The organism is Candidatus Krumholzibacteriia bacterium (assembly GCA_035649275.1).
Taxonomy (GTDB): domain Bacteria; phylum Krumholzibacteriota; class Krumholzibacteriia.
Genome location: DASRJW010000141.1, coordinates 1 through 90,931, shown reverse-complemented (window position 1 = coordinate 90,931; position 90,931 = coordinate 1). Strand labels below are relative to the sequence as shown.

Genomic DNA, 90,931 nt, shown 5'->3' with positions numbered 1-90,931 from the left:
CTTCGCGGTCTCGGTCATCTCGACGAGAAAGGTGCTCTGCCCCCGCGCCAGGTTGTCCGCGGCGCCGACGCGGGTGAAGATTCGATCCACCGGGCCGATGGAGGCGCTCGCCGCCGGCACCCAGCTGCCGGCATGAGCCATCAGCACGATGAGCGCCACTTGGCGGAGGAAGGTGGACTTGCCTCCCATGTTGGGGCCGGTGAGAACGAGGATCTGCGCCTCGCTGCGGGAGAGCTCCACGTCGTTGGGAACGAACTCCTTCTCGAGCAGCGCTTCGACCACCGGGTGCCGGCTCTGCCGCAGCACGATGCGGTCGTCCGCGGTCAGATGCGGCCGCGCATAGTCGCGCTGGTGCGCCACCTGGGCGAAGGCGGCGAGCACATCGAGGGCCGCGAGCGCCGCCACCGTGCGCTCCACTCGGGGTGCCTGCGCGGCGAGCCGGGCGCGGAGAGCAGCGAACAAGCTGGTTTCGAGGCGCACGCGCTCGTCTTCGGCGCGCAGCACCAGCTGCTCCTTCTCCTTCAGCTCCGGCGTGATGTAGCGCTGCGCTCCCACCAAGGTCTGCTTGGGGCTATAACGCTCCGGCACCTTCTCCACTTGCCCGCGAGGGACCTCGAGGTAGTAGCCGAAGACCTTGTTGTAGCCGACCTTGAGCTTGCCGATGCCGCTCGCGGCGCGCTCGCTTTCCTGCAGCGCGGCGATCCACTCGCGCGCCGAACGGGTGGAGTCGAGGAGAGCGTCGAGCTCCTCGGAGACACCCGGACGGATGACGCCGCCAGCGCGCAAGTGCGGCGGCGGTTCGTCCACCAGCGTGCGGCGGACGTCCTCGACCAGGTCCTGCAGCGGGTCCATGGCCTCCCGCAACGCCGCGAGGAGAGTGCCTTGAACGGGCTCCAGCATCTCCCGCAGCAGCGGGATGCGTGCGGCGCCGTCGGCGAAGGCCAGCAGATCGCGTGGTCCGGCGCGGTCCGCGGCGATGCGGCCGAAGCCGCGCTCCAGGTCGCCGAGACGGGCGAGTTCGGCGGCCAGGAGAGCCAGCGCCTCGCTCTCTTGCACCCAATAGCCCACGGCCTCGTGCCGCGCCTCCACAGAGCTGCGCTCGCGCAGCGGAGCACGCAGCCAGCGGCGCAGCAGGCGCGAACCCATGGAGGTGCGGCAGGCGTCGAGATGGTGCACCAGGGTCACCGAAGCGTCCTGGCCGCGGCTGGAGCGGAAGATCTCCAGGTTCGCCAGCGTGTCCTCGTCGAGGAACATCTCCGCCGCCGGGCGCACCACCTGCACCCGCGTCACCGCTTCGAGCCGGCTCCGCTTCAGCCGGCCGCCGTACTCGAGCAAGGCGCCGCCCGCACGGACGCCCTCGGGCACGTCACCGCAATCCAAGCCCTCGAGCGAGGCGGCGCCGAAGTGGCGCAGCAGCGCCTCTCGCGCCAGGCGCGGTGTGAACAGCGCTTCTTCCACGTAGGTGAGCGGCAGGGTTTCGAAGCGCCGCTGCAGCGTCGCGGCGAAGGGGCTTCCCATGCAGCTCTGGGGCAGGAACAACTCCCGGGGGGAATAGCGCGCCACGAGGTCGAGGCTCTCGGCCTCGACACGCTCGCCGAGACCGAACTCGCCGGTGGAGAAATCGAGGAAGGCGAAGCCCACGCTTCGCCCCACGGCCTCCGGCACGGCGAGACAGAAGGCGTAGTGGTTGTCCCGTTCGGCGAGCAGCTCGGGCACGAGCGCCGTCCCCGGCGTCAGCACCTCGGTGACGGCGCGCTGCACCAGTCCCTTCGCCAGCGCCGGATCTTCCACCTGATCGCAAACCGCGACCTTGTAGCCGGCGCGCAACAGGCGCGCGATGTAACCGCTGGCGCTGTGGTAGGGCACGCCGGCCAGGGGGACCGGCGTTTCGGAGGCGCGATCGCGGCTGGTGAGGGCGATGCCGAGGACGCGGCTGGCGATCGCCGCATCACCGTGGAAGGTCTCGTAGAAGTCTCCCATGCGGAAGAGAAGGATGGCGTCCTGATGCTGGCGCTTGATCTCCTGGTACTGCGCCATCATGGGAGTGAGCTTCGTGGCCGGAACGGCCGGTTCCCTGCCTGGCTCCGGCATCCGGCTCATGGCGACTCCGGCCGGACGAGCCGCCACTCCATGCCGAGGGGTTCGAGCTTGGCGCGGGCGTGCGCCGTCGCCGCACTGGCGCTCGTGAAGGGGCCGAGGGCGACGCGGTAGAAATGGCGCTCCCCTTGTTGCACCGGGTCGACCCGCACCGGGCCGATGTCGGGCGGCAGACGATCGCGCAAGCGGAGCGCGTTGGCTTGGCTCTCGAAGACGCCGATTTGCAGCAGCAACGACCCGGGCGGCAACGCGGCTGCCGCGCCCGCGGGCGTCGTCGTCGCACCCTCTGCGGCGGTCGCTGCACCGCCCGAGGCCGGCGCCTGGCGGAGAGAGGTCAGTGTCGCCGCGATCATCTCGTTCTCCGGGGCGGTGGCGAAGCGGCGCTGCAGGGTTTCCGCCGCCGTGCGCGCCTCCGCGGCTCGACCGAGCTCCGCCTGGCACTCCGCCTGCCAGAGCAAGACCGTGGGTAAGAAGTCGCCCCCGGAAGCAGCGAGCGGGGCCAGCTCCTGGAGAGCCGCCTCGGCACCGCGTGTGGCGCGGGCGGCCCAGGCGCGGAGCAGGGATGCCCGCGGCGAGGCGGGCAGTCCTTTCAAGGCGGCGGCAGCGCGTTCCGCCTCTTCGAGGCCGATCCAACTGGCGGCGACGAGAAGACGGGACTCGTCATCGGTGGCGTCCTCGAGACGGGAGCGCACGCTGTGATAGTTGCCCCGCGCGAAATCGAGACGCGCCAGCTCGAGAACGGCGCGTTGGTGGACCGCACCGCTGGGCGCAGCCTGCTCCGCCTCTCGCCAGGCGCGCCTCGCTTCCTTGGCGTCCGGGCTCAGCTCGGCGAGGAGCAGGTAGGCTTGCCCGCGGCTCTCACCCTCGAGCTCGGGCAACGCCGCGAGCAGGCGCTCGTGGGCCTCGGCGTACTGCAGCCGCCGTTGCAGCGCCCGCGCTTCCTCGAGCACATTCGCCTGCCCCACCGCCGCCGCGGGCAACAGCAGGGAGAAGAGCAGCGCCACACCGCTCCAGCGCCGAGCGGGACGCCCGCTGCCGCTCCGGATCACCGCGCTCCCGATGGGGGCGTCACGATCCTTGCCTTGCCCGACTCGAAGTCTCATGCGCCGCGTCTTCCTGCCGCTTGCAGCAGACCCACATGGGTGTCGATGAGCTGCCGAGCCTCCTGCGTCTTCCCCTGCTCCAGCAGCAAGTGGGCGAGCAACTGGAACGCCCGGGGCGAATCCGGAGCTTGCTCGAGGGCGGCGCGCAGCAGGCGCTCTGCCTCTTCCACTTGCCCTTTCTTCGTGGCCAGCTTGCCGGCGGCGAGCAGGGCCTGCTGGTCCCGTGGTCGTCGCTCCAGGATCTGAGCGTAGATGCCTTCGATGTCGCTGAACTTCCCTAGATCGAAGTACACGCGCTCGAGCCGATCATAGAGCTCGGGCTCGACGTCGCTGGTGGCGAAAGCGAGCTTCTGCCAGTAGTAGAGAGCGCTCTCCAAGTCGCCTTCCTCGTGCACGAGATCCCCCAAGGCGAGCAGCGCCGGCTCGCAGTTGCCGTTTTCCTTCAGCGCTTCCTGGAAGTAACGCTTCGCTTCGGCCCGCTGTTCCTGCTGCCGGCAGCGCTCGCCCATGGCGGCGAGGAAGCGCGCCAGCTCGGCCCGTTCCTGCGTACCGTCGCCGCGGAGCGCCCGGATGGCGCGTTCCGCCGTGACGTAGTCGCCGCAGAGCAGCGCCTCCTGGGCGATCTCTCGTTGCAGCGGCCCGTCACGCCCATCCTGGGCCAGCTGCTGCAGCGCCGCCAGGGCCTCGCGCCTCCGGCCGAGGGCGCGGTAATCCTCCACCAGGCAGCGTTGCACCAGGGTGCGCTCCTCCGGCGTGAGATCCTGGCGCACGGTCAGGGTCTGATGGATCTGCAGGGCCGTGGCGTGATTGCCACGGCGGCGCAGCACGCTGCCGAGCTTGATGTAAACGTCCGCACTCGTGCTCCCGGCGTGGGCGGCACGCCGCAAGCTGTCCAGGGCACCGTCCCAGTCGTCGTTCAAGATGTAGTTGAGGGCAGCGGCGTAAGGGTCTGTGCCCGAAGCGACTTTGCGCGGCCCGCGACCGATGATGTAGAGGAAGCCGCCGGAAATCAGAAGCAGCCCGAGCCAGAAGACGAATGCCTCGGCGGACAAGACAGCCCTCCCGGCTTCAGCGCTCCGCGGGCCGTGAACCCGGGGTTTCCCTGGCGGTGTCCAGACCAGCCAGGGGCAAGTTGCGTAGCGCGGTGATCTCGTCGTCGAGGCGCAGGTTCTCGCGCCGCAGGCGGCGGATCTCGTTGCGCAACGCGAACTCCCGGAACACCATGAGGCCGAAGACCAGGATGGCGCCGCAGAGCATGGCACAGAAGAGAACGACGTTGAGCGCCAGGTTCTGATAGGTGCGGGTGAAGAGTGTGAGCGAGGTGTGGTGCTCCACGTTGACGACGGCGAGTGCGAGCACCGAAGCGACCACGACGAACACGAGCAGGCTACGCACCAGCCACACGGGCGCTGCACCTCCAGCCGCCGGCCCTGCGCCCTTCCGCCGGCCCCGACCGGCGCGGCACAACGCGCACCGCCGCCGGGAGAGGGGCGGCGAGGCCCCCTCCCCCAGCGCGGCACGCTTCCGGCTCAGAGTTCGTCGTCGTCCATTTCCTCGGCGGCGACGAGCTCCGCGTCGCCCTCGCGACCGTTGCTGGAATCCTCTTCGGAGATCGGCCGCCGGGTGCCGAACTTGGCGTTGAAGGCGGCCAGATCCTCGGCGGTGGCATCCTCCATGTAAGCGCGCACGGAAAGCACGATACGCCGGTTCGCCGGGTCCATCTTGATCACCTTGAGGGGGATCCGCTCGCCGACACCGAAGTACTCGGCGGGCTTCTTGATGTCCTCCGGCAGGAGGTGCGAGACGGGGACGAAGCCCTCGACGCCTGAACGCAGCTCCACAACGATGCCGCGATCCAGGAGACGTTCCGTCGTTCCCTCGAGCACGGTCCCGACGATGTATTCCCGCGCCAGGTCGTCCCAGGGATCGTCCATGGTCTGCTTGATGCCGAGGCTGATGCGCCGGCTCTCGCGGTTGACCTCCAGGACCTTGACCCGCACCACGTCGCCCTTCTTCACCACTTCACTCGGGTGGCGGACGCGCTTGGTCCAGGACATGTCGGAGATGTGCACCAGGCCATCGATGCCTTCCTCGATCTCGACGAAGGCACCGAAGTTGGTCAGGTTGCGCACCTTGCCCTCGAGGGAGGTGCCGGGCGGGTACTTCTCCGCCAGCGTCTCCCAGGGATCCGGCTCGGTCTGCTTCAGACCGAGGGAGATCTTCTCGTTCTCCGGGTCGATCTTCAGCACCATGACCTCGATCTCGTTGCCCACGGAGACGATCTTGGAGGGATGGCGCACGTGCTTGGTCCAGGACATCTCGGAGATGTGGATCAGGCCCTCGACGCCGCGCTCCAACTCCACGAAGGCGCCATAGTCCGTGATCGACACGACCTTGCCCTTGACCCGCGTGCCCACCGGGTATTTCTCCGCCACTTCCTTCCACGGGTACGGCTGCAACTGCTTGAGACCGAGGGAGATGCGCTCGCGGTCTCGGTCGAAGTCGAGGACCTTGACCTCGAGCTCTTGGCCGATGGAGACGACCTCGCTCGGGTGCGCCACCCGCCCCCAGGAGAGGTCGGTGAGGTGCAAGAGGCCGTCGATGCCGCCCAGGTCCACGAAGGCGCCGAAGTCGGTGATGTTCTTCACCGCGCCCTTGCGGATCTGCCCCTTCTCCAGCTCGGCGATGATCTTCGTCTTCTGCTTGGTGCGCTCCTCCTCGAGGACGACCCGACGGGAGACGACGATGTTGCGCCGGCGCTTGTTGAGCTTGATGATGCGGAACTCCAGCTCCTGGCCGATCAGGGCATCGAGATTCGGCACCTGCCGTAGCGCCACCTGCGAACCCGGCAGGAAGGCGTCGACACCGTAGAGCTTGACCACGAGGCCGCCCTTGATGCGGCGGTCCACCGTGCCCTTCACCGTTTCGGTGCTGTCGTAAGCGGCCTTGATCCGGTCCCAGACCTTGAGGAAGTCGGCGCGCGTCTTGGAGAGGACGATGAGACCGTCCTGATTCTCCATCTTCTCGAGGTAGACCTCGAAGGACTGGCCCACCACGAGCTCCGCCGGATTGTCGAACTCGGCGATGGGGATGGCGCCTTCGCTCTTGAAGCCGATGTCCATGAGCACTTCGACCGGCCCGATGCCGACGATGGTGCCCTTGACGATCTCGCCCTCGCCGAAATCGCGCAGCGTCTCGTCGTACTCCAGCACCTGCTTGAGGAAGGCATCGCGCGTCAGCGCCTGGGCGTCGGGATCGTCGAACTCGAAGTTGAACGGCTTCACCTGCGCCGCCGGCGTGCGCTTCTTGGGCCGGCGCTCCTCTTCCTCGTCGTCGAAGCCCCGGCGGCCGTGGCCGCCACTGCGACCACGCCAGCCCCCTCGGCTGTCGTCCCGCGGACCGCGACGCCGCGGCCCGGAGTCCGAGGTCGCCGTGGCGGTCCTGGACTCTCGCCCTGCGCCCCGCGACCCTGGAGTGTCACCTCCTTCCGGCGCGCGCTCGGCGCGCCTCGATTCCTCGTTGCGGAGCGTGTGACTCTCGTCCAGCATGAAGCGGATTCCTCCTTAATTCATAAAGATTTCCCCGAAAAATATTGGGGGACAATCGAGCTACCCTAGCAACCTCCGTCCAGGATCGCAAGGCCGGAACGGCCCGGACCGCCAGGGTCTGGAGGGCCTCAGGGTCAGGGCTCGGGGCCGGCGGGGGCGAAAATGCCGGGAAGTTCGAGCCCGGCGAGGGGGACGCGGGCAGCGGAGCGCAGCATCAACCCGGCGATGTGCTCCATGGCGAGCGCCCCTGCCTGGGCGTAACCGTCCGGGTCGTCGGAGAGTGCGCCGAGGACGAAGGGTTCGCCGACCCACACCTCCAGCGGCTGGCGGCGCAGGAAGCGTGGCCGGCGGTCGCGGCTGCCGCGGACGAAGACGGGGACGATGGGCCGCCCGGCGCGGCGGGCGACGTAACCGAAGCCCCAGCGCGACCTGCCGAGCCGGCCGGGCTTCTGGCGTGTGCCTTCCGGAAACATGAGGACGTTCTCGCCCGCCTGCAGCAGCGCCACGGCGCGATCGAGGGCGGCGTAATCCGCCGTGCCTCGCTGGATCGGGAATGCATTGAACAGACCGATGAGCCAGCCGAAGGCGCCGCTGCGGAAGAGCTCGCTCTTGGCGACGAAGCAGGACTCGAAGGGCACGGAGGCGCCGGCGAGCGGCGGATCCAGGCCGGAGATGTGATTGCAGGCGACGAGGGCGCTGCCAGTCAGCCGGGAGGCGGGGTGCACCTCGCAGCGCAAGCCGCAGGCGGCGCGGAAAAAGGAGCTGATCAAAACGTGGGCGCAGCGGAAGCGCCGGCGGCGAAAGGGCCGGTAACCCGGCTGGGCCCAGTCCTCGGGGACGAAGGTGTGTGCTGCCGCCGTCGTCGTTCCCGCTTCGACACAGCGGAGCGCGAGCGCCACCACGGCGTCGAGCTGCGCTTCGATCCCGAGCTCGGTGGTGTCCAGCTCGATGGCGCCGGCGGTGCGGCGGAGCGGCGCGGAAGAGCGCGTCGTGTCGGCGCGGTCCCGCGCTTCGATCTCCTCCTCCACCGCTTGTCGCGGCCGCGCGTTGCCGCGGGCGGCTTCCTCCTCCTGCCGCCGCGCGGCGCGGGCGGCGACGTCGGCGGTGAGGAAGATCTTCAGGTCCGCCTGGGGCAAGACGACGCTGCCGATGTCCCGCCCCTCCATCACCGTGCCGCCCGCCGCCGCCAAGCGGCGCTGCAGGTCGAGCATGGCAGCTCGCACCGCGGGCCAAGCGCTCACCTGCGACACCATCGCCGTCACCTGCGGATGGCGGATCGCGCCACTCACGTCTTCGTCCCCGAGATACACACGCTGCCCGGCGGCGTCGGACTCGACGCGCAGCCGGGCCGTCTGCACCAGCGCGGCGAGGGCCGCCTCGTCGCCTGGCTCCACCCCCGACCGTTGCGCTGCCAAGGTCACCGCGCGGTAGAGCGCGCCGGTGTCGAGATAGCGCAGGCCGAGCCGCGCCGCCACGCCACGCGCCGTGGTGCTCTTCCCCGCCCCGGCGGGACCATCGATGGCGATGACGAGCCGGCGCAGCGCCGCGGCGCGGGCGGCAGCCCGGGCCGCGAGCGACTCCCGTTCGCCGGGGCGGAAGGCGAAGCGCGCACCGATCCCGGCGCTCATGCCCCGTCCTTCCCGGACGGGTCGCAACGATCGAGCTGCCGGCCGAGGACGCGGGCCAGCGTCGCCAGCTCCACCATGAGCTTCTCGAAGCGTTGCGGCGTCAGCGATTGCGGGCCGTCGCTGAAGGCTTCTGCCGGCCGCGGGTGCACTTCGATCATGAGGCCGTCGGCGCCGGCGGCGATGGCGGCCCGCGCCATCGGCGACACGAAGCGCCAGTCCCCGGTGCCATGGCTCGGGTCCACGATGACGGGCAGGTGGCTCAAGGCGTGGATCACGGGCACGGCGCAGAGATCGAGGGTGTTGCGCGTCGTGCTGCTGTCGAAGGTGCGGATGCCGCGCTCGCAGAGCACCACCTTGTCGTTGCCCTCGGAGAGGATGTACTCGGCGCAGAGAAGGTATTCCTCGATGGTGGTCATCAGGCCGCGCTTGAGGAGGACGGGCTTGCCGCTTTGACCGATCTCGCGCAGCAGATCGAAGTTCTGCACGTTGCGCGCCCCGATCTGCAAGATGTCGGCATAGCGCGACACGAGCTCCACGTGGCGCGTGTCCATGACCTCCGTCACCACGGCGAGACCGGTGGCGGTGCTCGCCTCGCGCAGGAGCTCCAAGCCTTCCCGTCCGAGGCCCTGGAACGAGTAGGGCGAGGTGCGGGGCTTGAAGGCGCCGCCGCGCAGCACCGAAGCTCCGGCGGCCTGCACGCGCCGCGCCACCTCGAAGAGTCCTTCCCGGGTCTCCACCGAACAGGGCCCGGCCATGACCACGACGCGACCCCCGCCGATGGCGACTTCCCCCACCGGGACGACCGAATCCTCCTGGCAGTACTCGCGGCTCGCCTGCTTGTAGGGTCGCGTGAAGGGCAGAATGGCGGCGACACCGGGGAGCAGCTCCACCTGGCGATCCTGGAGGAGCGTGGCGTCGCCGATGACGCCGAGCACCAGGCCGTCGGCGCCGCGGGAACGGCGCGTGCGGCAGCGCAGCTGCTGCAGCAAGCGCTCGACCCGATCCACCTGGCGTTTCGTGGCATTGGGGCGGAAGACGATGCGCATCCGGCTCCCCTCTCAGGCGGGCGCCGAAGGCGCGGGGGCGACGCGCGCCGTCTGCAACGCCGCCCGTTCGGCGGCATCGAGAGAGCGGAGCGACCCCGGCGGCAGAGCGGCGAGATGGAGCGGGCCGACACGGACGCGGTGCAAGTGCAGGAGCGGAACGGCGAGAGCCTGCAGCATGCGGCGGATCTGCCGCTTGCGGCCCTCGTGCAGGACCAAGCGAAGGACGATGCCGCTCGCGCTCGTTTCCAGCTGGACCTGGCACGGGGCGGTGCGGCCGTCGTCGAGGTCGACGCCGCTCTGCAAGCTCTCCAGCTCCGCCGGCGTGAGGGCCCGTCCGACCTCTGCTTCGTACTCCTTCTCCATCCCCCAGGAAGGATGGGTGAGCTTGAAGGCGAGGTCGCCGTCGTCGGTGAGGAGGAGGAGCCCGGTGGTGTCTCGATCCAGGCGCCCGACCGGGAAGAGACGCGCCGTGATGCCGTGCTGCTTGACGAAATCGAGCACCGTCGGCCGGCCCTGGGGATCGCGGGCGGTGCTGACGACGCCCGCTGGCTTGTGGAGCATCCACACGCCACCAGAGTGAGGGCGGACCTCGGCGCCGTCCACGGTGACCCGGTCGGCGGGACCAATCTGGGTTCCGAACTGCCCGGGCTCGCCGTTGACCCGCACTCGACCGCTCTCGATCAAAGCGTCGCAGCCGCGGCGGCTGCCGAGGCCGCACGCGGCCAGATAACGGTTCAAGCGCATGCTCTCGCCTTCAGCCGGCGTCCGGTTCCGCCGCGGGTGGCTCCTCGCCGTCGTCCTCCGGCGCGGCCGGCGCCGGCGGCGCGCTACTGCGGCGGTCGCGCCGTTCCAGCCCCACCTGCGCGGTCAAGGTCTCGATGGCCTCGCCTCGGGCCTCCAGCTCGGCGTCGAGATCCTCCAGCGTCGGCAGGTTCTGCTGCCGCAGCTTCTCTTCCATCCGCGCGGCGGCGAAGCGTCCTTCCTCGCTCGCCGGTTCGGCGGCGGGCGCCGTCGCCAGCTCCTGCGCCTCCTCCTCTTCGAGGCGGCGGGTTTCTTCCTCCCGCGCTGCCAGCATCGCTTCCAACTCCTCCAAGCTCGGCAGGTCGTGGAGCGAGTCGAGACCCAGGTACTGGAGGAACTCCGGCGTCGTGGCGTAGAGCAACGGCCGGCCGACGCTGTCGGCGCGGCCGGCGATGCGCACCAGGTTGCGCTCGAGCAGGGTCTCCACGACGCCGCCGCTGCCGACGCCGCGGATGGCGTCGATCTCCGGGCGCGTGGTGGGTTGCTTGTAGGCGATGATCGCCAGCACTTCCAGGGCGGGCCGGGTGAGGCGCACGCGGCGCTTGCCGACGAAGAGCCGGCGCACCACGTCCGCCAGCTCCGGTCGCGTGCACAGCTGGTAACCGCCAGCCACGCGCTGCATGCGGATGGCGCGGTCGTCGGCGGCGTAATCCCGCTCCAGTGTTTCGAGCGCGGCCTGGATGTCCGCCCGCGCCGTCTCCGGGAGGACCTCCTGCAGTCGGGCCAGCGAGAGCGGCGCTTCGCTGGCGAAGAGCAGCGCTTCGATTTCGGCTTTGAGGCTCATGCTTCGTTCTCCACCCCGGCTGTCGAGCTGTCCTCCCGCCGAGCGTCGCGCTCGGGAGCGCGATCGGCCGGGAAGATCCACAGGTCGCTGAAGCTCTCCGCTTGGTGCGCCTTCAAGGCCCGCGCCTTGATGAGCTCGAGGAGCGCCATGAAGGTGACGATGACCTCGAGGCGCGAACGCGCCCCTTCGAACACGTCACCGAAGCGCAGGCGCCCGGCCTCTTGCAACCGGGACTGTAGCCAGGCGGTGCGTTCCTCCAGGTGCACCGGCTCGAGCACCACTTCGTGGGTGGTGACGATCTCGAAGCGGCGCAACACGCCTTGCAGGGCCTGCATCAGCCGCGGCAGGTCGACGCTGAAGATCTCCTCCTCGCCGTGCTCCTTCGCTTCCTCCAGCAGCGCCGCATCGAAGGGGCGCGTGTAGGTGCGCAAGCTGTCGCGCTCCCGGTCCTCCAGCTTCTGCGCCGCTTCCTTGAACTTCTTGTACTCCAGCAGGCGTTGCACGAGCTCGGCGCGGGGATCCTCCTCGTTCTCCTCCCCCGGGCGCTGCACCGGCAGCAGCAGTCGCGCCTTGATGCGCAGCAGCGTGGCCGCCATGACCAGGAAATCCCCGGCGATGCCGAGATCCAGGCGCTCCAGCATCTCCACGTGCCGCAAGTACTGCTCGGTGATGCGCGCGATGGGGATGTCGTAGATGTCCATCTCCTCGCGCTGGATGAGATACAGCAGCAGATCGAGGGGACCCTCGAACTGCTCGAGCTTGACGACGTAGGTCATGCTTCCCCTCCCGGCGGCCGCCGCAGGCCGCCCAGCCCCATGACGGCCCGCACCTCGCGCATGGTGGCCTCGGCGCGAGCGCGGGCCCGCTCGTTGCCGTGGCGCAGGATCGTGTCCAGCTTCTCCGGCTCCGCTTCCAGCCCCGCGCGCCGCTGCCGCGCCGTGGCGAAGGTGGCGGCGATGTTCTCGGCCGCTTCCATCTTGCAGTCGAAGCAGCTGCGCACCTTTGCTCCGGCGCGGCATTCGTTGGCGATGGTCGGCAGCGCCGCCGCCGGCGAGAAGCGCTGGTGGTAGACGAAGACCGTGCACGCTTCGGGATGGCCGGGGTCGTCCTGGCGCACCCGCTGCGGATCGATAGCGGTACGGCGCAGGCGCTGCTGGATCGCCTCCGGCGGCGCGGTGAACTCCACCGTGTTGCCGAGCGACTTGCTCATGCGCTGCCCGTCGATGCCCGGGAAGCGGGCGAACAGGGTGAGCTTGGTCTCGGGGATGGGGAAGACGTTGCCGAAGGTGTTGTTGAAGCGCCGGGCGATCTCCCGGGTCATCTCCACGTGCGGCGCCTGGTCTTCCCCCACCGGTACCAAATCGCCCTTGTAGAGCAAGATGTCCGCGGCCTGCAGCACCGGGTAGCCGATGTGGCCATAGCTGACGGTTTCCTCCAGGCCCAGGTCGCGCACCTGATCCTTCACCGTGGGGTTGCGCTCGAGCCGGGAGAGCGAGATGAGCATGGAGAAGAGAAGGTGCAGCTCGGAGTGCTCCGGCACCTGGGACTGCACGAAGAGCGGGGCCCGCTCCGGGTCCAGTCCCGCCGCCAGCCAGTCGATCACCATCTCCCGCGTTTGGGCGGCGATCTGTTTCGTGTCCAGGTCGGTGGTCAGGGCGTGCAGGTCGGCCACCATGAAGTACGACTCGTACTGGTTCTGGTATTGCAACCAGTTCTCCAGGGCCCCGGTGTAGTTGCCGAGATGCAACCGCCCGGTGGGACGCATGCCGCTGAGCACCGTGGGCACGTGGACGCTCCTTCCCGCGAGACCGTCCCATGCTAGCACAGGGTCCCGCCGCGCCCGAACGCGGAAGGTGGATTCAGGCGCGGGGATGGAAGGTGCGGTAGACCTCGTGCAGGTACTGCCGGTCCACGAGCGTGTAGATCTGCGTCGTGCCGATGTCGGCGTGACCGAGGAGCTCTTGGACCACGCGCAGGTCCGCCCCGCCTTCGAGTAGATGGGTGGCGAAGGAGTGGCGGAGCGTGTGAGGCGAAAGCGGCGCGGTGATCCCGGTGGCGGCGGCGTGCTTGCGCAGCAGCTTCCAAAAGCCCATGCGCGAGAGCTTGCCGCCGCGGGCGTTCACCAGAAGAGTCGGTGCCAGGCGGCCGCGCAGGAGGCGGGGCCGGCCGTCCGTGAGCCAGCGCGTCGCCGCTTCCACCGCGGCGCGGCCGACGGGCACCAGTCGTTCCTTGGCGCCCTTGCCGAAGACCCGGACGAGACGATGCTCGCGGTCGAGCGCTTCGAGCGGCAGGGCGCAGATCTCCGAGACCCGGAGCCCGGCGGCATAGGTGAGCTCCAGCGCCGCTCGATCGCGCTGCCCGAGCGGCGTCGTCGCCGCCGGAGCTTGCACGAGCTTCTCCAGGTCGAGGACCGAGAGCACGGCGGGAAGTCGCAGACCCCGTCGCGGGCCGCGCAGTCCCTCGAGGGGCGACTGGGGCGCCAGACCTTCGAGGACGAGGAAGCGGTGGAAGCCGCGCAGTGCAGCTAGGCGCCGCGCTCGTGTGGCTGCGCTCATGCCCGCCTCGGTCTGCGCCGCCAAGAAGGCGTGCACATGCCGCCGTTCCACCGCGGCGGGGTTGCCGATGCCTTGCGTCGTGAGGTGATGGAGATAGGTGTCGAGGTCGCGGCCGTAGGAATCGAGCGTCGTTGCCGCGAGGCCCCGTTCCACCATGAGGTGCACGAGGTAGCGCTCGCGGGCCCGGGAGAGGGCGCTTCTCGGCCGCGCTTCAGGTTCCACCGGCCCCGCCTTCCATCTCCAGGTCGAATTCCCGCGCCTGGAGGTCGCCGCTGTCATCGGCGGCGGGCGCCAGCGGCGCCTCCGCTTCTTCCGCCGCTGCCGCGGTGCCCTCTTGAGCATGCGTGGTGCCGGCGCGGAGCGCCGGATGGGAAAGCACGGCGAGGATGCGCTCCGCCGTCGCTGGGCCGACGCCGTGCACGGCGCGCAGCTCCTCGGCGCTGGCGCGGCTCACCGCTTCCACCGAGCCGAAGCGCCGCAGCAGTGCGATCCGTGTCTTCGTGCCCACACCAGGGATGTCGTCGAGGGCGGAGCGCACCAGTTCCTGGCCGCGGAGCCGGCGATGGTAGCCGATGGCGAAGCGATGGGCTTCGTCGCGGATGCGCTGCAACAGCTTGAGTGCCGGCGAGCTCCGGGGCAGCACCAGGGGCTCGGCGGTGCCGGAGCGGAAGATCTCTTCCTGCCGCTTCGCTAGGCCCAGGAGGTGCACGCGCTGCCCGAGCTCCAGCGCGGCCAGGGCTCGCTCCGCCGCCCCGAGTTGGCCGCGGCCGCCGTCCACCAGCACCAGCTCCGGGAGCGTCAGGCCGTCCTGCACCAGGGAGCGGAAGTGCCGTTCCACCACGTGCTCCATCATGGCGAAATCGTTGGGCGCGGCGATGCCGCGGATGCGGAAGTGGCGGTAGCGGTTCTTCACCGGCTGCCCCGCTTCGAAGTGCACCAGCGAAGCCACCGGATGGGAACCCTGGAAGTTGGAGATGTCGAAGCACTCGATGCGCCGCGGCAGCTCGCGGCTGCCCAGCACCTCGCGCAGCTGCACCACCTCGTCGGGGGCGCGCCGTCCGGCCTTGCCGTGGGCGATGAGCCACTCGTCCAGCTTCAGGGTGGCGTTCTTGAGCGCCAGCGCCAGGAGCGTGTGCTTCTCGCCTCGTTGCGGCACGGTGAGACGGACGCTCCTGCCCGCCTTCTCGGCGAGCCAGTCGACCAGCAGCTCGGTTTCCTCCAGGACCTCGCTGGTGAGGATCTCCTCCGGGATGGAGCGAGTGGAGTTGTAGTACTGCTGGAAGAAAGCGGCGAACGCCGCCACGTCGCTCTCCTCGCCGGCGGCGAAGTAGAAGGTCTCGCTCGCCAGGAGCTTGCCACCGCGGATCTTCAAGACGACGCCGGCAGCGTCTTCACCATCACGCCGCATGGCCAGGGCGTCCCGGTCCACGTCCTGCCCCACCAGGGTGCGCAAGCGGTCGGTGCTGCGCTCGATGGAGCGCAGCTGATCCCGCGTGCGTGCGGCACGTTCGAATTCGAGCCCCTCGCTCTCGGCTTGCATGCGGGCGCGCAGCCGGTTCACCAGCTCGGTGGTGCGCCCGCCGAGGAACAGGCGCACGTCGTCCATGGCGCGGTGGTAGTCCTCCCGGCTTTGCAGGCCCACGCAGGGTGCCTGGCACATCTTGATGTCGTAGTAGAGACAGGGGCGGTCGATGCCCTCCAGCGACTCGGGCGTGCAAGGCCGGCACTGGAAGACACGCTGCAAGAGTCCGAGGGTGCGGCGCATGGCGCCGACATCCGAATAGGGTCCGAAGTATTCGCTGCCGTCGTGCACCAAAGTGCGGGTCAAGAACACCCGCGGGAAGGGATCGTTGCTCACCCGGATGTAGGGGTACTTCTTGTCGTCCCGGAGCCGGATGTTGTAGCGCGGCTTGTACTCCTTGATGAGGTTGCATTCCAGGACCAGGGCTTCCACCTCGGTGCGGGTGCTGACGTAATCCACGTCACGCGCCCGTCCCATGAGCACCCGGGTCTTCGGATGCGCTTCCGGACCCGGGTTGAGGTAACTCCGCACCCGATCCCGCAGCGACTTGGCCTTGCCCACATAGAGCACCTTGCCGCGGGCATCCTTGAAGAGGTAGACGCCGGGCTCCTCCGGCAGGGAGCGGATGCGCTCGGCGAGCGCGGTGGACGCCGCAGACGCCGCGGCCGTGGTCGGCGGCGCGGTGGACTCCGCAGAGGCCGCGGCCGTAGTCGGCGCCGCGGCATCCGGCGGCGCCGGTTTCTGCGTGGGGTCCTCAGGAATCGTCGTGCCTCCGCTGGGTCGAGAGGCCCTCTGCCAGCGTCGAGCGGCCTCTCCGGCCAGTGTAAGGAGGAGAGCGCAGTGGGACAACGCCGCGGCTTCTTCGCCGTTGCGCCCCGTCCGGCGGCGGTCGATCATGCCGAGGCGGTCGCCGCGACCGCGAGGGAGGACGTGTCGCACCATGGCGGGTTTCCCGCGCCCCACCCGAGGCTGCCTCGGCGCTTGGGGCTTCGCTTTCCTTCTGCTCGCGTCGGCAGCGGGCCGGGCCCAGGAACCGGTGGACCTGCCGCTCGAGCACTGGGCCTACGAGATGCTGCAGCGCTTCGAGGTGCGTGCCGGCCTGGGGCGTACCGGTCTCGACATGCTGCCGCTCCGCCGCGGGCAGGTGGCGCGTCTCGTCGGCAGGCTGCAGCAGGCGGCGGCACGCAACGAGTGGCGCCCGAGCCGGATCGAAGCGCAACAGCTCGACATGCTGGTCGAGGAGTTCTCCGCCGAGCTCGTGGCCCAAGGCGAAAGCCTGGCGGTGCTGGAGCGGACGGCGCATCGCTGGCGCGGCGCCGACTGGGAGTTCCGGCTCTTCGTCTTCGCCGGTCAGGATGTGCGCTTCGGCCCCACGTCGCCGGGGGCCGCCTTCTCCCAGACCGATGCGCGCCTGAGCTTCGAGCCCGCGGCGGCCCTGGTGCTCCGGCGCGATTTCGCCGCCTTCGTCCCCCTCTCCCTCGTCTGGCGTACCGGCGACGGTGTCTTGCGCCAGAGCGCCGACCCGCGGGCAGGTGAAGCCGAATATGTTTTCGAGCCGCGCGACCGCTTCAGCTTTTCCCGCCGGGTGGAACCCTACGCCCGTTACGTCCATGGTCCGGTGCTGGTGGACATCGGCCGCGAGCACCTGCGCTGGGGGCCGGGGCGGCAGAATGCCCTGCTCCTCCTCGACGAGACGCCGCCCCTCGATCTGCTGCGGCTCGAGCTCGACTTCGGCTGGCTGCGCTTCACGCACGTGGCGGGCGAACTGCGCCCGGCCCAGCTCGAGCCCGAGGACCCCGAGCTGGTGCAGAAGTTCATCGCCGCGCACCGGCTCGTGCTGCAGCCGCACCGGCGGCTCTTGCTCGCCGTCTCGGAGGCCACGGTGTATGGCGACCGCGGTCTCGACCTCGCCTATCTGAACCCGGTGAACGTCCTCTACGTCACCCAGGCCAACATCGGCGATCGGGACAACGCCCTCGGCAGCATCGACGGCAAGCTCCTCCTCCCGGATCTCGAGCTCTACGGCGAGTTCCTCGTCGACGACCTCAACCTGCGGCGCGGCCTCGACGATTTTGGCAACAAGGTGGGCGCGCTGGCGGGGTTCCTCTGGTTGCAGCCGTTCGGTGCCGACGACTGGGACCTGGAGGGTGAATGGAGCTGGGCGAGCCAGTTCACCTACACGCACCAGACACCGATCAACCGCTACGAGCACTACGGACTCAGCCTCGGCAGCCGCGCTGGGCCGGACGCGGATCTGTGGCACCTGGGGCTGCGCCGGCGCTTGAGCCGCGGCTGGTCCCTCCAGGTCTTCTACGACCTGGAGCGCCACGGGGAGGGTGGTCTGGCGGTGGATCAAGAGGAACGCACGAGCGATTCCCAGGATTATCTCTCGGGCACGGTGCAGAGCTCGCACCAACCGGGGTTCGAGCTCCTCTACCGGGGACTGCGCAGTCTCGATGCAGCGCTCGAAGCCCGCTGGCTGCACGTCACGCAGGCACAGCACGATCCGTCGGCGGCGGCGACGACGGACCTGCAGCTGCGGGCCTTGACGCGGGTGGAGTTCTGACCGTTGCCGTCACGCCCCGAGGTGGCGTGATGCACGCCGCCCTCACCGTCCGAGCTGGCATCACCACCACGCGCCCTCACGGTCCGAGCTCGTTCTTCACCACCACGCCGCCCTGCATGACCCAGCGCACCCGCTGCAGCTCGGTGATGTCCTCCGTCGGGTCGCCGCTCACGGCGATGAGGTCGGCGTAACGTCCTGGCTCCACGCTGCCGACGCGATCCGCCCAGCCCATGAGCTCCGCCGCCGAGGTGGTGGCGGTGCGGATGGCTTGCAGCGCCGACATGCCTTCTTCCACGTAGAGCGCCAGCTCCTGGGCCTGGGTGCCGTGGGCGAAGACGCCGGCGTCGCTGCCGAAAGCAATGCGGACATCCTTGTCGACCGCGTTGCGGAAGGCCTGGTGCATGTGCTCCCGCATCCCCTTGGCTTTCTCCAGGCTCTCGGCGCGGATGTGCAGCGGATTCCCCGGGGCGAGGATCGGCTCGAGAACGTAGAGCGTGGGCACGTACCAGGTGCCGTTCTTTTTCAGCAGCGAAGCGGCTTCTTCATCCATGAAGGTGCCGTGCTCGATGGAACGGGCGCCGGCCTGGCTCGCCCACATCATGCCTTCCTTGCCGTGGCAGTGGGCGGCGACGAAGCGGCCGAGGCGCTTGGCCTCGTCGCACGCGGCGCGAAGCTCCTCCATCGTGTAGGTCGTGTGGCGCGGGTCGTCGCGGGCGGAGAGCACGCCGCCGGTGGCCAGGATCTTGATGAGGTCGGCGCCCTGTTGGATGTCGAAGCGCACCTTCTTCCGCACCTCGTCGGGGCCGTCGGCGACGCCGGCAGCGAGCTCGTTGCACCAGTGGTAATCGAGCAGGTTGCGATCGTCGCCGTGGCCACCGGTCATGGAGAGCGCCCAGGTGGCCACCTGCAACCGCGGCCCGAGGATCTCCCCATCGGCGATGGCGTCGCGCAGCGCCACGTCCACCAGCTCGGTGCCGCCGACATCGCGGCAGGTGGTGAAACCGGCGAGGAGTGTGTGGCGGCAGTTTTCCACCCCGGACACCGCCGCCCGCGCCGCCGAGGTGCGCAGCTGCTCGAGGGGCGGCAGGCCCACGCGCATGCCGAGGTGGGTGTGGCAGTCGATGAGACCGGGGAGCAAGGTGGCGCCGCCGAGGTCGAGCACCGGAATGCCGGCGGGGGCGCGGTTTTCCACCCCGACGATGCTGTCGCCGCGCACGCGCACCCAGACCGGCCCCCGGACGTTGCCGGCGCGTACGTCCACCAGCTTGGCGGCATGCACGGCGAACTCTGCCGCCGTGGCGGTCGGTGCCGCTGCGAATCCTCCCGCGAGGAGAAGGGCTGCAGTGGCAGCGGCGGCAGGTCGTCGGGCCCGATGCGAACGCGGGCGCACGCCGCCGCACCACGGCCACTCCACTTGACCCGTGCGGGGCCGCGTGCTAGCGTCACACGGTTTCGTGGGTTCCTGGAGGTTGGTTTGCCCCATCATAAGCAGTTCGAGAAAACGCTGCGCCGGGACGCCAAGCGCCGCCTGGCGAATCGGTCCAAGCGGGCGCGCCTGCGGCACGCCCTGCACGAGTTCCGGGAGATGCCGAGTGCGGCCGCGGCCAAGACCGCCTTCCCGGCGCTCGAAGCCATCATCGACAAGAGCGCCAAGACCCATCTGATCCATCCGCGCACCGCTTCCCGGCTCAAGTCGCGTCTCGCCGCTCACCTGCAGCGGCTGCCCGGGTCTTAAGTCGCTTCCCGTACCGTCGCACGCACCGCCCGGGCCAGCTCGGCCTGCGGCACCGTGCGCACGGTGCCGCTTCGCCGGTCGCGGATCTCCAGCTTGTCCTCCCGCAATCCCCGCTCTCCCAAGGTCACGCGGGTGGGGATGCCGATGAGATCGGCGTCCTTGAACTTCGCTCCTGGGGAGAGATCCCGGTCGTCCAGGAGCACGTCGATGCCGTCGGCGCTGAGCTCGTCGTGCAAGGCGGCGGCGAGCTCCTGCGAGGCAGCATGGGAGCTTTGCACCGGCAGGATGAGGACCGCGAAGGGAGCGAGGGCTCGCGGCCAGACGATGCCCTCCGCATCGTGGTGCTGTTCGATGGCGGCGGCGACGGTGCGGGTGACGCCGAAGCCGTAGCAGCCCATGACGTAAGGGCGCTCCTTCCCGTTCCCATCGAGGAAGGTGGCCGCCATTTTCTCGCTGTACTTGGTGCCGAGCTTGAAGACGTGACCCACCTCGATGCCCCGGGAAGATTGCAGCGTGCCCAGGCAGCGCGGGCAGCCGTCGCCGGCGCGGGCGAGAACGAGGTCTCCCCAACGTTCGACGGCGAAATCGCGCCCCGGACGCACGCCCCGCAGGTGCGTGTCAGTGCGGTTGGCGCCGGTGATGAAGTGCTTCTCTCCTTGCAGGGTGACGTCGGCCCAGATCGGCGTCCCCGGGAGCCCTACGGGGCCGGCGAATCCCACCGCCGCACCGGTCAGCTGCACCACCTCGGCATCCTCCAGCAGGCGGAAGAGACCGGTGCCCGCGAGCCGCGCCAGCTTGGCCTCGTTGAGGTCCCGTTCCCCGGGCACGAGCACCGCCACGTCGCGATCGGCGATCTTGAACAGCAGCGTTTTCGCCAGCGCTTCGGGCTGGACGCCGAGAAAGGCGGCAACGTCGGCGACCGTCTTCTTTCCCGGTGTCGCCACCTCGACAGGGCCCTCCTCCGCTGCGGCTCGAGGCGAGGTGGCGAGGCGCGCCTCGGCGCGCTCGGCGTTGGCGGCGTAGCCGCAGCGATCGCAGGAGAGGATCTCGGATTCGCCGCTCGCGGCGAGCACCATGAACTCGTGGCTCTCGGCGCCGCCGATGACCCCGGTGTCGGCCTCGACGATGCGGAACTCCAGGCCGCAGCGCTCCAGGATGCGGGAGTAGGCGTCGCGCATGTCGGTATAGGTGCGGGCCAGGGACTCGTCGTCGGTGTGGAAGCTGTAGGCGTCCTTCATGGTGAATTCCCGGGCGCGCATGACGCCGAACCGCGGCCGGATCTCGTCGCGGAATTTCACCTGGATCTGGTACAGGTTCTGGGGCAGCTGGCGGTAGCTGCGCAGCGTCTGCCGCGCCAGCGTGGTGATGACTTCTTCGTGCGTGGGGCCGAGGGCGAAGTCCCGGTCGTGGCGGTCGTGGAGGCGCATGAGCTCGCGGCCGAAGGCTTGCCAGCGCCCGCTTTCCTGCCACAGCTCCGCCGGCTGCAGCACCGGCATCACCACCTCCTGCGCGCCGGTGCGGTCCATCTCCTCGCGCACGATGGTGGTCACCTTGGCGATGCTCCGCCAGCCGAGCGGCAGGTAGGAGAAGACGCCGGCGGCCAGCTTGCGCATCATGCCGGCGCGCAGCATCAGCTGATGGCTGATGATCTCTGCCTCGGCGGGCAGCTCGCGAAAGGTGGGTAGAAAGGCTTTGGACCAGCGCATGCACACTCCCCGGCGGCTCTCCGGAGCGCGCAGCTTAAAGCAAGCGGGATGGGTGCCGCAACCGCGGCACGAGCACCAGCGCGCCGATGCACTTCTGGGGTAGGGCTGCTGGCTACGGTTCTCGTCGGCGCGCCCGCCGTGTCCACGGGGCGCGCCGGCCCGACGCTCGGCGCCTCAGAAGTTCCAGCCCATGAAGAAACGTTGGAAGGATTGCCCGGTGCCGGGGATGGACGCCGAGCGACGGCCGAAGTCGGTGGTGCGGCCGAAGTCGTAGCGGGCGATGAAGCCGACGCCCAGGCCGAGCTCGACACCGGCGCCGTAGCTGCCGTACCAGCCGGGGGTAAACGGTTCGGGCACGTAGGCACCGTCCACGAAGAGGGCGCCGCGGAAGCCGCCGAACTCCAGGGCGTTGATGAAGGGCAGGCCGATGAGGAGCCGATCCAGCAGCGGGAAGCGGACTTCCTCGTTGAGGAGCAGGATGCGGCGCGCGAAGAGCGAACGCCGTTCGTAGCCGCGCAGATCGAAGGGGCCGCCGAGGAAGAAGAGCTGTGCGTCTCCGCCCCAGTTGCCCCGGGCGATCAGGCGGGAGGCGAAGACGCTGCGCGCCGGCAGACGGAAGTACTTGCGGAAGTCGAGATGCAGCGAGGTGAGTCCGCGGTTGCCGCCGGTGGGGTCGAAGGTGTGACCCATGGTGATGTTGTAGCGCGTGCCGTCGATGGGTCCGACATAGGACCACATGGTGTTGTCGTGCACGAAGCTGGTGAAGTTGGTGACCAGCATGGTGCGGGCGCCGATGTCGAGCAGATCGGCGATGCCCTGGTCGAGCTCGGCGTAGCGGACGACGAAGCTGCTCTCCACGCGCTCGAAGCGGGAAAGCGGGTAGGCGACACCGAGGAGTCCGCCGAGACGCCGCTCGAAGCGCACCATGTCCAGGTTTGGGTCGTAGATGCGGGTGAGATGGAAGGCGCCCAGGGTGTAGTGCAGACGTCGGGTCAGGTTCGTGTAGGAGACCCCGACGTTCAGGTGGCGGAAGAAGTCGTCGAAGCCCTCCGACGAGGTGGAAAAGAGCAGGCTCACCCGGTGGTTGCCGAGCACGTCGGTGAAGCCGAACTGCGCCCCCGCGGCGCTGTAGAAATCCGGGTCGTACGCCACCCCGCCCTGCACGAAGTCGAGGCCGAACTGGGTGTCGTATTTCCTCTTCGGGTAGGCCTTGCCCTCCGGGCGTTGCAACCAGTCGCTGCGCGGCGCGGCGGGCCGCGCTGGCGCCGGGTCGGTCACCGCCGCCACCTGCACCGGCGGCGTGGCGCCGTTGGGGACCTCGCGCAGCGTGTGCATGTCGAAACGGTAGACGTTGAAGGCGAGGTTGCTGAACGAAGTGGCCACGAAGCCGTCGCCCTTCGGGGTCCAACGTGGGGTGAAGAGGCCACCGAGAGTCGAGGTGAGTTGCGACACCGTGGCGTCCTCGAAGTCAAAGCGATAGATGTTGTTGGCCCCGTCCATGTCGCTGCTGAAGAGGAGCGAGCCGTCCTCCGGCCCCCAGCTGGGGGCGGCGTCGTCGTGCTCGCCCTGGGTGATCTGGGTGGTCACGCCGCTCTCCAGGTCGAGGGTCCAGAGGTGGTAGACGCCGTCCAATTCCGGCGCGGCGCGGTCGCTGCTCCAGGCCAGGCGCCGCCCGTCGTGGCTCCAGTCGGGATCGCGGTCATGGGCGGCGTCGAAGGTGAGGCGTTCGAGCTCGCCGCTCGAGAGATCGATGCGGTAGAGGTCGCTCCAGCCGCTGCGGTCGAGGCCGACGATGGCGATCTGCCGGCCGTCGGGTGACCAAGTGGGGGTGGAGAGCGTGATCAAGGCCTCGAAGCTGTGCTTCGCCAGCTTGCGTCCTGTCTCCAGGTCCAGGATGAAGAGCGCATCGCGCTCCCCCGACTTCGCGGTGAAGGCGACACGCCGGCCGTGCACGGCGGGGCCGCTGGAGAATGCCGGGATGGACTCGAAGGTCCGGTCCCGTCCGCCTTCGGCGAGGGTGCGGAAGGAATAATGGTTGGGGTCCTCGGCGCGAGCGTGGATCAGATCCACGTGTCCCGAGGCGGAGGAGACGTAGACGAAGTCGAAGCTGCTGTCCGCCACCGCGCTGGAGTCGACGACGGCGGGGCGGGCGCTGATGGCGCGCTCGTGCGTCAGCGGCCTGCCGTGCTGGTCGGGCCAATCCGCGGTCATCACCGCCGGGTAGTAGCGGCGCTTGAGGTAGCGCTTCCAGTCGCGGTTGAGATCGACCACCGAGATGCCGAGGGTGTAGTGCAGCACCTGCTCGAAGCTGTCCGAGATCCACCAATCTTCCAGCAGCTGCACCAGGGCCTCCTGGCCGAAGCGTGTGGCGATGTAACGCACCAAGGACTCCCCTTCCTTGTACATGAGGAAGGTGCCCTGGATGCGCCAGAGATTCGGGATGTCCACCAGGCTCTCGTTGACGATGAAGTCGCGCATGAACATGCGCGCTTCCGTCCCGGGTTCGGGGGTGGCGATGTACTCCGCCAGGCCTTCGGTGAACCAGAGTGGCGGACTGCCGTAGTTGTAGCGATGCTTCTCCGTCATCAGCGTCGCCAGCTTGTCGTTCATGTAGGCGTGCACCAGCTCGTGCCGGATCACCTCGCGCAGCTGGGTCCAGGAGCCGGTGTGCGGGATGGCGACGCGCCCGCGCAGCAGCTCGGTGAAGCCGCCGACGTACTCCGAGATCATCAGGTCGATGACGTTGGTCTGCTTGAAGTCGTGGTGCGAGGCGTAGAGGATGAAGGGGATCTTCTGCTTGAAGGTGTGCTGGAAGGTGCTGTCGTACTCCACCGCCACCTGCTCGGAGAAGGCGGCGACGTATTCGGCCAGCTCCTGCTCCCCGGCGTAGAAGTACACGTCCAGGTGCGGCGTGGTGATGACCTTCCAATCCTTTTCGGAGTAGACCACCTTGTTCTGGCCGAACAGATACTGCCCATGCCCGGGGCTCGCCCAGGCCAGCGCCAGGACGACGCCGGGTAGGAGGCGTACGGAGGGTCTAAGGCGCATCTCCCATCACGTCCAGCAGCGAGTACAGGCCGGGGGGATGGTGTTGCACGAAACGCACCGCCGGGGGAACTCCGCTCACGAAGGCCGCCCTCGACAGAGCCCGGTGGCGGATCTCCACGACCTCGTCGGCACTGGCGAGGAGCAACGTATGCTCGCCGGGAAGGCCTCCGGCACGCACGCTGTGTACTCCTACCTCGCCATGCCCGCGCCGCGCTTCGGGGCCGAACCTCCCATGAACGATGCCCGCCGGGGGCTCTTGCCCCAGGAGAGACTCGAGGAGGTAGAACGCCGTCCCACTGGGGGCATCGCGCTTCCCCGCGTGGTGCGCTTCGATCAATTCTACATCGAATCCCTCTCGAGTCATAATGCGAAATTTCGCAAGTGCTTGGGCGATACGCTGCACGCCCAGGCTGAAGTTGCGGGCGAGCACCACGGGGACGCTCGTCGCCGCCTCCCGGAGCAGTTCCATTTCGGCCTCGGACTGCCCCGTGGTTCCCACCACGAGACGAGCGCCGCAGGCGCGCGCCGCCTCGACGAGGGCCGGTGTCGCTCCCGGGTGGGAGAAGTCGACGACGACGCCCCGGGGCTCGAGCCCCGCCACCAGGCTCTCCACCAGAGGCAGTGGCCCGTCCTCGAGGGCGAGACTCCCCTGGGCCGCGGTATCGCAGCCCGCCACGTCAGCGAAACCGGCGCGGCGTAGGTGGGCCGCCACCAATCGCCCCATGCGCCCGGCGGCGCCGTTCACCAGCAGCGCCGCTTTCACGCTTCTTCCTCCACCGCCATCGCCCTCATGCCCTCACCCTTCCACCTCGCGCCGCCAGGTGGCGGCCTGCAACAGAGCCTGGAGCTGGGTGCGCGCTTCTGCGGTCGCCGGGACGAGAGGCAGCCGCGTCTCCGCTCGCGCCAGGCCGGCGAGCTCGAGGAGCATCTTGATCGGTGCCGGATTGGTCTCGATGAAGGCGCCCTTGAAGAAGGGCCAGAGTCTGAAGTGCCAGTCGCGAGCCTCGTCCACCCGGCCGGCGTGGAAGGCATCCACCAGCTTGCGGGTGGCGCGGGGCAGCAGGTTCGACACCACCGAGATCACTCCCTCCGCCCCCACCGCCAACATCGGCAGCGTGAGCGAATCGTCGCCGGAGAGCACCGTGAGGCGCGAGCGCGAGCGCAGCTCGCTCACCTGGTCGAGAGAGCCGCTCGCTTCCTTGACCGCGGCGTAGCGCCCCAGGCTTTCCAGGCGCGCCACGGTCTCCGGCAGCACGTTGACGCTGGTCCGCCCGGGCACGTTGTAGAGAATCAAGGGCAAGGAGGTGGCGCGCGCAACCGCGGCGAAGTGCTGGTAGAGGCCCTCCTGGGTGGGCTTGTTGTAGTAGGGCGCCACCACCATGGCGCCGGCCGCGCCTTGCTTCTGGGCTTCTTCGCTGAGCTCGATGGTCGAGCGCGTATCGTTGGTGCCGGTGCCGATCCAGGCCTGGGTCGAGGTGCCGGCACACATCTCGATCCCGATGGCGTTCACGCGCCGGCGCTCGTCGCGGGAGAGCGTGGCCGCTTCGCCGGTGGAGCCGCAGAGGACCACGCCGGTGATTCCCGCCTCCACTTGCTGGCGCAGGAGAGCGCGCAGCGCTGTTTCGTCGATCGCGCCGTCACGGAACGGCGTCACCAGAGCGGTCAGGACTCCTTGCAGCATCGGTCCTCCCCTTCAACGCGGCGCCTCGATGTCGATCGCCCGCGGCCGGACTTCCGCAGCCGGAGCGACCTCGAGGACGCCACCCACCCAGAGCGGCTCCCAGTCGCGCTCGGTGCTGTCGGCGACCACATAGGGCCCGGGCAAAGAATCGCCGGAAGCGTCGACGAAGGCCGCCCATCGATGCCGCCCCGGCGCGACGCGGATACTGTAGTCCCCGCGCGGCGAGGCGTACACGACTTGCAAGCGCCCTCTCCCGCGCAGGTTTCCGAAGGCTGTGTAGGCCTGGGCCCAGACCCCCTGGGGGCTAAGGGGAAGCGCGCCGAGCCGAGCGGCCGTGCTGTCCGGGGTCGTCGCCGCGGTGGCTCCCCCCGGAGAGGCCGCGCCAGCGAGGCTGTCCGCCCGCACCGCGCTGGTGTCCGCGCTCGCCGTGCTGCTGTCCGCTCCGGCGCCGAGGCTGTCGACGTCCAAGGGTTCGAGAGCGATGGCGACCCGGCCCTGGACACTGGTGCGGTTGAAGACGACGCCGCGCACCTGACCGGGCTCGTGCGGATCGACCAGGTTCCATTCGAGCCCCCGGCGCACTTCGCCGTCATGGAGGAGCAGCGTTTCCGGGTAGGCGGCGGCCAGCTCGCCTTCGTCGAGGTCGAGGTTGCCGTTCCGGTCGACGAAGGCGGTGAGCTGGAAGGGTCGCCCCGCCGGGAGGCCGAGCATGGTGAAGAGACCCTCGGCATCGGTGGCGGCGACGCTGGGGCGCATCCGACGCTTCGCGGCAGGATGTGGCTTCGGTGGGGCGGCAGACGACTGTGCGCCTCGGGTCTTCCCGGTCGAGTCGACCGCGGTTCCCGTGGTGTCGGCACCTGGGGCCGCGCCTTCGGTGGCCAAGGTCGCGGCGATGAGATCGCAACGCACCGCGGCCTGGGGTTCCGGCTTGCCCTTCACGAGCACGCGCCCGCGGACGGCGCCGCCGTGCAAGCTGTCTCCGGTGGCGAAAACGAACCAGATTTCCCGGGGCAGCGGGTTGTCCCGTCCACGCACATCCTGGATGGGTTCACCGAAGACGACGGCGACCGTCGTATCCGGCGGTAGCGGTTCCCTCCAGCGCAGCTCCACCTCGGCGCCCTTGGCGCGCACTTCGGGGCGCGGCGTCGATGGATAGGTGCGGACGGCGCTCGAGACACCACCGCTCATCAGAGTCTCGGAGAAGCGCAAGTGCAGCACCGGCGTGGGGCCGAGGCCCACGCTCGAGTCGGCGGGCTGAGCGGCCAGCAACATCGGAGGTGTCTCGTCGGCGGGCCCGCCTTCCAGCGGGCGGATGTGAGCGCAGGCGTGCAGCCCGAGGAGGGCGAGAAACGCGAGACCGGAGACGCGCCGGACGCTCATCCGACGAGCCGCCGTGGCGCCCTTGCTCCGCGAGGCCATGCGCCCAAGCCTCAATCCCCCTCTTGGCTATGCACGAGCCGTTTGGGAGCCAACGGCGCCGCTTGCTGCTCTGCGGTCAGCTTGACCATTCCCCAGGTTTCTTGCGGCCCGAGGGTGGCGAAAATCTTGCCCCGTACCCGGAAGTCGGGGTGCCCCATGTGCCCGGCCTCCGACGCTTCGGGAAGACCGAGTGCGAGACGGCGGAATTCGTGAGCGGTCACGCTCTCTCCTCGACGGCGGCGCAGGCCATCGCCACGCGGAACGCAGGGCGCGACCGCGGTCTCGACGGCCCCACGGAAGTCTACGCTGCCGTCCCTGCAGCGGCCAGCACGAGGCGCGCCCTCGGCGCGGTGGTGGAGGAGCCGGTTCGGCTCCTTCGGGTCGGAGCATAGGCAGCTTCTCGAACTCCCTAGCGGGCGCCGCTCCACCAGCGGATCTGGCGCAGCCGTACTGGCTTCTCCGACCACAGGACGGCGGCACGATAGGTGGCCGCGGTCGGAGTGGGCGTTCCCGCCGTCGCCGCGTTCTCGCTGATGCTACAGAAGCACAGGCGCGTTTCGCCGCGGCGATCGATCGCCGTGGGCACGAAGTCCTCGTGGCCACCGTCGGTGCGCACGAGTTGCACATGAATCCACGACGCTCCATGAGACTCGCGGGGGTTGGCGAATTCGAAGCACAGATCGCGTCTCGGTGCGGAGGCGACCGGGAGCAGGAAGGGCACCTCCTGGGGCGTGGTATCGAGGCTGAGCGGCCCTTCCGCCACGCGTTCCGATTTCGCGCAGGCAGCAAGGACGCTGACCGCGATCGCCCACGCGGAGCCCGTCCTTCGCCCGACGAGGCGGCTCACCTGGACTTGCGACGGCGTGCGGTGGCAGCGATCTCCACCCAGCGGTCGACCGGGGTGCTCCCCACGACCTCCCCGATGACGTCGAGCGCGAGATCGTCGGCCGCCTGAAAATGGATGCAGGCCTTGCCCATGTCGAGCTTCTTCCCCGCCGCCCGGAAGCCATCCTCGAGGCGCTGCGCTTGTCCCTTGTCCCCGTAGACGGGCATCAGGTGCAGCGACAAGTACGACTTCTCCGACGCCAGGGCTGCATACCAGAGTGGCTGCCCATTGTAGGTGTCGGAATAACGCTCCAGCGGCACCTGGTAGACCAACATGTTCTTGCTGACGACCTCTTCGTACCCGGCGGGCAGGTGGCGTCGCACCAAGTCCCTGACGCGTTCGGCCTCTCGGCGTCGTTCTGGCGGCAGGCCGGCGAGGAAGGTGGCGACCCCGGGCGAGGAACCCTTCGTAGTCATGTCGTGCCTCCAAGGAAAAGGGCACCTGATCACCCTCGAGTCTCGCGGCTCCATGCCTCGGAAACCGCGCGTCCGCGCACGGGATCGTCGACGACGAGGATGAGCTGGTGCTCATGGTCGCTGTACAACACTTCGATGTTCACCCCGGCCTCTGCCATCCGCCGCGTGAGCTGGCCCAGTTGACCGGGAACGCCCTGCTGCAAGCGCTGCACGAGCACTTCACGTTCCGCCAGGACCAGGATCCCGGCCGCCTCCAATGCCTGGCGAGCCGGCTTGCCGTCCGCGAAGAGGAAATGGGCGACGCCCTGTCCGCCCACGACCCAAGCTCCTCCACCCTCGATGCTCACGCCGGCGCGTCCCAAGGCCTCGCCCATCTCGGCGAGGGCGCCGGGCCTGTGTTCCAAGGAGATGGTGAGATCCTTCATGCTGTGCACCTGCTGCAAGGATGCTGCTTTGGAGGTTCATCCCTTACGCCGTCGCGCCCGCCACCGGTGCGCCCATGCGGACCACAGATGGTACGACCCTCCGCACAAGGCCGCGAAGCCAGCAGTCATCGGGGAGACCTGGCCAGTATGGAGGAAGGTCCAGTAGCCGTATAGCGCCATCGGCAGGTAGAGAAGCACGCCGGTGCGCACGCCCGGCGACCAGCGTTGGGTCCGATAGCTCCCCACGAGGTGGAAGACGGCATTCGAGAACAGCAAGGCGGCCATGCCCAGCCAGCAAGGGACGGAGAGCGAGGCCGGGACCGCGGAGCGGAAGCGGAATGCACCGACACCGAGAGCGGCGCCCGGCATCCCCGAGATCGCGATGCAGAAGCAGCCCAGCAGCAGTAGGGCGTTCACGATGACATGCAGCTTGGGTGTAATGCTGCTCCGGATGGAGGGCCGGAATTCCCGATCCCAGGCGGCGAATCCGCCTGGATAGACGAATTCCTCTCCGATGTGGAGTGCAGCGCTCCCGAGCGGTGCCCACCAAAGCCAGGACGGCGCCAGCATGGGGTGATTCTCCTCCACGAACTCAACTACTCATAAAGTACTAAGCGAGACACTTCATGTTCTTCTCGAAGTTCCCTTGCCACCTGCCATCCCTTCTAGGAGTCGAGGAGCAGAGTCGCGGTACCAGAGCTGCAGGAATCAGAGGATGTAGCGACTCAGATCTTCGTCGCGGAGGATGTGATCCAGCCGGCGACGCACGAAGGCGGCGTCCACCAGGATCGTCTTCAGCCCCGATTCGGGCAGGTCGAAGAGCACCTCGTCGAGGAGCGTCGTCATCACCGTGTGCAGCCTGCGAGCGCCGATGTTCTCGCTGCGCTCGTTCACCTGCGCCGCCACGCCGGCGATCTCGGTGACCGCTTCCGGGGTGAACTCCAGGCTCCCCCCCTCTGCCTCCACCAGGGCGGCGTACTGCCGCACCAGGGCGTTCTTGGGTTCGGTCAGGATGCGGACGAAGTCCGACGCATCGAGCGACGACAGCTCCACCCGGATCGGGAAGCGACCCTGGAGCTCCGGAATGAGGTCGCTGGGCTTGGTGGCATGGAAAGCGCCGGCAGCGACGAAGAGGATGTGATCGGTGCGCACGACGCCGTGCTTGGTGGTGACGCTCGAGCCCTCCACGATGGGCAGCAGATCCCGCTGCACCCCCTGCCGCGAAACATCGGGACCGACGTTCGGGCCGTGGCCGGCGATCTTGTCGATCTCGTCGAGGAAGATGATGCCTGCCGTCTCGGCCCGGTGCAGCGCTTCTTGGCGCACCTTTTCCATGTCCACCAGCTTCTCCACCTCTTCGGCGTGCAGCAGCGGCCGGGCCTCGCGCACCGGGAGCTCGCTGCGCCGGCGGCGTCCGGGGAAAAGTCCGCCGAGGCTTTCGCTCAGGTTGACGCCCATCTCCTCGGAGCCCGCGGCGGAGAAGATCTCGAACATTGGCAACGACCGGGTTGGGACGTCGACGCTCACCTTGCGTTCCTCGAGCTCGCCGGCGCGCAGCAAGTCCCGGAGCTTCTCCCGGGTGCGCTCCTGGCGCTCCCGCGCCTCGGCGTCGGTGGCGGCGACATGGGGCAGGAGCAGGTCGAGGAGGCGCTGCTCGCTCCGCTCCCGGGCTTCCGCCTCCACCCGCTGGCTCCACTCGGCCTTCACCTCGGCGACGGCCACCTCGGCCAGGTCGCGCACCATGGAGTCCACGTCCCGCCCGACGTAGCCGACCTCGGTGAATTTCGTGGCCTCGACCTTGACGAAGGGAGCGCGGGCGAGCCGGGCCAGACGGCGGGCGATCTCGGTCTTGCCGACGCCGGTGGGGCCGATGAGGATGATGTTGTTGGGGAGGATCTCGCCGCGGAGCGCCTCCGGGGCGCGCTGCCGCCGCCAGCGGTTCCTGAGCGCGATGGCCACGGCGCGCTTCGCCGCCTGCTGGCCGACGATGTACTGGTCGAGCTCGACGACGATCTGCCGTGGCGTCAGCGCCTGCTCCGCCTCGAGGCGGACGAAGTCGACGGTTTTCATCGCGCTCCCGGCAAGGTGAGCACCGTGGTCTCGCGGTTGGTGTAGATGCAGATGTCGGCGGCGATGTCGAGGGAGCGGCGGACGATGTCCTCGGCGTCGAGCTCCGTGCTCTGCACCAGCGCCCGGGCGGCGGCGAGAGCATAAGGGCCGCCGGCGCCCACCGCCATGATGCCGTCGTCGGGCTCGATGACATCTCCGTTGCCGGAGATGATGAAGCCTTGCTCCGTGTCCATGACGATCATGAGGGCGTCCAGGCGGCGCAGCACCCGGTCGCTCCGCCAGTCCTTGGCGAGCTCGACGGCAGCGCGGGCCAGGCGCCCCGAATGTTCTTCGAGCTTCTTCTCGATGCGTTCGAAGAGGGTGAAACCATCCGCCGCCGTGCCGGCGAAGCCGGCGAGGACGGCCCCGCCGCGCAGCGCGCGCACCTTGCGCGCCCCGGCTTTCATCACCGTGGTCCCGAGCGTCACCTGTCCGTCGCCCCCGAGAGCGGCGCCACCGCGGACGCGGACGCCGAGGATGGTGGTGGAGCGGATCTCGGGCATGAACGCCTCCTACGCCCGCGGGTGGGCGCGCTCGTAGGCCTTGCGGGCGCGCTCGATGGAGACGTGAGTATAGATCTGCGTGGTCGACAGGCGGCTGTGGCCGAGGAGCTCTTGCACGGCGCGCAGATCGGCGCCGGCGTTCAGCATGTGGGTGGCGAAGCTGTGACGGAGCACGTGGGGGCTCGCTTTCGACACCGCGGCGGTGCGGCGGATGGCGTCCGCCACCAGGCGCTGTACCGACCGGCGCGACAGGCGCCGCCGCCCCCGGCCGAGAAAAAGTGGCAGCCTGCCATCGGCCTCGGGCACCGCCACCGGGGCGGCGGCGAGATAGGCGCTGACGGCGCGGTGCACGCAGCCCGTGAGCGGCAGGATCCGTTCCTTGTTCCCCTTTCCGAGCACCCGGAGATTCTCGCTTTCCAGGTGCACATCGTCGCGGTCAAGGCCCACGAGCTCGGCGAGACGCATGCCGGTGCCGTAGAAGAGCTCGAGGATAGCGCGATCGCGCTTCCCCTCCAGCCTGCGCGTATCGGGCAAGTCCATGAGTCGGAGGGCTGCTGCCTCGTCGAGATGGCGCGGCAGGACACGCTGGCGCTGCGGTGGCCGCAGGCCGAGCGTCGGGTCGCTGGCCCAGTCGCCCTGATCGACGCCGTGGCGGAAGTAGCGGCGGAGCGCGGCCAGCCGGCGCCCCACCGTGCCCGGGTTGGCGCCGCTTCGCACCATCGCTGCCAGGTGGGTGCGCACGTCATCGCGGCTCGCCGTGTCCGGGAGGGCGCCATGGGCGGTGGCGAAGACGAGGAGATCGCGCCGGTAGGCTTCGACCGTGAGCGGCGAACAGCCGGAGGCGCGCAGGTGCAGGAGAAAAGTCTGGAGCCAGGTCGTGGCGCGCCGCGACTGCGGCAGCCCGGTCTGGGGCGGCGCCCGGCGCTGCCGCCGCGCTGCGGTCCGCTTCAGTCCACGAACTCTTCCTTGCACGCCGGGCACTTCTTGAAGATCCCCTTGGCTTTGGTGTTCTTTTCCACCAGATCGCCGACACCGCAGGCTGAGCACTTCTCCCCCGTCGGTTTGTCCCAGGAGGCGTAGTCGCAGTCCGGGTAGCGGCTGCAGCCGTAGAAGGTGCGACCGCGGCCGCTGCGCTTGAGCGCCAGGTGGCCGCCGCAGCCGCGCGGGCAGTTGACGCCGATGGAGAGGGGCTCGGTGTACTTGCAATCGGGATAGTTCTGGCAAGCGCCGAACTCGCCATAGCGCCCGCGCTTCTTCACCATCTCGCCGCCGCACTTGGGACATTGCTTGCCGAGCGGGACGACGGCGCTCTCGCCATTCAGCGATTTGGTGTTGCGGCACTTCGGGTAGTTCGGGCAGGCGAGGAAGGGGCCGTTCCGTCCCCACTTCTTGATCAACGTGGCGCCGCACTTGTCGCAGGGCACGGCCTCGCCATGGTCGAGGAGCTGCTTCATCGCCTGGGGGTCGCCCTTGAGTTCCTCCAGCACCTTGGAGAAGGGCCCGTAGAAGTCGCGCACCACCGTCTGCCAGTCGTCCTCGCCGGTTTCCACCTTGTCGAGCTCGCTCTCCATGCGGGCGGTGAAATCCACCTCGAAGAGGGCGGGGAAGGCTTTCTCCAGCGCTTCCCATACTTCCATGCCGAGATCCGTGGGGGTAAAGCGGCCGCCGTCCTTGAGGACGTACTCCCGCTCACGGATGGTGCTGACGATGCTGGCGTAGGTGCTCGGCCGGCCGATGCCGCGTTCCTCGAGCTCCCGGATCAAGGTGGCCTCGGTGTAGCGCGGCGGCGGCTCGGTGAAGTGCTGCTTCGGCTGCAGCTCGCGCAAGGTGAGGCTCTGGCCGTTGGCGAGCGCCGGCAGCACGCCCTCCTGCTCGTCCTTCTCGCGCACGTCCGGGTAGACGCGCAGGTAGCCGTCGAACTGCAGCTGCGAGCCGGTGGCGCGGAAGATGGCCGGGCCGGCCTCGATGTCCGCGGTGGTGGCGAGGTAGGTGGCGCTGCTCATGAGCGAGGCGGTGAAGCGCCGCCAGACGAGGTCATAGAGCGCGAACTGGTCCGGGCTGAGGAAGCGCTTCACTTCCTCCGGGGTGCGCGCCCCTGCCGTGGGGCGGATGGCCTCGTGGGCGTCTTGCACGCTCTTGCCTTGCTTGAACTGCCGCTGCGTCGGGGCCAGATAGTCCTCGCCGAGCTGGGCGCGGATCCAGTCGATGCCCTCGCCGCGCGCCTGGTCGGAGAGGCGGGTCGAGTCGGTACGCATGTAGGTGATGAGGCCGACGGGGCCTTCCGTGCCCAGCTCCACACCCTCGTAGAGCTGCTGCGCCAGCATCATGGTCTTCTTGGCCGAGAAGCGCAGGCGCCGCGCCCCATCCTGCTGCAGCGAGCTGGTGATGTACGGCGGATAGGGATTGCGCCGGCGCTCCTTGGCTTCCACCTGGGCGACGCGCCAGTCGGCGCTCGCCAAGGCGGCGAGCACGGCATCGGCGTCCGCCTGCGAGCCGAGCTCGGCCCGCTCGCCCTTCCAGGTGCGCAGCTTGGCCTCGAAGTCGCCGCCCGCGGCGCGCAGCAGCGCCGTGATCGACCAGAACTCCTGCGGCACGAAGGCGCGGATCTCGCGCTCCCGCTCGCAGATGAGCCGGAGGGCCACGGACTGCACGCGGCCGGCGGATAGACCGTAGTAGAACACCTGCCAGAGGACCGGGCTCACCATGTAGCCCACCAGGCGGTCCAGGATGCGCCGGGCCTGCTGCGCGTCCACCTTGCGCTGGTCCACGTCCCCGGGGTTGGCGATGGCTTCCTGGATGGCGCGCTGGGTGATCTCGTTGAAGAGGATGCGCTTGACGTTGGGCTGCACGGAGGCGAGGAAGTTCTGCAAGTGCCAGGCGATGGCTTCCCCTTCGCGGTCCAAGTCGGTGGCGAGGAGCACCTCGTCCACTTTCTTTCCCGCCGCCTTGAGCTCCTGCAGCACCTTCCCCTTGCCCTTGATGGTGACGTACTTGGGGGCGAAGTCGTTGTCCACGTCGACGCCGAGCTCGCTCTTCGGCAGGTCGATGACGTGGCCCACCGAGGCCTTCACCTCGTAGTTGCGACCCAGATACTTCTTGATCGTGCGCGCCTTGGCCGGCGATTCGACGATGACCAGGGACTTGCTCACTGTTTTCCGTTTCGCTCGGGCGTCAGCTGGCGCCATGACAGAACTTGTACTTCTTGCCGCTGCCGCAAGGGCACGGATCGTTGCGCCCCACCTTGGGACCACTCTTGCGCACCGTCGGGGGCGCGCTGCTTCCCGGGGAGAGCGGTGTCCCCCGGGGTACCGGCATGCCGCCGGGAAGCAGCTGCGTCAGGGGCGGCGGCACCGCCCGTGGCGCGGGACCCGCACCCGCCAAAACGCCCGCACTGGCATGGAGCGGCGACAACACTTCCGTCGGGGCGCGTTCCAGCTCGGGCGGGCGCACGGAGACCTGCGCGTGACATAGGAGATACAAGGTCTGCCTGTCAACGTCTTTGAGCAGCTCCTCGAACATCCCGAAGGCCTCCGACTTGTACTCCAGGAGGGGGTCCTTCTGCCCGTAGGCCCGCAGCGACACCCCGGAGCGCAGGTGATCCAGCTCCCGCAAGTGCTCCATCCACTTCTCGTCGATGGCGCGGAGATACGACCAGCGTTCGAGCTGGCGCATGATGGTTTCGCCGAGCAGCTGCTCGCGCTCGTCCAGAGCGCGCTCGGCCTGCTCGCTCAGATGCGCCCGCGCCGCGTCGATGCCCATGTCCTGAACGCCGTCGGCCTCGAAGGCGCGCAGGAACACCGACTGCAGCTCGAGCAGCAGGGGCTCGAGCGGCGTGTCCGCCGGCCAGGCCTCCTCGTCGATCTTGCTGGCGAACTGCTGCTCCACGAAGGCCGCCACCATGCCACGCACTTCGCTGCGCAGGTCGGTGCCGCGCAGCACGTCGAGACGGTTGGCGTAGATGACCTCGCGCTGCTTGTTCATCACGTCGTCGTACTTGAGCAGGTGCTGCCGGGCGTCGAAGTTGTGGAACTCGACGCGCTTCTGCGCCCGCTCGATGGCCTTGGTCACCATGGGATGGGTGATGACCTCGCCCTCTTGCACCCCCAGCCGCTCCATGACGGTGGCGATGCGTTCCGGGCTGAAGAGCCGCATCAGGTCGTCCTCGAGGGACATGTAGAAGATGGAAGCCCCGGGATCACCCTGGCGGCCGGAGCGGCCGCGCAGCTGCCGGTCGATGCGGCGGGACTCGTGCCGCTCGGTGCCGATGATCTGCAGGCCGCAGGGCTCCTCCAGCTCCCCTTCCCCGGGCTTGTAGTTGGGCTTCGGCGCTCCGGTCTTGCCGCGGCCGTAGGGGCAGGCGGGGCAGCGCGGGCCGCTGTAGTGCGGATCGCGATCGCAGAGGATGACTCCCGGGCCCAGCTTGATGTCGGTGCCCCGGCCGGCCATGTTGGTGGCGATGGTGACGGCGCCCTTCTGCCCGGCGAGGGAAACGATCTCGGCTTCGCGCTGGTGGTGGCGGGCATTGAGGACTTCGTGGGTGATCCCGCGCCGCTTCAGCATGCGTGACAGCGTTTCCGACACTTCGACGGAGACGGTGCCGACGAGGACGGGCATGCCGCGCTGGTGCTGGTGCACGATCTCGTCGATGGCCGAGTTGTACTTCTCCCGGCGCGTCTTGTAGATCTGGTCGTCGAAGTCGACGCGGCGCACCGGCTGGTGCGTGGGGATGACCATGACCTCGAGGTCGTAGATCTTCTTCAACTCCTCCGCCTCGGTCTCGGCGGTACCGGTCATACCCGCCAGCTTCTCGAACATGCGGAAGAGGTTCTGCAAGGTGACGGTCGCCATGGTCTGCGTCTCGCGCTCGACCTGCACGCTTTCCTTCGCCTCCAGGGCCTGGTGCAGACCGTCGGAGAAACGCCGCCCTGGCATGAGGCGGCCGGTGTACTCGTCGACGATGAGGACCTTGCCCTCCTGCACGACGTACTCCACGTCCTTCTCGAAGAGGGAGTAGGCCTTCAGCAGCTGGCTGATGTCGTGCAGGCTGTCGCTCGACCGGGCGTAGTCGCGGTGCAGCTTGTCCAAGGCGGCGATCTTTGCCTCCTTGCTCAGGTTCGAGTCGTCGTCGAGGTGCTTCACCGCCAGGCTCAGGTCCGGGAGGGTGAGCGGCAGGTTCACCAGCTTCGCCAGCTCCTCCCGGCCCTTCTCGGTGAGATCGGCGACGTGGCCCTTCTCGTCCAGAGCGAAGAAGAGGTCTTCGTCGGCGGTGTGCAGCAGCTTGTCGCGCATGAGCTCGCCCTCGACGCGCTGCACCAGCTTTTGCAGCCCGCCCTCGCGGCTCACCAGCTTCATGTACTGCTTGTTCTTCGGCGCCGCCCGTTTCACCTGCAGGAGCTTGAAGCCTAGCTCGCGCTCTGCATCCCCCTCCAGCTTTTCCATGCCCGGTTCGAGGAGTTTTTCCGCTTCCTTGAGGTAGTCCGTCACCAGCCGGTTCTGCTGGCGCACGAGCTGTTCGATGCCGGGCCTCAAGCTGGTGAAGTTGGCACTCTGGCTGGACTCCGGCGCCGCGCCGGCGATGATGAGGGGCGTGCGTGCCTCGTCCACCAGCACCGAGTCCACCTCGTCCACGATGGCGTAGCAGAACTGCTTGCCGGGCTTCTCGCTGACGTGGTCCCGGTGCACCCGATCTTCCATGCGCGTGGCCATGTTGTCGCGCAGGTAGTCGAAGCCCATCTCGTTGTTGGTGACGTAGGTGATGTCGCAGCGGTAGGCCTCGAGGCGCTCGGCGGGCCGCATGGTGTTCTGGATGATGCCGACGCGGAGGCCGAGGAACTTGTAGATCTCCCCCATCCATTCACCGTCGCGGCGAGCGAGGTAGTCGTTCACCGTCACCAGAAAGGCGCCGCGGCCCGTGAGGGCGTTCAGATAAAGGGGCATGGTGGCGACGAGGGTCTTGCCCTCGCCAGTCGCCATCTCGGCGATGGTGCCTTCGTGGAGGGCGATGCCGCCGACGACCTGCACGTCGTAGGGCACCATGTTCCATTCCGTCGGCCGCCCGACCACGGGCCAGGTCTTCCCCACGTGACGCCGGCAGGCCTCCTTCACCGCCCCGAAGGCCTCGGGCAGCAGCTGGTCCAGGGTCTCCCCCTGCCCGAGCCGGGCCCGGAACTCCTCGGTCTTGCCGCGGAGGGCTTCGTCGGTCAGCTCCCGGTAGCTCTCGGCCCAGCGGTTGACCTCGGCCACGACCGGCTGCATGCGACGGAAGTCGCGTTCCGACTTGGTCTTGAACAGCTTGCGCAGGTTCTTCTCGAACACCAGGACCCCCAGGAGGGCTCGCTCAGGCCAGGATAAAAACCGGTCCAAGGATAAGTCGGACCCCGCCGGCGGACAACCGCGGGGTCCAGACGAGGCCAGGCCGGCCAGGATAGGGCCTCGGAGGGGGTGGTGGAAAGGTGGATCCCCGGGGCCAAGGGCCCCCGGGGATCGAGACTGCCCCACCCCACGGCCACCCGGCCGCGAGGCGGGCCGGTTGGCCTAGCGCAAGGCGCTCAGGCAGTAAAAGGTACCGTCGTTGGAGCCGAAGTACACCTTGCCCTCGTGCACGAGAGGCGAGGAGTAGATGGGGGCGCGCAGCGCCGTCTTCGCCAGGGTTTCGCCACTCTCCGCTTCCAGCACGTAGGTGTGCCGGTCGTACGAGGTCACGTACACCCTGCCGTCTTGGACCCACGGTGTCGAACGGATGGGGCCGCCAGTCTTGAAGCGCCAGACGATGCTGCCATCGTCCTTGTCGAGGGCGTAGACGCTGCGATCGGTGCTGCCGATGTAGAGCCGATCGTCGTCGGCGGCGAGGCCCGATTCGAGGGTGCCCCCCAGATCCACTCGCCAGGCGATCCGGCCGTCCTTCGCCGCGACCGCGTGCACTTGTCCGTCCTGGCCCGCGAGCACCACGAGGTCCTGGGCCCGCACCGGGTTGGAGATGACGCGAGAACCGAGGGGGACGCTCCAGGAGACTTTGCCCGATTTCTGCTCGAGGCAGAGGAGATTGCCGTCGCCGGAGACTGCGAGCACATCCTTGCCGGTCGCCAGGGCCCGGGCCCGTTGCTGCCCGCCGATGTGCTGCTTCCACACCAGGCGACCGGTCTTCTGCTCCAAGGCGACGAGATCACCGGCGTAAGTCTGGAAGAAGACCAGGCTCTTCCCGAGCGCCGGCGAGGCGACGATGCGCGCCCCCAGGTCATGGGCCCAGAGCTCGGCGCCATCCAGCGAGCGCAGCGCGAAGGCGCGGCCGGCATAGTTGCCGCAGTAGACGCGAGTGCCGTCCACTTCCGGGGTGGCGCCGATGCCGGAGCCGGAGTCGTATTCCCAGAGCGGCTCGCCGCTCTCGCTCACGGCGTAGAGGTGACCGTCGCGGCAGCCGTAGACCACGTGTCCTTGGGCGACGCGGGGCGAGGAAGTGACCCAGTCCCGATAGTTCTTTTTCCAGAGCAGCTGCAGCGAGGCTTCCACCGGCGCCTGGGCGGCGACGCGGTTGTCGCTGCCGCTGTCGCGCGGATCTTTCTTCTCCGCCACGTCGGCGGAAACGCGCGCGGGGCTGCGCGCCGTTCCACCGGACTCGACGTCCTCGCTGAAGAAGTTCTCCGCGTCGCCGCGTTGCTCTCCGCCCATCTGGCGCCAGCGGGACATGCCGAAGAGAGCGACGACGAACACCACCGCGACCAGAGCGACGGCGACGTAGGACATGCGCACCCTGTCGCGCCCCGCCGTCTCCGGCGACTCGGGCCAGGTGCTCTCTACCGCCGCCACCGCTTCGGTCTCGAGGCTGGGCTCCTTGTGCAGGACGATGCGGGCACTCTCCACCGTTTCCGCCGCCGCCAGGGCGTGCGGCGGTGCCGTGGGCAGGTCCAGCCAGAGGACGGCGCGGTCTTCGTCTTCGAAGAAGACGCGGGCGAGGGAGAGGCGCGCCGCCAGGCGCAGGCCGCCGCCCAAGTCGTTGTGCACCGGCAAGTCCTTGACGCGGACGCGCAGGCCGGACTGCAGCGGCTGGGCGGGACCGCCGACGCTGCACTGCGGGGTCATGCCGTCGGTGTAGAGAACGTAGAGGCCGCGCCCGCGGCAGAGAACGAGAGCGCACTCGAATTCCCGCAGCAGCTCAGGCGGCAGCGCTGCCGCCGCCGCATCCAGGGCCTGGGCGAAATCCTCGAGGCGCGCTCCCGCCGGCGTGCGCCGGTCCTCGTAATCCTGGGTCAGGGCGTGGAAGACCGGCGCTAGCGCCGCCTTCACCTCGCGGTCGTGCCAGGCGGCGAGGACGCCGAGACGCGTATCGTCGTTGTCGTCGCCCGGTGCCAGGAAAGAAAAGAGCTGGTTCTGATAACCTTCGGGAGTCTCGAGACGCAGCCGATACGGATTGCGCACGCGCACCACCCCACTTCCCCACACGTCCACCATCGCGCCCCACGAGGCGAGCGCATGCACCCCACGAAGAATCGTTTTTTAGCGGATGTGCCGCCATGCGGCAAGCGCTTTGTCTGCAGAACCGTGGCGAGCCAGCGCGAGGTTCCGGGTCGATGCAGGCGGAGTGTGGCAGTGCAGCGTGCAGGAGCGGCATGGCAAGCGATGCGTGCGCGGAATTCCGCGCGCTCAGCCCGGCCTTGCCAAGGATTCGATCTGCGCCAGAACGGAACGCACCAGGGCGTGACCTGGATGTTTCTTCTCCACCCAGCGCAGATGGCGCGCGGCTTCCTCGTGCCGGCTGCGGTGGAAGAGACCCAGGCCGAGGTTGAGACGAGCCTCGGCGTAGTCGGGGTTGAGGGCGACGGCGCGCTCGAACTCCTCCACCGCGTCGTCCAGCATGCCCTCGGTGTCGTACGCCACCCCGAGCAGGTTGTGCAGGTCCGGGAAGCGCGGGTGCTGCTGCAGCAGCGATTTGAGGCCCGCAATGGCGCGCAGATTGTCCCCGGTGCGGAGCGCCCGGCGGGCCGCCTCGATGCCCTCCGCCACGGGTGTGGACGGCGCCGACACCAGGTCGGCGAAGAGCGCCTCCAGACGCGCTCGCGTGCCGCTACCATCGCCCTCCACGGTTTCCGCCAGCATGCGGGCGATGACACGGGACAAGGCTTCCGGTGCCTGTGGGGCCGCTTCGCGCAGGTGGCGAAGCGCCACCGCGGACTCGCCGCTGTGGGTGAGGATGCGGGCCAAAGCCAAGCGGGCTTCGAAGTAACGCGGGTTGAGGGTGAGGGCACGCTCGTAGGCGCTGCGGGCCACCTCGGGCTGATCGGCGTGCTCCTGCATCTCACCCAGACGGAAGTGCACGTCGGCGAAGCCCGGGCGCAGCGCCGCGGCGCGCTCGAGACAACGGACGGCCCCAGCGACATCGCCCGCGTCGCGCCGCTGCTTCGCCGCTTCCAGGTAGGCTTCGCAGGCGTAGGCGCTCAGGTCCTCGGGCGGCAAGGAGTGTGGTTGCAGCATGCCCTCGAGGAGCGCCGCGGCGCTTTCGAACTCGCCCCGGTTCATCGCTCCCAGGGCGCGCCGGAGCGGGCTTCGCGGCAGGAAGCGGAACAAGTCGCGCAGGAACATGATCGGTCACCTCGAGAAGCGCTCCAGCGAATTCGGAGCGCGCCACCTATGACCCTGAGCGCCCTTCCAACCCTCGGCTCCTCGGCCCACGCTTGCCGTGGAGCTTCCCTTTAGACGCACCATCGCAGCACCAGCGCGGCGACGAGAGGGACACTCAGATTGTCGTCCACCGGCAGCGGCAAGGCCTCCACCACCGTCGCCGCCCCGGCCGCCGCCGCGAGCGCCAGGGGCTCGGACGGCAGGAAAAAGGCGCCGGCGAGCATGCAGCCCGCGAAGCAGGCGGCGCTGCCCTCCAGGCTCTTGCTGCCGTAGCGCTTCCGCCCGAAGCGCCTGCCCACCACGGCCGCCGCCGCATCGCCCACGATCGGCATGGCCAGCGCCGCGGCGGCGAGGCGTTCCGGCCCACACCAGGCGAGGAAGCAAGCCACCAGCGTCCAGTAGTGCGCGCTGGTGAGACCGAGTTTCTCTCCGGGCCGCAGAGAACCGTCGAGCCGCGGCTGCAACCAGCGGCCGAGTGGTTTCCAGCGCAACCGGAGGAGATCCACTCCCAACAGAAAGAAGAATGCAATGAGTAGGCCACGGAGGCGCCATGCTTCCGGCGCCACCACGATCCAGACCGGAAGCACGAGCATGGAAAGATGGATGGCCTTGCGCCAGCCCTCGTACCGTAGCGCCTTGAGGTGACTCACGGAGAAGCTCCCACCACGCGTGGGAAGGAAAGCGGCGGCCCGAGCTTCCGCACCGTGAGGTACGACCTCGACGAGTACGTCGGTGTGGCCTCCACACGCAGGCGCAGCGGCTCGGAAGGTGGCGCCAGCCGAAAACGGACTGGCATCGTCACCGGGCCGACGTTTTGCCACCGCGGTGTCTGCAGCAGCACCACCCGATTCTCGCTCGCGTCCACCAGCTCGAGTTGGACCCGGGCATACTCGGTCAGGAAGAAGCGCACCTCCCCGGTCCAGGTGCTGTCGGCGCCGCCGGCGAGGTCCGCGAGCTGGGGGGTGAAGACATCGGTCCCGGTCCAGAGGTACTGGGCGCCGGCGCGCTCGGCGACGAAGAGCTGGCCGAAGCGGCGGTAGAGTCCGAGGCCCCGCGGCTCGTCGAACTCGTAATCGTGCTTGCCCGGACGGCCGATGCTGAGCAGCGGGTGCAGCTTGCGGTCGAACTTGTGCAGCCTCCCACTGCGGTCGCTGCAGTAGACGTTGGCGTGATAGTCGATGGCGACCCAGTCGAAGCGCCGGGCCTGCGGGCCGAGCTCGTTGCTTCGGCAGAGGGCGAGGACGCGGCCATCGTGGGAGAGCTGCAACAGCCGGGTGTGGCCCGAGTCCACCACGGCGACGAAATCTTCACCGAAGAAATTGAAGTCGGCGCGGGCGCGGATCGCCGCCACCGCGGTGGGCTCGCGCAGCACCGGACGCCCATCCTGCGTCGGAGCGAGGAGACGGCGCAGGTTGCCCTCGGGGTCCAGCACCAGGATCCGGTGGTTCTCGGGATCGCAGACGTAGATCTCGCCGGCCTCGAGGGCGACGCCGCGGGGCCGGACGAGGCGGGCGCCGGCGAAGTCGCCCTGGATGAAGCGCCGGTGTTCGAGGCGATCGTCGGCGTACCACAGGACGTGGAGGCGATCGTTGCCGGTGTCGGCGACGACGACGAGGCCGCTCCGGTCGGCGGCGATTCCCGTCGGCCGGCGGAACTGTCCCGGTCCCCGCCCCGAGGTGCCGTAGAAGGCGATGGCGGTGAGAGAAGTGTTGTAGATGATCTGATCCTGGCCGGAATTGACCCCGAACACGGTGAGCTCGTCGTCGTCCTTCGCGGTGGTCGTGTCGTCCTCGGCGCGCATCTTCACCGCTGCCACACCCTGGGGGTCGTCGAACTTGGCGCGGAAGCCGGCGCGCATGGTGAGGTGCATCTGCGTCACCCGGTGCAGGCCATAGCAGTGCCCCCAGGGTGGGTAGATCAGAGTGGTGGGTGGTGCTTCGGCGCCGGCCGCAGTGCTCCAGGCGACGAGGAAGACCACGGCGAGCCGCGGCGGGCGTGGTGCCCGCTCACGGCAAATCGTAGACACGCCTGTAGGTCTCGGCGCCGCCGAGAACCCGATCGAGGTAGTTCCGGGTTTCGAGATATTCCGCCACATCGAGGTAGAGCTCGGGGGGCTCCTCGGGTTGCAACCGGCGCCGCCATTTTTCCGCCGGATCGCTGCCGGCATTGTAGGCCGCCAGCGCCTGCGGCAGGCTGCCCTGGGCGCGGCGCAGCTCTTCGGCGAAGAGCTGGCAGCCGAGCTCGAGGTTGAGGTCCGTGGCGTAGAGGCGCTCTGGCGGGAGGTTCCCCTCGCCGCGCTGCGAGGCGAGACGCACCCCCACGGCGGGCATGATCTGCATGAGACCACGGGCGCCGGCGCGGGAGTCGGCGCGGGGATCGAAGGCGCTTTCCTGCCGGATGACGCCGAGCACCACGGCATGGGAAACGCCGTGCTCGCGGGTCGCGGCGGCGAGGGTGACGGATAGCGGCGCCGGATGGCGCAGCACTTCGATGGCCGCGGCGCTTTCGGGCCGCTGCACGAGGAGGCTCAACATGAAGGAGAGGCGTACCAAGCGATCGTGTACGCCGCGAACGTAGGTCGTGGCGAGAAGCTCCAGGAGCGCGCCGGGATCGACGGCGAAGCGCTGCTCCAGGCGTCGCGTCTCCCAGGACGCCTCGTTCGCCAGGCCGTAGTCGAGGCAGAAGTGCCAGAGTGTGGCCTCGGCCTCGAACGACGCCGAGGCCGCCGGCACCCCGGTCCGATGCAACGACTCGATGGCCGCCAGGTAGCGCGCGTGGTTGCGGCCGGCGAGCTCCAGGCCGTCGATCTGCTGCGGGCTCTCCGTACTCCCCGCCGCGTCGCGCCATGACGGCGCCGTGTCGGTCGGCGCGGCGTCGAGGGCGGAGTCGGCCCGAGCGGCGAGCACGGCGTAGTAAGAATCACGGTGATCGCGCTGCAAGCGGGCCCGGAGCACCCGCGCTGCTTCGACATCGCCCCGTCGTTCGAGGATCCACGATCTCCAGTACAACGAACGCGGCACCAGCGGCGAGCCGGGATGCTGGGTCTCCATGGCGCCGAAAAGCTCCTGTGCACTGGTCAGATTGCCGCTCCGCAAGGCACAGAGGGCTTCGCGGAAAGCGGCATCGTCGCCGAGAGAACTCTGGGGAAACTGCTGCTCCACGGTCGCATAGGTCCGCATGGCGGCGGCGTAGTCGTTGCCGATCTCCTGCCTCCAGCCCACCTCGTAGAGCGCGGCGTCGGCGTTCGGATCGGAGGGGAAACGCCGCGCCAGTTCGCTGTAGCTCGCCATGATGCCGGCTTCGTCGCCGAGGGCGCGACAAGCGCGGCCGCGGCAGCGCAACATCTCGGGTTCCGACGGCGTGCCGCGGATGCGCTCGGCATGCGCCGAGAGCACGGCGAGACAATCGTTGGCGCGACCCTGCCGGCGCCAGCTCTCCGCCACCGCCACCCACGCCTCGCCCTCTTGCAAGGCCGTCAAGCGGCCGCTCGCGGCGAGCGCTTGCAGGCGCTGGCGCGCCTGGGCCGCCCGTTGACTGCGGTCTTCGTAGCGCGCCAGCAGCAGCTCCGTTTCCACGTCCGGCGGCGATGCACCGCGCGCTATCGCGACCTGAAGCGCGGCGTAGGCGGACTCAGCCGGTGCGGGCCTGGCGGCGAGGAGATCGAGAAGCCAGCGCCGCCCTTGCTCCGTGTCGCCACCCCGCCAGACTTCCCGCGCCAGCTGCAGCAGCAAGAGACCGGTGCGGTCGTCGCTGCGCGCATCTTCCCCGAGGCGCGGTGCGAGGAGGCGCAGGCGCTCGATGTCGCCGAGAGCGAAACATGCCTGACCCTCGATGAGGCGGAGACGGCGCTGCATCTCTTGCGGCAGCGGCATGGCGTTCGCGGCGAGCGCGGCGCGCCGCGCTTCTTCCCAGCGCCCGAGCCTTTGACAGGCATCGGCGCGCTGCATCTCGGCAAAGCCGGCGAGACCGGCAGGCACGGTGGCGGCCTCCAGGTGCGCCAGCGCCGCCGAGGGCTGATCGAGACGGAGAGCCACGGCGGCGGCGAGGACGGCCCGTGTTCCCGGCTCGAGTCGCTTGCCCTCGCGCTGCAGGATGTCCCAGGCGGCGGCGTAATCCCGGCGCCGCACGAGCAGGCGCAGCGTCCGCTGCAGGTTCGCGAGCGTCGAGTCCGCTGCACCCACGGCCGCGCGTTGCTGCCAGGCCCAGGCCATTTCCAGCTCACCCTGGGCTTCGAGGACGCTCACGAGGTCCGTCGCCTGCGGTGGAGCGGCGGCGCTCCCGGCGCCGAGGAAGAGCACGAGGGCTGCGAGCACGATGTGCTTGCCGGGCATGACTCCTCGTTTCGTGGTGGAATGAGGCTCGGCGCTGTCCGCCTTCAACGTAGAACCAGGAGCCTCGTCGTCGCCTTCCGCTCCCCCCACTCCAGGCGTGCCCAGTATACCCCGGAAGGCACGGGATGGCCCGCACGATCCGTACCATCCCAGGTGAAGCGAGCGCTCTGCGCTGGCACCGGCGCATGCTCCAGCACCTGGACGAGACGGCCGCGGGCGTCGAAGAGCAGGAGGTGTGTCGGGAGCGCCGCCTCGCCCCGCGAGGCGTCGATGCGGAAAGAGACGCGCGTCGGGAATCGCGCCGGGTTGGGCTCCGCCAGGAGCTGGAGGTCCGTCGAGGCGGGCTCGGGCGCCGCCAGATGGACCTCGACGCGGGCGATCTCCCAGCCGGCGGCGGCGATGGAATCGTCGCTCGCGAAACGGAAGCGGATCCTGGCGCTGCCGCTTGAGTTGCCGCAGGGAAAGACGTCCCAGCGCCGTGGGGCGCTGCCGCCGAACACACCGGCCCGAGCCAGCTGCGGCACGCTCTCCGGGAAGAGACGGCGCGGATAACCGCCCCGTGGTTCCAGCGCTTCCCAAGCGCCTCCGTGCCGCGAGATCTCCACACGCCCGCCGTCATGAGCCCAGCCGGCGTCGAGATCCTGAGTGCTGTACGAGTGCAAAAGGTGTAGCTCGCTTCCCGCTTGCAAGGTGAAGTGCGGCGAGACGAGGGCGACGTCCGTGGCGTTGGGATAGCGGCCGCTGCTCGCGTTCCGGTAGACCTGCGCCAGGTCGCCGGGGCTGTCTTGCAAGATCCAAGTCCCCTGCCCTTGCAACACCTCGACCTCCCACGGCGCTTCGGTCGGCGGGCAGTCACGGGTGAAGCGCGAGGGCACGGCTTGCAGGCAGGCGAGAAAGCCGCGCGCGGTTCCGAGGGCGACGGTGCGGGAAAGCGTCTGCTGCGCTCCGGAGGCATCCTGCGCCTCACCGTGCAGCACGAGAGCCGGATCCGCGAGCGTCGCCGCGGGGCGCAACACGAAAGTCGCGGTCGCCGCTTCGCCCTTGCCGAGGGCGGCGAAGGTGGCGCGATCGACGCTCCAGGTGGCGTTCGCTACCGGCTCGGTGCGCCACACCTGCAGGACGTTGGTGGCGGCGAGCCCGAGGTTCTCGAGCTCGATTTCGAGCTCCAGTTCCTCCCCGGCTTCGGGGACGCCGTCGCCATCGCCGCTCCGCTCGCGCAACACCTCGTTTTGGACCTGGAAGAAAGCACGGTTCTCGACCCGCAGATCGAAGTGCATCGCCGCCGTGGGGGGGGAGATGTTGCTGATCTCGATCTGCGTCTCGCTGCCGTCGGAGCCGAGCGTTCCCGGCGTCGTGTCGGCGGCGATGCGGCAGCACTCGCTCCCCGTCCCGGGGTAGGGATCGCCCGCATCGCCCGCATTCGCGAAGCCCTCCAGATCTTCCCTGCCGTCCGCTTGCAACAGCCGCACCCGCGGCTTCTCCGGGTCGTCATTCGTCGCCCGCGTCAGGTCGACGTGGTAGACGAGCATGCCGCCGCCGGGGAGAGCGGCGTCGAGTCCGGCAGGCCGGCGGTTCTCGAGGACGAAGTACTCCATCTCCGGCAGGCCGTGGGTCCATACCTTATAGAGAGTCGGCGCCGCGACGTCGGTCGCCGCGGAGAGCTCGAGGCCCGTGGCGTTGGCCGGTGGCACGATAGGGTCGACGAAGCCGAGCTCGATCTTGCTCGGGCCGTCGAAGTCGCCGGGTTGCTCGCCGTCCCCGAGCCAGGCGCCGGTGCCCATCAGGCTCCAATCCCCGAGACCGCCCGGCGCGTCCCGAGACACGGCGCTCCGGTTGTAGAGATCCGGGAGACCGAGGAGATGGCCGAACTCGTGGACCCTGACCCCGAGGGGCGAGGTGGCGGCGACGAGGCTGTAGACCCAGACGTAGACGCCATCGGCGGTTTGCACCGTCTGCTGGGTGAACCAGGTGTGCGAGAGCAGGTCGTCGGGATCACCGCTCGTTTCGGAGCTGCCACCGGCATGGACGACGATGAGCGCGTCCACCATGCCATCGTCGTCGCCGCTCGCCGGCACTCCATCGGGGCCATCGTTGTCGAAGCCCGCGAAGTTCAGCTGCCCATCCGCAGCCCGAACGGCGTCCTCCACCAGGGCACGAGCATTGTGCGGCCCCGTGCCGCCGATGCCGTGCCTACCGTCGGCGTAGAAGGCCTGCGTGTGGGGCAGTTGTTGCCAAGCCGTGGTCTCACCCGCCGGCGAGTAGCGTCCGTGCGAGGCGCGCTGGTAGTAGTCGCGAAGACTGGGTGGGTCACCGAAGAAGGCGCTCGCGAGTGCCTCCGGAGTCTGGTTGGCGGCGTGCGGCCGATCGCTGCACTCGGCGAGGAGGACGAGGATCGGAGCCGGCGGGCGTGCCGAGCGTGGTGCCGGCCGGTCGAGACCAGCCGCCACTGCCTGTGACAGGTCCCGGACCAGGGCATGGGCGGCCTTCTCGTTCCTCCCCAAGGCCGGATGCGGCGGCACCGCCACGGCGGGGCGTGGGCCCAGGACAGCAAGGGGGACGACGAGGGCGAGGAGAAGTGGACGCATGGCCTCCGGCGGGTGGGCTGGCGCGGCCGCGGACCGCGCCCCCGACCCTCTATAAAGAAGGCCGGGTGCGGCAGAAGTCAACCACACGGCGCGGGGGCGGGAGCTTGGCAACGGCGGCCGCGTTCAGGAAGCCAGCCTCTGAGCCGTTGCACTCGGGTGTTGCTCGGGAGATGGTAACGGACACGGGATGAGAATCCGGCCGGCCTCACCGAGCTGAAGGGGCATGCAAGGTTCCCTGAAAGCCAACGTCAAGGCATCGTTCAGCGTCTCCTCGAGGCTGCGGCGGCTTCGCTCGACCGCGCGTCGCCCGGGAAGTTCACGCTCATGCTTCGGCCCGCTGCCCGGCCCCATCGTTCCAGCGAGGCACCCGGTGGGTGGAAGGTAACCTTTGCAGAACTTCGCCCGTCCAAGCTGTGGGAGGTTTGGTTCGTTCACCGGCCCGAAGCGTCGGGATCGCGAGGCAACCCATGTCGACCTGCTTCCGCCGGACTGCAGGTGCCGTATTCGCCGCAATGCTACTCCTGCTCGAAGTCTCGCCGCCTGAAGTCGCCGCTCAGTTCGCCTGGCCGAGCCCGACCGAGCGGGTGCGTGGTTGGCAGGAAGATCTCGACTCGACGTTGACCGCGTTTCTCGCTCGCGATCGGAGCTTCAGGGGAGACGCACGCTCCCTCTTCGAGCACGACATTCCCCGGCTTCGCGATTCCGTCGCCACTCTGAGTGACGAGCAGATCATCGTCCGGCTCGCCACGGCGGTCGCGCGGGCCCACAATGCGCATACGCGGCTCTATCTCCTCCGCAATCGGACCGTTCTCCGTCGTTATCCGCTCAGGGTCTGGTGGTTCGGCAACGATCTTTGCGTCGTTCGCGCCCATCCCGAGCACGCCGACCTGTTGGGGGGCCGGATCCTCGCCATCGCTGGGCGCCCGGTGGCGGAGGTGGCCGAGAGGGTCGCGCCCTTGTATGCGGCGAATCGATCCTGGGAGCGATACATGAGCTCCTACCTATTGATGAGCCCGGAGATTCTCAGGGGCGTCGGCGTGCTCTCGACGGACGCGCTGGAGCTGACGGTGGAGACGCCTGAGCACGTCCGGCGCTCCGTGCGGCTCGATCCCCTGCTGCTGGAACGCTCGGACAAGCCCTTCGAGGCCTGGTGGGATCTCGCTTCCACCCATCCAGGTCGTCAGGGACCCTGGGTTTCGGCGCTGCTCGCAGAGGCCGAGCGCCTGCCTCTCTATCTCCGAAATCTGGCGCGGCATTATTGGATGGACCGGATCGCGAGTTCACAAGTCCTCTACGTCCAGTACAACCGGTCCCAGGACGAACCCGAAGGCGAGACCGTGCAGGCGTTCGGGAACCGGGTTCTCCAGGAGCTGCAGCGCGACCCGCCTCGAAAGCTGGTGATCGACCTACGCTTCAACACCGGCGGCAATCTCGAACTGGCCGATTCCCTGTTCCGCGGGATCGCGGCGCTGCCCTTGGCTCAGGAACGTGGACGAATGTTCGTGATCACCGGTCGCGCCACCTTCTCGGCGGGGATCACGGCTGCTGCGACGCTCCGCCAGCTGACGCGCGCCGTGTTCGTGGGCGAGCCGGTGGGCGATGCTCTCGACATGTGGTCCGAGGGCGGGAACATCCTGCTTCCGAACACGAAACTCACCCTGCACTACACGGACGGCTTCCACTCTTACTCGCGGCGCGAGTTCCCCGAGTTTCGGCCCTACCGCTATCCCGACCTCAGTGTGGACGATGTCGGACCGGACATTCCGGTGGAAACGACGCTGGCGCAGTACCTCGCAGGGAAGGACCCCGCGATGGAGGCCGTCCTCGGGTTTCGGCCCTGAGACGGGGCCTGTCGCCCATGATGCCGCATCGAGTTCCTCGCCGGCGGGCCACCATGCATTGTCCTCCGGGCGGCGATCCGCTATTCTCCGGCCCCCATGACTGACGCCGCGTTCAAGATCGGACTCGTCCAGATGCGCTGTACGAGCGACGCGGCCCGCAACCTGGCGGTCGCCGACGCGATGATTCGCCAGGCCGCCAAGGACGGCGCCAGCGTCGTCTGCCTCCCTGAGCTCTTTCGCAGCCTGTACTTCTGCCAGAGCGAGGACCATTCGAATTTCGCCCTGGCCGAGCCGGTGCCGGGACCAACTACGGAAGCCCTGGGCACCTTGGCCAAGGAGCTCGGCATCGCCATCGTCGGCTCCGTCTTCGAGCGCCGCGCCGCCGGTGTCTACCACAACACCGCCGTCGTCCTGGACGCCGACGGATCGCTCGCCGGGATCTATCGGAAGATGCACATCCCCGACGATCCCCTTTACTTCGAGAAGTTCTACTTCACGCCCGGAGACCTTGGCTTCCGTGCCTTCGACACCCGCTACGGCCGCGTCGGGACGCTGGTGTGCTGGGACCAGTGGTACCCGGAGGCGGCGCGCCTGACCGCGCTCCAGGGCGCGCTCGTTCTCGCCTATCCCACCGCGATCGGCTGGCACCCGAGCGAGAAGAAGGAATGGGGCGAGTCGCAGCTCGACGCTTGGCAGACCACCCAGCGCGCCCACGCCATCGCCAACGGTGTCTATGTCGCCGCCGTCAACCGCGTGGGCCACGAAGGGCCGGAGGGCGGGGGCATCGAATTCTGGGGGGCCTCGTTCGTCTGCGACCCATACGGACGCATCGTCCAGCAGGCATCGCACGACCGCGAGGCGGTCGTCCTCGCCGACGTCGACCCGAAACTCCTCGAGACCGCCCGCCAGCACTGGCCGTTCCTCCGGGATCGCCGCATCGACGCGTACGCACCCATCGTGGAACGAGTCCTGGAGAAGCGGTGACGAAGGCCCTCGTGCCCGCCACCCCGCGCCGTGAACCGCTCTCCCCTGCTGCTCAGGGCACCACCATGCCTGCGGAGTGGTCCGAGCACCGCGCCACCTGGATCGCCTGGCCGCATCAGAAGTCCGACTGGCCCGGGAAGTTCGAGCCCATCCCTTGGGTGTACGGCGAGATCGTGCGGCTTCTGTCGCGACACGAGCGCGTGTGCATCCTCGTCCGCGACGCAGCCATCCGCGCCCAAGCTCGCGCTGTCCTCGCGAAGGTCGGAGTCCATTCGAAGCGCGTCGATTTCTATCGGGTCCCGACCGACCGTTCTTGGACGCGGGACTCGGGTCCAACGTTCGTCCGGCGCGCCGACGGGAGCAAGCTGGCAGTTCACTGGCGCTTCAACGGCTGGGCCAAGTACGCCAACCACAAGCGCGACGCGAAAGTCGCGGCGGAGATCGCCAAAGCTCTGCGCTTGCCCTTGCACCGCCCCTTCGCGGAGGGGAAGCCGGTGGTGATGGAAGGAGGCGCGATCGACGTCGACGGCGAGGGGACGCTGCTCGCGACCGAAGAGTGCCTGCTGAGCCGCGTGCAGGCGCGGAACCCGGGACTCGGCCGCGCCGGCATCGAGGCGGTCTTCGCCGCGACGCTCGGCGTCCAGCGTGTCGTCTGGCTGGGCCGGGGCATCGCCGGCGACGACACGCACGGCCATGTGGACGACGTGGCGCGCTTCGTGGCTCCCAGCCGCGTCGTTCTCTGCCAGGAGAAGAACCGCAAGGATTCCAACTACGCGCTGCTCCAGGAGAATCGGGAGCGCCTCCAGTCGGCCCGCGACGCCGCCGGCCGCAAGCTCGAGGTGATCCCGCTCCCGATGCCGACACCGATGGGCTTCGCCGGCAGGCGCGTGCCGGCGAGCTACGCGAACTTCTACCTGGCCAACGGTACGGTGCTCGTCCCCACCTTCAACGACCCCGCGGACCGCACGGCGCTGGGGCTTCTCGCGGAGCTCTTCCCGGAGCGCGAGGTCGTGGGGATTCACTGCGTGGACTTGGCCTGGGGACTCGGAACCCTCCACTGCGCGACGCAGCAGGAGCCGGCGTAGCGTCGGCATCTTGCCGAGAAGAGGGATGAAGCTAGTCGGCCCGCTTGCGGCGCGTTCGCCGGGGCTTCGGCTGGCCCTTGCCCTGGAGATTGAGCGCCACTGCAGCCCGGATGAGAGCCTTCAAGGCCGCCTGATCGAGCTTGTCGCCTTCGTGGATGTCGATGGCGCGCCTGACATTCCCGTCGAGGCTGGAGTTGAACAGACCTGCAGGGTCCTTCAACGCAGCTCCCTTGGCAAAGGTCATCTTGACGATGTTCTTGTAGGTCTCTCCCGTGCAGACGATGCCACCGTGGGACCAGACGGGAGTCCCCCACTTCCACTCTTCGACGATCTCAGGGTCTGCTTCGTGCATGATCTCGCGCACTTTCGCGAGCGTCTTGCCGCGCCAGTCCCGAAGTTCCTGGATCTTCTCGTCGATCAATGCAGAGGCAGGTTCCACCGGGATGGGCCTTTTCATGGTCAGCTCCTATTCTTGCACGTAGGTTACGTCAAATCCCGGTGCACCGGCAGCGCGCGGCGGTGCCAGATGAAGTACGAAAGCCCCCAGAGCACGCCGGCGGCCGCCGCCCAGCCCCACGCCTGCGGGCCATCCCCCACCGAGAGGTGGGCGATGAGCGCCGAAGTGAGGTCGATGGCGAAGCCGGCGTAGACCCACTCCTTGAGCCGCGCCGGCACCGGCGCCAGCAGCAGCACCACGCCGAGGAGCTTGGCCCATGAGAGCTCCACCCGGAAGTAGTCGGGGAAGCCGAGGTGGGTGAATGCCTCCGCCACCTGCGGCAGGCGCAGTTGCGCGTAGGCGGTGAAGCTCATTTGCAGGCAGAAGAGCGCGGTGGCGATCCAATAGACGATCTTGGCTTGCGGGGCGGTCTTGGCGACGACGAGGGCCGGCTTCTGCAGGGTCGCTTCCATGGGATGCATCCTTTCACGCTTCAAGGCTTCGGGGCGTTGGGCGGCCCACCGTGGGCCTCCACGCGGAACTGCTTGGCGTACTCGGCGTTCAATCGCTGCCAGCCGCGGAAATTCATGACCTCGGGGCCGACGATGCGTCCCATCGGCTCACCCGCGAGGAGCCGCTCGAGGACGTCGAAGCAGATGTGCCAGCCCGCGGCGCCCCACGAGATGAAGCGGCGATCGATGCTGTGCCAGAGCGTGAGGCGCGTGCCGCTGCCGAGCGGTTCGAGCTCCCAACGGAGGTCGCTGCCACCCCAGCTGTACTCGAGCAGCCTCGGCGCCTCGGCCCGCTTCACGGTGGTCAGAGAGACCTGCGGCGTCGGCGTCCCGACGGTCGAGAGCGTCACCGGCCCCACAGCGGCCAGGTTCCGATCGGCGTCGAACGGCGCCCATTCGGACAGGTGCGCAGGATCGGTCAGCGCCTGCCACACCATCGCCGGCGGATGACGGAGCTCGCGGACGAGAAGGAGCGTCCATTTCTCGCCTTCCTTGAGGATCTGCGCCCCGCTTGCCGGACCCGGTGTGTACTGCTCACGATCGGTCAACGGGTTCTCCTCTCACGCCAGCGGCCTGAGCGCGTACCGCCCGTAGGCCACGAAGGCCGCCATCAGCCCCATCATGGCGCTCCAGACCAGCGGGTTGGCAGCGGTCAGCTGGCGCGAATACCGCGCGTACACCACGGCGAGGGCCAGGGTTTCCAGCGCCAGCGCCGTGGCGGCGAGCGGGGTCAGGAGCGGCATCCACTTCGCAGCGGCCGGGACGATCAGCAGGATCCCGCAGAACATCTCGAATACGCCGAGCGCGCGCCATCCGCCGTGCGAGAGCGCGCGCATCTGGTTGGCGAGCTCGTCGAACTTGAACGCTTTGTATGCTCCCCCCGACAGGCAGAGCAAGGCGAGCGCGAGCTGCAGGACCCACAACAGGATGTTCATCGGTCCGTCTCCTTTGCCGTCCGCACCTTGGCACGCGGCGGACTTTTCCGGGTTGCACGAATGAGAGCTTGTTCCAAGACCCGTGTGAGCGGGGACCATGAGGAGGGGTTCACCGCCTGCTTCTCCGTTTCGTTGGTGTGGATCGATCCATGCGGTCGAGGTGGCGTTCGAGCGCATCCACGTGGGCCGCCCAGAAGCGCCGGAACGGCGCGAGCCAGGCATCGACCTCCATGAGCGGCTCGGGCAGGAGCCGATAGACGCGCCGCTGGGCTTCGACGCGCGACTCCACGAAGCCGGCCTCGCGCAGCACGCGGAGGTGCTTGGACACCGAAGTTTGAGGCATCCGCAGCCGGCGCTCGATCTCGCCGACGGAGCGCTCCGAGGACGCCAGCAGGCTGAGGATGGCCCGGCGGTTCGGCTCCGCGATGGTGGCGAATGATGACTCCATGGCCGCAAACATACTCCTATGGTCATATGCCTGTCAAGTCATATGACTGAGCAGCGGCGCCGATGCGGAGCCCCCTCGAGCCTGCCTCGAGGACGCCTGTCCCCTACTCCCACTCGATCGTGCTCGGCGGCTTCGAGCTGATGTCGTAGACCACGCGGTTGACGCCGCGCACCTGGTTGGTGATCGCGCCTGCGACCTGCGCCAGGAGCTCCGCGGGCAGGCGGGTCCAGTCGGCGGTCATGCCGTCCAGGCTGTCGACGGCGCGCAGCGCCACGACGTTCTCATAGGTACGGCCGTCGCCCATGACGCCGACACTCTGCACCGGCAAGAGCACGGCGAAAGCCTGCCAGGTACGCTCGTACCAGCCGCTTTCTTGCAAGGCGTGGAGAAAGATCGCGTCGCACTGGCGCAGGATCTCCAGCCGCTCGCGCGTCACCGGTCCCAGGATGCGGACTGCGAGCCCTGGCCCCGGGAAGGGATGGCGCCCCAGGATTCCGGCCGCGATGCCGAGCTCGGCGCCGAGCCGGCGCACCTCGTCCTTGAAGAGATCGCGTAAAGGCTCGAGGAGGGTGAAGGGCATGTCCGCCGGGAGCCCGCCGACGTTGTGATGCGTCTTGATCGTGGTGGAGTGCCCGCCGGGAACGCCGCTCTCGATGACGTCGGGGTAGAGCGTGCCCTGGGCGAGGAACTGGAGCGGCGGCAGCTCGCGGACGGCGGCCTCGAAGGCGCGGACGAAGGTGTGGCCGATGCGGCGCCTTTTCTCCTCGGGGTCTTCGACCCCCGCCAGTGTCTCCAGGAAGGCGTCGCCGGCATCGACGACGCGGAGCGCGATGCCGAGCCTCTCGTAGCGCTGGCGCACTTCGTCTGCTTCGCCGGAGCGAAGCAGGCCGCTATCGACGAAGAGCGTTTCCACCTGGCCCGGAAGCGAGCGGTGCAGGAGGACGGCGAGGACGGTGCTGTCGACGCCGCCGGAGACGGCGGCTAGAACACGCTCCGTACCCACCCGCTCGCGAATGTCCTGCTGCAGATCGGCGGCCAGGTTCTCCGGTGTCCAATCACCGCGGCAGCCGCAGAGGCGAAGGACGAAGTTGGCGAGCACCTGCTCGCCCCGGGGCGTGTGCGCCACTTCGGGATGGAACTGCAAGCCGTAAAGCTGGCGCGCCGGATCTTGAATCGCGGCGTGGACGCAGCCCTCGGTCCTCCCGATCACGGTGAAACCAGGCGGCAGGGCACGCACGGCGTCGCCGTGGTTCATCCACACGGTTTCTTGCGCGGCAAGGCCGGCGAAGAGCGCTGTTTCCTCGTGCCCCATCGTCGCCGGGCCGAACTCGCGCACCGTCGCCGCCTCCACGCTCCCGCCCAGATGCTGCGCCAGGAGCTGCATCCCGTAGCAGATGCCGAGAACGGGGACGCCGAGTTCGAGGAGGCGCGGATCGAAACGCGGCGCCCGCGCCATATAGGTGCTCGCGGGGCCGCCGGAGAGGATGAGGCCTTTGGGAGCGAGGTCGCGCACACGCGCCACCCGCGTCTCCCCCGGCAAGACCTGGGAGTGCACGCGCAGGCCCCGCACGCGCCGTGCGATGAGCTGGGTGGTCTGGGCACCGAAGTCCAAGACCACGATGGTTTCGTGTGCGGCCATGGGAGTGCCTACTTAGGCGCCATCCTTCCGCGGGCGCGCAGAGACTCGTGGGCTCAGTGCCGGAAGTGCCGGCGGCGCGCGAGGAGCATGCAGATCCCCAGGCGGTCGGCGACCGAGAGGACCTCGGCATCGCGCTTCGAACCGCCGGGCTGCACGATGACCCGGACACCCGCTTCGGCCAGGCGCTCGACACCGTCGGGGAACGGGAAGAAGGCGTCGGAAGCGGCGATGCTCCCGCTCAGGTCGTGCCCCGCGTGCCGCGCCTTGCTCACTGCGAGATCGCAGCTGTCCACGCGGCTCATCTGGCCGGCGCCGATGCCGAGGGTGCGGCGCTCGCGGCCGACGACGATGGCGTTGGAGCGCACGTGCTTCGCCACGATCCAGAGAAAGGTGGCGTCCTCGCGCTCCGAGGGCGTCGGTTGCGCCCGCGTCGCGACCTCCATCTCCCCCAGCTCGTCGAAGCCGTGGTCGCGGTCCTGCACCAGCAAGGCCCCATGGAGCTCCCGCGCCACCAGCGGCCCCAGATTCCAGGGTTCGCGCCGCACCGCGAGGAGGCGCAAGCGCTTCTTCGCCTGCAGGATCTCCAGTGCCACGGGCGCGAAGCTGGGGGCGCACACCACCTCGAAAAAGTGGCTCGCCAGCGCCGACGCCGTCTCCGCGTCGACGCTGGTGTTGAAGCCCACCACGCCGCCGAAGGCCGACACCGGGTCGCACTCCAGCGCGGCGGTGAAGGCGGCGCTCGCCGTCGCCCCCTGGGCGGCACCACAAGGAGTGTTGTGCTTCACGATGGCGCATGCCGGCCGCTCGCCCAGGTCGAAGACCAAGTCGAGTGCCCCATCGGCATCCATATAGTTGTTGTAGGAGAGCGCATCCCCGCCACGCTGCTTGGCCGCACCCAATCCCCAAGGCGGTTGCTCGAGCCAGAGCTTGGCCTGCTGGTGCGGATTCTCCCCATAGCGCAGTGCCTCCCCCGGTGCGTACCGGCGACCTTGCAGCTCCGGTGCGGCCGGTCCGCTGCCGGCAAGGAAGTGCGTCGCGATGGCTCGATCGTAGTCGGCGACGCGAGCGAAGGCGCGCGTGGCCAGCCCGCGCCGGAAGTCCAGGTCCACCGCGTCCCGGGCGAAGGCGGCGAGGAAGTCCGGATAGTCCAGCGGCGAGGTGAGAACGGCGACGCTGGCGAAGTTTTTGGCGGCGGCCCGCACCAGGGTCGGTCCGCCGATGTCGATGGCCTCGATGGGCAGCGCTTCGCTCTTGGCGGCGGCCTCGAAAGCGTAGAAGTTGACCACCACCAAGTCCACCGGGACGAGCCCGTTCTTCTCGAGATCCTGGCGGTGCGCCGGGTTCTGCTTGTCGGCGAGCACTCCCGCCAAGATGCCGGGGTGCAGCGTCTTCACCCGGCCGTCGAGCATCTCCGGAAAGTGGGTCAGCTCCTCGACGCCCGTCGTCTCCACACCGGCGTTTTGCAGATGCTGCGCCGTCCCTCCCGAGGCGAAGAGCTGCACGTCCCGGCCCACGAGGGCGCGCGCCAGCTCCACGAGTCCGCTCTTGTCGGTGACCGAGAGGACGGCACGCCGGATGCGGAAGGCGCTCATGGCGCCACCGCCGCCGGCAGCGACGCCAGCACTCGAGGGAAGAGCCGGCGCAAAGCCTCGACGTAACGCTCCTGGGTCCGCTGCACGATGGCCGCCGGCAGCCGCGGCGGCGGCGGCGAGTGGTCCCAACCGCTCGCATCCAGCCAGTCGCGCAGGAACTGCTTGTCGAAGCTCTGTTGCGCGCGGCCCACGGCGTAATCTTCGGCCGGCCAGAAGCGCGACGAATCGGGCGACAAGGCCTCGTCGATGAGAATGAGTCGTCCCTCCACGTAGCCGAACTCGAACTTCGTGTCCGCCAGCAGGATGCCGCGCTCTCGGGCATAGTCGGCAGCGCGCTGGTAGATCTCGATCGAGGCGCGCTCGAGCGCCGCCGCCGTCTCCTTCCCCACCAGGCCTTCCAGCTCGGCATGGTCGATGTTGCGATCGTGGCCGCTCTCCGCCTTCGTGGAAGGCGTGAACAGAGGTTTGGGGAGACGCTCGGATTCCCTCAGTCCCTGGGGCAGGGAAAGTCCACAGATGCGGCCGCTCTCCTGGTAGTCGCGCCAGCCGCTGCCGGCGAGATAGCCGCGCACGATGCACTCCGCGTCGACACGGCGCGCCTTGCGCACCAGCATGCTGCGCCCGGCCAGTTCCTCGTGGTCGCAGAACGGCGCGGGGAACTCGGACACGTCCGCCGTCAGCAGGTGGTTCTCGCGCACGTCCCGCAACAGATCGAACCAGGCCAGGCTCATCTGGGTGAGGAGCATGCCCTTGCCCGGGATGGGGTCGTCGAAGACGACGTCGTAGGCGGAGATGCGGTCCGAGGCGACGAGCAGCAAGCGGTCGCCGAGATCGAAGAGGTCGCGCACCTTGCCCGCGGACGTGGGCCGCAAGCCGAGGTCGCGGGTGCTCATCAGGGCTTTCAGGATCGTTCCTCCCGGCTGCGGCCGCTGCTACCGAGGCTCGGCTCGCGGATGAACACGCGCCGGTCCCGCACCTGCAGACGGCCTTCGGCCCACAGGCGGACGGCGTACGGATAGAGACGATGCTCTTGCTCCAGGATGCGGGCCGCCAGCGTTTCCGGCGTGTCGTCTTCGTGCACCGGCACGGTGGCCTGCGCCACGATGGGACCCGTATCGACACCGGCGTCGACGAAGTGCACGCTGCACCCCGCCACCTTGACGCCATGCTCCAGCGCTCGAGCCTGCGCTTCGAGGCCCGGGAAGCTCGGCAACAGCGACGGATGGATGTTGAGGATGGCGCCCGGGTAGGCTTCGAGGAGCGGTGTCCCGAGCAGCCGCATGAAGCCTGCGAGGCAGACGAGATCGACACGCTGCGCGCGCAGGAAGGCGACGATCTCCGCCTCGGCTACCGCCGTCATGCGACCGCGACGCGGCCCGGCATCGACGGCGAGGGCGGGGAGCCCGAAGCGCGCCGCCAGCTGCAGCGCCGGCGCGGTGCGGTGGTCGCTCGCGACGGCGACGAGACGCGCTCCGAGCGTGCCGGCTTGCTCGGCACGCCACAACGCTTCGAGATTCGAACCGCGGCCGGACGCCAGAACGCCGACCCGGACCTCGCGCTCCACGGGTCCTCCTGCGCCGTCGGGGAAAGAAAAAAGCGGCGCGACGCGACGGGCTTGACGAGGCCGGATTCTAGGGTGCACTCGCGGAGGCGTCAATCGCAGCCGGGCGCGCGTCCGGTCGTTCGAGCCAGAGCGTTTTCCCGCGCAACAGGAGCCGGATGGCGCCACCACGATCGGTGCGCAGCACGCGGCAGTCCCGCGCTTCCAGGGCTGCGAGTGTGGCCGTTGCAGGATGACCGTAGCGGTTGCTCTCCCCCACGCTCACCAACGCCACCTCGGCATCGATCGCCTCGAGGAACGCCGGCGTCGAGCTGGTGCGACTCCCGTGGTGCCCAGCCTTCAGCACCAGGAAATCAGCCGCCTCGCCGGTGAGAGCCGGAGCCGCACGCTGGAGGAGCAGCGCCTCGCCGTCGGCTTCGAGGTCGCCCATGGCGAGGAGCTGGGGCAATGCGGCCCCGCGCGCCCAGAGAACGAGCGATTGCCCGTTGGCGCCGGAGCGCAGGGAATCCACCGCCGGCGGCCACAACACCTGCGCCTCGTAACGGGGGCCGAGGGTGATGTGGGAGCCCGCGTGCAGCAGCCGCACCGGTGTGCCGTGGGCGCGAAGTGGCGCATAAGTCGGGTCCTCCGCGGACGCCTGCGCCAGGTACAGCGTGTCGACGGGGAACCCTGCGAGGACGCTCGCGGCGCCGCCGCAGTGATCCCGGTGCGGATGGGTGAGGAACAGGCCGCGCAAGCGGCGAAGGCCGAGCCGGCGCAGGTGCGGCAGGATCACGCGCTCACCCTGGTCGACGGGACGCGCGTCCCCTGCATCCACGAGCCAGGCGTCCTTCCCGAGGCTCAAGAGCAAGGCGTCGCCTTGACCGACGTCGAGGGCTTCGAGTCGCCAGGCGGGTGCAGGGGGTCGTGCGGAAACGAAGGCGAGGGCAGCGAAGGCGAAGGCCGCACCGCTCTGGGAGAACACGCCGGCGCGCCAGCGGCCCTTCCCCACCTGCACACCGGCGGCCAAGGTGGCGATGGTTGCGAGCGTGGCGAGAACGAGCGCGACGGGTTGCGTGGGCAGGAACCAACGCGGATCGCCGGCCCGCATGACCACGTCGGCGAGCGCCAACGTGACATGCAGCAAGGCACCGGCGAGAAGCCAGAGCGGTCGCGCCAAGCTCGGTGCCACGAGGGCGAGCGGCGCTCCGGCGAGGCCGAGGACGAGAGCAGCGTTGGCGAGCGGGACGAGGGCCAAGTCGGCGAGAGGTGCAGCCCGCGACAGGTAGCCGAAGCGGGCGTAGACGATGGGCAGCGTCGCCAGTTGGGCGGCGAGACCGAGACCGATGCTAGTGAGGCAGAAAGCGGCCACCTTGCCGCCGCGCCGGGCGGCGAGGCGACGCCCGAGGGCTTGCAGCGGCGCCGCCCAGACGAGGATGCCGAGGGTGGCGGCGCAGGAGAGTTGAAAACCGAGGTCGTGGCGGAGCGCCGGGACGGAAGCGAGAAGCGTCACGCTGGCGAGACCGAGAGCCCCGATGCCGTGCACCGGACGCCCGAGATGGAGCGCCACAGCCGCCCAGGCCGCCATGACCGCAGCGCGGAGGACCGAAGGCGCGAGACCCGCGAGGGCGGTGTAGAGAGCGAGTCCCCCGAGCAGGGCACACAGTCCCCGTCGCCGGCGGGGCGTGCCGGTGATGGCGAGGAGCGCGGTGGCGACGAGGCTCACGTGCATCCCGCTCACGGCGAGCACGTGGGTCATGCCGAGACCGCGCCAGGTCTCCTGCACCGCTGGGTCGATGGAATCGTCGATGCCGAGCACGAGCGCGGTAAGGATGCTGGCCTCGTCCCGGGCGAGCGTGGAGGCGAGTTCTGTTGCGAGTGTGGTGCGCACCGGTTCCACCAGGTCGCGTTGCCAGGCTCGTCCTCCGTGGCCCGGGAGCACGACGATGCGCTTCGCCTCGAGCACGGCAGCTGCTGCGTGCGCCGCCAGGAAATGGCGTTCGTCGAAAGCATGGAAATTCCGCGGCCCCCGGCCCGGTCGCAGAGGGCCCTGCACACGGAGCCTGCGGCCGAAGCCGGGGAGAGCTGAACGCGAGCGGAGCTGCACGCGCTCTCCGCTACGGAAGTGCGCTGCGCCTGTCGCTGGGGAACCGTGCACCCGCTCGAGCACGAACCAGGCGCTCGCGCCGCGGCGGCCCGGTTCGGGACGGCTGGCGATCCAGCCCTCGGCGACGACGTCTTCGGTCTGGCTCGCAGCAGCGCGCCCCTCCCCGTGCCGGACGAGGAAGCCGAAACCAACGGCCAGGACGCAGGCAGGAATCCAACCGCAGGCGAGGCGCAAGCGGCGGCCGCGCCTGCTCGAGAGGGCAGCCAGCACCAGGAGCGCCGCGGCCACGAGTTGCCACGCGGCGGCGGGCGGGAGCGCCAGAGCCCCGGCCGCGTACGCTGCGACGAGGCGGAACCACATTCTTGGCGGAGGTTTCGGGGGGGGATCCGCGGGGACGCGACCGCGCCGGAAGGCGACGCGGCGCCCGGCCAAGATCAAAAGGCGACGCGGTTCTTCCCTTGCTCCTTCGCTCGGTAGAGCGCGTTGTCGGCATGGCGGAAGAGGCCGGTCGCGGTGCGCGCGTCGTCAGGATAGATGGCGCCACCCAAGCTCACGGTGACACGCAGCGGCGCCGGGGCGCCCTCCGCCTCGAAGCGGCGCTCGCTGACCACGGCGCGCAGGCGCTCCGCAGTCCGCCGCGTTTCTTCCCCGTCCGCCCCGGGCAGGAGGAGAACGAACTCCTCGCCGCCGTAGCGGAAGAGGAGATCGATCTTGCGCATGCGCTCCCGCACTTCTTGCGCCACGGCGGCGAGCACTTGATCTCCGGCCCGGTGGCCGTGCCGGTCGTTGACGCTCTTGAAGTCGTCCACATCCATGACGAGGAGACCGAACTTGCCGCTGGTGCGGTGCGCCCGCTCCATTTCCAGGCTCAGCTGCCGGTCGTAGAAGACGCGGTTGTACACGCCGGTCAACGGATCGACGAAGACGAGCTTCTCCAAGGTTTGCTGATTCTGGATGGCGAGCTCGGCGAGACGCGCCACGTGCTGGAGGAGCGGTGCCGCTTGCCGCGTCGTCTGCCAGCGGCCGCGGGGCCACAGAATCTCGAGGAGTCCCCAGGCGGTCTCCCCCACCCGGAGTGGCGCCACGGCGGCGAGAGTGCCCTGTGCCGGGTCCTCCCCAGCGGGGGCCGTGGTGGCGAATTGCAGGTCTCCTCGCCGGAGCGCCGCCTCGTAATGTGGGGTGTTTTCCACTTCGTTCCGGGTGAGAAGGCGCACGGGACCGTTCCCGAGCTCCTCCGTCGTCGCTCCCTCCAGGTGCAGAATGGCCACCTGTGCACCCGGAAAGAGCCCCTCGATGCGCGTGAGCAGGTGCCGGAGCCTTTCGGCCAGGCTGGTGAGGCGGGCCTCGATGCCGGCGAGGCCAAGGATCCCCTCGAGGCGGGCCAAGGTGTCGGCTTCGGTGCGGGTTGGAGCCATCGCATCCTGCAGCGGTGCCCCTTGCGGCGCGAGGGAAGCAGAGGGTGTGGACGGGCGGCCCGCTTCGCTCTCAGGGGCCAATAAATCCTCGATGGCGAGCGATTCGGCCGCTTCGGGCTGCTGTGCGGCGCTTCCCGGGACGTCCTCGTCGTGGACCATGGCTCCGGGCCCCGCCTTTTTCTCCTCAACGATCGGTTGGGGACCCGAGGGGTCTTGCGCTAGAGTCTTAGAGGTCGGGCGCGAAGCTTGCTGCTCCGCCCGCGGGTGACGTGTGAGGTGGATCCGATCCCCTGTGGTGGTGGAGGCAAAAACGCGCGTCCCCTGGTCCGCCGAGGGCCGCTCCACGTAGAGGCCCTGGCGGGAGAGATCGAGGAGCGCATCCACGCAAGCCGCGTACACCTGAGCCCGATCGCCGCGGCGGAGCGACGTATCCAGCGCCGCGTTGCAGGTTGCGGTCAAAAGGTGACGGGGTAGCAAACGCTCGACGAGAAACTCTGGATCGCGTCGGCGCAGCATCGTCAAGGCAGGGATCCTCGCAGGCATCGCACTCCCTGGCGCGCGGGCAGCGGCTGTCGCAAAGGAAAGGGTGGTCGTGAGGTGCGTGCGTACAGCCGGCCTTCACCAATCTTCGAAGTGATTCTAGCAACCTCGCCTGGCAAAGCCAATTGCGTGCCCGTGCAGGCTGGCGGCCGCGGCGCCTCCAGCGCCTCCCCGGCCCGCTCCGCGTGGGGTGGGCTGGGGGGCCGTGCTATGGCCTTAGGGGTCTTCTCGACCCTCGCGCTCTTCGGCTGTGGGGCCCCGGCACGCGAACCCGCCATGGTGCCCGCACCCAAAGAAGTGACCACGGTGGCGCCGCCCGACGTGGACAAGGTCGCCTCCACCCTTCTGCCCGAGGCGGCGCAGACCAGCACCGACCTCGAGGTACTCTATCCCGAACTCAAGGACCTGGATCGGTCCTACCGCAAGACGCTGCAAGCGCTGCGCGAGGACGACCTCCCCGGCGCCGAAGAGGCATTGGCCCTTCTCGAGAACGACGTCGAGCGGGCGAAGCGCGAGATCGGTCCGCCAGGATCACTCTACGTCGAGAGCATGGCCGGGCGTCTGGAAGGATTGCAGGGCCTGGTGAAGGAGATGCGCGAGTACCAGCGCTCCGTCGCCTACGTGCCGGAAGTAGAGGCACCCGAGCCGGAGACCGAGCAGGACGTTGCTGCCGACAGCGCAGCCCTCGCTGCACTGCACGCCAAGGCGGAGAGGAAGACACCGAGCGGTCCCCGCCACGATCTGGCGCTCGCCGAGCATCCGCTCATCGATCGCTGGGTGCGTTACTTCACCGGCGACGGCCGGCACTACATGGAGCTCTGGCTGTCGCGGCGGCCCTTGTACGAGGAATTCATCTACGACGTCCTGGACGAGCACGACGTGCCACGCGACCTGCTCTATCTGGCGATGATCGAGAGCGGTCTGTCGATGAAGGCGCGTTCCTACGCCAACGCGGTCGGCCCCTGGCAGTTCATCTCCAGCACCGGGCGTCTCTATGGCTTGAAGATCGACTGGTGGGTGGACGAGCGGCGCGACCTGGACAAGGCGACCCGCGCTGCCGCCAGCCATCTTTCCGATCTGTACGAGTCCCTGCACTCCTGGCCCCTGGCGCTCGCGGCGTACAACTGCGGCATCCGCCGGGTGGAGCGGGCCACGCGCCGCCACGGCACGCAGGATTACTGGAAGCTCTCCAGCCTGCCGCGGCAGACCCGCAATTACGTGCCGAAGTTCATGGCGGCGTTGCGGATCGGCAAGGACCCCGGGGCGTACGGCTTCGACGTGCCCAACTCACCGCCGCTGCGCTACGACGTGGTTCCGGTGGAGGATGCCACCGATCTGCACCTGGTGGCGAACCTGGCGGGGACCGACTTCGATACCCTGGCGGAGCTCAACCCGCACCTGAAGCGCTGGGCGACGCCACCTGGCGAGTCTTACTGGATCAAGGTGCCCAAGGGCATGGGCGACGACGTGACGGAGAAGCTCGCTGCCGTTCCCGAGGAGGAGCGGGTGCGCTGGCGCCGGCATCGCGTCGGCCGCGGTGAAACGCTGGCGGGGCTGGCCCGGGAGTACGGGACCAGCGGCGACGCCATCCGGCAGGCCAACAACATGCGCAGCAGCACGCTGCGTCCGGGCAACTACCTGCTCATCCCCGTGGTCAGCGAGTCGGCGGGCACGCTGGCGCAGCAGTCCATCGAGAACGTCGCCAAGGCCAACACCGAGGAGCAGAGCGTTTATGTCGTCCGCCGCGGCGACACCTTGATGCGCATCGCCCGGCGTCACGGCGTCACGGTGAGCCAGCTCAAGGAGTGGAACGGCAAGTCCTCGACGCGGATTTACCGCGGCGAACGCCTGACCCTGTACGGCACTGCCCCGGCCCCGGCCAGGGACCATAGCAGTAGCCGCGACTCCGTCACCTACGTGGTGCAGCGGGGTGACACGCTCTCCATCATCTCCGCCCGGCACCGGGTGAGCGTGCGCCAGCTGATGCACTGGAACAGCAAGCGCTCCACTCGCATCCGAGTCGGCGAGCGCCTGCGCATCTATCCGCCGAGTTGAGAGGCCCCGAGGGGCGCTAGCCCGTCGCACGGCGGCGCCGCCGCCGACTTGGCTGTCAGGGCGCTCAGCGCACCGGATGGTGCAGGCGCTGGGTGCGGAGCGCCGACCCGTCGGGCAGGTGGCGCTGGGTGAAATCGTCGGCGCCCGCCAGCATGTCCACCAGGCAGTTGGTCCCCACCACTTGGTGCGCCGGGATCTTGGCGTCCTTCCCTACCACCGTGATGCCGTAGCGCAGCACCTCGGGTTGCTCCAGGTTGGCGCGGCCGTCGCCGGCCACGCCGAGCTGCGCCTTGGGTCCGACCTTGACGCGCTTGTCCAAGATGCAGCGGGTCACGAGCGCCCCGCGGCGGACGACGCAGTCGTCCATGAGCACCGACTGCTCGACCCGAGCGCCTTCCTCCACCACCACGCCGGGGCCGAGGATGGAGCCGAGCACCTCGCCGGCGATCTGGCAACCGTCGGTGAGCATGGAATCCCGCACTCGGGCCGAGCTCTCCACGCAGGTGGGCGGGCGGTTGTGCTCGGTGGTGAGCACGTGCCACTGGCCATCGAAGAGGTTGAGCCGGGGTTCGCTGCCGAGCAGGTCCATGCTGGCGGTGTGGTAGCTGTGCACCGAGCCGATGTCGAGCCAGTAGCCCCCGTAGCGGTAGGTCGTCACCGCGCCACGCGCTTGCATCGCCGGGATCACGTGCTGACCGAAGTCGAGGTTGCGGTGTTCTTGCTGCAGCTCCTGCAGGATGCGGACGAGCGCCGGGCGCGAGAAGACGTAGACGCCCATCGAGGCCAGATTGCTCTTGGCCTGGATCGGCTTCTCCTCGAAGCCGATCACGGTGCCGTCGTCATCGGTGACCACGATGCCATAGTGCCGCGTCTCCTCCCAGGGCACCTCGACGACGCAGAGCGTGACCTCGCGGCCCTGTTCGCGGTGCGCGCGCAGCAACCATTCGTAGTTCATCTTGTAGACGTGGTCGCCGGAGAGGATGAGGGCCTCCTCCGCCTGGGAGCGTTGCAGCACGTCCAGGTTCTGCACCAAGGCATCCGCGGTGCCGCCGTACCACGACGAGCCTTCGAAGTTCTGATGCGGGTGCAGGAAGGCGATCCCACCCCACTTGCGGTCCAGGTCCCAGGGCTTGCCGACGCCGACGTGCTCCACCAGCGAGCGCGGCCGGTACTGGGTGAGCATGTAGATCTTGAACAGGCGCGAGTAGACGCAATTGGTCAGGGTGAAGTCGATGATGCGGTACTTGCCGGCGAAAGGGACCGCCGGCTTGGCGCGGTGTTCCGCCAGCACCGAGAGCCGGCTCCCTTGCCCGCCCACGAGGATGAAGACGTCGGCGTCGCTCAAGCGCTCACCCCGCTCAGGATGCCGAGGCCGGCCCGCACCGCGTCTTCGCTCAGGTGCGAGTCGAGCATCACGGGCCGGCGGCAGTCGAAGCCGGCGGGGATGCGGGTGAACTTGCCGACCACGGTCAGCCCTTCTCGGGTGTGCACGACCACCTCGCTGTCGGCCAGGCGTCCCAGGCTGGCTTCGGCGGGCTCGTCGTGACCGAGGACGACGCCATCGCCGACGACCACGCGCTTGTCCAGGATGCTGCGCACGACGCGGGCATGCCGGTAGACGCTGGCCTCGGAGAAGAGGATCGAGTCGCGCACCACGCTGCCCTCGCCGACGAGCACGCCGGGGAAGAGGATGCTGCGCTCCACGTGGCCGAAGATGCGGCAGCCGTTGGCGATGATGCTGTCGTGGACGCTGGCGGTGGCGCCGAACTTCGCCGGCGGCCGTTCCTCGCTCTGGGTGTAGACCGGGCGCCGACGATCCATGATGTAGGAAGACGCCGCCGGCAGCAGGCTGCGGTTGGTGTTGTAATAGGTGTCGAGCTCGCCGACGTCCTCCCAGAAGCCCTCGAAGATGTGCGCGGTCACCTCACCCTCGCGCACCGCGGGGATGAGCATGTCCAGCACCAGGTCATAGCGCCCGGCGGGCACAACCTCCCGCAGCCGCTGCATCAGGTACTCGGTCTCGAAAAGATAGATCCCCAGGCTGGCGAGGCGCAGGTCCGTCGTCGCCGGCTTCTCCTCGAAGCGTGTCACCCGGGTGCCCTCCACGCCGACCATGCCGAAGCGCCCGACGTCGGCTTCCGGCACCGACTTGACCGCGATGGTGACACGGGAGCGGTGGCGCCGGTGCTGGCGAATCATCTCGCCATAGTTCATGCGATAGACCTGATCTCCCGAGAGCACGAGCGTCATCTCCGAGTCCCGGGCCATGAGCATGTCCAGGTTGCGGTAGAGCGCATCCGCCGTGCCCCGGTACCAGAAGGAGTCGGTGCGCCCGGTATAGGGGAGCAGGATGCAAACGCCGCCGTCGCGGCGATCCAGGTCCCACGGGCGTCCGAGCCCCAGGTGCTCTTGCAGCGAACGGGGGGCGTACTGCGCCGCCACATAGACGGAGTGCACCCGGGAATTGACGCAATTGGAGAGGGTGAAATCGATGATGCGGTAGCGGCCACCGAAGGGCACCGCCGCCATGGAGCGGTGTTTGGTGATGACGCCGAGCTGCTCGCCGCGGCCCCCGGCCAATACGAATGCCTGGATGGTGGACACGGGTGACTCCTCCGGCTGCAGCGCCGGCTCGCGCGGGTCGAGAGTCACCCTAGGAGGTGGCGCCGGGAGGTGTCAACGCAGCCTGGGGAGGACGGCGTGGCTCACGGGCCCACCCAGCGCAAGGACAAGCGCTGGGAGGCGTCGAAATCGCTCTTCGGGTCAGGAATCACGCCGTAGTCGAAGCGCACGGGGCCGGCGGCGAAGCCCGCTCCTGCCTGGAAAGATTCCTCCTGCAAGCCGAAGCGCAGCGCCAAGCGATTCTGCATGTTGAATTCCAGACCCCAGTTGAGATTCACCGAAGTCGGCCCAGCCCAGAACTGATCGGCGTTGCGGCGGTCGTCGAAGTGCACCGCCATGTCCCCGGCGAAGAGGAAGGAGCCGCGCAGGGCGTTCGAATCGAGACGATAGGCCAGGCCCAGGGTGGGCACGGGCACGATGGTCTCCTTGCGGCCGGTGCTCCAGGAAAGATAGGTGCCGGTGAGATCGTGCACCGCCAGCCCGAGGTCCAAGCGATGCAGCACGTCGTGCTTCAAGACTCCCACGTCGAGGCCGATGCCGAAGCTCGAGAAGTCCCCCACCGACTGGGTGATGAACTTGAGGTTGCCGCCGAACTGCCAGCTGGAGACCGGCTGAGCGTAGGAAAGGAAGACGGCCCATTCGGCATCGTTCACATAGTGGAGCTTGTTGGGATCGTAGACGAATTCGGTCTCGTTGCCGTCGACTTGGCCGTTGTTGTTGAGGTCGACCCAGCCGTCGATCTGGCCATTGCCGTTCAGGTCGTTCCACATGGTCGAGTCGGTGAAGGCGATGCTGTCGATGCCCAGGCGGATGACCCCGAGGCCGAAGCGGCCGTTGCGCTGCCGCACCTGGTAGATCCCGCCGAGGAAGGAGTAGTCCACCAGGTCACCGAAGCGGAACTCGTGCGAGAGCAGCACCTCGTGCCGGCTGGTGCTGGCCAGGCCGGCGGGGTTCCAGTAGATGCCGCTGGCGTCGTCGGCGATGGCTGTGTAGGCGCCGCCGAGACCCAGGGCCCTGGCCCCTGCCCCTGCCTCCAGGAAGGCGCCGGCGAACTTGTCGGCCCTGGCGGGGCCGGTGGTGACCAGGCCGAGGCTGGCGCACAGGCCGAGGGCGAGCCCCCAGGACAGGACGCGGGATGGACGCAATGGGCCTCCGACGGGTGCGGGGGCGTTCAGGGGGTGAGAGAACGGGCAGGCCCAGACATTATATGAGGGCTCCTTGCAAACCACAAGCCGGCGCCGTGCTTCCGGGAGCTTGCCCCGAAGGCTCGAAACGGACCTGGCATGCCCTGGCGTCGTAACCATCCTCTTCTCCGTACAGTGGGCTCGGCACTTCGTCCAAGGTGGCGCGCTCGTGCCGGGAAACCCCAGGGGGTCGTCGGTTAGGAGATCTGGTACTCCTTGATCTTGCGGTACAAGGTGCGTTCGGCGATGCCGAGACGGGCGGCGGCGGCGCGCCGGTTGCCGCCGGCAGCACGCAGGGCGTTGCGGATCAGCTCTTCTTCGTTCTCCCGCAGGTTCTGGCTCGTGGTGGGCGCCGGAATGGGCGGCGGCTCGGCGTCCACCACCACGGCGCCGGCCGGGTGGGCCTTCCCCTGCAGCAGCCGCAGCACCTCCTGCAAGTCCCGTCGCAGGACGAGGAGCGATTGCAGGATGATCTCGCGCTCCGCCTGCTCGGGCGACCGGTGCAGGGGCACGGGCAGATGCTGCGCCAGTGCCGGCTGCCGCACCTCCTCGGGCAGGTCGCTCTCCTCCAGGCGGGGGCGGCGGGCGAGGACCGCCATGCGGAAGACGACGTTGCGCAGCTCCCGCACGTTCCCGGGCCACCCATAGGCCTGCAAGGCGCGCATGGCGCCCTCGGCCATCGTCCGGCCTGGCGTGCCGTATTGCCGCGACGATTCGAGCAGGAAATGCTGCACGAGCTCGGGCAAATCCTCGGGGCGCTCTGCCAGGCTCGGCATCTCGATGTGCACCACCTTGAGCCGGTAGTAGAGGTCCTCGCGGAACTCGCCGCGGCGCACCGAGTCCTCCAGCCGGCGGTTGGTGGCGGCGAGGATGCGGACGTCCACGTGCAGGCCTTGGCTGCCCCCCACCGGGGTGATCTCGCCGCTCTCGAGGGCCCGCAGCAGGCGCACCTGCATCGCCGGCGACATCTCCCCCACCTCGTCCAGGAAGAGAGTCCCGCCGTCGGCGCGCTCGAAGACCCCCGCCTTGCGCGCCACGGCGCCGGTAAAGGCGCCCCGCTCGTGACCGAAGAGCTCGCTCTCCAGCACGGTTTCCGACAAGGCGCCGACGTTGAGCGCGATGAAGGGGCGCTCCTGACGGCGGCTCACGCTGTAGAGGGCGCGGGCCACCAGCTCCTTTCCCGAACCGCTCGCTCCGGTAACGAGAACCGGGATGTCCGAGGGGCCGATCTGCAGGATGGTCTCGAGGATCTCGTGGATGCGGCGACTGCGCCCGAGAATGCCGGCGCGCCGTTGCAGGTCGAGCCGCGTCAGGCGCCGCTCGATTTCCTGGCGGATGGCTGCCGTGTCCTGCCCGCGGTCGAGCAGCTCCAGTCCCAGAGCGGTGTATTCGGCCCGCACCGCATCGCTCACCGCGGGCGCGAGGAGCAGGATCTCCAGGCCCGGACGCGAGCGCCGGACACGCTGCACCAAGCGCCCGAGCTGGGCTTCCACGTCACGCTCCACCAGCAGCAAGCGAAAGTCCTCGTGCGTTTCCACGGCGCGGACGGCATCGGCGGCGCTGGTGACGTGGCGGACGGTGACGTCCCACGGCGGTGGGCCGGAATCGAAAAGCGCGGCGAAGGTGCGCGGCGAGGCGAGCGCGAGGAGGTGTGCGGCCATGCGGACTCGTGCTCCTTCCGCGGCATGCTAGGGAAGGGGCGGCGCCGAAGTCAATCGCGCCGCTGGCCCGTGGTGCCGAGGAGGGCCTGCGGGGCGTGGGTCAGCGGCGGCACCCCCGGGTCGGAGGCTTGGCGCGCGAAGGAGAGCGGCCAGGGGCCACGCATCTGCAACGCCAGCAGGAAGCCGGCACCGCCGGCACCATCGAGATGGGAGACGGCGAGGCAATCGAAGCGGTGCGCGCTGGCGGTGTGGAGGGCGCTTTCCAGGACCTCGCGGCGATGCTGCAGGGAAAGACACAAATGCAGCATGGTGCGTGGATGGCGGAGAACCGGATGCTGTAGCAGCGTCGCCAGCGCCGCGCGGCGCTCCAGGAGACACGGGGTATCGAGGAGAACGACGTGCCCGGCTGCGGCGGCGAGAACGGCGTCGAGCTCCGCCGGTGTCGCCGCGAAGGCGGCCTTCGCCCCCGCATCGGCGGCGAAGCCGGTGAAGGCGGCGCGATGGGGGCGATCCGCGGCGAGGAGCGCCACCGCGGTGACCTTGCGCCCCCGCCGCCTGAGCGCCCGAGCGACGCTGAAGAGGAGCGTCGTCTTCCCTGCCCCGGCGGCGCCGAGAAACAGATGCAGTCCGCGCACTTCGGACCAGGTGACCACGGGCCAGGCGGGAAGGAGCGAGCGCAGGTGCCTTTCCGCCGCTCCCGCGGAGGTCCACGAACGCCGCGGCACCCGGGAACGAAAATGCCGGCGCAGCGCGCGCCGCTCGCTCGCGTCCGTTCCCTGCAGGAGCGGGGTTTGCTCCAGCGGGTGGCGCCAGAAACGGGCGCCGTGTCGCGGCTCGGGTCCAGGACTCGGTGCGTGACCGTGGCTCCGCTCGAGCTCGTGGGCCTGCACGAGGCCGTGGCTCGGCTCGAACCTCGAACCGGCGCTCACCATGGCGTGCAGGATGCCGGCCGCCTCGCGGATCTCTCGCGTTGGATCCAGGAGCCAGCCGTTCTCGAGGCCGGTGCGGGTCACGACGGGGGCGCTCGTGAAGGGGTCCGGACGCTCCGGAACGATCGCGGTCCAAGCTGACACCGGCGCTGCCTCCTAGCGCGACGCCGCCTCCAGCAAGGACTCCACGTCGACGCCTTGCGCCCGGTACTCGTTCAACTTGTTGCGCAGGGTGCGGACGCTGATGCCGAGCCGGCGCGCGGCCTCGGTGCGGTTCGCTCGCACCTGCTGCAGGGTGCGCAGGATGAGCTCCCGCTCCATGCCGGCGAGGGTCGTTTCCGCCGGCTGCGACCGGGGTGTGTCGATCTCGAGATCCAGGAAGAAATCGCGCAGGTCCAGGATGTCGCCGCTCCGCTTCAAGACCACGGCGCGCTCGCAAACATTCTGCAGCTGCCGCACGTTGCCGGCCCAGTGGCGCTGCAGGAGCGCCTCCAGGGCCGCCTGGCTCAGGCGCAGCGTAGCGCGCCGGTTCTCCTCGCAGAAGCGCTCGACGAAATAGCCCACCAGGTGCGGAATGTCCTCGCGGCGCTGCCGGAGCGGCACGATCTCGATGGGCACGACATTGAGGCGGTAGAAGAGATCCTCGCGGAAGCGGCCGCTCCCTACCAGCTCGGCCATGTTGCGGTTCGAGGTGGCGACGAGGCGCACGTCGAGCTTGATGACCTCGTTGCCGCCGACGCGCTCGTATTCGCGCTCTTGCAACACCCGTAGCAGCTTCGACTGGAAAGCCAGCGAGGTCTCCGAGATCTCGTCGAGGAGGATGGTGCCGCCGTCGGCGAAGAAGAACTTGCCCTCCTTGCGCCGCATGGCCCCGGTGAAGGCGCCCTTTTCGTGGCCGAAGAGCTCGCTTTCCTGCAGTTCCTTCGGAATCGCCGGGCAGTTGACCCGGACGAAGGCGCGCTGCGCGCGGGGGCTGCGCAGGTGCAGCTCGGTGGCCACCAGCTCCTTCCCCACCCCGGAAGGACCACTGATGAAAACGGTGCAGCGCGACGGCGCCACCTGGTCGAGGAGCTCGTAGAGCCTCCGCAGGTTCTCTGGAGCACCGCGCAGGATGCCCGGGCTCGGCTCCGCCGCCACCGCCGCTTCGGGCTCGGCGCCGAAGAGCGGCTGCGCCAGCGTCGCTGCCGGCGGTGCGGTCCGGCTCAAGCGCGTCTCGATACGCCGGAAGAGATCCTCCACGTTGAACGGCTTGGTGACGTAGTCGAGAGCCCCCGCCTGCAGTGCCTGCACCGCTTCCGGCACCGTGCCGAAAGCGGTGATGAACACCACCGCGGGCTGCACCTGGCCGTGGGGCAGGCGCTGCAGCAGCTCCAGCCCGGAGAGCCCGGGCATGCGCATGTCCGAGATCACCAGGTCGTAGCTCTGCCGCTGCAGCTCCCCCAGGGCTTCCTGCGCATCCGCCGCGGCGCGGGCGTCATAGCCGCGCTCGCGGGCCCAGCTCGCCAGGAGGTCGCGGATGGAGGCGTGATCGTCGACGACGAGGAGACGGCGGGCGGCGGTGCGCTCGCTGGTTCGGACACTCGAGGGCACGCCGCCTCCAGGGGCTCGGAACGCAGGGACCGCGGGGGCACTTGCAGCGAGCCATCGGCAACTCACATGCCACGCCCGGCGAGGCTCCAAAGCCCGAGGAGGCGTGGGCCTTCGCCGGGTCGCCGCGGCCAGACAAGCGCTGCGAGCGGTCGAGAACTGGACGTCGTCGCCAAAGTGCTGGTGGTGGCGCACTCGCCGTGCGGTCTGGAAGCGTCCGCCTTGCCGTCTCCGGGCAGCGGCCGTCGAGTCGGAGTGGGGGAAGCAAGGCGGGCCCCGGGTCCCGCGAACGGGACCCGGGGCGGGCTCGAAGCAGCAGCTTTGGAGGGATTAGGGGCCAGTTGCCGCAAGGTATGCAGCAAGCAGTCCCCCGGGGGGAACCGTCAGAGGTCGACGCTGGCCGCCTCCACCACGTGGGCGGCGCCGGTCTGCGCGCCCTCGAAACCTTTCAACTTTTCCCGCAACGTCTGGCGGGAGATGCCGAGGAGCTTGGCTGCCTGCGATTTGTTGCCGTTCGTCGCTTCCAGTGTCTTGGTGATGAAGAAGTACTCCATGACCCGCAAGCTCGTGGGTTTGAAGCTCTCGTCCAGCACCGAGGCGCTGTGCTTGACCACCTGCGTGTTCGGCGACACCAGCTCCACCGGCAGATGCTGGGGCAGGATGTCTTCCTCCGCCTCCAGGAGCATGGCGCGTTCGATGACGTTCTTGAGCTCCCGCACGTTCCCCGGCCAGCCGTAGCTCTGCAGGATGTCGGTGACCTCCGGCGACAGGCGGTGCACGTGCTTGTTGAGCTCGTGGTTGTAGTGCTCGATGAAGTAGTTGGCGATGAGCGCCACGTCACCGAGGCGCTGGCGTAAGGAGGGCAGCTCGATGGGGATCACTTTCAGACGGTAGTAGAGGTCCTTGCGGAAGGCCCCCTCCTCCACCGCCTGCTCCAGATTGCGGTTGGTGGCGGCGACGATGCGGGTGCGGACCCCGAGGTCCTCCACACCACCGACCCGCCGGAAGGTCTTGTTTTCGATGACCCGCAGCAGGCGCGTCTGCAGCGTCAGCCCCATCTCACCGATCTCGTCCAGGAAAAGGGTGCCGCCCTCGGCGACCTCGACGAGACCGCGTTTGCGCGCCTTGGCATCGGTGAAAGCGCCCTTCTCGTGGCCGAAGAGCTCGCTCTCCAGCAGGGGTTCCGGGAGGGCGCCGCAGTTGATCTCCACGAACGGACCCTCGCAGCTGGAGGCTTCGTGGATGGCCCGGGCCACCAGCTCCTTGCCGGTGCCGCTTTCCCCGGTGATGAGCACCGTGGTCGCCTTGCTTTGCCCGATCTTGCGCACCACGCGGAAGACGTCCTGCATCGCCGTGCTCTTGCCGACGAAGTTGGACTCCCACTCGCCGCGGCTCCGCTCCAGGGAGCGCAGCTGGCTGCGCAGGCGCGTCGTGGTGAGGGCGTGTTCGATGCTCACCTTCATCTTCTCGATCATGAAAGGCTTGGTGACGAAGTCGAAGCTGCCGAGCTTCATGGCCTCCACAGCCTTGTCCACCTCGCCGTAGGCCGTCATGACGATGACGGGCACGTCGGTGTTCTCCTTGCGCATGCGGCGCAGCACTTCCAGGCCGTCGATGCCCGGCAAGCGCATGTCGAGGAGCACGCAGTCCGGCGACTTGTCGGCAAAGAGCTGCAGCCCTTCTTCCCCCGAGGCCGCCTCGAGGATGTCGAAGCCGTTGTTGCGCAGGCCCTCGCCGAGGGACCAACGGATCGTCTTCTCGTCGTCGATGATCAGGATGGTCATCCGCATCCAGTCGCGTCCTCCCCTTGCCGCGGCGTGATGATTTCGTAGGCAGCGATAAAGCGCCGGGGCAGCTCGACGACGAAGAGCGTCTCGTCGTCGCCCCGTTCCACGTGGATCACACCGTGGTGTTCCTCGATGATTTTCTGGCTCACCGCCAGGCCGAGACCGGTACCCTCGGGCTTGGTGGTGAAGAACGGATCGAAGAGCTTGTGACGAACCTCGTCGGGCACTCCCGGCCCTCGATCCCGCACCTCGATGCGGCAGTAGCCGGCAGGAGCCTCGGCGCCGGGCAGGAGCGGCCGTTCCGGCGTGCACAAGCGCAGGCGGACGCTCCCCGAGGGTGGCGAGGCGTCGATGGCGTTCATCACCAGGTTGAGCACGACCTGCAGGATCTGCCCCTCGTCCACCTCCGCCACCGGATCTTCCAGGGCTGCCGCTTCCAGGTGGAGGTCGACGCGGTGCTGCGTGGCGCGTTCCCGCGCCAGCTCCACGGCGCGGGAGCAGATTTCGGACAGCGACACCAGCCGCGGCTGCGGCGGTGCCGGACGCGCGAAGCTCAAGATGTTGCCGACGATGGAATCGAGCCTCTCCACCTCCTGGAACATGACCTCCACGTAACGCTCGGCGCCCGGCTGCAGATAAGGACGCAGATTGGAGAGGGTGAGCGAGATCCCCTGCAACGGATTGCGCACCTCGTGAGCGATGGCGGCCGAGAGTTCTCCGAGGGAGCGCAGCCGGTCGGCACGGCGCACCTGCTCCTCCAGGAGCCGGCGCTCGGTCAGGTCCTCGAAAGCGAGGAGGATGAGGGGCTGCGAGTCGCCGGGGTTGACGATGCGGCTGGTGCGCAGCTGGATCGGGACCCGCCGGCCGTCGCGACGGTGCAGCAGGCCTTCGAAGCTGCAGCGCCCGTCGGGGGCCGCGAGGACGCGGGCGAAGGCGTCGCCGCCGCCGCCGAGCCGGAAGAGCTCTTCGAAGCGAAGCGCCGGCAAGCTCTCCTGGGTCTCCGCGAGTCCCAGGAGGCGCCGGGCCAGGCGGTTGGCGAAGTGGATGTCGCCTTGCTCGGTTGCCGTGAGCACGCCGCTTTCGATGCTCTCCAGCACCGCCTCGTTGAAGTTCTTCAGGTCCACCAGACGGGAAAGGTGGACGGCATTGGCCACTTCTTCCGTGAGCAACGTCTGGATCGTCTGCAGGAAAAAGAGCTGGGCGGCGAAGCTCGGACCTTCCCATTCCTTCTTGTCCAGGAGGAGGAAACCGAGGGGCGCGCGGCGGTAGAGCAAGGGCAGCACGGTGAAACGCCAGCGGTCGCCGTGTCCGTTGCAGACGAGACCGCGGTCGGCGACATAGCAGTCGAGGGCGTGGATCTCGCCAAGCCCCGGCCCGGTCGTTTGCGCCGCGAGCAGGCGCTCGCCGCAAGTGCGCACTTCGGCGTCCGGGATCGAGAGCACACGACGCGGGGCGAGGACGGTGCCCTCGCGGCTATAGAGGAGGATGCCGGCGCCACGCACCTCGAGGTAGTCGCACAGGGTCGCCAAGAAGTAGTCGAGCGCCTCGGTCCAGTTACGGGACTCGCTGATGGCGCGACCGATCTGGTACAGCGTGGTCAGCTGGGAGACGCGGCGGCGGAGCTCGCTACGGGAGCCCTCGAGAAGCTGTGCCGCGGCCCCAGGGGAGGCGCTGCGGCCCCCCGGGACTGTCTCGCGGCTGTCCGCCCGCGGGGTCGCTGCTCCCCTGCCCGCGTCGCTCGCGGGAGCAGGCTCGCCCGAAGCGAATAGAGTCCGGCGCTGGACGGACATGTCCCAACCCCTCCTCGACCACACCACGCCGGCTGCTGTACCACGGCGGTCGAAAACCGTGCAACGAAAACCACGGATCGAAGCATTCCATACGGCCTTAGTGCGGTTTAGCGCGCCTGGAATGGTGGAACATGCACCCCAGCGGTGCGATCTAGCCGGGAGATGAGAGAGCGGCGCAGGTGAACGGGGTGGTGACTTCCCTGCTCATCACTTGCGCCCAGCCTCGAGGCTGCGCGCGGAGTCCTGGCGTCGAATGGATTCCCGTGCCAGCGGATCGCCGGCGCTGCGGGTCACTCGTCCGGGCGGTGGGGCTTTTTCAGTCGGAGCTGGGTGAGGTCGGGGTCCTGGACCTTGGGGGCTTCGACGTTGGCTTCGCGGATGGTGTCGTACACCTCGAGGCGATGCACGGGGATATCGCGTGGGGCTTTGATGCCGATCTGCACCTGCTCGCCTCGGATGTCCACGACGACGATCTCGATGTCGTCGCCGATCATGATCCGCTGGTTGACCTTGCGGCTGAGCACGAGCACGGGGCTCCCTCCGCACCCCATCATACGCGAGGGCCTCGGGGAGGCGCAACGCGTTTCCGGACGGGAGGCGGAGCAGCCGCTCAGGCCGGCGAGATGGGGTCGGCGGCCACGATCCGTGCCGGCTCGCTGAGCCAGCGTGCCGCCACGGCCCAGCTCTCCAGCTCCTGCAGCGCCTCGACCCAGCCGGCCTCGAGGAGACGCTCGCGCAGGGAGCGCAAGGTCTCTTCCGTATCGGTACTCGCAGCGAGCAGCGCCGCGGTGCTCCTGCAGAGCGCCTCGTGCTCCCCACAAGCCGCATGCGCGAGGCAGAGGTTGCGCAGCACGGAAGCCTGACCCGGATGCTGACGCGCGGCGCGGGCGAAGGCCTGGCGCGCCTCGGACCAAAGGCCGCGGCGCTCGAGGAGACAGCCCAGGTTGTTCCAAGCCTCGGCATCTTCGGGACGGAGCTGGCAAGCACGGCGCAGGCAGTGCTCGGCCTCCCCGAGCCGATCCTGGAGGAGCGCGACCACCCCCAGCTCACGCAACGCCGGGGCGTGCTCGGGATGGCGGTCGAGCAAGGTGTAGAGGTAAGCGCGGGCCTCGTCGAACTCCCGCCGGCGGCGATGCCAGAGAGCGATCTGCTGCACGGCGAGATCCAGTTCCGGAGCTTGTTCGAGGGCCATCTCCAGGAGCTCCCCCGCTTCGGCCAGCGCTGCTGTGGGCTCGCGGCGGAGCAGAGCCCGCGCCAGCTCTGCCGCGATCACTGGCTGCCCTGGTTCCGCTTCCCAGGCCTGGCGCAGGGACCGCACCGCTCCTTCCTCCAGGCCCAGACGCCATTGTGCGACACCGGTTCGCAGGTGCACCGTGGCGTTCGCGGGTGCGGCGCGCTCGGCGGTGCGCAGGTAAGCGAGGCCGGCACGCCAGAGCCCGTGTTCACAGAGGAGCGCACCGAGGAGGCCGGCGTCCGCCGCGGCACCGGTGTCGAGGAACTGCCGCAGGGAGAGAACGACCCGCAGGGTGACGCGCTCCGCTCGCCGTGCCTCCGCTTCCAGCTCGCGACGGTGATGCACGATCGCGACGGCCGTCGCTCCTGGCGTGGTCGCGGTCGCTGGTTGCAGGGATTCGCCGCTCCGGCCCTCGTAGCGGAGCCCGCGCTGCGGCCGCAGCAGGCGCGGCTGCAGCTCCGAAACATGGCCGTGCAAACCGAGGGAGGCGATGTCCGCGGGAGCGGTGCCCACGTAACCCAGGGCTTCGAGGTCGCGGGTGTAGGTGCGGATCTCGAGGGGCAGCGCCGTCTCCGCCGGGCTCGCCTGATGCAGGCGAGCCCGCAGGCGGGTGCGGTGGCTGGTTTCGAAGCGCTCGTCGGCGTCGAGGACGAGCACCCAGTCGGCGCGGAGGCGAGAGAGCGCCGCGTTGCGCGCTGCCGCGAAGCTCTCCTCCCAGGGCACGGTGAGGCATTCCGCCCCGAGGGCGGCGGCGCGCTCCACGGTGCCGTCCCGTGAGCCCGTGTCGCAGACGGTCACGGCATCGACACAGCCGTTCAAGCTGGCGATGCAGTCGTGGAGTTGATGGGCTTCGTCGCGGGTCAGGATCAGGGCCTGGATGTGCAACGCTGCCTCCGGGTCGGGCGACGGGCCGCGGCGGCGGCCGCGGGGCCCGAGCCCTTTAGAGGTTGGACTGCACGTAGTGTCCGAGGCGTTCGCGGAACTCGGGCGTCGTGTCCATGAAGAAGCAGGCGACCTCGTAGCTCGGCACGTCTGCCTGCTCTTCCTCTGGTTCGATGCGGACGACGACGCCGCGCACGTCGAGCCTTTCGGGCCGGCCTCGACCGTGCTCTCCGGAAAGCAGGATGCGCAGCCCGAGCACGGTGAGCGGCGCCAGGTAACGGCGGCTCTTGAAGTAGACGCCGTTGGCGCTGATGTTGATCGTGTTGCCTACCTCGCTCTGCTCGCCGTCTTCCACGGTGAGCTCGATCTGCAGGCGCGCGGGCAGGCGTTGTTCGCGCCGTGTGTCTTTCGCGACCTTGTGCTGTCCCATGCCGCACTCCTCCTGCGCGAGCGGCGTCCTCGGGCGCGGGCATGGAGCCCACGGCCGGGTCGCCCGTTCGTGTCGGGAGCTCGGCAAGAGACATGCCGTGCGCCGATGACGGCGCTCGAGCGCCACCCGTGCGGCTTCGGTGCCGATTACTCGGCCAGACAGAGGTCGATCTGGCGCCGGTCTGGATCGACCCGGACCAGGCGGACGCGCACGGACTGGCCGAAGCGGAACTGGCGTCGGGAAACGCTGCCGCGTAGAAGCGTGCGCTGGGGATCGGTGCTCCAATCGTCGGCACCGAGCTGGCTCACGTGCACCAGGCCCTCGGCCTTCCAGTCAGGAAGATCGACGTAGAAGCCGAAGTCGGTGATGGTGGCGATGAATCCCTCCGTGTCCTCTCCTACCCGCTCGGCGAGGAACTCGCAGATCTTGAGCTTGAGCGAGGCCCGCTCGGCATCGGCGGCCCGCACCTCGCGCTCCGAGGTGTGGTGGCCGAGCGCCGCGAGGTCCGAGCCGGTGCGAACACCGTCGTCTTCGCCGCCTGGCCGGCGCTTGGTGAGCAGCCGCTGCACGAGCCGGTGATTGTAGAGGTCCGGGTAGCGGCGGATGGGCGAGGTGAAGTGGGTGTACTTGGCGAAGGCGAGGCCGAAGTGGCCGCGCTGACGAGGGTCATAGCGCGCCTTCTGCAAGGAGCGCAGCACCTTGTACATCAGGTAGCGGCGTTCGGGGCGCCGCTCGATGGCGCGGAGGAGCACCTGGTAGTCGTGCTGCGTGGCGGGGTTCTCCGGCGCCCAGACGATCCCGAGCTTCTTCAAGAAGAGCCGCAGCTCCTCGCTGCTCTGGAACTCCGGCTCGTCGTGGATACGCCAGAGAAGCGGCAGCCCGGCAGCGGCGAGGGCGCTCGCCACCGCCTGGTTCGCCTGGAGCATGAATTCCTCGATCAGTTCGTACGATTCGAGCTCCGGGCGACGGGTGATGTCGACGACGCGCCCGCGAGCGTCGTGCTGCACCCGGTACTCCGCCGTATCGATGTCGAGTGAGCCGTGGGCGAAGCGCCGCTCTCGCAGCAGCCGCGCCAGGTGGCGCATGTCGAGGAGGGCGGCGCGGACGTCTGCCTGCAGCGCCTCCCACGGCGCGAGGCCGGGCCAGGGGGACTCGCCGCTGTGCTCGCTGTCGAAGGTGGCGAAGTGGGTGTGTTCCGGCTCGTCGCCGTGCAGCATGGCCTCCGCTGCTTCGTAGGAGAGCTTGACCCGCGAGACGAGCATCCCCTGCGCCAGACGCCGGTCGCGCAGCACGCCGTCGCGGTCGAAACGGAGCAGCGCTGACTGCACGAGCCGCGGCACTCCCGGGCGCAAGGAGCACACGTGGTTGGAGAGTGCTTCGGGGAGCATGGGGACGACGCGGTCCGCCAAGTAGACGCTGGTGGCGCGCTGTTCCGCCTCGAGATCGGCGGTGCTTCCCGGCGGGACGTAGTGCGCCACGTCGGCGATGTGCACGCCGAGCTCGAAGCCGCCGTCCTCGAGCCGGGTGATGGCGACGGCATCGTCGTGATCCTTGGCGTCCACCGGGTCGATGGTGAAAGCGAGGAGCGCGGTGAAATCCTCCCTCCCCCCCGGCACCGTCGTGCCCGGAGGCCGGGTCGCGGTCACGCTGTCTTCCACTTCCGGCGCGAAGCGTTCGGGGAGGTCGAACTCGGCGAGGAGGGCGCGGGTGCGAACGCCCGGCGTGTCCACGGGTCCGAGGATGCTGTCCAAGGTGCCGTAGAGCTCGCCGTCGCGACCGTGACCGGTGATCTCGAGCAACGCCTTGTGACCTGCCTGCACCGGCGTCGGGAGCAGTGGGCCGGTGATGCGGATGTCGCGCTGGATACGGTCATCGTCGGGGACAAGGAACCAGGCCGAGCGCTCCTGGACGAGGACACCGCCGAGGCGCCGCCGGCCGCGCCGCACCACCGCTTCCACCACCGCCTCCAAGCGGCCGCGGAAGCGCCGGAGCCTGGCCCGCACCACGTCGCCGTGCACGGCGTCGCGCATCATTTCGCCGCGGATGCGAACGTCCGGGGCACCGTCACGGATGAGGAAGGCGAAGTCGCGCCGCGTGCCCTGGATCCGCCCCACCACCTCGAGGCTCGGGCTCACGGTGCCGCGGGCGCGCGGCGTGCGCCGGAGCTTGCCCTCGGCGCGCAGGCGGCGGACGATGGCTTTGAGTTGGCGGAGATCGCGACGGGGAACTTGGAGGGCTTGGGCGAGGTCGCGCAGCCGCACCGGCCCGCCCCTCTGCGCGCAGTAATCGAGAATCTCCTGCTCCGAGAGCAAGCAGCGCGCTCCCTGGGGGCCTCAGGCGGCACGAGCCGGCCGCGACAGAGCGCGGCCCGGCTCGAACGCGCCTTAGCGGATCTTCTTCTTGTGGCGATTGGCGCGACGGCGCTTCTTGCGCTTGTGCGTCGCGATCTTCTTGCGCTTGCGTTTCTTCCCGCTGGGCACGCTGTCACCGCCTCTCGCACTGGGTTGGTTCCGGAGAGCCAGGGTGCCAGGGCTAGCGCCCCCGCGCGCCGCGCTCAGGCAGGGATCGAGGCGCTGTCGCTGTTGACCTTGTCCTTGAGCTCGTTGGAGGCCTTGAAATAAGGCACGAGCTTCGTGGGGACGTCGACGGCACTGCCGGTGCGCGGGTTGCGCGCCCGGCGCGAACGCCTCTGCTTGACCTTGAAGCTGCCGAACCCCCGCAGCTCCACCTTGTCGCCACCGCTCAAGGCCCGGCTGATGTTCTCCAAGATGCCGTTCACGACGACGTTCGTGTCCTTCTTGCTCAAGCCTGTGGTCTGGGCGATGGTCTCCACCAGATCGGCCTTGGTCATCCGGCATCCACCTCGCACCCTGGCCGCGACGCTTGCCCCGGCCGGTGAATGGGTGATCGTGCCCACAAAGCGGCGCCACCCATCGTTACCAAACCGGCTAGGGCCTGTCAACCCCTTGTCGCTTCTGGGATTGCCGCGCCGGTGGGGGCCCGGTCCCGGACCCCCCAGTGACCACCGCGTCGACGACGCCGACGACGAGGGTGCGCACTGGGCCGCGCGGGTTGTCGAGTACCTGGCTCGCGCTCGCGCCCTCGTCGAGGACGAGCACCCAATCCCCGACGCCGGCATCCACGACGTCCACCGCCATGGTCACGCCGCCGAGTGGTCTGGCCTCGAGATCGTGCGGTGCCACCAACAGCAAACGCTGCCCAGCGAGTGCCGGATGTTTGATGGTGGACACCAGCGTTCCGACGACACGGGCGATCTGCATGGCTGCCCTCGTTCAGGGAGTGTGGGGCGCAGTGCTGCCGCCAGTGCTTGCCGGCGGTGCACCAGGAAGGTTGTCGGCACCGAGCGCCTCCAGCGTCACCTGATCCACGATGCCCATGATGGTGCGGTCGCTGGGATTCTGCTTCTCCGGGAGGGCGTTGGCGGCTTCGCGTCCCTTTACGTAGAAGACCCAGGTGTCCGGGCCAGCGCCGGAGAGATCGATGGCCGCGAAGACCGGGCCATCCGGTTCGAAGGAATACGTCATCGGCTGCACCAGCAGGAGGCGTTGACCACGATGCGACGCGTGTTTCACCGTCGCCACCACAGTGCCCACGACCTGGCCTAAGTACACGCCTTCCCTCCGGAACTCGACTCGGGATGTGGCCTTGGCTCGCAGCAGGCAGCGCCCCATCTCAGGGCGCGACGCGCTCTGTCGCCTCAGGCGGAGTCGGGAGCGCCTCCCGTAGCACCCTCGCTCGCCTCGGGAGGCCGCCGCACCGCCTGCAGCAGTCGCGCCGCGAGATCCGGGTGCGGGTTCGGGATGATCCGCACCGCCACCAGGCGGCTCGTGGCTTCGGCGCCACCCCGCGCTGCCTCCACCGCTGCCTGCACGTCGAAGAGCTTTCCCGTGAGCGACAAGATCGACTTGCCGCCGATGCCCCGCGCCAAATGCAGCTGCAGGAGCTGCACCGAGGCCGCCTTGGCGGCCTGGTCGGCGGCGACGACGCCGGAGGCCACGCTCGAAGTCTCCACCAGACCGAGGGCGCCGATCGCTGCCGCGCCGCTCTGATTCCGGATGGCCGGGAACACCTGCGGGTGCACGAAAGGAATGAGGAGCCAGTCGAGGACCTGCTCGGGGGCCGCTTGGCGTCCCGCCTGCACGCTCGATTCCACCGACGAGGGATCGCCGTGTACGAGGACCACGTACTTCCCCGGAGTCACCATGAAGGTGTCGATGAACTGCACCGGCGCCGCCTTCACCATGACGTCGGCGACGTCCACGCCCCAGGCGATGGACTGCAGCTCTACGAGCCCGATGGCCTCGATCATGCCTCTCCCCGTCCGTTTCTCCTCGATCGACCCCTCAGACGATGCGGAAGTGATCCACGAGCGTGCAGCGCCGATAGCGGGAGAAGTGCCGGGCGTTGGTGAGCCCTTCCCCCGTCGGGCTGGCGATGGTGAAGCTGGTGTACCCCTCGCCGCCGAGGCCGAGACCGGCATAGGACGGCCCGTTCTTGACGAAGATGGAGGTGTTGATGCGCCTCGCCATCTCGGAGAGCTTGTCGATGTTTCGCGACCACATCGTCGCCGTGTGCCCGAAGCCGTGTTCCACCTGCACGGCGAGGTCGATGGCGGCGTCCACGTCGCGCACCGGCACCACGGGGTACACGGGCATGAGTTGCTCCGTCCACACCAGGGGATCGTCGGGCTCGGCCTTGTAGATGGCGAGGCGCACGTCGTCGCCGGCGTGCACACCGATGCGACGGAGGAGCACGCTCGCGTTCTTGCCGATCAGGTCGCGCTGGATGACGCCGACCTTTCCCGGGCCGCGGTCTTCCGCCAAGACGTGCTTGCGGAGCTCGGCCGCTTGCGCTGCGGTGAGCAGGTAGCAGCCCGCCTTCACCATCGCGTCAAGAAGCGCGTCCACCACGGATGCGACGCAGAGCGTCTCCTTCTCCGAGGTGCAGATGACGTTGTTGTCCAGCGACGCCCCGGCCACGCTCTCCCGGGCGGCTTTGACGAGATCGGCGGTCTCGTCCACCACCACCGGCGGGTTGCCCGGACCGGCGGCGATCACCTTCTTGCCGCTCTTGAACGCGGCCTGCACGACGCCGGCGCCGCCGGTGACGACGAGGAGGCGAATGCCGGGATGCTGCATGAGCTGCTGGGCCGTCTCGATCGTGGGCTCGGCGCAGGAAGTGAGAAGGTTCGGCGGGCCGCCGGCCTCGACGATGGCGGCATTGAAGAGTGCGAGCGTCCGTTGCGTCACCCGCTTGGCGCCGGGGTGGGCGTTGAAGACGATGGCGTTGCCGGCAGCGATCATGCCGATGCCGTTGTTGATCACCGTCTCCGACGGGTTCGTGGACGGCGTGATGGCGCCGATGACGCCATACGGCGCCGGCTCGGTGATCATGAGCCCGTGATCCCCCGACCAGGCCTCGGGACGCAGGATCTCCGGTCCCGGGGACTTGTTGGTGACGAGAAGGTTCTTCTGCACCTTGTCCGCGGCACGTCCGAGGCCGGTCTCCTCGACGGCGAGACGGGAGATCTCTTCCACGTGGGCGCGCATCGTGCGGCGCACCGACTCGACGATGGCATAGCGCTGCTCGAGGGAGATCTTCTGGTAGGTCTGCTGTGCCTCACGGGCGGCAGCGAAAGCGGTTTCGACGTTGGGGAAGGTGCCGGAGGCTGCGCCAGCGGACGGACCCGCAGCGGCGTCGACGTAGGCGGCATACTTGCGCTGTCGCGGCGGCTCGCGGTCGAAGCGCTTCCAGCCACCCGCCTCGCCGCGCTGCTCTCGCAGCTTCTGCAAGACGTCGCCCGCGATGGCGTCAATGCGCTCCTGCTCCAACTCCGCCTCCCGGCTCCGGCCGGATCCGGCGTCCACCGGGCCGAAGGCAGCAGCCTCGGGCGGCGGACGAACCCACGAGACGGCGGTTCAAAAAGCCGCCTCCACCGCGGGTCTTCGAGGCGCTAGCTCGTCGGGCTCTCCCGCTGCGCCTTGTCGTAGGTGACGCGGCCGCCGATCGCGACCGTGTCGACGATCGCCATGATGCAGGCGTCCACCGGGCGATCTTGAGTCTGCTCGGTCATGCGCGCCGAGCTGCCGGCCACGTGTAGGACGACGTCTCCCAGACCGGCCCCGACGGTGTCCACCGCCACGGCGTAACCGCCTTGCGGGCGCATCTCGGCGTCGACGTTTCGCACCACGAGGAACTTGAGCCCCACCATGCGGGGGTCCTTGCGGGTGGAAACCAGAGTGCCGACGACCTCGCCCAGCTGCACTGCGCGCCCCTACTTCTTGCGCGACGCCACCGCGTCGCCGCCGATGGGCAGCTGCTCGTCGAGTTGCTGGTGCGGCCTCGGGATGACGTGGACGGAGACCAGCTCCCCCACCTTGTTGGCGGCATTGGCGCCCGCCTCGACGGCGGCCTTCACCGCGGCCACATCGCCGCGGACCACGGCGGTGACGAAGCCGCCGCCGGTTTTCTCGTAGCTCACGAGCCGGACGTTGGCGGCCTTCACCATGGCGTCGCTCGCTTCGACGAGAGCGACGAAGCCGCGCGTCTCGATCAACCCCAGGGCCTCCGGACCATTCATAAGCTCCTGTCCTCTCTATCGCTTGCGCTCCGCCGATCAAGCCATGCTGGAACGAAACGGCGCTTGTCACCAAGCGCGCCGGAAGTTAGCAGAGGGGTGCTGAGAGTGTCAACGAAGCGAATCGAGCCGGAGAATCGGATCGTTTCAGGATTGCGTGGGGGCGAACAGCGGTCGCGGGTCCGGCGGAAAACCGGCGCTGCGAGGAAAACGCGGCGGCGCGCTGTGGGCCCTTTCACAGCGCGCAGGTGGGCGAAGATGTGGGAGTCGGGCGGAAACTGCAGATGGCCTGGACAGGGCGCTGAGTGCCGCGTTTCGGTTCTTTTGGAAAAAATCGCCACCGAGTTTGCCGCGTGCCAGCACGATGGTCGAGCAATCATCCTTAATTGCCGGATCGCCTGACAAGTCCCGGACGACCCAGGAAGCGATTTTGACCACGTACTAACAAGCGCAGTGCCAGGGTGCATGCGGCGCTCCGACGAGCACCCGGGCCATCGTCGCAAGGTGTTGTCGAGAGTGGTGTTGCCAACTGCTGGTAGGTCCGTGGCAGCGCCCGGCGCTGGCAGCGCGCGCGCTCAGGAAGACCCGAACCCGGGCCGCTGCACCCAGGAACGGGAGGTGGCGAGCGGGAATCCGCCCAGTGCCTCACCGTCGCATGGCGACGACGGTTGCCCACGGGCGCAGAATTCCCGGCAGGGGCCACCGAAGGGTTGCGCTACCCTGTAGGGAGAGCGCTCACTCCGGCGCCCCAGCTCGACGTAGGCGGACTCGCATAGCGCCGGCAGTCTAGCCTTAGCCTAGCCTAGGATCTGCAGACCTCGCTTTGGACGGTGCACTCGACCCGGAGGCCCCGCATGCGCCGCATGACGTCGCTCGTTTGGCTGGGAATCGCGTTCGCTGGTTGTGGCCCCGTTGCAGCACAGCAAGTGGCCGATACGCTCTTCGTCCCCATGGTGCACGACCCTGCACATGCTGCCGGGAAAGGTCCGCTCGTCCTCGTCGATGCCGCGCACCATAACTTCCACACCGCGACGGGACGCTACGAGCCTTTCGCCCGCACGCTGCGTGCGGACGGCTACATCGTGGAGTCGAACACGGAGCGCTTCACACGCGCCGGGCTCTCGCGCGCCCGAGTGCTCGTCATTGCCAACGCGCTGGCGGCCGAGAACGTGGAGGAATGGGTGCTGCCGACGCCCGCGGCGTTCGATTCCGCGGAGATCTCGGCCGTTAGCGCGTGGGTGCGGGACGGTGGCTCGTTGCTCTTGATCGCCGATCACATGCCGTTTCCTGGCGCCGCAGAAGACCTAGCCGCGGTTTTCGGCGTCTACATGTGCAACGGCTTCGCCATGATCGACGGCGGCGGCGACGGCCGCATGGACTTCTCGCGCGCCGCGCATACGTTGGCCGATCACCCGATCACGCGCGGCCGGAACGCGCGGGAGCGAGTCGAGGCCGTCCAGTCGTTCACCGGGCAGGCGTTTCGGCTCGTGGGCGGCGGCGAGGGCCTGATGACGCTCGAGCCGAACGTCCTGCTGCTCTTCCCCACGGTTGCGTGGCAGTTTTCCAAACTGACGCCGGTGATCAGGGCAGCGGGGATGCAGCAAGGAGCCGCGGTGCGGGTCGGCAAGGGTCGCGTCGCGGTCTTCGGCGAGGCAGCGATGTTCTCCGCGCAGGTGGTCGGTCCGAACCGGGACCCCATGGGAATGAACGCTCCGGCGGCGTCTCAGAACGCACAGTTCCTCCTCAACGTGATGCATTGGCTGGAGGGCTTGCTCTAGAGATAGCTCAGCCAAGCGGACTCGCTCGGCTCGAGCGTCCTCGCTCAGCTCGTGCGGCCACGCTCAACTCTTGCGGTCGTGGGCCGCGAACGCCCCGCGGAAGGCGGCCTCGTAGGCTGGCGTGAGCGCGCGGTCGCGACGGGCCATGACCGTGCGCGCCGTGTTCAGCGCGCGTTCGAGGTCGTACACCTCGATGCCCTCGGGGCCGCACCAGGAGAACGGCGGGATGTACTTCGGCGGGAAACCGGACATGGCGATCTGACTCGCCAGACCGAGGACGGTCCCGGTGTTGAGCTGGGTATCGATGGCGGTCTTCACGTGGTCCGCGGCGACGAGGCCAGCGAACATGAGCCCGGTGTCGACGAACTCCCCCACCTCCCACATGCGGACGTTGCCATAGTTGTTCTTGAGGTCGCTGTTGTTGGTGTCGGCGCCGAGGTTCACCCATTCGGCGAGAAAGGCGTGGCCGAGGAAGCCTTCGTGCTGCTTGTTGCTGAACCCTTGCACGATGCTGCCTTCGACCTCGCCACCGATCTTGCACACCGGGCCCAGGCTCGTGTTGCCCTGGATCTTGGTCCCGGCTTTGAGCAAGCAGCCCTCACCCACGTAGGCGGGGCCGCGCACCAGGACATGGGACTGCACCTCGACGCCGGCAGCGATGGTGATGGGACCGGCTTCGGCATCGAGGACGACTCCCGGGCGCAACCGCGCTCCCGCTTCGATGCGCACCGCGTCCGGTTGGAGGATGTGCACACCCGCGTCGAGGCGCGCCCCCGGGTCGATGCCGGCGCCCGGGCCCTGGGCGAAGTCATCCCGCAGCGCCGAGCCGTTCCGCTCGGTGAGCTGCCAGGCGTGGGCGAGCAGCGCCGAACCGTCGCGATTCCAATCGTGACGCGCGTCCCACTCGAGCATGGGAGCGGTGGGCAGGGCCGCAGCCATCTTTTCGCGAGTGGTCGCGCCTCGAGGACCGCCGGTTGTTGCGTCCAAGGCGTCGCGGAGCGCGGCTGCCAGCTTCGTTGCTCCAGCCGGGGCGCAACGTGCGAGCACCAAGCTACCCTGCACCCAGCCGGTGTACTCCGCTGCTGCGCCCGCCAAGAGGCGCTGCACGTCCTTGCCGAGGGCAAGAAGCCGCCCGTTGACGAAGACGACCTCGCCGGGAGCAAAGGAAGCGCCGGAAGAGAGGGACTGCAGGCCTGGGAGGGCGGTGTTGTTTTCTTCGACCAGCGTCGTGAGTTCGCGCCGGGGCAGCAAGACGACGTGATCCGCCGGCACCGCTCCCACCAAACGCTCGAGGAGTGTGCGTGCGCCGCAGCGCAGGTCGAAGACGCCGCGCACCTCGGTCAGGGTCGCGAAGGCGCGCTGTACCGAGTCTTCGAAGACGACGAGGGTGCGCACGGAATCCTCCACCCCGGGCCGGCGGGCGATCCGGTCACGCGGACGAGGGGTTCAGAGGTGAGAAGCGCGGGAAGGTGGTGGAGCTGACGGGAGTTGAACCCGTGACCTCTTGCATGCCATGCAAGCGCTCTCCCAACTGAGCTACAGCCCCACATCCTGGGAGAAATGGGATCGGGCCGCGCCGAAGCAGCCCGCGGACCGGTCGAAGCTAGCGGGCCCAGCATGGGAGCGTCAAGACCCGGTTGATGGCCGCCAGCCCACCTTTCTGCCTGACCGCGAAGCGCTTCCTCTGCCACCCGGCCGAGGTCACGGGCTCCAAGAATGGAACCGCGGAACGTCTCGCCTGCTTTCCCGGCACCTGCGCCTGCGTGTGTCGCCCACACTAGGGTACGGGCTTTCCTTCCACAAGCGTCTCACCAGGTTGGATCTCGTCAACCCGCCAGAGGAGCCATCCCTCCGGGGTCCTGACCCAGGACTCGCGCTGAACCACCGAGGTCCGCACTTCATGCAGCGCTCCGTCGCCCAAGCGCTGCTGCCGTAACGTACGCTGATGGACCATGGCGTGTGCGGTGTCGCCCACCAGCGTCAGGGCGGTGATCGTCTCGCTCAGGGAGTCGAATCGCGCGATGCGACCGATGAACTCACGCGTTCGTTTGTACATCCCCTCACGCGTGGTGACGTTCCCGTCCGGCGTAATCGTATGGAACGCCGGGTGTCTCAGGCGCATGACGCGGTCTGGGTCCCGGGCAAAGAAGCCAGCCTCGTTTTCTGCGTATTGAGCAGCAAGCTCACGCTTCACGACGGCCACTTCATCTTCGGCCAGCGCTGGGGTTGCGCGTCGCTCCTCGTGGCAGCCTACTCCGGCTGCAGCCACGACGAGCGCGCCACCGAGCGCCCAGCAACGGACTCTGTGCCCATGGCCTGTGGTTTCTAGCAGGGATCGCAACCGCAGAACCTCCTCGACGGCCTCACGAACTGCAATGATGAGATGGGAGGGTACTCCTCCAAGGTAGGCGATGGCGCTCCCGGCGAGCTGGAGTAGAAAACGGGCACAAAAGCAGGTACAGTTTGCGGCCGAAGGAAACCGGGCCCGTCCACCCGTTGAAAACGAAGCGTGCCGGAGTGGCGGAATTGGCAGACGCAACGGATTCAAAATCCGTCGAGGCCTAAACCTCGTGAGGGTTCGAGTCCCTCCTCCGGCACCAGCGCATTCCTTCATGCTTCAACGAGTTGCGTGGATATGGCGGTCGTTATCTGGGCGCGTTGACCTCTGCGAGGATGGTGGTTTGCCCACCATTTGCCCACCACCGGCTTCTTGGAGCGCGGACGCCTGCCCAACGGTGCCAGCGTAATGGGGAGGGACAAAACCTGCCGTCAGCATCGAGGCTTGACCCGGTTCGGCTACTGCTCTCCGCCTTGGTCAGTGTCCCGGGTATGCTTCGCAGAGCCGTGGCCTCGGTGCTTGCTCAACGGCTCTCGGCATTCGTGCACGACCCGCAGTGACCGTGAGGAGAGACCGTGAGGAACTTCTCGGCCCTAGCTATAGCTAAGGACTGAATGGAGCAGCTTGACGTTCGCCGAGCCGAGGTCTAACCTGAGTCGAAACGGACATGTCCAGGGGTGGCCCGTGAAATCCGCCTCGGTGCTTCCCGTGCTCGCAGCTCTGGGTCTTGCCTTTGCCCGCGCTAGTGTTGCGCATGCCGAGGGGGGGATTACCGGATCGGTCCTTCGTGTCGATGAAGGAACCTACCGCATTCAATTCATTGCGTTCTGGGTCCCAGTGCTAAATGAGGGATGCCCCGGCGACCCTCCCAGTGAA

Annotated in this window: 74 protein-coding genes and 2 tRNA genes; 8 read left to right on the top strand and 68 right to left on the bottom strand. The window is 68.8% G+C overall.

The window, feature by feature from the left end; translation table 11 throughout:
- The 13 genes from mutS to uvrC form a co-directional block, all read right to left on the bottom strand.
- Positions 1-2,100, bottom strand: a 2,100-nt coding sequence (mutS, locus tag VFE28_16030) for a DNA mismatch repair protein MutS (GenBank protein ID HZM17504.1), incomplete at its 3' end; no start/stop codon positions are given.
- Positions 2,097-3,200 (bottom strand): SPOR domain-containing protein, encoded by a 1,104-nt coding sequence (locus tag VFE28_16025; GenBank protein ID HZM17503.1) that lies wholly within the window; start codon positions 3,198-3,200, stop codon positions 2,097-2,099. The genes VFE28_16025 and mutS, both read right to left, overlap by 4 nt.
- Complete coding sequence (locus tag VFE28_16020; protein HZM17502.1) at positions 3,197-4,252, bottom strand: tetratricopeptide repeat protein; 1,056 nt, start codon at positions 4,250-4,252, stop codon at positions 3,197-3,199. Before VFE28_16020 ends, VFE28_16025 begins: the two co-directional genes overlap by 4 nt.
- A gap of 16 nt (positions 4,253-4,268) precedes the next feature.
- The gene (locus VFE28_16015; protein HZM17501.1) at positions 4,269-4,604 is read right to left on the bottom strand and encodes a lipopolysaccharide assembly protein LapA domain-containing protein; all 336 of its coding nucleotides are present in this window, start codon (positions 4,602-4,604) and stop codon (positions 4,269-4,271) included.
- 125 nt (positions 4,605-4,729) lie between these two features.
- On the bottom strand, positions 4,730-6,748 hold the full coding sequence (locus VFE28_16010) for a 30S ribosomal protein S1 (protein HZM17500.1): 2,019 nt from the start codon (positions 6,746-6,748) through the stop codon (positions 4,730-4,732).
- Between the two features lie 134 nt (positions 6,749-6,882).
- The gene (cmk, locus tag VFE28_16005) at positions 6,883-8,376 is read right to left on the bottom strand and encodes a (d)CMP kinase (protein ID HZM17499.1); all 1,494 of its coding nucleotides are present in this window, start codon (positions 8,374-8,376) and stop codon (positions 6,883-6,885) included.
- Positions 8,373-9,422, bottom strand: coding sequence for a 3-deoxy-7-phosphoheptulonate synthase (gene aroF / locus VFE28_16000; GenBank protein HZM17498.1), 1,050 nt, complete (start codon positions 9,420-9,422; stop codon positions 8,373-8,375). The genes cmk and aroF overlap by 4 nt, the downstream gene beginning before the upstream one ends.
- A 12-nt stretch (positions 9,423-9,434) precedes the next feature.
- On the bottom strand, positions 9,435-10,166 hold the full coding sequence (locus tag VFE28_15995; protein ID HZM17497.1) for a pseudouridine synthase: 732 nt from the start codon (positions 10,164-10,166) through the stop codon (positions 9,435-9,437).
- Positions 10,167-10,176: 10 nt separating this feature from the next.
- On the bottom strand, positions 10,177-11,007 hold the full coding sequence (gene scpB, locus VFE28_15990; GenBank protein ID HZM17496.1) for an SMC-Scp complex subunit ScpB: 831 nt from the start codon (positions 11,005-11,007) through the stop codon (positions 10,177-10,179).
- A complete protein-coding gene (locus VFE28_15985; protein HZM17495.1) occupies positions 11,004-11,783 on the bottom strand; it encodes a segregation/condensation protein A in 780 nt (259 codons plus the stop codon). The genes scpB and VFE28_15985 overlap by 4 nt, the downstream gene beginning before the upstream one ends.
- A complete protein-coding gene (gene trpS, locus VFE28_15980; GenBank protein ID HZM17494.1) occupies positions 11,780-12,793 on the bottom strand; it encodes a tryptophan--tRNA ligase in 1,014 nt (337 codons plus the stop codon). Before trpS ends, VFE28_15985 begins: the two co-directional genes overlap by 4 nt.
- A 73-nt stretch (positions 12,794-12,866) precedes the next feature.
- Positions 12,867-13,784: a site-specific tyrosine recombinase XerD gene (gene xerD / locus VFE28_15975; GenBank protein ID HZM17493.1), complete on the bottom strand. Its 918-nt coding sequence runs from the start codon at positions 13,782-13,784 to the stop codon at positions 12,867-12,869.
- Positions 13,774-16,026, bottom strand: coding sequence for an excinuclease ABC subunit UvrC (gene uvrC, locus VFE28_15970; protein HZM17492.1), 2,253 nt, complete (start codon positions 16,024-16,026; stop codon positions 13,774-13,776). Before uvrC ends, xerD begins: the two co-directional genes overlap by 11 nt.
- Between uvrC and VFE28_15965 the strand changes: the two genes are divergently transcribed.
- Positions 16,025-17,650 carry a capsule assembly Wzi family protein gene (locus VFE28_15965; protein HZM17491.1) on the top strand — a complete coding sequence of 542 codons (1,626 nt, stop codon included), beginning with the start codon at positions 16,025-16,027 and terminating at the stop codon, positions 17,648-17,650. The two genes, uvrC and VFE28_15965, sit on opposite strands and share 2 nt — an antisense overlap.
- Before the next feature lie 76 nt (positions 17,651-17,726).
- On the opposite strand, the gene VFE28_15960 is transcribed toward VFE28_15965, so the two are convergent.
- Positions 17,727-19,040 carry an amidohydrolase family protein gene (locus tag VFE28_15960; GenBank protein ID HZM17490.1) on the bottom strand — a complete coding sequence of 438 codons (1,314 nt, stop codon included), beginning with the start codon at positions 19,038-19,040 and terminating at the stop codon, positions 17,727-17,729.
- An 84-nt stretch (positions 19,041-19,124) separates the two neighbouring features.
- On the opposite strand from VFE28_15960, the gene rpsT reads away from it, so the two are divergent.
- Complete coding sequence (rpsT, locus tag VFE28_15955) at positions 19,125-19,385, top strand: 30S ribosomal protein S20 (GenBank protein HZM17489.1); 261 nt, start codon at positions 19,125-19,127, stop codon at positions 19,383-19,385.
- Here the strand turns inward: rpsT and VFE28_15950 are convergent.
- The 21 genes from VFE28_15950 to VFE28_15850 all read right to left on the bottom strand — a co-directional run bounded on the left by VFE28_15950 (position 19,382) and on the right by VFE28_15850 (position 48,106).
- Positions 19,382-21,091, bottom strand: a complete 1,710-nt coding sequence (locus VFE28_15950) for a proline--tRNA ligase (protein ID HZM17488.1) — start codon at positions 21,089-21,091, stop codon at positions 19,382-19,384. The genes rpsT and VFE28_15950 overlap by 4 nt on opposite strands.
- Before the next feature lie 174 nt (positions 21,092-21,265).
- Positions 21,266-24,139 (bottom strand): hypothetical protein, encoded by a 2,874-nt coding sequence (locus VFE28_15945; protein HZM17487.1) that lies wholly within the window; start codon positions 24,137-24,139, stop codon positions 21,266-21,268.
- The gene (gene dapB, locus VFE28_15940; protein ID HZM17486.1) at positions 24,129-24,902 is read right to left on the bottom strand and encodes a 4-hydroxy-tetrahydrodipicolinate reductase; all 774 of its coding nucleotides are present in this window, start codon (positions 24,900-24,902) and stop codon (positions 24,129-24,131) included. Before dapB ends, VFE28_15945 begins: the two co-directional genes overlap by 11 nt.
- Positions 24,903-24,935: 33 nt before the next feature.
- Positions 24,936-25,820 (bottom strand): 4-hydroxy-tetrahydrodipicolinate synthase, encoded by an 885-nt coding sequence (gene dapA / locus VFE28_15935; GenBank protein ID HZM17485.1) that lies wholly within the window; start codon positions 25,818-25,820, stop codon positions 24,936-24,938.
- A gap of 12 nt (positions 25,821-25,832) precedes the next feature.
- Positions 25,833-27,200: an Ig-like domain-containing protein gene (locus VFE28_15930; protein ID HZM17484.1), complete on the bottom strand. Its 1,368-nt coding sequence runs from the start codon at positions 27,198-27,200 to the stop codon at positions 25,833-25,835.
- Between the two features lie 50 nt (positions 27,201-27,250).
- Positions 27,251-27,460, bottom strand: coding sequence for an MmcQ/YjbR family DNA-binding protein (locus tag VFE28_15925; GenBank protein ID HZM17483.1), 210 nt, complete (start codon positions 27,458-27,460; stop codon positions 27,251-27,253).
- A 188-nt stretch (positions 27,461-27,648) separates the two neighbouring features.
- Positions 27,649-28,002 (bottom strand): hypothetical protein, encoded by a 354-nt coding sequence (locus tag VFE28_15920; protein ID HZM17482.1) that lies wholly within the window; start codon positions 28,000-28,002, stop codon positions 27,649-27,651.
- A gap of 80 nt (positions 28,003-28,082) precedes the next feature.
- On the bottom strand, positions 28,083-28,541 hold the full coding sequence (locus tag VFE28_15915; protein HZM17481.1) for a DUF1801 domain-containing protein: 459 nt from the start codon (positions 28,539-28,541) through the stop codon (positions 28,083-28,085).
- A gap of 29 nt (positions 28,542-28,570) precedes the next feature.
- On the bottom strand, positions 28,571-28,966 hold the full coding sequence (locus VFE28_15910) for an amino acid-binding ACT domain-containing protein (protein HZM17480.1): 396 nt from the start codon (positions 28,964-28,966) through the stop codon (positions 28,571-28,573).
- 36 nt (positions 28,967-29,002) lie between these two features.
- Entirely contained in the window at positions 29,003-29,536 is a 534-nt protein-coding gene (locus VFE28_15905) for an HXXEE domain-containing protein (GenBank protein HZM17479.1), read from the bottom strand.
- Positions 29,537-29,674: 138 nt separating this feature from the next.
- Positions 29,675-31,036, bottom strand: coding sequence for an ATP-dependent protease ATPase subunit HslU (gene hslU, locus VFE28_15900; GenBank protein HZM17478.1), 1,362 nt, complete (start codon positions 31,034-31,036; stop codon positions 29,675-29,677).
- The gene (gene hslV / locus VFE28_15895; protein ID HZM17477.1) at positions 31,033-31,578 is read right to left on the bottom strand and encodes an ATP-dependent protease subunit HslV; all 546 of its coding nucleotides are present in this window, start codon (positions 31,576-31,578) and stop codon (positions 31,033-31,035) included. Before hslV ends, hslU begins: the two co-directional genes overlap by 4 nt.
- A 9-nt stretch (positions 31,579-31,587) precedes the next feature.
- The gene (locus VFE28_15890) at positions 31,588-32,550 is read right to left on the bottom strand and encodes a tyrosine-type recombinase/integrase (protein ID HZM17476.1); all 963 of its coding nucleotides are present in this window, start codon (positions 32,548-32,550) and stop codon (positions 31,588-31,590) included.
- A complete protein-coding gene (gene topA, locus VFE28_15885) occupies positions 32,526-34,727 on the bottom strand; it encodes a type I DNA topoisomerase (GenBank protein ID HZM17475.1) in 2,202 nt (733 codons plus the stop codon). Before topA ends, VFE28_15890 begins: the two co-directional genes overlap by 25 nt.
- A 22-nt stretch (positions 34,728-34,749) precedes the next feature.
- Complete coding sequence (gene secA / locus VFE28_15880) at positions 34,750-37,893, bottom strand: preprotein translocase subunit SecA (protein HZM17474.1); 3,144 nt, start codon at positions 37,891-37,893, stop codon at positions 34,750-34,752.
- Positions 37,894-38,112: 219 nt separating this feature from the next.
- Entirely contained in the window at positions 38,113-39,999 is a 1,887-nt protein-coding gene (locus VFE28_15875; GenBank protein HZM17473.1) for a PQQ-binding-like beta-propeller repeat protein, read from the bottom strand.
- 216 nt (positions 40,000-40,215) lie between these two features.
- Positions 40,216-41,151: a tetratricopeptide repeat protein gene (locus VFE28_15870; GenBank protein HZM17472.1), complete on the bottom strand. Its 936-nt coding sequence runs from the start codon at positions 41,149-41,151 to the stop codon at positions 40,216-40,218.
- A 110-nt stretch (positions 41,152-41,261) separates the two neighbouring features.
- Complete coding sequence (locus VFE28_15865; GenBank protein HZM17471.1) at positions 41,262-41,840, bottom strand: SEC59/DGK1/VTE5 family protein; 579 nt, start codon at positions 41,838-41,840, stop codon at positions 41,262-41,264.
- Entirely contained in the window at positions 41,837-43,216 is a 1,380-nt protein-coding gene (locus VFE28_15860) for an NHL repeat-containing protein (GenBank protein ID HZM17470.1), read from the bottom strand. Before VFE28_15860 ends, VFE28_15865 begins: the two co-directional genes overlap by 4 nt.
- Positions 43,197-45,521, bottom strand: coding sequence for a transglycosylase SLT domain-containing protein (locus tag VFE28_15855; GenBank protein ID HZM17469.1), 2,325 nt, complete (start codon positions 45,519-45,521; stop codon positions 43,197-43,199). Before VFE28_15855 ends, VFE28_15860 begins: the two co-directional genes overlap by 20 nt.
- A gap of 44 nt (positions 45,522-45,565) precedes the next feature.
- Positions 45,566-48,106 carry a M6 family metalloprotease domain-containing protein gene (locus tag VFE28_15850; GenBank protein HZM17468.1) on the bottom strand — a complete coding sequence of 847 codons (2,541 nt, stop codon included), beginning with the start codon at positions 48,104-48,106 and terminating at the stop codon, positions 45,566-45,568.
- 467 nt (positions 48,107-48,573) lie between these two features.
- Here VFE28_15850 and VFE28_15845 point away from each other — a divergent pair, with 467 nt between their 5' ends.
- The 3 genes from VFE28_15845 to VFE28_15835 all read left to right on the top strand — a co-directional run bounded on the left by VFE28_15845 (position 48,574) and on the right by VFE28_15835 (position 52,016).
- The gene (locus tag VFE28_15845) at positions 48,574-49,947 is read left to right on the top strand and encodes a hypothetical protein (GenBank protein ID HZM17467.1); all 1,374 of its coding nucleotides are present in this window, start codon (positions 48,574-48,576) and stop codon (positions 49,945-49,947) included.
- A 96-nt stretch (positions 49,948-50,043) separates the two neighbouring features.
- The gene (locus VFE28_15840) at positions 50,044-50,931 is read left to right on the top strand and encodes a carbon-nitrogen hydrolase (GenBank protein HZM17466.1); all 888 of its coding nucleotides are present in this window, start codon (positions 50,044-50,046) and stop codon (positions 50,929-50,931) included.
- On the top strand, positions 50,928-52,016 hold the full coding sequence (locus tag VFE28_15835; GenBank protein ID HZM17465.1) for an agmatine deiminase family protein: 1,089 nt from the start codon (positions 50,928-50,930) through the stop codon (positions 52,014-52,016). Before VFE28_15840 ends, VFE28_15835 begins: the two co-directional genes overlap by 4 nt.
- 31 nt (positions 52,017-52,047) lie before the next feature.
- Here VFE28_15835 and VFE28_15830 read toward each other — a convergent pair whose 3' ends face one another.
- From VFE28_15830 to VFE28_15780, 11 genes are all read right to left on the bottom strand, one after another.
- Entirely contained in the window at positions 52,048-52,473 is a 426-nt protein-coding gene (locus tag VFE28_15830; protein ID HZM17464.1) for a DUF1801 domain-containing protein, read from the bottom strand.
- Between the two features lie 26 nt (positions 52,474-52,499).
- On the bottom strand, positions 52,500-52,925 hold the full coding sequence (locus VFE28_15825) for a DoxX family protein (GenBank protein ID HZM17463.1): 426 nt from the start codon (positions 52,923-52,925) through the stop codon (positions 52,500-52,502).
- 20 nt (positions 52,926-52,945) lie between these two features.
- Positions 52,946-53,512 carry an SRPBCC family protein gene (locus VFE28_15820; GenBank protein HZM17462.1) on the bottom strand — a complete coding sequence of 189 codons (567 nt, stop codon included), beginning with the start codon at positions 53,510-53,512 and terminating at the stop codon, positions 52,946-52,948.
- 12 nt (positions 53,513-53,524) lie between these two features.
- Complete coding sequence (locus VFE28_15815; protein ID HZM17461.1) at positions 53,525-53,899, bottom strand: DoxX family protein; 375 nt, start codon at positions 53,897-53,899, stop codon at positions 53,525-53,527.
- 109 nt (positions 53,900-54,008) lie between these two features.
- Positions 54,009-54,347, bottom strand: coding sequence for a metalloregulator ArsR/SmtB family transcription factor (locus VFE28_15810; GenBank protein HZM17460.1), 339 nt, complete (start codon positions 54,345-54,347; stop codon positions 54,009-54,011).
- Positions 54,348-54,450: 103 nt separating this feature from the next.
- A complete protein-coding gene (guaA, locus tag VFE28_15805; protein HZM17459.1) occupies positions 54,451-55,986 on the bottom strand; it encodes a glutamine-hydrolyzing GMP synthase in 1,536 nt (511 codons plus the stop codon).
- 53 nt (positions 55,987-56,039) lie between these two features.
- The gene (gene purH, locus VFE28_15800) at positions 56,040-57,578 is read right to left on the bottom strand and encodes a bifunctional phosphoribosylaminoimidazolecarboxamide formyltransferase/IMP cyclohydrolase (GenBank protein ID HZM17458.1); all 1,539 of its coding nucleotides are present in this window, start codon (positions 57,576-57,578) and stop codon (positions 56,040-56,042) included.
- Positions 57,575-58,471, bottom strand: a complete 897-nt coding sequence (locus tag VFE28_15795; protein ID HZM17457.1) for a phosphoribosylaminoimidazolesuccinocarboxamide synthase — start codon at positions 58,469-58,471, stop codon at positions 57,575-57,577. The genes purH and VFE28_15795 overlap by 4 nt, the downstream gene beginning before the upstream one ends.
- Positions 58,472-58,479: 8 nt before the next feature.
- The gene (purN, locus tag VFE28_15790) at positions 58,480-59,142 is read right to left on the bottom strand and encodes a phosphoribosylglycinamide formyltransferase (GenBank protein ID HZM17456.1); all 663 of its coding nucleotides are present in this window, start codon (positions 59,140-59,142) and stop codon (positions 58,480-58,482) included.
- Between the two features lie 67 nt (positions 59,143-59,209).
- Positions 59,210-61,585 (bottom strand): DNA internalization-related competence protein ComEC/Rec2, encoded by a 2,376-nt coding sequence (locus VFE28_15785; protein ID HZM17455.1) that lies wholly within the window; start codon positions 61,583-61,585, stop codon positions 59,210-59,212.
- 74 nt (positions 61,586-61,659) lie between these two features.
- A complete protein-coding gene (locus VFE28_15780; protein HZM17454.1) occupies positions 61,660-63,156 on the bottom strand; it encodes a diguanylate cyclase in 1,497 nt (498 codons plus the stop codon).
- 300 nt (positions 63,157-63,456) lie between these two features.
- Here VFE28_15780 and VFE28_15775 point away from each other — a divergent pair, with 300 nt between their 5' ends.
- Positions 63,457-65,235 (top strand): LysM peptidoglycan-binding domain-containing protein, encoded by a 1,779-nt coding sequence (locus VFE28_15775; protein ID HZM17453.1) that lies wholly within the window; start codon positions 63,457-63,459, stop codon positions 65,233-65,235.
- 64 nt (positions 65,236-65,299) lie between these two features.
- Here the strand turns inward: VFE28_15775 and VFE28_15770 are convergent, their stop codons facing one another.
- From VFE28_15770 to eutM, 19 genes are all read right to left on the bottom strand, one after another.
- Entirely contained in the window at positions 65,300-66,580 is a 1,281-nt protein-coding gene (locus VFE28_15770) for a glucose-1-phosphate adenylyltransferase family protein (GenBank protein HZM17452.1), read from the bottom strand.
- Positions 66,577-67,839 carry a sugar phosphate nucleotidyltransferase gene (locus VFE28_15765; GenBank protein HZM17451.1) on the bottom strand — a complete coding sequence of 421 codons (1,263 nt, stop codon included), beginning with the start codon at positions 67,837-67,839 and terminating at the stop codon, positions 66,577-66,579. Before VFE28_15765 ends, VFE28_15770 begins: the two co-directional genes overlap by 4 nt.
- A gap of 101 nt (positions 67,840-67,940) precedes the next feature.
- Positions 67,941-69,002 carry a UPF0164 family protein gene (locus VFE28_15760; protein ID HZM17450.1) on the bottom strand — a complete coding sequence of 354 codons (1,062 nt, stop codon included), beginning with the start codon at positions 69,000-69,002 and terminating at the stop codon, positions 67,941-67,943.
- A gap of 236 nt (positions 69,003-69,238) precedes the next feature.
- Positions 69,239-70,702, bottom strand: coding sequence for a sigma-54 dependent transcriptional regulator (locus VFE28_15755; GenBank protein ID HZM17449.1), 1,464 nt, complete (start codon positions 70,700-70,702; stop codon positions 69,239-69,241).
- 50 nt (positions 70,703-70,752) lie between these two features.
- Positions 70,753-71,775 (bottom strand): hypothetical protein, encoded by a 1,023-nt coding sequence (locus VFE28_15750; protein ID HZM17448.1) that lies wholly within the window; start codon positions 71,773-71,775, stop codon positions 70,753-70,755.
- Between the two features lie 12 nt (positions 71,776-71,787).
- Positions 71,788-73,221: a sigma-54 dependent transcriptional regulator gene (locus VFE28_15745; protein HZM17447.1), complete on the bottom strand. Its 1,434-nt coding sequence runs from the start codon at positions 73,219-73,221 to the stop codon at positions 71,788-71,790.
- Between the two features lie 380 nt (positions 73,222-73,601).
- Positions 73,602-75,002: a sigma-54 dependent transcriptional regulator gene (locus tag VFE28_15740; GenBank protein HZM17446.1), complete on the bottom strand. Its 1,401-nt coding sequence runs from the start codon at positions 75,000-75,002 to the stop codon at positions 73,602-73,604.
- Positions 74,999-76,795 (bottom strand): ATP-binding protein, encoded by a 1,797-nt coding sequence (locus tag VFE28_15735; GenBank protein HZM17445.1) that lies wholly within the window; start codon positions 76,793-76,795, stop codon positions 74,999-75,001. Before VFE28_15735 ends, VFE28_15740 begins: the two co-directional genes overlap by 4 nt.
- A 290-nt stretch (positions 76,796-77,085) precedes the next feature.
- Entirely contained in the window at positions 77,086-77,325 is a 240-nt protein-coding gene (csrA, locus tag VFE28_15730; GenBank protein HZM17444.1) for a carbon storage regulator CsrA, read from the bottom strand.
- An 80-nt stretch (positions 77,326-77,405) separates the two neighbouring features.
- Positions 77,406-78,914, bottom strand: coding sequence for a tetratricopeptide repeat protein (locus VFE28_15725; GenBank protein HZM17443.1), 1,509 nt, complete (start codon positions 78,912-78,914; stop codon positions 77,406-77,408).
- Between the two features lie 55 nt (positions 78,915-78,969).
- Positions 78,970-79,341: a PilZ domain-containing protein gene (locus VFE28_15720; protein ID HZM17442.1), complete on the bottom strand. Its 372-nt coding sequence runs from the start codon at positions 79,339-79,341 to the stop codon at positions 78,970-78,972.
- A 146-nt stretch (positions 79,342-79,487) separates the two neighbouring features.
- A complete protein-coding gene (locus VFE28_15715) occupies positions 79,488-81,653 on the bottom strand; it encodes an RNB domain-containing ribonuclease (GenBank protein ID HZM17441.1) in 2,166 nt (721 codons plus the stop codon).
- Between the two features lie 242 nt (positions 81,654-81,895).
- Entirely contained in the window at positions 81,896-82,258 is a 363-nt protein-coding gene (locus tag VFE28_15710; GenBank protein ID HZM17440.1) for an HU family DNA-binding protein, read from the bottom strand.
- 31 nt (positions 82,259-82,289) lie between these two features.
- Positions 82,290-82,622, bottom strand: a complete 333-nt coding sequence (locus VFE28_15705; GenBank protein HZM17439.1) for a EutN/CcmL family microcompartment protein — start codon at positions 82,620-82,622, stop codon at positions 82,290-82,292.
- Between the two features lie 12 nt (positions 82,623-82,634).
- Entirely contained in the window at positions 82,635-82,973 is a 339-nt protein-coding gene (locus VFE28_15700) for a EutN/CcmL family microcompartment protein (GenBank protein HZM17438.1), read from the bottom strand.
- A gap of 86 nt (positions 82,974-83,059) precedes the next feature.
- Positions 83,060-83,671, bottom strand: a complete 612-nt coding sequence (locus VFE28_15695) for a BMC domain-containing protein (protein HZM17437.1) — start codon at positions 83,669-83,671, stop codon at positions 83,060-83,062.
- A gap of 34 nt (positions 83,672-83,705) precedes the next feature.
- Positions 83,706-85,193, bottom strand: coding sequence for an aldehyde dehydrogenase family protein (locus VFE28_15690; GenBank protein ID HZM17436.1), 1,488 nt, complete (start codon positions 85,191-85,193; stop codon positions 83,706-83,708).
- Between the two features lie 122 nt (positions 85,194-85,315).
- A complete protein-coding gene (locus VFE28_15685; protein HZM17435.1) occupies positions 85,316-85,627 on the bottom strand; it encodes a EutN/CcmL family microcompartment protein in 312 nt (103 codons plus the stop codon).
- A gap of 9 nt (positions 85,628-85,636) precedes the next feature.
- Positions 85,637-85,942, bottom strand: coding sequence for an ethanolamine utilization microcompartment protein EutM (eutM, locus tag VFE28_15680; protein ID HZM17434.1), 306 nt, complete (start codon positions 85,940-85,942; stop codon positions 85,637-85,639).
- An 851-nt stretch (positions 85,943-86,793) separates the two neighbouring features.
- On the opposite strand from eutM, the gene VFE28_15675 reads away from it, so the two are divergent.
- Positions 86,794-87,717, top strand: a complete 924-nt coding sequence (locus VFE28_15675) for a DUF4350 domain-containing protein (GenBank protein HZM17433.1) — start codon at positions 86,794-86,796, stop codon at positions 87,715-87,717.
- A 63-nt stretch (positions 87,718-87,780) separates the two neighbouring features.
- Here the strand turns inward: VFE28_15675 and VFE28_15670 are convergent, their stop codons facing one another.
- The 3 genes from VFE28_15670 to VFE28_15660 form a co-directional block, all read right to left on the bottom strand.
- Entirely contained in the window at positions 87,781-89,112 is a 1,332-nt protein-coding gene (locus VFE28_15670; protein ID HZM17432.1) for a putative sugar nucleotidyl transferase, read from the bottom strand.
- A gap of 75 nt (positions 89,113-89,187) precedes the next feature.
- Positions 89,188-89,263: transfer RNA gene (locus VFE28_15665), tRNA-Ala, on the bottom strand.
- Positions 89,264-89,494: 231 nt separating this feature from the next.
- Complete coding sequence (locus VFE28_15660) at positions 89,495-89,920, bottom strand: nuclear transport factor 2 family protein (protein HZM17431.1); 426 nt, start codon at positions 89,918-89,920, stop codon at positions 89,495-89,497.
- A gap of 308 nt (positions 89,921-90,228) precedes the next feature.
- Here VFE28_15660 and VFE28_15655 point away from each other — a divergent pair.
- Positions 90,229-90,317, top strand: a tRNA-Leu gene (locus VFE28_15655).
- Positions 90,318-90,931: the final 614 nt, after the last annotated feature.

Bases quoted from the DNA above. Each gene is read 5' to 3' on its own strand.
- VFE28_16025 (HZM17503.1), bottom strand. From the start codon at position 3,200: ATGAGACTTCGAGTCGGGCAAGGCAAGGATCGTGACGCCCCCATCGGG.
- VFE28_16010 (HZM17500.1), bottom strand. From the start codon at position 6,748: ATGCTGGACGAGAGTCACACGCTCCGCAACGAGGAATCGAGGCGCGCC.
- cmk (HZM17499.1), bottom strand. From the start codon at position 8,376: ATGAGCGCCGGGATCGGTGCGCGCTTCGCCTTCCGCCCCGGCGAACGG.
- aroF (HZM17498.1), bottom strand. From the start codon at position 9,422: ATGCGCATCGTCTTCCGCCCCAATGCCACGAAACGCCAGGTGGATCGG.
- VFE28_15995 (HZM17497.1), bottom strand. From the start codon at position 10,166: ATGCGCTTGAACCGTTATCTGGCCGCGTGCGGCCTCGGCAGCCGCCGC.
- scpB (HZM17496.1), bottom strand. From the start codon at position 11,007: ATGAGCCTCAAAGCCGAAATCGAAGCGCTGCTCTTCGCCAGCGAAGCG.
- VFE28_15985 (HZM17495.1), bottom strand. From the start codon at position 11,783: ATGACCTACGTCGTCAAGCTCGAGCAGTTCGAGGGTCCCCTCGATCTG.
- VFE28_15965 (HZM17491.1), top strand. From the start codon at position 16,025: ATGGCGGGTTTCCCGCGCCCCACCCGAGGCTGCCTCGGCGCTTGGGGC.
- uvrC (HZM17492.1), bottom strand. From the start codon at position 16,026: ATGGTGCGACACGTCCTCCCTCGCGGTCGCGGCGACCGCCTCGGCATG.
- VFE28_15950 (HZM17488.1), bottom strand. From the start codon at position 21,091: ATGCGCTGGTCCAAAGCCTTTCTACCCACCTTTCGCGAGCTGCCCGCC.
- VFE28_15945 (HZM17487.1), bottom strand. From the start codon at position 24,139: ATGCGCCTTAGACCCTCCGTACGCCTCCTACCCGGCGTCGTCCTGGCG.
- dapA (HZM17485.1), bottom strand. From the start codon at position 25,820: ATGCTGCAAGGAGTCCTGACCGCTCTGGTGACGCCGTTCCGTGACGGC.
- VFE28_15930 (HZM17484.1), bottom strand. From the start codon at position 27,200: ATGAGCGTCCGGCGCGTCTCCGGTCTCGCGTTTCTCGCCCTCCTCGGG.
- VFE28_15915 (HZM17481.1), bottom strand. From the start codon at position 28,541: ATGACTACGAAGGGTTCCTCGCCCGGGGTCGCCACCTTCCTCGCCGGC.
- VFE28_15910 (HZM17480.1), bottom strand. From the start codon at position 28,966: ATGAAGGATCTCACCATCTCCTTGGAACACAGGCCCGGCGCCCTCGCC.
- VFE28_15905 (HZM17479.1), bottom strand. From the start codon at position 29,536: ATGCTGGCGCCGTCCTGGCTTTGGTGGGCACCGCTCGGGAGCGCTGCA.
- hslU (HZM17478.1), bottom strand. From the start codon at position 31,036: ATGAAAACCGTCGACTTCGTCCGCCTCGAGGCGGAGCAGGCGCTGACG.
- hslV (HZM17477.1), bottom strand. From the start codon at position 31,578: ATGCCCGAGATCCGCTCCACCACCATCCTCGGCGTCCGCGTCCGCGGT.
- VFE28_15870 (HZM17472.1), bottom strand. From the start codon at position 41,151: ATGTTCCTGCGCGACTTGTTCCGCTTCCTGCCGCGAAGCCCGCTCCGG.
- VFE28_15855 (HZM17469.1), bottom strand. From the start codon at position 45,521: ATGCCCGGCAAGCACATCGTGCTCGCAGCCCTCGTGCTCTTCCTCGGC.
- VFE28_15850 (HZM17468.1), bottom strand. From the start codon at position 48,106: ATGCGTCCACTTCTCCTCGCCCTCGTCGTCCCCCTTGCTGTCCTGGGC.
- VFE28_15845 (HZM17467.1), top strand. From the start codon at position 48,574: ATGTCGACCTGCTTCCGCCGGACTGCAGGTGCCGTATTCGCCGCAATG.
- VFE28_15840 (HZM17466.1), top strand. From the start codon at position 50,044: ATGACTGACGCCGCGTTCAAGATCGGACTCGTCCAGATGCGCTGTACG.
- VFE28_15830 (HZM17464.1), bottom strand. From the start codon at position 52,473: ATGAAAAGGCCCATCCCGGTGGAACCTGCCTCTGCATTGATCGACGAG.
- VFE28_15825 (HZM17463.1), bottom strand. From the start codon at position 52,925: ATGGAAGCGACCCTGCAGAAGCCGGCCCTCGTCGTCGCCAAGACCGCC.
- VFE28_15815 (HZM17461.1), bottom strand. From the start codon at position 53,899: ATGAACATCCTGTTGTGGGTCCTGCAGCTCGCGCTCGCCTTGCTCTGC.
- VFE28_15810 (HZM17460.1), bottom strand. From the start codon at position 54,347: ATGGAGTCATCATTCGCCACCATCGCGGAGCCGAACCGCCGGGCCATC.
- guaA (HZM17459.1), bottom strand. From the start codon at position 55,986: ATGGCCGCACACGAAACCATCGTGGTCTTGGACTTCGGTGCCCAGACC.
- purH (HZM17458.1), bottom strand. From the start codon at position 57,578: ATGAGCGCCTTCCGCATCCGGCGTGCCGTCCTCTCGGTCACCGACAAG.
- VFE28_15795 (HZM17457.1), bottom strand. From the start codon at position 58,471: ATGAGCACCCGCGACCTCGGCTTGCGGCCCACGTCCGCGGGCAAGGTG.
- VFE28_15785 (HZM17455.1), bottom strand. From the start codon at position 61,585: ATGTGGTTCCGCCTCGTCGCAGCGTACGCGGCCGGGGCTCTGGCGCTC.
- VFE28_15780 (HZM17454.1), bottom strand. From the start codon at position 63,156: ATGCTGCGCCGACGCGATCCAGAGTTTCTCGTCGAGCGTTTGCTACCC.
- VFE28_15775 (HZM17453.1), top strand. From the start codon at position 63,457: ATGGTGCCCGCACCCAAAGAAGTGACCACGGTGGCGCCGCCCGACGTG.
- VFE28_15755 (HZM17449.1), bottom strand. From the start codon at position 70,702: ATGGCCGCACACCTCCTCGCGCTCGCCTCGCCGCGCACCTTCGCCGCG.
- VFE28_15740 (HZM17446.1), bottom strand. From the start codon at position 75,002: ATGACCATCCTGATCATCGACGACGAGAAGACGATCCGTTGGTCCCTC.
- VFE28_15735 (HZM17445.1), bottom strand. From the start codon at position 76,795: ATGTCCGTCCAGCGCCGGACTCTATTCGCTTCGGGCGAGCCTGCTCCC.
- VFE28_15720 (HZM17442.1), bottom strand. From the start codon at position 79,341: ATGGGACAGCACAAGGTCGCGAAAGACACACGGCGCGAACAACGCCTG.
- VFE28_15705 (HZM17439.1), bottom strand. From the start codon at position 82,622: ATGCAGATCGCCCGTGTCGTCGGAACGCTGGTGTCCACCATCAAACAT.
- VFE28_15695 (HZM17437.1), bottom strand. From the start codon at position 83,671: ATGATCGAGGCCATCGGGCTCGTAGAGCTGCAGTCCATCGCCTGGGGC.
- eutM (HZM17434.1), bottom strand. From the start codon at position 85,942: ATGAATGGTCCGGAGGCCCTGGGGTTGATCGAGACGCGCGGCTTCGTC.
- VFE28_15675 (HZM17433.1), top strand. From the start codon at position 86,794: ATGCGCCGCATGACGTCGCTCGTTTGGCTGGGAATCGCGTTCGCTGGT.